This is a genomic window from Streptomyces sp. NPDC024698 (genome assembly GCF_055559015.1).
Window position 1 is genome coordinate 184,221 of the sequence record NZ_JBVHLK010000006.1, and the last position, 112,688, is coordinate 296,908.

105 protein-coding genes and 2 pseudogenes (1 of these 107 only partly in view) are annotated in these 112,688 nt (G+C 71.4%); 56 read left to right on the forward strand and 51 right to left on the reverse strand.

Going from position 1 to position 112,688, the window contains the following annotated elements; genetic code table 11:
* Positions 1-139: 139 nt before the first annotated feature.
* The 3 genes from ACZ4AA_RS16415 to ACZ4AA_RS16425 form a co-directional block, all read right to left on the reverse strand.
* Positions 140-1,579, reverse strand: coding sequence for a gamma-aminobutyraldehyde dehydrogenase (locus ACZ4AA_RS16415; RefSeq protein ID WP_467601688.1), 1,440 nt, complete (start codon positions 1,577-1,579; stop codon positions 140-142).
* Between the two features lie 16 nt (positions 1,580-1,595).
* Complete coding sequence (locus ACZ4AA_RS16420) at positions 1,596-1,997, reverse strand: YybH family protein (protein WP_467601690.1); 402 nt, start codon at positions 1,995-1,997, stop codon at positions 1,596-1,598.
* 70 nt (positions 1,998-2,067) lie between these two features.
* Positions 2,068-3,603, reverse strand: coding sequence for a purine-cytosine permease family protein (locus tag ACZ4AA_RS16425; RefSeq protein WP_467601692.1), 1,536 nt, complete (start codon positions 3,601-3,603; stop codon positions 2,068-2,070).
* 100 nt (positions 3,604-3,703) lie between these two features.
* On the opposite strand from ACZ4AA_RS16425, the gene ACZ4AA_RS16430 reads away from it, so the two are divergent.
* Positions 3,704-5,161 (forward strand): PucR family transcriptional regulator, encoded by a 1,458-nt coding sequence (locus ACZ4AA_RS16430; protein ID WP_467601694.1) that lies wholly within the window; start codon positions 3,704-3,706, stop codon positions 5,159-5,161.
* A gap of 34 nt (positions 5,162-5,195) precedes the next feature.
* On the opposite strand, the gene ACZ4AA_RS16435 is transcribed toward ACZ4AA_RS16430, so the two are convergent.
* A complete protein-coding gene (locus ACZ4AA_RS16435; RefSeq protein WP_467601696.1) occupies positions 5,196-5,828 on the reverse strand; it encodes a TetR/AcrR family transcriptional regulator in 633 nt (210 codons plus the stop codon).
* Between the two features lie 64 nt (positions 5,829-5,892).
* Between ACZ4AA_RS16435 and ACZ4AA_RS16440 the strand changes: the two genes are divergently transcribed.
* Positions 5,893-6,771 carry an ABC transporter ATP-binding protein gene (locus tag ACZ4AA_RS16440; RefSeq protein ID WP_467601698.1) on the forward strand — a complete coding sequence of 293 codons (879 nt, stop codon included), beginning with the start codon at positions 5,893-5,895 and terminating at the stop codon, positions 6,769-6,771.
* Positions 6,761-7,519, forward strand: coding sequence for an ABC transporter permease (locus ACZ4AA_RS16445; protein ID WP_467601700.1), 759 nt, complete (start codon positions 6,761-6,763; stop codon positions 7,517-7,519). Before ACZ4AA_RS16440 ends, ACZ4AA_RS16445 begins: the two co-directional genes overlap by 11 nt.
* Before the next feature lie 16 nt (positions 7,520-7,535).
* Here the strand turns inward: ACZ4AA_RS16445 and ACZ4AA_RS16450 are convergent, their stop codons facing one another.
* Positions 7,536-8,126, reverse strand: a complete 591-nt coding sequence (locus ACZ4AA_RS16450) for a TetR/AcrR family transcriptional regulator (RefSeq protein ID WP_467601702.1) — start codon at positions 8,124-8,126, stop codon at positions 7,536-7,538.
* 246 nt (positions 8,127-8,372) lie between these two features.
* On the opposite strand from ACZ4AA_RS16450, the gene ACZ4AA_RS16455 reads away from it, so the two are divergent.
* The 4 genes from ACZ4AA_RS16455 to ACZ4AA_RS16470 all read left to right on the forward strand — a co-directional run bounded on the left by ACZ4AA_RS16455 (position 8,373) and on the right by ACZ4AA_RS16470 (position 12,144).
* Entirely contained in the window at positions 8,373-9,392 is a 1,020-nt protein-coding gene (locus ACZ4AA_RS16455; RefSeq protein ID WP_467601704.1) for an aldo/keto reductase, read from the forward strand.
* Positions 9,393-9,471: 79 nt separating this feature from the next.
* The gene (locus tag ACZ4AA_RS16460) at positions 9,472-10,185 is read left to right on the forward strand and encodes a VanZ family protein (protein ID WP_467601706.1); all 714 of its coding nucleotides are present in this window, start codon (positions 9,472-9,474) and stop codon (positions 10,183-10,185) included.
* A gap of 167 nt (positions 10,186-10,352) precedes the next feature.
* Positions 10,353-11,048 carry a response regulator transcription factor gene (locus tag ACZ4AA_RS16465; RefSeq protein WP_467601708.1) on the forward strand — a complete coding sequence of 232 codons (696 nt, stop codon included), beginning with the start codon at positions 10,353-10,355 and terminating at the stop codon, positions 11,046-11,048.
* Positions 11,041-12,144, forward strand: a complete 1,104-nt coding sequence (locus ACZ4AA_RS16470; RefSeq protein ID WP_467601711.1) for a sensor histidine kinase — start codon at positions 11,041-11,043, stop codon at positions 12,142-12,144. Before ACZ4AA_RS16465 ends, ACZ4AA_RS16470 begins: the two co-directional genes overlap by 8 nt.
* Before the next feature lie 8 nt (positions 12,145-12,152).
* Here ACZ4AA_RS16470 and ACZ4AA_RS16475 read toward each other — a convergent pair whose 3' ends face one another.
* Positions 12,153-13,562, reverse strand: coding sequence for a DEAD/DEAH box helicase (locus tag ACZ4AA_RS16475; protein ID WP_467601713.1), 1,410 nt, complete (start codon positions 13,560-13,562; stop codon positions 12,153-12,155).
* Positions 13,563-13,859: 297 nt separating this feature from the next.
* On the opposite strand from ACZ4AA_RS16475, the gene ACZ4AA_RS16480 reads away from it, so the two are divergent.
* Positions 13,860-15,509 (forward strand): sigma-70 family RNA polymerase sigma factor, encoded by a 1,650-nt coding sequence (locus ACZ4AA_RS16480; protein WP_467601715.1) that lies wholly within the window; start codon positions 13,860-13,862, stop codon positions 15,507-15,509.
* A 75-nt stretch (positions 15,510-15,584) separates the two neighbouring features.
* On the opposite strand, the gene ACZ4AA_RS16485 is transcribed toward ACZ4AA_RS16480, so the two are convergent.
* Positions 15,585-16,181, reverse strand: coding sequence for a TetR/AcrR family transcriptional regulator (locus tag ACZ4AA_RS16485; RefSeq protein ID WP_467601717.1), 597 nt, complete (start codon positions 16,179-16,181; stop codon positions 15,585-15,587).
* Positions 16,182-16,456: 275 nt separating this feature from the next.
* Between ACZ4AA_RS16485 and ACZ4AA_RS16490 the strand changes: the two genes are divergently transcribed.
* Positions 16,457-17,065, forward strand: coding sequence for an ATP-binding protein (locus ACZ4AA_RS16490; protein ID WP_467601719.1), 609 nt, complete (start codon positions 16,457-16,459; stop codon positions 17,063-17,065).
* A 92-nt stretch (positions 17,066-17,157) separates the two neighbouring features.
* Here the strand turns inward: ACZ4AA_RS16490 and ACZ4AA_RS16495 are convergent, their stop codons facing one another.
* On the reverse strand, positions 17,158-17,973 hold the full coding sequence (locus ACZ4AA_RS16495; protein ID WP_467601721.1) for an alpha/beta fold hydrolase: 816 nt from the start codon (positions 17,971-17,973) through the stop codon (positions 17,158-17,160).
* 141 nt (positions 17,974-18,114) lie between these two features.
* Positions 18,115-19,080, reverse strand: a complete 966-nt coding sequence (locus ACZ4AA_RS16500) for an MHYT domain-containing protein (RefSeq protein WP_467601723.1) — start codon at positions 19,078-19,080, stop codon at positions 18,115-18,117.
* 322 nt (positions 19,081-19,402) lie between these two features.
* On the opposite strand from ACZ4AA_RS16500, the gene msrA reads away from it, so the two are divergent.
* Positions 19,403-19,915, forward strand: a complete 513-nt coding sequence (gene msrA, locus ACZ4AA_RS16505) for a peptide-methionine (S)-S-oxide reductase MsrA (RefSeq protein ID WP_467601726.1) — start codon at positions 19,403-19,405, stop codon at positions 19,913-19,915.
* Between the two features lie 115 nt (positions 19,916-20,030).
* Here msrA and ACZ4AA_RS16510 read toward each other — a convergent pair whose 3' ends face one another.
* Positions 20,031-20,396 carry a nuclear transport factor 2 family protein gene (locus ACZ4AA_RS16510; RefSeq protein ID WP_467601728.1) on the reverse strand — a complete coding sequence of 122 codons (366 nt, stop codon included), beginning with the start codon at positions 20,394-20,396 and terminating at the stop codon, positions 20,031-20,033.
* A 311-nt stretch (positions 20,397-20,707) separates the two neighbouring features.
* Here ACZ4AA_RS16510 and ACZ4AA_RS16515 point away from each other — a divergent pair, with 311 nt between their 5' ends.
* The 3 genes from ACZ4AA_RS16515 (at position 20,708) to ACZ4AA_RS16525 (ending at position 25,469) form a co-directional block, all read left to right on the forward strand.
* Positions 20,708-21,022, forward strand: a complete 315-nt coding sequence (locus ACZ4AA_RS16515) for a WhiB family transcriptional regulator (protein ID WP_467601730.1) — start codon at positions 20,708-20,710, stop codon at positions 21,020-21,022.
* 742 nt (positions 21,023-21,764) lie between these two features.
* Positions 21,765-23,315 carry a peptidoglycan-binding protein gene (locus ACZ4AA_RS16520; RefSeq protein WP_467601732.1) on the forward strand — a complete coding sequence of 517 codons (1,551 nt, stop codon included), beginning with the start codon at positions 21,765-21,767 and terminating at the stop codon, positions 23,313-23,315.
* Positions 23,316-23,546: 231 nt separating this feature from the next.
* Positions 23,547-25,469: a glycoside hydrolase family 5 protein gene (locus ACZ4AA_RS16525; protein ID WP_467601734.1), complete on the forward strand. Its 1,923-nt coding sequence runs from the start codon at positions 23,547-23,549 to the stop codon at positions 25,467-25,469.
* 233 nt (positions 25,470-25,702) lie between these two features.
* On the opposite strand, the gene ACZ4AA_RS16530 is transcribed toward ACZ4AA_RS16525, so the two are convergent.
* Positions 25,703-26,338 carry a MerR family transcriptional regulator gene (locus ACZ4AA_RS16530; protein WP_467601736.1) on the reverse strand — a complete coding sequence of 212 codons (636 nt, stop codon included), beginning with the start codon at positions 26,336-26,338 and terminating at the stop codon, positions 25,703-25,705.
* Between the two features lie 79 nt (positions 26,339-26,417).
* Here ACZ4AA_RS16530 and ACZ4AA_RS16535 point away from each other — a divergent pair, with 79 nt between their 5' ends.
* The gene (locus tag ACZ4AA_RS16535) at positions 26,418-26,912 is read left to right on the forward strand and encodes a DUF4188 domain-containing protein (RefSeq protein WP_467601738.1); all 495 of its coding nucleotides are present in this window, start codon (positions 26,418-26,420) and stop codon (positions 26,910-26,912) included.
* Between the two features lie 190 nt (positions 26,913-27,102).
* Here ACZ4AA_RS16535 and ACZ4AA_RS16540 read toward each other — a convergent pair whose 3' ends face one another.
* Entirely contained in the window at positions 27,103-27,816 is a 714-nt protein-coding gene (locus ACZ4AA_RS16540) for a hypothetical protein (RefSeq protein ID WP_467601740.1), read from the reverse strand.
* Positions 27,817-27,933: 117 nt separating this feature from the next.
* Entirely contained in the window at positions 27,934-28,428 is a 495-nt protein-coding gene (locus tag ACZ4AA_RS16545; protein ID WP_467601742.1) for a cupin domain-containing protein, read from the reverse strand.
* 95 nt (positions 28,429-28,523) lie between these two features.
* Between ACZ4AA_RS16545 and ACZ4AA_RS16550 the strand changes: the two genes are divergently transcribed.
* The 3 genes from ACZ4AA_RS16550 to ACZ4AA_RS16560 all read left to right on the forward strand — a co-directional run bounded on the left by ACZ4AA_RS16550 (position 28,524) and on the right by ACZ4AA_RS16560 (position 31,259).
* Positions 28,524-29,360, forward strand: coding sequence for a LysR family transcriptional regulator (locus tag ACZ4AA_RS16550; RefSeq protein WP_467602469.1), 837 nt, complete (start codon positions 28,524-28,526; stop codon positions 29,358-29,360).
* Positions 29,361-29,537: 177 nt separating this feature from the next.
* Positions 29,538-30,587 (forward strand): NucA/NucB deoxyribonuclease domain-containing protein, encoded by a 1,050-nt coding sequence (locus ACZ4AA_RS16555; RefSeq protein WP_467601744.1) that lies wholly within the window; start codon positions 29,538-29,540, stop codon positions 30,585-30,587.
* A gap of 84 nt (positions 30,588-30,671) precedes the next feature.
* The gene (locus tag ACZ4AA_RS16560) at positions 30,672-31,259 is read left to right on the forward strand and encodes a hypothetical protein (protein WP_467601746.1); all 588 of its coding nucleotides are present in this window, start codon (positions 30,672-30,674) and stop codon (positions 31,257-31,259) included.
* 302 nt (positions 31,260-31,561) lie between these two features.
* Here the strand turns inward: ACZ4AA_RS16560 and ACZ4AA_RS16565 are convergent.
* The 3 genes and pseudogenes from ACZ4AA_RS16565 to ACZ4AA_RS16575 form a co-directional block, all read right to left on the reverse strand.
* Positions 31,562-31,729: pseudogene (locus tag ACZ4AA_RS16565) on the reverse strand (maltokinase N-terminal cap-like domain-containing protein); the annotation flags it as partial.
* 32 nt (positions 31,730-31,761) lie between these two features.
* Positions 31,762-32,457: an alpha/beta fold hydrolase gene (locus ACZ4AA_RS16570; protein ID WP_467601748.1), complete on the reverse strand. Its 696-nt coding sequence runs from the start codon at positions 32,455-32,457 to the stop codon at positions 31,762-31,764.
* A gap of 188 nt (positions 32,458-32,645) precedes the next feature.
* Complete coding sequence (locus ACZ4AA_RS16575) at positions 32,646-34,202, reverse strand: FUSC family protein (RefSeq protein ID WP_467602471.1); 1,557 nt, start codon at positions 34,200-34,202, stop codon at positions 32,646-32,648.
* Positions 34,203-34,373: 171 nt separating this feature from the next.
* Between ACZ4AA_RS16575 and ACZ4AA_RS16580 the strand changes: the two genes are divergently transcribed.
* Complete coding sequence (locus tag ACZ4AA_RS16580; protein ID WP_467601750.1) at positions 34,374-34,895, forward strand: MarR family winged helix-turn-helix transcriptional regulator; 522 nt, start codon at positions 34,374-34,376, stop codon at positions 34,893-34,895.
* A gap of 11 nt (positions 34,896-34,906) precedes the next feature.
* A complete protein-coding gene (locus tag ACZ4AA_RS16585) occupies positions 34,907-36,223 on the forward strand; it encodes an alpha-amylase family protein (protein ID WP_467601752.1) in 1,317 nt (438 codons plus the stop codon).
* A 141-nt stretch (positions 36,224-36,364) separates the two neighbouring features.
* Here ACZ4AA_RS16585 and ACZ4AA_RS16590 read toward each other — a convergent pair whose 3' ends face one another.
* The gene (locus tag ACZ4AA_RS16590; protein WP_467601754.1) at positions 36,365-37,009 is read right to left on the reverse strand and encodes a helix-turn-helix domain-containing protein; all 645 of its coding nucleotides are present in this window, start codon (positions 37,007-37,009) and stop codon (positions 36,365-36,367) included.
* A gap of 343 nt (positions 37,010-37,352) precedes the next feature.
* Between ACZ4AA_RS16590 and ACZ4AA_RS16595 the strand changes: the two genes are divergently transcribed.
* From ACZ4AA_RS16595 to ACZ4AA_RS16660, 14 genes are all read left to right on the forward strand, one after another.
* Complete coding sequence (locus ACZ4AA_RS16595) at positions 37,353-37,622, forward strand: phosphopantetheine-binding protein (RefSeq protein ID WP_467601756.1); 270 nt, start codon at positions 37,353-37,355, stop codon at positions 37,620-37,622.
* Positions 37,623-37,629: 7 nt separating this feature from the next.
* On the forward strand, positions 37,630-38,382 hold the full coding sequence (locus tag ACZ4AA_RS16600; RefSeq protein ID WP_467601759.1) for a 3-oxoacyl-ACP reductase family protein: 753 nt from the start codon (positions 37,630-37,632) through the stop codon (positions 38,380-38,382).
* Between the two features lie 25 nt (positions 38,383-38,407).
* Positions 38,408-38,881: a MaoC family dehydratase gene (locus ACZ4AA_RS16605; RefSeq protein ID WP_467601762.1), complete on the forward strand. Its 474-nt coding sequence runs from the start codon at positions 38,408-38,410 to the stop codon at positions 38,879-38,881.
* Positions 38,881-39,687, forward strand: coding sequence for an SDR family NAD(P)-dependent oxidoreductase (locus tag ACZ4AA_RS16610; RefSeq protein WP_151467366.1), 807 nt, complete (start codon positions 38,881-38,883; stop codon positions 39,685-39,687). The genes ACZ4AA_RS16605 and ACZ4AA_RS16610 overlap by 1 nt, the downstream gene beginning before the upstream one ends.
* A complete protein-coding gene (locus tag ACZ4AA_RS16615) occupies positions 39,677-41,005 on the forward strand; it encodes a beta-ketoacyl synthase N-terminal-like domain-containing protein (RefSeq protein WP_467601765.1) in 1,329 nt (442 codons plus the stop codon). The genes ACZ4AA_RS16610 and ACZ4AA_RS16615 overlap by 11 nt, the downstream gene beginning before the upstream one ends.
* Entirely contained in the window at positions 41,002-42,315 is a 1,314-nt protein-coding gene (locus ACZ4AA_RS16620) for a beta-ketoacyl-[acyl-carrier-protein] synthase family protein (RefSeq protein ID WP_467601767.1), read from the forward strand. The genes ACZ4AA_RS16615 and ACZ4AA_RS16620 overlap by 4 nt, the downstream gene beginning before the upstream one ends.
* A 5-nt stretch (positions 42,316-42,320) precedes the next feature.
* Positions 42,321-43,034: an alpha/beta hydrolase gene (locus tag ACZ4AA_RS16625; protein WP_467602473.1), complete on the forward strand. Its 714-nt coding sequence runs from the start codon at positions 42,321-42,323 to the stop codon at positions 43,032-43,034.
* Positions 43,035-43,138: 104 nt separating this feature from the next.
* The gene (locus ACZ4AA_RS16630; RefSeq protein ID WP_467601770.1) at positions 43,139-44,149 is read left to right on the forward strand and encodes an ACP S-malonyltransferase; all 1,011 of its coding nucleotides are present in this window, start codon (positions 43,139-43,141) and stop codon (positions 44,147-44,149) included.
* A gap of 221 nt (positions 44,150-44,370) precedes the next feature.
* Positions 44,371-44,601, forward strand: a complete 231-nt coding sequence (locus ACZ4AA_RS16635) for a DUF397 domain-containing protein (RefSeq protein ID WP_467601773.1) — start codon at positions 44,371-44,373, stop codon at positions 44,599-44,601.
* 247 nt (positions 44,602-44,848) lie between these two features.
* A complete protein-coding gene (locus tag ACZ4AA_RS16640; protein WP_467601776.1) occupies positions 44,849-46,747 on the forward strand; it encodes an FHA domain-containing protein in 1,899 nt (632 codons plus the stop codon).
* 294 nt (positions 46,748-47,041) lie between these two features.
* On the forward strand, positions 47,042-48,049 hold the full coding sequence (locus ACZ4AA_RS16645; protein ID WP_467601779.1) for a patatin-like phospholipase family protein: 1,008 nt from the start codon (positions 47,042-47,044) through the stop codon (positions 48,047-48,049).
* A 121-nt stretch (positions 48,050-48,170) separates the two neighbouring features.
* Positions 48,171-48,914, forward strand: coding sequence for a class I SAM-dependent methyltransferase (locus ACZ4AA_RS16650; RefSeq protein WP_467601782.1), 744 nt, complete (start codon positions 48,171-48,173; stop codon positions 48,912-48,914).
* A 171-nt stretch (positions 48,915-49,085) separates the two neighbouring features.
* Positions 49,086-49,745 carry a hypothetical protein gene (locus ACZ4AA_RS16655; protein ID WP_467601785.1) on the forward strand — a complete coding sequence of 220 codons (660 nt, stop codon included), beginning with the start codon at positions 49,086-49,088 and terminating at the stop codon, positions 49,743-49,745.
* Between the two features lie 232 nt (positions 49,746-49,977).
* Entirely contained in the window at positions 49,978-50,706 is a 729-nt protein-coding gene (locus tag ACZ4AA_RS16660; RefSeq protein WP_467601788.1) for a polyamine aminopropyltransferase, read from the forward strand.
* A gap of 123 nt (positions 50,707-50,829) precedes the next feature.
* On the opposite strand, the gene ACZ4AA_RS16665 is transcribed toward ACZ4AA_RS16660, so the two are convergent.
* The 5 genes from ACZ4AA_RS16665 to ACZ4AA_RS16685 all read right to left on the reverse strand — a co-directional run bounded on the left by ACZ4AA_RS16665 (position 50,830) and on the right by ACZ4AA_RS16685 (position 56,118).
* Positions 50,830-51,720 (reverse strand): STM4011 family radical SAM protein, encoded by an 891-nt coding sequence (locus tag ACZ4AA_RS16665; RefSeq protein WP_467601791.1) that lies wholly within the window; start codon positions 51,718-51,720, stop codon positions 50,830-50,832.
* 6 nt (positions 51,721-51,726) lie between these two features.
* Positions 51,727-53,082, reverse strand: a complete 1,356-nt coding sequence (locus ACZ4AA_RS16670) for an STM4012 family radical SAM protein (protein ID WP_467601794.1) — start codon at positions 53,080-53,082, stop codon at positions 51,727-51,729.
* Positions 53,079-53,885, reverse strand: coding sequence for an STM4013/SEN3800 family hydrolase (locus ACZ4AA_RS16675; RefSeq protein WP_467602475.1), 807 nt, complete (start codon positions 53,883-53,885; stop codon positions 53,079-53,081). Before ACZ4AA_RS16675 ends, ACZ4AA_RS16670 begins: the two co-directional genes overlap by 4 nt.
* Positions 53,886-53,958: 73 nt before the next feature.
* Positions 53,959-55,122 (reverse strand): STM4014 family protein, encoded by a 1,164-nt coding sequence (locus tag ACZ4AA_RS16680; protein ID WP_467601798.1) that lies wholly within the window; start codon positions 55,120-55,122, stop codon positions 53,959-53,961.
* Between the two features lie 27 nt (positions 55,123-55,149).
* Complete coding sequence (locus tag ACZ4AA_RS16685) at positions 55,150-56,118, reverse strand: STM4015 family protein (protein WP_467601802.1); 969 nt, start codon at positions 56,116-56,118, stop codon at positions 55,150-55,152.
* Positions 56,119-56,434: 316 nt separating this feature from the next.
* Here ACZ4AA_RS16685 and ACZ4AA_RS16690 point away from each other — a divergent pair, with 316 nt between their 5' ends.
* Together ACZ4AA_RS16690 and ACZ4AA_RS16695 are read left to right on the forward strand one after the other, a co-directional pair.
* Entirely contained in the window at positions 56,435-56,761 is a 327-nt protein-coding gene (locus tag ACZ4AA_RS16690) for a hypothetical protein (RefSeq protein WP_339133881.1), read from the forward strand.
* A 134-nt stretch (positions 56,762-56,895) separates the two neighbouring features.
* Positions 56,896-57,924, forward strand: coding sequence for a DUF6745 domain-containing protein (locus ACZ4AA_RS16695; protein ID WP_467601805.1), 1,029 nt, complete (start codon positions 56,896-56,898; stop codon positions 57,922-57,924).
* A 19-nt stretch (positions 57,925-57,943) separates the two neighbouring features.
* On the opposite strand, the gene ACZ4AA_RS16700 is transcribed toward ACZ4AA_RS16695, so the two are convergent.
* Positions 57,944-58,744, reverse strand: coding sequence for a class I SAM-dependent methyltransferase (locus ACZ4AA_RS16700; protein ID WP_467601809.1), 801 nt, complete (start codon positions 58,742-58,744; stop codon positions 57,944-57,946).
* Positions 58,745-59,086: 342 nt separating this feature from the next.
* Between ACZ4AA_RS16700 and ACZ4AA_RS16705 the strand changes: the two genes are divergently transcribed.
* On the forward strand, positions 59,087-60,394 hold the full coding sequence (locus ACZ4AA_RS16705; protein ID WP_467602477.1) for a phosphatase PAP2 family protein: 1,308 nt from the start codon (positions 59,087-59,089) through the stop codon (positions 60,392-60,394).
* 237 nt (positions 60,395-60,631) lie between these two features.
* Positions 60,632-61,456 (forward strand): SDR family oxidoreductase, encoded by an 825-nt coding sequence (locus tag ACZ4AA_RS16710; protein WP_467601811.1) that lies wholly within the window; start codon positions 60,632-60,634, stop codon positions 61,454-61,456.
* Between the two features lie 97 nt (positions 61,457-61,553).
* Here ACZ4AA_RS16710 and ACZ4AA_RS16715 read toward each other — a convergent pair whose 3' ends face one another.
* From ACZ4AA_RS16715 to ACZ4AA_RS16725, 3 genes are all read right to left on the reverse strand, one after another.
* Positions 61,554-61,904: a PRC-barrel domain containing protein gene (locus ACZ4AA_RS16715; protein ID WP_467601814.1), complete on the reverse strand. Its 351-nt coding sequence runs from the start codon at positions 61,902-61,904 to the stop codon at positions 61,554-61,556.
* A 100-nt stretch (positions 61,905-62,004) separates the two neighbouring features.
* The gene (locus ACZ4AA_RS16720) at positions 62,005-62,721 is read right to left on the reverse strand and encodes a tetratricopeptide repeat protein (protein WP_467601817.1); all 717 of its coding nucleotides are present in this window, start codon (positions 62,719-62,721) and stop codon (positions 62,005-62,007) included.
* 85 nt (positions 62,722-62,806) lie between these two features.
* Positions 62,807-63,226 (reverse strand): hypothetical protein, encoded by a 420-nt coding sequence (locus ACZ4AA_RS16725; protein WP_467601820.1) that lies wholly within the window; start codon positions 63,224-63,226, stop codon positions 62,807-62,809.
* Between the two features lie 180 nt (positions 63,227-63,406).
* Here ACZ4AA_RS16725 and ACZ4AA_RS16730 point away from each other — a divergent pair, with 180 nt between their 5' ends.
* Entirely contained in the window at positions 63,407-64,396 is a 990-nt protein-coding gene (locus ACZ4AA_RS16730) for an aldo/keto reductase (RefSeq protein ID WP_467601823.1), read from the forward strand.
* An 87-nt stretch (positions 64,397-64,483) separates the two neighbouring features.
* Positions 64,484-64,771 carry a hypothetical protein gene (locus ACZ4AA_RS16735; protein WP_467601827.1) on the forward strand — a complete coding sequence of 96 codons (288 nt, stop codon included), beginning with the start codon at positions 64,484-64,486 and terminating at the stop codon, positions 64,769-64,771.
* 61 nt (positions 64,772-64,832) lie between these two features.
* Here the strand turns inward: ACZ4AA_RS16735 and ACZ4AA_RS16740 are convergent, their stop codons facing one another.
* The 11 genes from ACZ4AA_RS16740 to ACZ4AA_RS16790 form a co-directional block, all read right to left on the reverse strand.
* Positions 64,833-66,401 (reverse strand): class I tRNA ligase family protein, encoded by a 1,569-nt coding sequence (locus ACZ4AA_RS16740; RefSeq protein WP_467601830.1) that lies wholly within the window; start codon positions 66,399-66,401, stop codon positions 64,833-64,835.
* A gap of 9 nt (positions 66,402-66,410) precedes the next feature.
* The gene (locus ACZ4AA_RS16745) at positions 66,411-67,739 is read right to left on the reverse strand and encodes an HAD-IA family hydrolase (protein ID WP_467601833.1); all 1,329 of its coding nucleotides are present in this window, start codon (positions 67,737-67,739) and stop codon (positions 66,411-66,413) included.
* Positions 67,736-68,980, reverse strand: coding sequence for an FAD-dependent monooxygenase family protein (locus ACZ4AA_RS16750; protein WP_467601836.1), 1,245 nt, complete (start codon positions 68,978-68,980; stop codon positions 67,736-67,738). Before ACZ4AA_RS16750 ends, ACZ4AA_RS16745 begins: the two co-directional genes overlap by 4 nt.
* Positions 68,980-70,287, reverse strand: a complete 1,308-nt coding sequence (locus tag ACZ4AA_RS16755) for an aspartate aminotransferase family protein (RefSeq protein ID WP_467601839.1) — start codon at positions 70,285-70,287, stop codon at positions 68,980-68,982. The genes ACZ4AA_RS16750 and ACZ4AA_RS16755 overlap by 1 nt, the downstream gene beginning before the upstream one ends.
* A gap of 120 nt (positions 70,288-70,407) precedes the next feature.
* Complete coding sequence (locus ACZ4AA_RS16760) at positions 70,408-71,220, reverse strand: hypothetical protein (protein WP_467601842.1); 813 nt, start codon at positions 71,218-71,220, stop codon at positions 70,408-70,410.
* A gap of 32 nt (positions 71,221-71,252) precedes the next feature.
* Entirely contained in the window at positions 71,253-72,068 is an 816-nt protein-coding gene (locus ACZ4AA_RS16765; RefSeq protein ID WP_467601845.1) for a hypothetical protein, read from the reverse strand.
* A 6-nt stretch (positions 72,069-72,074) separates the two neighbouring features.
* A complete protein-coding gene (locus ACZ4AA_RS16770; RefSeq protein ID WP_467601849.1) occupies positions 72,075-72,848 on the reverse strand; it encodes an ABC transporter permease in 774 nt (257 codons plus the stop codon).
* Positions 72,845-73,816 (reverse strand): ABC transporter ATP-binding protein, encoded by a 972-nt coding sequence (locus ACZ4AA_RS16775; protein ID WP_467601853.1) that lies wholly within the window; start codon positions 73,814-73,816, stop codon positions 72,845-72,847. The genes ACZ4AA_RS16770 and ACZ4AA_RS16775 overlap by 4 nt, the downstream gene beginning before the upstream one ends.
* On the reverse strand, positions 73,813-74,886 hold the full coding sequence (locus ACZ4AA_RS16780) for a hypothetical protein (protein ID WP_467601856.1): 1,074 nt from the start codon (positions 74,884-74,886) through the stop codon (positions 73,813-73,815). Before ACZ4AA_RS16780 ends, ACZ4AA_RS16775 begins: the two co-directional genes overlap by 4 nt.
* Positions 74,883-75,704: a hypothetical protein gene (locus ACZ4AA_RS16785; protein ID WP_467601859.1), complete on the reverse strand. Its 822-nt coding sequence runs from the start codon at positions 75,702-75,704 to the stop codon at positions 74,883-74,885. Before ACZ4AA_RS16785 ends, ACZ4AA_RS16780 begins: the two co-directional genes overlap by 4 nt.
* Positions 75,704-76,945, reverse strand: coding sequence for a M16 family metallopeptidase (locus tag ACZ4AA_RS16790; RefSeq protein ID WP_467601862.1), 1,242 nt, complete (start codon positions 76,943-76,945; stop codon positions 75,704-75,706). The genes ACZ4AA_RS16785 and ACZ4AA_RS16790 overlap by 1 nt, the downstream gene beginning before the upstream one ends.
* Before the next feature lie 402 nt (positions 76,946-77,347).
* On the opposite strand from ACZ4AA_RS16790, the gene ACZ4AA_RS16795 reads away from it, so the two are divergent.
* On the forward strand, positions 77,348-77,539 hold the full coding sequence (locus ACZ4AA_RS16795) for a hypothetical protein (RefSeq protein ID WP_467601865.1): 192 nt from the start codon (positions 77,348-77,350) through the stop codon (positions 77,537-77,539).
* 47 nt (positions 77,540-77,586) lie between these two features.
* Here the strand turns inward: ACZ4AA_RS16795 and ACZ4AA_RS16800 are convergent, their stop codons facing one another.
* On the reverse strand, positions 77,587-80,709 hold the full coding sequence (locus tag ACZ4AA_RS16800) for an AfsR/SARP family transcriptional regulator (protein WP_467601868.1): 3,123 nt from the start codon (positions 80,707-80,709) through the stop codon (positions 77,587-77,589).
* Between the two features lie 169 nt (positions 80,710-80,878).
* Positions 80,879-81,775 carry an AraC family transcriptional regulator gene (locus ACZ4AA_RS16805; protein ID WP_467601870.1) on the reverse strand — a complete coding sequence of 299 codons (897 nt, stop codon included), beginning with the start codon at positions 81,773-81,775 and terminating at the stop codon, positions 80,879-80,881.
* Between the two features lie 125 nt (positions 81,776-81,900).
* On the opposite strand from ACZ4AA_RS16805, the gene ACZ4AA_RS16810 reads away from it, so the two are divergent.
* Both ACZ4AA_RS16810 and ACZ4AA_RS16815 read left to right on the forward strand, forming a co-directional pair.
* Complete coding sequence (locus tag ACZ4AA_RS16810; protein ID WP_467601873.1) at positions 81,901-83,016, forward strand: serine hydrolase domain-containing protein; 1,116 nt, start codon at positions 81,901-81,903, stop codon at positions 83,014-83,016.
* A gap of 188 nt (positions 83,017-83,204) precedes the next feature.
* A complete protein-coding gene (locus ACZ4AA_RS16815; protein ID WP_467601876.1) occupies positions 83,205-83,867 on the forward strand; it encodes a lysophospholipid acyltransferase family protein in 663 nt (220 codons plus the stop codon).
* Positions 83,868-83,946: 79 nt separating this feature from the next.
* On the opposite strand, the gene ACZ4AA_RS16820 is transcribed toward ACZ4AA_RS16815, so the two are convergent.
* On the reverse strand, positions 83,947-84,510 hold the full coding sequence (locus ACZ4AA_RS16820; protein ID WP_467601878.1) for a GNAT family N-acetyltransferase: 564 nt from the start codon (positions 84,508-84,510) through the stop codon (positions 83,947-83,949).
* Positions 84,511-84,751: 241 nt separating this feature from the next.
* Between ACZ4AA_RS16820 and ACZ4AA_RS16825 the strand changes: the two genes are divergently transcribed.
* The 5 genes from ACZ4AA_RS16825 to ACZ4AA_RS16845 all read left to right on the forward strand — a co-directional run bounded on the left by ACZ4AA_RS16825 (position 84,752) and on the right by ACZ4AA_RS16845 (position 89,803).
* A complete protein-coding gene (locus tag ACZ4AA_RS16825; RefSeq protein ID WP_467601882.1) occupies positions 84,752-85,768 on the forward strand; it encodes a GlxA family transcriptional regulator in 1,017 nt (338 codons plus the stop codon).
* Positions 85,765-87,675 (forward strand): thiamine pyrophosphate-binding protein, encoded by a 1,911-nt coding sequence (locus tag ACZ4AA_RS16830; RefSeq protein ID WP_467601885.1) that lies wholly within the window; start codon positions 85,765-85,767, stop codon positions 87,673-87,675. The genes ACZ4AA_RS16825 and ACZ4AA_RS16830 overlap by 4 nt, the downstream gene beginning before the upstream one ends.
* On the forward strand, positions 87,647-88,300 hold the full coding sequence (locus tag ACZ4AA_RS16835; RefSeq protein WP_467601889.1) for an SRPBCC family protein: 654 nt from the start codon (positions 87,647-87,649) through the stop codon (positions 88,298-88,300). Before ACZ4AA_RS16830 ends, ACZ4AA_RS16835 begins: the two co-directional genes overlap by 29 nt.
* Positions 88,297-89,316 (forward strand): 3-oxoacyl-ACP synthase III family protein, encoded by a 1,020-nt coding sequence (locus ACZ4AA_RS16840; RefSeq protein ID WP_467601892.1) that lies wholly within the window; start codon positions 88,297-88,299, stop codon positions 89,314-89,316. Before ACZ4AA_RS16835 ends, ACZ4AA_RS16840 begins: the two co-directional genes overlap by 4 nt.
* A 169-nt stretch (positions 89,317-89,485) precedes the next feature.
* Positions 89,486-89,803 (forward strand): hypothetical protein, encoded by a 318-nt coding sequence (locus ACZ4AA_RS16845; protein WP_467601895.1) that lies wholly within the window; start codon positions 89,486-89,488, stop codon positions 89,801-89,803.
* A 7-nt stretch (positions 89,804-89,810) separates the two neighbouring features.
* On the opposite strand, the gene ACZ4AA_RS16850 is transcribed toward ACZ4AA_RS16845, so the two are convergent.
* Positions 89,811-90,722 carry a GNAT family N-acetyltransferase gene (locus ACZ4AA_RS16850; RefSeq protein ID WP_467601898.1) on the reverse strand — a complete coding sequence of 304 codons (912 nt, stop codon included), beginning with the start codon at positions 90,720-90,722 and terminating at the stop codon, positions 89,811-89,813.
* An 85-nt stretch (positions 90,723-90,807) separates the two neighbouring features.
* Complete coding sequence (locus ACZ4AA_RS16855; protein ID WP_467601901.1) at positions 90,808-92,307, reverse strand: MFS transporter; 1,500 nt, start codon at positions 92,305-92,307, stop codon at positions 90,808-90,810.
* A 200-nt stretch (positions 92,308-92,507) separates the two neighbouring features.
* On the opposite strand from ACZ4AA_RS16855, the gene ACZ4AA_RS16860 reads away from it, so the two are divergent.
* The 5 genes from ACZ4AA_RS16860 (at position 92,508) to ACZ4AA_RS16880 (ending at position 99,589) form a co-directional block, all read left to right on the forward strand.
* Entirely contained in the window at positions 92,508-93,155 is a 648-nt protein-coding gene (locus ACZ4AA_RS16860) for a TetR/AcrR family transcriptional regulator (protein WP_467602480.1), read from the forward strand.
* Positions 93,156-93,267: 112 nt separating this feature from the next.
* Positions 93,268-93,810, forward strand: a complete 543-nt coding sequence (locus ACZ4AA_RS16865) for a GNAT family N-acetyltransferase (protein WP_467601904.1) — start codon at positions 93,268-93,270, stop codon at positions 93,808-93,810.
* A gap of 222 nt (positions 93,811-94,032) precedes the next feature.
* Positions 94,033-95,730 (forward strand): outer membrane protein assembly factor BamB family protein, encoded by a 1,698-nt coding sequence (locus tag ACZ4AA_RS16870; protein ID WP_467601907.1) that lies wholly within the window; start codon positions 94,033-94,035, stop codon positions 95,728-95,730.
* A gap of 211 nt (positions 95,731-95,941) precedes the next feature.
* Entirely contained in the window at positions 95,942-98,014 is a 2,073-nt protein-coding gene (locus ACZ4AA_RS16875) for a glycosyl hydrolase family 28-related protein (RefSeq protein ID WP_467601910.1), read from the forward strand.
* Between the two features lie 360 nt (positions 98,015-98,374).
* Entirely contained in the window at positions 98,375-99,589 is a 1,215-nt protein-coding gene (locus ACZ4AA_RS16880) for an MFS transporter (RefSeq protein ID WP_467601913.1), read from the forward strand.
* A gap of 42 nt (positions 99,590-99,631) precedes the next feature.
* Here the strand turns inward: ACZ4AA_RS16880 and ACZ4AA_RS16885 are convergent, their stop codons facing one another.
* From ACZ4AA_RS16885 to ACZ4AA_RS16900, 4 genes are all read right to left on the reverse strand, one after another.
* Positions 99,632-100,933 carry a Rieske 2Fe-2S domain-containing protein gene (locus ACZ4AA_RS16885; protein WP_467601916.1) on the reverse strand — a complete coding sequence of 434 codons (1,302 nt, stop codon included), beginning with the start codon at positions 100,931-100,933 and terminating at the stop codon, positions 99,632-99,634.
* Positions 100,934-101,037: 104 nt separating this feature from the next.
* Positions 101,038-102,969: a SpoIIE family protein phosphatase gene (locus ACZ4AA_RS16890; RefSeq protein WP_467601919.1), complete on the reverse strand. Its 1,932-nt coding sequence runs from the start codon at positions 102,967-102,969 to the stop codon at positions 101,038-101,040.
* Between the two features lie 29 nt (positions 102,970-102,998).
* Positions 102,999-104,321 (reverse strand): FAD-binding oxidoreductase, encoded by a 1,323-nt coding sequence (locus ACZ4AA_RS16895; RefSeq protein ID WP_467601922.1) that lies wholly within the window; start codon positions 104,319-104,321, stop codon positions 102,999-103,001.
* The gene (locus ACZ4AA_RS16900) at positions 104,318-104,656 is read right to left on the reverse strand and encodes a hypothetical protein (protein ID WP_467601925.1); all 339 of its coding nucleotides are present in this window, start codon (positions 104,654-104,656) and stop codon (positions 104,318-104,320) included. Before ACZ4AA_RS16900 ends, ACZ4AA_RS16895 begins: the two co-directional genes overlap by 4 nt.
* On the opposite strand from ACZ4AA_RS16900, the pseudogene ACZ4AA_RS16905 reads away from it, so the two are divergent.
* The 3 genes and pseudogenes from ACZ4AA_RS16905 to ACZ4AA_RS16915 all read left to right on the forward strand — a co-directional run.
* Positions 104,634-104,759 (forward strand): annotated as a pseudogene (locus tag ACZ4AA_RS16905) (methyltransferase); the annotation flags it as partial. The gene ACZ4AA_RS16900 and the pseudogene ACZ4AA_RS16905 sit on opposite strands and share 23 nt — an antisense overlap.
* A 52-nt stretch (positions 104,760-104,811) precedes the next feature.
* Entirely contained in the window at positions 104,812-105,240 is a 429-nt protein-coding gene (locus tag ACZ4AA_RS16910; RefSeq protein ID WP_467601928.1) for a methyltransferase, read from the forward strand.
* A 58-nt stretch (positions 105,241-105,298) separates the two neighbouring features.
* A complete protein-coding gene (locus tag ACZ4AA_RS16915; protein WP_467601931.1) occupies positions 105,299-106,381 on the forward strand; it encodes a protein kinase family protein in 1,083 nt (360 codons plus the stop codon).
* Positions 106,382-106,544: 163 nt separating this feature from the next.
* On the opposite strand, the gene ACZ4AA_RS16920 is transcribed toward ACZ4AA_RS16915, so the two are convergent.
* Positions 106,545-108,068 carry a PepSY-associated TM helix domain-containing protein gene (locus ACZ4AA_RS16920; RefSeq protein ID WP_467601934.1) on the reverse strand — a complete coding sequence of 508 codons (1,524 nt, stop codon included), beginning with the start codon at positions 108,066-108,068 and terminating at the stop codon, positions 106,545-106,547.
* A 468-nt stretch (positions 108,069-108,536) separates the two neighbouring features.
* Here ACZ4AA_RS16920 and ACZ4AA_RS16925 point away from each other — a divergent pair, with 468 nt between their 5' ends.
* Positions 108,537-109,397 carry an RNA polymerase sigma factor SigF gene (locus ACZ4AA_RS16925; RefSeq protein WP_467601937.1) on the forward strand — a complete coding sequence of 287 codons (861 nt, stop codon included), beginning with the start codon at positions 108,537-108,539 and terminating at the stop codon, positions 109,395-109,397.
* Here the strand turns inward: ACZ4AA_RS16925 and ACZ4AA_RS16930 are convergent.
* From ACZ4AA_RS16930 to ACZ4AA_RS16945, 4 genes are all read right to left on the reverse strand, one after another.
* Positions 109,361-109,942 (reverse strand): DUF2231 domain-containing protein, encoded by a 582-nt coding sequence (locus tag ACZ4AA_RS16930; protein WP_467601940.1) that lies wholly within the window; start codon positions 109,940-109,942, stop codon positions 109,361-109,363. The genes ACZ4AA_RS16925 and ACZ4AA_RS16930 overlap by 37 nt on opposite strands.
* Before the next feature lie 114 nt (positions 109,943-110,056).
* Entirely contained in the window at positions 110,057-111,130 is a 1,074-nt protein-coding gene (locus ACZ4AA_RS16935; protein ID WP_467601943.1) for a glycoside hydrolase family 19 protein, read from the reverse strand.
* Between the two features lie 268 nt (positions 111,131-111,398).
* Positions 111,399-112,244: a DUF3626 domain-containing protein gene (locus ACZ4AA_RS16940; protein WP_467601946.1), complete on the reverse strand. Its 846-nt coding sequence runs from the start codon at positions 112,242-112,244 to the stop codon at positions 111,399-111,401.
* Between the two features lie 94 nt (positions 112,245-112,338).
* On the reverse strand, positions 112,339-112,688 hold the 3' portion of the coding sequence (locus ACZ4AA_RS16945) for a MarR family winged helix-turn-helix transcriptional regulator (protein WP_467601949.1). 100 nt of this gene lie beyond the right edge of the window; 350 of the gene's 450 nt are visible here — the last part of the coding sequence; its start codon lies beyond the right edge, outside the window; its stop codon occupies positions 112,339-112,341.

The window sequence follows — 112,688 nt, forward strand, 5'->3', positions numbered from 1 at the left end:
TAGACCACCTCGTGGGGGGGGTTGGCCGTTTTTCCGGGCCTGTGGTTGGCGCCGGGGTTACTCGGCCCGGGTGGTCCCGGGGGGGGGGGGGGCCCGGGCGCGCGGCGGGCCCCACCCCTGCGTCGTCGTCAGGTCCGAATCAGAGCGACGTCATGACGTGCTTGATCCGGGTGTAGTCCTCGAAGCCGTACGCGGACAGGTCCTTGCCGTAGCCCGACCGCTTGAACCCGCCGTGCGGCATCTCGGCGACGAGCGCCATGTGGGAGTTGATCCACACGCAGCCGAAGTCGAGCCTCTTCGACATGCGCATCGCTCGCGCGTGGTCCTTGGTCCACACCGAGGAGGCCAGCGCGTAGTCGACGCCGTTGGCGTAGGCGACGGCCTGGTCCTCGTCCGTGAACGACTGGACGGTCATGACCGGGCCGAAGACCTCGTTCTGGATGATCTCGTCGTCCTGCCTGAGGCCCGAGACGACGGTCGGGGCGTAGAAGTAGCCCTGGTCGCCGACCCGGTGACCGCCGGCCTCGACGCGCGCGTGCTCGGGCAGCCGCTCGATGAAGCCGCTGACCTGGGCGAGCTGGCCCGCGTTGTTGAGCGGCCCGTACAGGACGTCCTCGTCGTCCGGCCGGCCGGTCTTCGTCCCGGCCGCGGCCTCGGCGAGCGCCGCGACGAACTCGTCGTGGACCGAGGCGTGGACCAGGACGCGGGTCGCGGCCGTGCAGTCCTGGCCGGCGTTGAAGAAGCCGCCGACGGCCAGGTCCTCGACCGCCTTCGTCAGGTCGGCGTCCTCGAAGACCACGGCCGGGGCCTTGCCGCCCAGCTCCAGGTGGACCCGCTTGACGTCCTTGGCCGCGCTCTGGGCGACCTGGATGCCGGCGCGGACCGAGCCGGTGATGGAGGCCATCGCCGGGGTCGGGTGCTCGACCATCAGACGGCCGGTGTCGCGGTCGCCGCAGACCACGTTGAAGATTCCCTTGGGCAGGCCGAGCTCCTCAAGGACCCCGCCGATGATCTCCGCGATCAGCACCGTGGAGGCCGGCGTGGTGTCCGAGGGCTTCAGGACGACCGCGTTGCCCGCGGCGAGCGCCGGGGCGAACTTCCAGACCGCCATCAGCAGGGGGTAGTTCCACGGCGCCACCTGGGCGCAGACGCCGACCGGCTCACGGCGGATGATCGAGGTCATACCCTCCATGTACTCGCCGGCCGAGCGGCCCTCCAGCATCCGGGCCGCGCCCGCGAAGAAGCGGACCTGGTCGATCGCGGGGCCGAGTTCCTCGTTGAGGGTGAGGTGCAGCGGCTTGCCGGTGTCGCGGCTCTCGGCGGCGACCAGTTCCTCGGCGCGTGCCTCCATCGCGTCGGCGATCTTCAGCAGCGCCCGCTGCCGCACGGACGGTGTCGCGTCGCGCCAGACGGGGAACGCGGCGGCCGCGGCCGCCATCGCCGCGTCGACGTCGGCCGCCCCCGAGAGCGGGGAGGTCGCGTAGACGTCACCTGTGGTGGGGTCGACCACATCGAGGGTCCGGCCGTCGGCGGCATCCGCGAACGAGCCGTCGATGTAGTTGCGGAACGTGCTGCTCATGGAACGTCTCTCCTGGTCAGGCGGCGGTGCGGGGGGACAGGTGCTCGTGCACGGCGAGCCAGGCGCCGTCCTCGGAGCGGGCGAAGACGATGGTCTCCCGCTCGTGCACCGTCTCCTCGCCGGCGTTCGTGGCGACCCGGGTCTCCACGTCGTGGCTGAAGACGGCCGTGTCGCCGAAGGGCTGGACGAGCTGTGCCGACGAGGTGCAGCCGAGGACGCGGAAGCCGTCCTGCTCGACCCACTCCCGCCACAGGGCGCGGTACTCGGCGGTCGAGCCGAGACGCTGCGCAGTGGTGTGGAAGACGAAGGTCGCCTCCGGTGCGAAGGCGCCGAAGTAGTCGTCGAGGCGGCCCTCGGCGAAGGCGGCGACGAGCGCGTCCGCGGCGGCCCGGATCTCCTGGACGGTGGTGGTGCTCATGCGCGGCTCCTGCTCAGGGGCGCCCGGCGTCAGGGCCGGGCGCCCGGTCGGTGGGGGTGGCGGGGGAGGGTCAGACGGCCGCGGCGGGCTCTGCGGTCTTCTCCTCGGCGCCACCGGTGATCGGCGTGATCTCGGCGTCGGTCGACGGGACGAAGCGGGGTCCTTCGGGACCGAACACGGCGCGCGGCTCGGGGAAGAAGGTGAGCGCGGCGAAGTAGAGGACGACCGCGAGGGCGAGGCCGACCGGCAGGGAGATGTCCGCGCCGTTCGCCAGGTTGCCCAGCGGGCCGACGAACTGGCCCGGCAGGTTGGTGAAGAGCAGGGCCACGACGGCGCTGACCAGCCAGGTGCCCATGCCACGCCAGTTCCAGCCGTGCGCGAACCAGTAGCGGCCGCCGCGCTGACGCCGGTTGAAGACCTGGAGGTCCTCCGCGTCGTACCAGCCGCGCCGGGTGACGAAGCCGAGCGCCATGACGACCATCCACGGTGCCGTGCAGGTGATGATCAGCGTGGCGAAGGTGGAGATGGACTGCGTGAGGTTCAGCGCGAAGCGGCCGATGAAGATGAACGCGATGGACAGGACGCCGATGAAGAAGGTGGCCTGGACACGGTTGAAGCGCGGGAAGACGCTGGAGAAGTCCAGGCCCGTGCCGTAGAGGGACGTCGTACCGGTGGACAGGCCGCCGATCAGGGCGATCAGGCAGAGCGGCAGGAAGTACCAGCCCGGGGAGATCGCCAGCAGTCCGCCGACGTAGTTCGGGGCGGCCGGGTCGACGTACTTCGCGGCCTTCGAGGCGATGATCGAGGCGGTCGCGAGGCCGAAGAGGAACGGCAGCAGGGTGGCGATCTGCGCCAGGAACGCGGCGCCCATCACCCGTCGGCGCGGGGTGTTCGCCGGGATGTAGCGCGACCAGTCACCGAGGAACGCGCCGAAGGAGACCGGGTTGGAGAGCACGATCAGCGCGGCGCCGATGAACGAGGGCCAGAACATCGCGTCGTGCGTCGAGGCGAAGGCGCCCGCGTAACCGGGGTCGAAGTCACCCGCGAAGGCGAACGCGCCGAGCACGAACAGGGCCGAGGCCGCCATCACCGCGATCTTGTTGACCAGCAGCATGAAACGGAAGCCGTAGACGCAGACGACGAGCACGAGCCCGGCGAAGATCGCGTACGCGACGCCGTACGTGACGTCCGACTCGGGGACGTGGACCAGCCGGTGCGCGCCGCCGACGAGCGCGTCTCCCGAGGACCACACCGAGATCGAGAAGAACGCGATCGCGGTGAGCAGGGACAGGAAGGAACCGACGACCCGGCCGTGGACACCCAGGTGCGCGGAGGAGGAGACGGCGTTGTTCGTGCCGTTGGCGGGGCCGAACAGCGCCATCGGAGCCAGCAGCAGCGCACCCGCGACCAGGCCGAGGACGGTCGCCGCGAGCCCCTGCCAGAAGGAGAGGCCGAAGAGGATCGGGAAGGCGCCCAGCACACAGGTCGCGAACGTGTTGGCGCCGCCGAAGGCGAGCCGGAACAGGTCGATCGGCCGGGCCGTGCGGTCCTCGTCGGGGATCCGCTCGACGCCGTATGTCTCGATTTCGGTGACCGATGTCGTCACGGCCCCTCCCATCTATTTTTGTACACCACTCAAATATCGGCACCCACAGTGTGAGGCCCCCGGTGACCTGCGACAATGGTGGGTATCACAGATGCGTACCATGTCTTTTGTGGCCGGCAACAAACTGACGATCCAGGACCTGCTCTCCTCGCCCGCCCTCCAGCTGACATTGAAGGCCGGCGGCGGTCTGGATCGGGCCGTCTCCTGGGCCCACGCCAGCGAGCTCGTCGACCCGACGCCCTGGCTCATGGGAGCCGAGCTGATCATGACCGCGGGCCTGGCCATCCCCAGGAGCGCGGCGGAACAGCGCGCCTATCTGGAGCGCCTGGACGACGCGGGGGCGTCCGGTCTCGCGCTCTCCGCGCAGCTGCACATGCCCCCGCTGCACGATGCGTTCTTCCGGGCGGCGGATGAGCGGGGCTTCCCGGTCCTGGAGGTGCCGCTCGCCGTCCCCTTCATCGCCGTCGCCCAGGAGGTCGCGGCCTCGGCGCAGGAGGAGGCCAGGCACCGGCTGGGCGCACAGCTCCAGGTGTTCGGCGCGCTGCGCTGGCTGGTCACGGAGGACCTGGACACACCGACACTCCTGCGCCGCCTCGAAGGCCTGTCCGGCTACGACGTGTTCCTCTGCACACCCCAGGGGCGCCCGCTGCTGCCCGGCGTCCCCGTGCCCGACCCGGCCGTCCTGCCCGCGTCCGTCGACGCCCCGCCGACGATCCCCGGCGGATTCGTCCTCCCGGTGCCCGCGCCCGGCGGACCCGCGGGCTTTCTCGTCGCGTACGAGCGCGAGGGCGCCCGGCCCGCAGGGCTCGCCGTCGTCCAGCACATCGCCACCGTCGCGGCCCTGCGGCTGGCGATGGTGCGCAACCAACGCGAGACCCTGCGCCGCGAGGGAGCGGAGACGTTCGCCGAACTGCTCCAGGAGGTGCTCGACCCCGAGGCGGCGCGGCGCAGGCTGGCCCGGCACGCGATCGAGGGCGACACCGTGCTGCTCATCGTGCGCCGCGCCACCGACGAGGCGCTGCTGCGCTGCCTGGAGGACCGGCCGCATCTGCTGCTCACCCGAGGCGAGGACCGCTATGTCCTCGGGGCGCCCGAGCTGGCGGCGGCCGTCGGCGAGCTGCCCTCGGTGGCGGCCGGGGCCAGCCGCCCCTTCACGCCGGGTGCCGCGCTGAAGGTCGCCCAGCGTGAGGCTCTGTGGGCGGTGTCCACGGCGGTCGAGTCGGGCCGTGGTGTCGTCCACTACGGGGACGACGGGGCGGGCCGGTGGCTGCCCGACGATCCCGCCGTCCTGACGGCGCTGGTCGAGCATGTGCTCGGCGGCGTACTGCGTTACGACGAGAGCCACGACTCGCGGCTGCTGGTCTCCGCCCGCACCTGGATGGAACGCGACCGGCGCACCGAGACGGCCGCCGCCGCGCTGCACATCCACCCCAACACCCTCGCCTACCGGTTGCGCCGCTTCGGCGCGCTCGCCGACCGTGATCTGACGTCGACGGCGGCTCTGGCCGAGGTCTGGCTCGCGATCCAGGCGGCGGGGGCGCTGGGCCTCACCGACTGAGCGGGCCCGCTGTTCCGCGCGACCCGGGCGCGGATCATCCCGCGCGCCGTGCGGCCGCCTCGACCAGACGCGTGATGTCGGCGAGGTCGGCCTCGAACTCGGCGGTGAGGTCGAGGGGCAGGTCGAGCCACGGCGCGAGCGTGCTGTGGCCGGGGAGGTCACCTGCGTCGAGATGACCCCGACGGCCGCGCGGGTCGTCGGCGCCGGGAGTGAAGCGGCCCGAGGCCTCGGAGGCGGCGAAGCCGATGACGAAGGTGCTGATCAGGCGTTCCAGCCGGGGCACCTGGGGCTCGGGGACCCCGGCCTCGATGAGCGCGGTGTAGATGATGTCCACCGCGCGCAGGCCGTCCGGGGTGACGGCGGGCCGCGAGAAGAGCAGATACGCGGCCCAGGGGTGCCGCTGGGTCACCTCTCGGGCCGCGTGCGCGAGGGCGCGGAGCCGTTCGTCCCAGGTGCGGTGCTCGGCGCGGTCCGAGGGCAGCAACGTGGTGAGCAGTCGCCCGACCATGCCGTCCAGCAGTGCCGACTTGTCCTTGACGTGCCGGTACAGCGCCATGGGCGTCACTCCGACGCGATCGGCCAGGGCGCGCATCGAGACGGCGTCGACCCCGTGCTCGTCGGCGATGGCCACGGCGGCGTCCAGGATCTCTTCCCGTCTCCCACTCATGGGTCTACAGTGTAGACGTATACGGCGTAGACGTGTACGGCGTAGACCTCATGAAGGACGGATGATGCTGACCGCAGAGGGATTGGTGAAGCGCTACGGCTCACGCCGCGCGCTCGACGGGTTCGGCCTGACGGTCCCGGCCGGGGAGATCGTGGGTCTGATCGGCCACAACGGCGCGGGCAAGACGACGTTCGTCGAGATCGTCTCCGGTCTCGTACGCCCCGACGCGGGCCGCGTCGCCATCGCGGGGCTCGACGCCCTGCGCGACGGCCGGGCCGCACGGCGCTTCCTCGGCGTGGCCCCGCAGGAACTCGCCCTGTACGGGAGCACCACCGCGCGCGAGAACCTGCGGCTGTTCGCCGGACTCGCGGGATTCCGCGGACGGCGCGGGGACGCGGAGATCGCCGACGTCCTGGACGAACTGCGCCTGACCGCCGTGGCGGACCGGCCCGTGGCCGCCCTGTCCGGAGGGCAGCGCCGCCGGGTCCAGGCGGCCACCGCCATGGTCGGATCACCGCCGCTGCTCCTGCTGGACGAGCCGACCGCCGGAGCCGACCCCGAGACCCGTTCGGCCCTCCTGAACGCGGTCAGAGCACGCGCCGAAGCGGGTGCGGCCGTCGTCTACACGACCCACTATCTGCCCGAACTCGTCGATCTGGACGCCACGTTGGCGCTCGCGCGGGACGGGCGGATCATCGCGCGCGGCACCCAGGACGAACTCACCCGCCATCTGCCCGGCGAACTCCGGGTCACCTTCGCCGACCCGGACGAACCCGAGCTGCGCCGGCCGACCATGGACCCCGGTGCCGATCTGGCCGCCCTGCTCGCGTCCGGACGGACACCCGTCTCCGTCGACATACGCAGGCCCGGACTCGACGATCTCTACCGCTCCATGGAGACCGCCGGAACCGCGACGCCCGCGGAGGTCCGTGATGCCGCGTGAGTCCGCCGCCCGTCTGAGGGTGCTGGTGCGCCACAACGTGCTGCTCATGGCGCGCGAACCCGGCCCGGTCCTGAGCCGGATGATCCTTCCGCTCGTCTTCATCACGCTGCTGCGCCCGCTCTACCTCGCCGGGCAGGGCCGCGCGGCCGGCACGGAACAAGCGGTCGTCGGCACGCTGGTCACCTTCTCGCTGCTCGCGCTCAGCATCTGCGGCGGCGCGATCCTGACCGAACGGCTCGGCCGGACCTGGGACCGGCTGCGCGGAACCACCCTGCGTCCCGCCGAACTGCTGGTGGGCAAGGCCGTTCCGGCCTTCGCGGTGCTGCTCGCCCAGCAGTTCCTTGTCGTGGGATTCGCCGTGTGCGCCTTCGGCCTGCGTGTCCCGCATCCGTTCCTGCTCCTGGGTGTTCTGCTCAGCTGGAGCTGCGCACTCCTCGGACTCGGTGCCCTGTTCGGCGTGCTGGTGCGCAGCCTGGGCGCCCTGTCGGCCGCGTTCGACATCGGCGGGATGCTGCTGAGCAGCGTCGGCGGCGCGCTCGTCCCGCTCGCCGCCCTGCCGGTCTGGGTCTCGGACATCGCCCCTGCCTCGCCCGGCTACTGGGCCGTTCGCGGCATGCGTGCCGCCCTGTCCGGAGACACGACCACGGTGGCGGAGGCCTGCGGCACGCTGCTCGGCGTGGCGCTGGTCTGCGGATGCGTCGCCTCCGTCCGACTCCGGGGCCGCAGCGGCCGGTTGGTGGCCCTCTAGCGGGAAGCGCGGGCGGCTACTCGGGTCGGCGCAGGCCCGCGACGAGGGTGTCGACCAGCCGTCTCGCGTCGTAGCGCGGGTCGTTGTGGGCGCCGATGCAGAGGTTGCCGATACCGCGCATCAGCTCGTAGGCCGTCGGGCCGGGGCGGATCTCGCCGGACTCGGCCGCAGCGTCGAGGAGTTGGGCGCACACGGGGAGCAGGCGGTCGAGGAAGTAGGTGTGCAGCGTCTCGAACGCCGTGTTGTCGGGCTGGAGTACGGCGGCGAGCCCGTGCTTGGTGGCGAGGAAGTCGACGAACAGATCGATCCACCGGGACAGCGCCTCGTAGGGTGACCCGCTCTCGCTCAGCAGGACCGGTCCCGCCTCGGCGCAGGCCTCGACCTGGTGCCGGTAGACGGCGACGATGAGGTCGGCCCGCGTCGGGAAGTGGCGGTAGATGGTGGCCGTCCCGACGCCGGCCCTGGCGGCGATGTCGCGCACGGGTGCCTCCACGCCGGACGCGGAGAAGATCGCGGCGGCGGCGTCGAGCAGGGACTCCTGGTTGCGCCGGGCGTCGGCCCGTCTGGGGCGGGCCGCCTGTCCCTTGGTCTCGTCGCTGTCACTCATCGTGTGCCTTTACCTCCGTGTCTTCGTGTCCGTCCGCGCCGGGGCTCACCTGCCACGAAGCCCCGGCCCGTCCTGCTAAACGGGACACCGTTCCGCATTGCCTTGCGAAGCGGGACGCTGTTCCGTATCGTTAAACGGGACGCCGTTCCGTTTGCCCATGATGGCAGACGGGGGACCTGGCGACCAACCCGCGGCGAACCCGCGAAGCCCTCGCGGCGGCTCGCCCGCGATGAAGGAGACACAGACATGCAGTACCGTACGCTCGGCCGCACCGGTGTTCAGGTCGGCTCCCTCGCGCTCGGCGCGATGAACTTCGGCAGGATCGGGCGCACCACCCAGGACGAGGCCACCGCGATCGTGGACGCGGCTCTCGACGGCGGGATCAACCTCATCGACACCGCCGACATGTACGGCGAGGGCGAGTCGGAGGAGATGGTCGGCAAGGCCATCGCCGGTCGCCGCGACGACATCGTGCTGGCCACGAAGGCCGGCCTGCCCATGGGCGACGAGCGCAACCACCGGGGCGGTTCACGCCGTTGGCTGATCACCGAACTGGAGAACAGCCTGCGCAGGCTGGGCGTCGACCACGTCGATCTCTACCAGATCCACCGGTGGGACCCGAGCACCTCCGACGAGGAGACCCTGTCGGCCCTCACCGATCTCCAACGCGCGGGAAAGATCCGTTACTTCGGCTCGTCCACCTATCCCGCCCACCGCATCGTCCAGGCCCGATGGACCGCCCGCGAGCATCACTTGAGGCCCTTCGCCACCGAACAGCCCAGCTACTCCATCCTGCAACGGGGGATCGAGGCCCATGTCCTGCCCGTGACCGAGGAGTACGGCCTCGGTGTCCTGGCCTGGAGCCCGCTGGCCTCGGGCTGGCTGTCGGGCGCGGTCAGGAAGGGGCGTGACATCACCACCAGCCGCTCGGCGCTCATGCCGCAGCGCTTCGACATCAGCGCCGACTTCAACCGGGCCAGGCTGGATGCCGTGGAGAAGCTGGCCGAGGTCGCCGAGCAGGCGGGGCTCACCATGATCCAGCTCGCGCTCGGATTCGTGACCGCGCATCCGGCCGTGACGAGCGCGCTCATCGGACCCCGCACGACGGACCATCTGCACGCACAGCTCGCCGCCGCCGACACCGTGCTTACCGCCGACGTCCTCGACGCCGTCGACGCGATCGTGGCCCCCGGCACGGATCTCGCCCCGCACGAGAAGTTCGACACCCCGCCGGCGCTCCTCGACCCCTCGCTGCGACGCCGCTGATCCTCCGAGGCCCCGTGTATCGCGGGCGTATCGGAAACCGCATACGCCGCCGCAACCCGTCCTCTTCTTGACTGGCGGCATGAGTAACAACGCACCCCTGTCGGCATCGCCCCGCCGCGTGCGCGGGACCGTGCTCCTCGGCCTCGCGGTCCTCGGTCTGGCGGGCGCCCTGTTCGTCGTACGTCGGCCGCTCATGATGGCCGCGCCGCGGTGCGTGGCCGGGCACTGGCACGGCTGCTACGACACGTTCAACGGCGTGGTGCTCATGACACTGGTCGCCCTGCCGTTGTCCGTGCTGATCGCGTGGGCGCTCGCGTCCCGGCGGCACGCCCGAGGCGCCACCTCGACCTGGGCGTGGCGCCGGTCGCTGGCCGAGGTGGGCATGGTCCACGGGACGGTGCCGTTCCTGTGGCTGACGATGATGCCCGGCCTGGCGCCCGGCGTCGCTCCCCGCCGCGTCAGCCTCGTACCCCTGCGGGACCTGGTCACGATGGGTGCGGGCGGGATCATCGGCAACCTGCTGGTCTTCGCGGCGCTGGGGTTCTTCGCCCCGATGCGGTTCGCGTCCCTGGCGTCCGTGCCGAGGGTCCTGGCACTGGGTGCGGCCTCCTCGGCCCTGGTCGAGGTCGCGCAGTACGTCCTGTGGCTGGACCGGGTGTCCTCCGTGGACGACGTCCTGGTCAACGCCACCGGCGCCGTCCTGGCCGGGCTGGCGTCGCGCCGCTGGTGGCGCACCCGGACGGCGGCGCCCTCGGAGCGGCGCCGCCGGCCCGATCCGGTTCCGGCCCGCTGACCGGCGTGCCCGGTGCCCGCACGGCGTCGCCCACCACGGCGCACTCGGCGTGCGTACGCGGCCACGCACCTCGGCGCGGTCGGGGTGCGTGGCCGCGCACGACGGCGCGGCCGGGGTGCGCGTCCTCGCATACGACGGCGATATGCCCTGCTGCTTAGTCTTCGGACATGCGTGTACTGATCGTGGAGGACGAGCCCTACCTGGCGGAGGCCGTCCGTGACGGTCTGCGGCTGGAGGCGATCGCCGCCGACATCGCGGGCGACGGCGACTCCGCCCTGGAACTGCTCGGCGTCAACTCCTACGACCTCGCCGTCCTCGACCGCGACATCCCCGGCCCCTCGGGCGACGAGGTCGCCCGGCGCATCGTCGCCTCGGGCAGCGGCATCCCGATCCTCATGCTCACCGCCGCCGACCGGATCGACGACAAGGCCTCCGGCTTCGAACTCGGTGCCGACGACTACCTCACCAAGCCGTTCGAGCTGCGGGAGCTCGTGATGCGGCTCAGGGCGCTCGACCGCAGACGCGCGCATGCCCGGCCGCCGGTCCGTGAGATCGGGGGCCTGCGGCTGGACCCGTTCCGCCGGGAGGTCTTCCGCGACGGACGCCATGTCGCGCTCACCCGGAAGCAGTTCGCCGTGCTCGAAGTCCTCGTCGCCGCCGAGGGCGGTGTCATCAGCGCCGAAGAGCTGCTCGGGCGGGCCTGGGACGAGAACGCCAACCCCTTCACCAACGCCGTCCGCATCACCGTCTCCGCCCTGCGCAAACGACTCGGCGAACCGTGGATCATCGCCACCGTGCCAGGCGTCGGCTACCGGATCGACACCGGCACCGACCCCTCGGACCCCCGTGGCCTCCATGACTAGACGCCCGGGGCGCAGCGCCCGGCTGAAGCTCACCCTCAGCTACGCCGGATTCCTCTTCGTCGCCGGGACCCTCCTGCTGGCCGTGATGTGGGTCTTCGTGCTGCGCTGGCTGCCGGCCGACGACCCGAGGCTCATCCAGAGGACGTACGGCGCCGTGATCATCGTCGGGCCCGGCCGCGCCGACCTCCTGCGCGGCTTCGCGCCCGCCGCGGCCGTCGCGCTGGCCTTCCTGCTGGCGTTCGGCCTGCTCGGGGGATGGATCCTCGCCGGCCGGATGCTCTCGCCCCTGACCCAGGTCACCGACGCGGTACGGACGGCCGCGAACGGGTCGCTGTCCCACCGGATCCGCATGAAGGGCCGCCAGGACGAGTTCCGCGAACTCTCCGACGCGTTCGACTCGATGCTCGAACAGATCGAGTCCCACGTGGCCGAGCAGCGGCGGTTCGCCGCGAACGCCTCCCACGAACTGCGCACCCCGCTCGCGATCTCGCGGACACTCCTGGACGTCGCCCGCAAGGACCCCACGCGGGACCGGGACGAACTCGTCGAGCGGTTGCGGGCCGTCAACACGCGGGCGATCGACCTCACCGAGGCACTCCTGCTGCTCGGCCGCAGCGAGCGCGGAGACTTCCCCCGTGAGCGCGTCGACCTCTCGCTCGTCGCCGAGGAGGCCGCCGAAACGCTGCTCCCGCTCGCCGAGCAGCGCCGGATCACGCTCGACGTCACCGGCGGGGCGGCCCGTACCAGCGGCTCAGCGGAGCTTCTGCTGCGGATGGTGACGAACCTGGTCCAGAACGCCGTCGTCCACAACCTCCCCGACGGCGGCACCGTGACGGTCCACACCGAGGCGCACGGCGACGCGAGCGTGCTGCGGGTCGAGAACACGGGCCGGCGGCTCCCGCCCGAGCTGCTGCCGACCCTGACCGAACCGTTCCGGCGGGGAACGGAACGCGTACGCACCGACGAACACACCGGTGTCGGCCTCGGCCTCGCCATCGTCGCCGGCGTCGTCCGGGCCCACGACGGGACCCTCGAACTCGTGGCCCGTCCCGAGGGCGGTCTCCAGGTCACGGTCCGGCTGCCCGGAGCCAGGTGACCCCGGACTCAGCGTCCCTTGCGCACCCGGGCCGCCGCGCGGGCCTCCGCCGCCTTGCGGGCGTCCGCGGTCTTGCGGGTCTCCTTGGCGGCGCGCCCGGGGCGGGTGCCCATCCCGCGGAAGGGGGCGTTGCCCGTGACCGGCCCCGTCGGCGGACGCTTGGCCCCGGTGATGGCGCTCAGCGCGGCCTCGCCCGAGCGCACCGGTGTGGCGGTGGGCCGGACGCCGGCCTCGGACATCAGCCGGTTCACCTCGCGCCGCTGGTCGGGGGTGACCAGGGTGACCACCTTCCCGGACTCTCCGGCGCGCGCGGTGCGCCCGCCGCGGTGCAGGTAGTCCTTGGCGTCGGCGGGCGGGTCCACGTTGACGACGAGGTCGAGCGCGTCGATGTGAATGCCCCGCGCGGCGACGTTGGTGGCCACCAGCACGTTGATCTCGCCGTTCTTGAACTGGGCGAGCGTGTGCGTGCGTTGCGGCTGCGACTTGCCGCTGTGCAGGGCGGAGGCGCGGATGCCGCTGGCCCGCAGGTGACGGGTGAACTGGTCCACGCCCGCCTTGGTGTCCAGGAACATCAGCACCCGGCCGTCACGGGCGGCGATCTCGGTCGCCGTCGCGTACTTGTCGGCGCCATGGATGTTCAGCACGTGGTGCTCCATCGTGGCGACCGAGCCCGCCACCCGGTCGACCGAGGCGTGCACCGGGTCGTGGAGGTAGTTCTGGACGAGCTGATCGACGTTGCGGTCGAGCGTCGCCGAGAACAGCAGCCGCTGCCCGTCGGCACGCACCTGTTCCATGAGGTCCGAGACCTGGGGCAGGAAGCCCAGGTCGCACATCTGGTCCGCCTCGTCCAGAACCGTGATCCGCACCTGGTTCAGGAAGCAGTCCCGGCGTGACACCAGATCGGTGAGCCGCCCCGGCGTCGCGATGAGCACCTCGACGCCGGACCTCAGCTGTGCCTGCTGCCGGTTGATCGAGAGACCGCCCACCACCGTCGCCAGTCGTACGTCCAAGGTCCGCGCGTACGGTTCCAGCGCGTCGCTCACCTGCTGGGCCAGCTCCCGGGTGGGCACCAGGACCAGCGCCAGGGGCCGCTTGGCCTCCGCGCGCAGCCCCGCGGTCCGGACGAGCAGGGCCAGTCCGAAGGCGAGCGTCTTGCCGGAGCCGGTCCTGGCCCGGCCGAGGACGTCGTGTCCCGCCAGCGCGTTCGGCAGGGTCGCGGCCTGGATCGGGAAGGGCTTCGTCACCCCGAGCCCGGTCATCTCGGCCACCAGGTTCGCCGGCAGGCCGAGCGCGTCGAACGAGGCGACGGGAGGCAGGCCGGTGCCGGATCCGGACGACGGCGCCGGGGTCTCGTCCCGCGGCGCCGGCTGATGCCCGCCGGCGTCGGAGTGTCCGGGGGCCGGCGGCTTCGCGTTCATGGGGGAACCTTCCTCAGTCTGACGCCCGGGAACGCCCCGGGGCCCGTACCACTCGGCACGGGCCCCGGTGACTTCGAAGCGTGCTCCCCATTTTACCAGTGGACCCGGGCGCGGCGGGGTCCGGCCGCCGGGGGGCACCCGCCGGACACCCGCCGGTGTGACCTTCTTCCTTGCGGTCGGCGCCCCGGTGTGGCAAGCATCTCCGCAACGAGTCTCCGAAGAACTGTTATTCGAGGTTCCGCGGGCGGTCTCCCAGGCAACGGCAGCATCGCTCGGAGTCGAGGACAGGGAAGTTTTATGAGGAGACAGAACCCGGTGGAGCCGGCGGCACTGGTGACTGCCGCCCGGTCGGGCGACTCGGCGGCTCAGGACGCCCTGGTGAGCGCCTATCTCCCCTTGGTCTACAACATCGTCGGACGCGCGCTGAACGGCTCCGTGGACGTCGACGACGTCGTGCAGAACACCATGCTCCGCGCCCTGGACGGCCTGGAGAGCCTGCGCGAACCGGAGAACTTCCGCTCCTGGCTCGTGGCGATCGCGATGAACCAGGTCCGGGCGCACTGGCGGGACCGCCGGCTGGCCCCGGACGGCGTGGAGGAGGCGGAGGAATTCGCCGACCCGGGCGCCGACTTCGTGGACCTGACCATGGTGCGGCTCCAGCTGTCCGGGCAGCGCCGGGAGACCGCGCTCGCGACCCGCTGGCTCGAACCCGACGACCGCGGGGTGCTTTCTCTGTGGTGGCTGGAGTGCGCCGGTGAAGTGACCCGGGCCGAGGTGGCCGAGGCGCTGGAGCTGTCGCCGCAGCACACGGCGGTCCAAGTGCAGCGGATGAAGGCCCAGTTGGAAACGGCCCGGGTGGTCGTACGAGCCCTCGCCGCCCAGCCGCCCTGCGAGGAACTGCGGGGTGTCCTCGCCTCGTGGGACGGCCGGCCCTCGGCGCTGTGGCGCAAGCGGATCGCCCGGCACGCCCGCGACTGTGTCCGTTGCTCCGGTCTGTGGAGCGGTCTGATGCCCGCGGAGGGACTGCTGGCCGGCCTGGCGCTCGTCGCCGTGTCGCCGGGACTGACCGCGGCGCTGCGGAGCGCGTCCGGAGGGATGGCCGCCACGGGCTCGGCGTCCCGGACCCCGACCGCCGCCGGGCACGCCGAACCGGGCTCGACGGGGTCCGGGCACCGGGCGCCCCGTGGCAGGGCGACCTCGCGCGGGGAGGCGCGCAGGCGCCGACGCGTACGGCGCCGAGCCCTGGGCGGTGCCCTGGTGGCGGTCTGTGTGGCGGGCGGCGGCCTCTGGTACTTCGACCTCGGCCCCGGGTCGCGGACGGACGACGCGGGTCCTTCGCGCGACAAGGGAACCTCCGTCGTGGACCTCTCGGCACCGGAGGCCTCCGGCACCTCCTCCGCGACGGCAGGCGCCTCGGCCTCGTCCTCTCCGTCCCCGTCGAGGAAGCCGAAGGCGAAGGCCTCGAAGAAGTCGCGCCCCGCCGAGCCCAGCAAGTCGGCCGCCGCGACCTCGGCCGCGCCGGCCCGGCGGACGGCCGGCGTGGCCCAGGCGCAGTCGGCTCCGACGACGACCATCGGGCAGGTGGTGGCGCTGGTGAACAAGGAGCGGGCGGCGGCGGGCTGCGGTCCGGTCACGGAGGACCCGCAGCTGGAGGACGCGGCCCAGGCCCACTCCGACGACATGGCCGCCCGGAACTTCTTCGAGCACACCAACCCGGACGGCGCCGACCCGGGGCAGCGCATCACCGCCGCCGGTTACCAGTGGTCCACGTACGGCGAGAACATCGCCATGGGGCAGCAGACCCCGCAGGCCGTGATGGACTCCTGGATGAACAGCCCGGGGCACCGCGCGAACATCCTCAACTGCTCGTTCAAGAACATCGGCGTCGGGGTGCACAAGGGGTCGGGCGGCCCGTGGTGGACCCAGGACTTCGGGGCGAAGCTGTGATGTCCGGCCCCTCCGCCTCCTTCGGGGAGTCGCCGGGCACGGCCGAGGCGGCCACACCTCGCGGGCGGACGCGTCTCAGCTGACGTGCCAGCCGGGTTCGAGGCGGTCGAGGAGAGCGCGGAAGGCCGCGTCCGCCCGTTCCCGGCCGTCCTCGGCCAGGGAGGCGACGAGCATGCCGAAGGTCGCGTCGATCAGGAGGCCCGATTCGGTACGGGCCCGGCCCTCCGTCATGCCGAGGCCGCGGAAGGCGGAGGCGAGCAGGTCCCTCCACTCGGCCAGCACGTCACGCAGGAGGGGCCCGTACCGGTCGGGATCGATCAGGCCGGCGGCCATGATCTCCAGGTACAGGGGGAGCGCCCGGCGCAGGTCGGGGGCGCCGAACTGCTGCCAGGTCTCCTCCATGAAGCGCCGGATCCCCGCCGGGTCCCGGGGGGACGCGTTGCCGCCGAGCGTCTCCCGGGCCCGCAGGAGCGGTCGCCTCTCGTCCAGGGCGAGGGCCTCGGCGACCATGGCCTCCTTGCTCCCGAAGTAGTACAGGAGCATGCGGTCGCTGGTCCCCAGGGCCTGGGCGAGCGGGCGCAGCGACAGTCCGGCCAGGCCGTTGCGCACCAGGTAGGCGCGGACCCGGTCGGTCAGCTCACGTCGTTTCGCCTGGTCGGACGGTCGTGGCATGAAGGCTCCCGGTGGCCGCGGCGAGGACGCGACGTCGTGCCGACGCGGTCGCGGGCATGATCGGACGGGTGGTCGTGCGACACCTCACACATCCCATATGTCTGATGAGTACCCTTGGAAAGGATTCTTACCGTAGCAACTGCTACATGTATATTTGTTATCGTGACGGGCGTTACGGGAACGCGTGACCTGACACATGTCCGGACCGGTCGTCGACGGGTCCGTGCCGCGCCTCAGCGGTGTGGTCGCCGGCAGTGCAGAAGGGACTGATTTCCATGGCCCCGGGGGCCATAGATCTCCTGGCGACACCTCGCCGGGGGCGCTTCGCACGGCTCTACCGCCGACCCGAGGTCTCGGGGCGCGAGGACGCCACGACACGCGATCGGGAGAACGAGGCATTCGTGGAGGCTGCACCCACCTCGTGGCTCGCCCGGAACCGGGCTCTGTGGTCGCGTGTCCTGCAACCGATCCGCCCCTTCGACGCACCCCGCGCGTGTGTCACCCCCTGGGAGGCCTCCTGGCCGCTCTCGCGGGAGCTGACCTCGGCAGGCCGGGCGCGCCGGCTGGTGACGGCCCAGCTGGACGAGTGGGATCTGGAGGACCTGGCCGACACCGCGGAACTCCTGGTCAGCGAACTGGTCACCAACGCCCTGTGCCACACCCGCGGCCCGCTGCGGCTCAACCTGTGCCTGCGCGGCGACCGCCTCGTGTGCGAGGTCGAGGACACGGACCCCGTCTGCCCCGTGCGCCGCGAGGCGGACGCCGACGCGGAGGGCGGTCGCGGCACCGAACTCCTCGACCTGCTCGCCGAGAGCTGGGGCAGCACCTGTACGCCCACGGGCAAGACCATGTGGTTCGAGGTGCCGGCGGAGACCCCTTCGTAGCACCCGCTGAACCTTGACGCCGACCTTGCCCGTCCCGTCTTCGTCCCCCCGTTCCGGTCCCGGTCCCCGTCTCCGTCGATCGGGCGGAGAGCTCAGCTCCGGGGGATCACGTGCGTGGCCAGGAAGCCGAGGAGCGCGGCGTTGAACCGCCCGGGCTGTTCGGCGCCGGGGAGATGGCCGGCGCCCTCGACGACGGCCAGGACGGCGTGCGGGACGAGCGCGTGGATGGCCTCGGCCTCGGAGACCGGCGTGTAGAAGTCGTCGGCGCCGACGACGATCAGCACGGGGGACTGCACGGCGGCGAGGGTGTCCCGGTAGTCGGGGCGCTCCGTGCGTCCGCGCAGGGCCGCCGCGGCTCCGCGCGGATCGGTGGCGCGCATCATGCGCAGCACGTGCTCGGCGACCTCCGGCATCGCGGTGACGTTGTAGTCGGCGAGCATCTTGCCGATGACCTCGTCCGCGTAGCCGTCCATGCCCTCCGCGAGCAGACGGTCGGCCAGCCGGTTGCGGAAGGCCTTGCCCTCGTCCGTCTCGGCCGGCGCCGAGGTGTCCGACAGGACGAGCGCGCGGACGCGGCGGGTGTGGCCGCGCTGAAGCTCCATGGCGATCTGCCCGCCCATCGAGACCCCGCCCACCACGGCCTGATCGATCTCCAGATGGTCGAGGAGCGCCACGAGGTCGTCGGCGAAGTCGTGGAGACGAACGGTTCCGTCCTCCACCCCGCTGTCGCCGTAGCCGCGCAGGTCCGGGGTGACGACCCGGTGCCCGGCCGCCACGAGCGCTTCGGCCTGAGGGGCCCAGAGCGTCCGGTTGAACGGATGGCCGTGGATGAGCAGGACGGGCAGTCCGGCGGGGGAGCCGAGGTCGTCGTAGTGGAGCGTCGTACCGCGCACGGCTATGGAAGTCATGCAGGCACCCTAGTCACAAGATCATCCCAGTGGGTCCGAAGCGTGACGAAGGGCCCGAGTCCTCCGCCGGGCACGGCGACGGCCCGGCACGAGCGCGAGGGTGATCGCGTCGGCCGGGCCGTCGAAAGGCGGGCGAGAGGGTTACTCCCCCTGGTACCGGGGTGCGTAGGGGTCACCGGCGCCCGTGTCCCTGTACTGCGCGCGCTCGTCGTCGGCGGGCCGCTGGGGCGACGCCGACTGCCAGTGACCGGCCTGCGGCGCGCTGTGCGCCATCGGCGCCGGAGCGTCCTGGATGCCGAACACGTCCACCGGCATGACGTTTCCGCGTGCGACGACCTTGGACCGGTTCCCGGCCGGCTTGTCCCAGCCGCCGTCGCCGAGGATCAGGACCGGGTCGAACATGACGATGGCCGCGGCGAGGATGAGGAAGATGATCGGGCCCAGGAGCATCGGCAGGAGGAGCGAGCTGCCCCCCTGGCCGGCGACGGCCGACCCGATGGTGTTGTGGAGATGGACGCTCACGGCGGCCATGCCCGTGTAGTGCATGCCGGTCACGGCCAGGCCCATGACGAGGCTGGCGCCGAGGGTACGGGCGAAGCCCTGCACGGAGACGGCGGCCCACAGGGCGGCGATCGCCGCGACCAGGGCGATGACCACGGACAGGGTCACGGTGAACGCGTTGTAGCGGAGGTCGCCGTTGAGCTGCATCGCGAACATGCCGAGGTAGTGCATCGTCGCGACACCGAGGCCGGTGATGGCGCCGCCCACGGTGAGAGCGGAGCGCGTGGCACCGCGGTGTCCGACGATGAAGACGCCCGCAGAGACCACCACGATCGCCACGACGAGACTGAGCACGGTCAGCGGGACGTCATAGGTGATGGACGTCTCCGCGACGGAGAAGCCCGTCATGGCGATGAAGTGCATCGTCCAGATGCCGCAGCCCAGGGCGCTGGCCCCCAGGGCGAGCCAGCCCAGCCTCCACCCGGGCTCGTGGTGCACCGTACGCACCACACAGCGCAGCCCCAGCGCCGACCCCACACAGGCCATGACGTAGGCGGCCACCGGGGTGACCAGCCCGTAGCTGAAGCCGTCGATCGTGCCGTTCATCCGCTCCCTAACGCTTCACTGCTGACATAAGCAAGGTCATTGAGCACGTTTCCTGGTAGCGATAGCAAATTCTCAAGCCGAAGTTGATTGAAACTTGCGCGATCGTTATCGATCCCGTGCCGGAGCCCGGGTTCGGCACGCTCGAGGCGTCCGCGTCCTCGTCTCCTCCCGGATGCCCGGCCGGGAATTTCGACGGGCCCTTCCGGACTTGTGCAAGGCGGTGCCACGTTCGTGTGAGGACGGGGCGGACGGACGCGCGGGCGGTATGTGAGACGGCCGACCGCGGGCGTCCGACGAGGACTAGGAAGATGGGGTGCGTGCGATGAGCGGGACAGAGGAGAAGGCGCTGCTGGCCGGCGGTTGCTTCTGGGGCGTACAGGATCTGATCAGGACGTTCCCGGGTGTTCTGGACACGCGGGTGGGGTACAGCGGCGGCGACGTGCCGAACGCGACGTACCGCAATCACGGCACGCATGCCGAGGCGATCGAGATCACGTTCGATCCCACGAAGACCGACTACCGGACGATCCTGGAGTACTTCTTCCAGATCCACGACCCGTCGACGAAGAACCGGCAGGGCAACGACATCGGTCTCAGCTACCGCTCCGCCATCTTCTACGTCGACGACGAGCAGAAGCGGGTCGCCGAGGAGACCATCGCCGACGTGGACGCGTCCGGGCTGTGGCCGGGGAAGGTCGTGACCGAGGTCGCGCCCGCGGGCCCGTTCTGGGAGGCGGAGCCGGAGCACCAGGACTACCTCCAGCGCTACCCCGACGGGTACACCTGCCACTTCGTCCGTCCGAACTGGCGCCTGCCGAGGCGCGCGGAGGGCTGAGCGACTGCCGCCGGGGTTCCGCGGCCGGTGGTGGTGCCGGTCGCGGAACCCCGGTGTGTACGGGGGGTGGGACGGGACGGCTTGCCGTTGATCGCCGCCGAGCCTCCCCGGCCGGTCAGAGATAGTCGTTTCGTCTGAGCTCGATCACCCATGCGCGGCGCTCGCAGATCTTCCCGTCGCGCATGCGGAACACCTCGGCCATCGACATGCGCATCGGCTCGCCCGTGTCCCGTGTCACCGTCCCGGTGAGTTCGGCCATGACCACGTCGTTCTCCTCCACCATGCGTACGACCTCCAGCCGGGGCGGCGGGACGAAGCCGGGGCCCTCGATGGCGGCGTCGTAGGCCTCCTTGCCGGTCAGATGGAAGCCGCCGAAGACCGTCCACTCGATGTCGTCGGTGAGGCAACTCAGGATCTGCGCGTGATCGTTCTTCCGGAAGCCGTCCAGATAGGTCTCGACGGTCTGCTTGTTCCGTGACATGGCTCCTGCTTTCCGGCGAGGGAGGGGATGGGCTGGGAGACGGGGCTGGACGACGGGGGACGGGGTATGCGGGACGAGGGAGCGGGGTGGGCGGTCGCACCCGTGGTGCGAAGGCGCTGCCTCGGACCCTGAACCGTCGAGGCGCCTCCATAGCGCTGCCGCGCGCGTGAGGCAAGCTGCGCTCACTCGAAGGTGTGGTGCCGTACGGCAGATAGAGTTGCGGACCTCGAAAGGCGTAGTGTCATATGCCTGTTGCCAGGGCAGGCGGGCAACTCGCAGGCGGGGGCCAGGGGAGAGGACGGCATCACGAGATGACGAGCACCGACTGGAGCGATCGAGGATTGTGCCGTACGGCCGATCCGGACGACCTGTTCGTCGAGGGCGCGGCACAGAACCGGGCCAAGATGCTGTGCATCGGCTGCCCCGTGCTCACCGAATGCCTCGCTTACGCGCTGGACCAGCGGATCGAGCACGGCGTCTGGGGAGGCATGACCGAGCGCGAGCGTCGTGCCCTGCTGCGCCGCCGCCCCACGGTGACGTCCTGGCTGCACCTCCTGGAGACGGCCCGAGTGGAACACGAACGCACGCAGGACGCCCCCGCGGCCGTCGGGCACAGGGCGAGCTGACTTCCTGGCACGTGGCGGGGCGCCCGTCATCTCCCCGGAACCCGTGCCGGGTTCCGGGGAGATGACGGGCGCCCCGTTCGTCGTGCGGGAGCAACGCTCGCAGCACGGCCGCCCGCTGGACGCCGTCGCGTACCCGTGAACTGTCGCCCACTGCACCACATCACCCGGGGCGGCTTCGACCGCTGCCTCGCTGCCTCGCCGGGCCGCGATCCTCGCCTTTCGCTTCGTCCGCGCACAATGAGGCCGGAAGCGCCTCAATGAGACAGGCAGCCGAAAAGCACTAAACATTCAGAGGCTGTCACACATGCGTTTTTTCCGGCCGTCGACAGCGTTTAAATCAAGCCACTGTGTCATTCGGCATTGTGCGCACAGGCGTGAACTGCCACCGTCGTGCGCGGAATGAGCAGCCCGGTCATGACTGTCGACGATGCCTCAACTCTGTGTCTGTACAGGGGTGTTGGTGCGAAAACGTGCCGACCTGACCAAAATATCAATTTCACCTCCATATACCGGCTGAAGGCCTGAATGGCCGCCCGCCGGGCGGGCGAATCCTTCCATGAACGACCCATCACGGCAGTGTGCGGTTTCGGCTCGGACGATCTCCGACAGCAATCCGCAAAGGGAGCGAAGGAGACGTTTCGCGGTCATGAGAACGATTTCATTTCGTGGTCACACGGACCATGCGCCCAGTCGGCATCGGGGCAGCATGGGTTCCGGCCCCGGCTGGCGAACGAGAACCGGCGTGTTCGCGGCCACGACGGCGCTCCTCTCGGCGGGCATCCTGCTCGGTGCCGGTCCTGCCTCGGCGGCACCGGCGGCGATCAGACTGACCTCCTCGTCGTGTCCCAGCGTGATCCAGCGGGGCCAAGTGAGCGGCTGTGTCACCGAGTTGCAGAATCTGCTCAACGCCCACGGCGCCGGCCTGGTGGTGGACGGCAGTTTCGGGGCGAACACCCTCTACGCGGTGCGCGAGTACCAGTCCTCCACCGCGATTGCCGTCGACGGTCTGGTGGGACCCCAGACCAAGGCCAAGCTGTACGCGACCGGAGGCTCGGCCCCGTCGCCGGTCAACCTCACCTCCTCGTCGTGCCCGGCCAACATCGTCCAGGGCGCCAAGGGCGGTTGCGTCACCGAACTCCAGAGGCTGCTCCGCCACTTCGGCTATGCGATCGACGTGGACGGCGACTTCGGTCCGGCGACGGCCGGCGCGGTCCGTGACTTCCAGTCCACACACGGCCTGTCGGTCGACGGCCAGGTCGGCACGAACACCAAACGGGAGCTCTACGACACCGACGAGTCGCCGTCCACCGCCCTTGATCTGCGGTCCGCCTCCTGCCCGGCGAACATCGTGGAGGGGGAGAGCGGCGGCTGTGTCGCGACGCTTCAGGCCCTGCTCAACGGCAAGGGGCAACATGTCGATGTGGACGGCCAGTTCGGGCCGCTGACGCTGACGGCGGTGAAGGCGTTCCAGTCCTCCGCGGGCCTATCCGCGGACGGAGAGGTGGGCCCGAACACCAAGGCCGCCCTGTACTCCAACATCAGCACGGGCGGCGGCAGCGGCGCACCGGCACCGATCAACCTGAACTCCGGTTCATGCCCGGGCACCATCGTGAAGGGCCAGCGCAGCGGCTGTGTCACCGAGTTGCAGAGCCTTCTCAACCACCACGGAGCCGATCTCGCCGTCGACGGCGACTTCGGACCGCTGACCGACAGCGCGGTGCGCGACTTCCAGGCCGAGAAGGGCCTGGCCGTCGACGGTCAGGTGGGCCCGAACACGAAGGCCGCTCTGTACGGCGCGGTCACCCCGCCGTCCTCGCCCGCGCCCGGCGGCGGTTACGGCAAGATCCTCGACGTGGCCGCGGCCGAGGTCGGCACGGTCGAGGGCAGCGCTCGGGCCAACAGCTACGGATCGGCCGTCGGCCTGTCGCTGTCCACCAGCAACTACGCATGGTGCGCGACCTTCGTGAGCTGGGTGGCCAAGCAGACCGGGGCCAGTTCCTACCGCAACACCTATGTCTCGGGCTGGGTCAAGCAGGCGAGGGCCGGCAACTATCACCTCTCGGTGACGACGAACCCGCAGCCGGGCGACATCGTGGCCTTCGACTGGAACGGGGGCAACGACTACACCGGCGGGCATGAGCACATAGGCATCGTGCGAACGGTGAGCGGCGGCTCCAGCTTCACCACTGTCGAGGGCAACACCGGGAACCCCAACGGCGGTTCGGACGGCGTCTACGTCAAGACGCGCGGGACGAACAGCGGATACGACGTGCTGTTCATCCGGGTCCGCTGACCGACCGCGCCGACCGCGCCGAACGCACCGACCGCGACGACCGCTGAACGGCCGCACCGCACCGAGCCGTGAACCGCCCTTCCCCCGGGCTGAGTTCACGGCTCGGTGAGCGTTCCGCCGGTGCCGGGCGTCACGCCTGACCGGAACCGTCGCCCGGGGTCGGCCTTCCCGCTAGGCTCCGGCGGGCACCGACCCGCACGTTCGCGTACCGACACCCCTCACAGAGGTCCCATGTCCACTCTCAGATTTGGCAAGTACCTGACATTAGCGACAGCGTCTCTTCTGCTGCTGGCCACGGCTCCGGGGGCGGTCGCCGCCACCTCCGACTCGGTGGGCGGCACAGGGGCGGCCACCGTCGCCACACCGGCGGCCGAGACGTGGCAGGCGCCGCTGTCCACCCGCGGGCGCTACATCGTGGACGCCGACGGCAACCGGTTCCGGCTGAAGTCGGCCAACTGGGACGGCGCACAAGGCTCCTGGACGGGCAGCGGAAGCGCCGACGACCCGGCCAACCAGCACGCGGGACAGAACTCCTACGGTATCCCCCTCGGTCTCGAGCGTGCGTCGCTGCCCCAACTGTTGAACGACTTCCACCAGTTGGGCATCAACAGCATCCGGCTGCCCTTCTCCAACGCGATGATCCATTCGACGACGCCGGTGCCGGACGCCGCCGTCACGGCCAACCCGGGGCTGCGTGGCAAGACGCCCCTTCAGGTCTACGACGCCGTGGTCTCCGCTCTCACCGGGAGCGGGTTCGCGGTCATCCTCAACAACCACACCAACACCTCACGTTGGTGCTGCGGTCTCGACGGCAACGAGCGGTGGAACAGCAGCCAGTCCACCCAGCAGTGGGCGGACGACTGGGTCTTCATGGCACGCCGTTACGCCGGTGACCCGCGGGTGGTGGGCGCCGACCTCTACAACGAGGTACGCCGTGACGTGCTGGACGACCCCAACTGGGGCCTGGGGGACGCCCACGACTGGTACGCGGCCGCCCAGCTCGCGGCCGACCGCATCCTCTCCGAGGCCAATCCCCGCCTCCTCATCGTCATCGAGGGGATCAACTGGACAGGTCTGCCCGTGGACGGCCTGCCGCACGGCCGCCCCATGCTCACCCCCGCCCGCAACCTCTCCCACACCCTCGTCGCCTCCCACAAGCTGGTGTACTCCGCCCATTTCTACGGATACACCGGCCCCAGCCACAGCGGAGCGACCGGAATCGGCGAGACCCACGACGCCCGCTACCAGGACCTCACCCGCGACCAGCTCTACCAAGCTCTCGGCGACGAGGCCTTCTTCGTCTCCTCGGAACCGAACCAGCACTTCACCGCTCCCGTGTGGATCAGCGAGTTCGGCATCGGCTCCGGTGAGACGGGCGCGGCGGCCCGGGCCTGGTTCGGCAACATCACCGACTACTTCGCCGACCACGACGTCGACTTCGCCTACTGGCCCCTCGTCGGCTGGGAAGGCCACGACGACTGGTCCCTGCTGCGCTACGACACCGCGGGCAACCGGTACGGCATCCTCGATCAGTCCGACTGGCGCGGCACCGCGTGGAACCGGCTCATGACGGCCCCGACCCGTACCGGGTCCGTCGCCGCCGTCCCCGGTTGGAACATGCTCGCCACCGATCACGGCGACTATGTGCAGTCACTGCGGGTGCGTGCGGGCGGCGACTGGGACTCGGGCGCGTCCAAGGCCACATGCCCCGACGGCGAGCGGCTGACCGGACTCGGCCACAGCGGGGTCCGCGCGCTGTGCACCGACGTCTCGACCGGTGACCTGCGCTCCGCGGCCGGTACCCAGACGGTCGTCACCGACGAACGTTACGTCCCATCCGGCGGCGACTGGGCCTCCGGGTACACCAAATTGCAGTGCCCCGCGGGGAACTTCCTCATCGGGTACAGCCGTCGTGGCGGCCGGACGTCCGCGGCCCTGTGCGTTCCGGCGCGGGTCTCGCTGGCGGGCGCCGGCCGGACCGTGTGGTTCGACCGCTCCGACAACCGGCCCGCCGGCGCGGCCGGAGGCGACTTCGCGAACGGTGACTACAAGGGTCAGTGCGCCGACGACGAGTACGCCGCCGGAATCGCTTTCACGACCCGCTTCGGATCCAGCCAAGGCCCGGCCGCGCTGCTGTGCCGCAAGCTGAACTGAGTGCGCGACGGCCGCTGTTCGCTCCCGTGCGCGCGCGGGGGCGACGGCGATGGGACCGCTCCGTGCCGTGAGTGACGTACAGCCTTTTCATGAGCCGTCGGGACCTGGCGGACCGAACCCCTTGTGGGAGCCGGCCGGGTCCCGGCGGCGTTTTCGCTTCGCCCTCGCGCGGGGCCACGCGCAACAGTCTGGGTGCGGCCCCGTGCGGGGGAGCGGGCGTCCGGGCGGAGGCCTCAGAACCGCCGGGCCGATTCCTCCGCGTGGGCCATCCGGCGCAGGCTCAACAGCACGGGTTCGTACAGCACCGTGAGCGCGACGGCCGCCTCGATCCGCTCGGTCGGAGTCGGCTGCGCCTCGACCAGGTCCAGGTCGGTCACCGCCAGTTGTGCCGCAAGTCGCCCGTACGGCAGCAGCTGCTCCGTGTCGCAGGGATAGCCGAGCCGGACCAGTGCGGCGACCGAGTCGATGAGCCGGCGGTGGGCGGGATTGAGCAGATTCATACCGGAGTCGCAGGACCAGCCGAGCCGCCCCAGCAGCGCCTCCACCGAACGGCAGGCGGTCGCCACCGCCGGATCGTCCTCGTCGGGCCGCTCGACGGAGGGCAGCGAGCGAGTCGCCGCGCCCAGCCGCAGATGGGGATCGAGCGCCTCGTCCTCCGCGGCCGCGATCACCTCGCGCGCGTCGGCCACCGAGATCCCGCCGATCTGGATGAGCGCTCGTACCAGGCGCAGTCGCCGCAGCTGGTCCTCGCCGTACTCGGCCTGGGTCGCGGAGATCCGGCGCCCGGGCTGGAGCAGTCCCTCGCGCAGGTAGTACTTGATCGTGGCCGTGGACACCCCGCTGCGCTCGCTCAGTTCCGCCAGTCGCATGCTCTTGCACCTTCCATCGGACAGTGGCACTATCCAAGCATGGATCGTGCCACTATCCAATACGGGAACGGGGAATCTCATGGGTAATGCACCGACATCCGGGCGCCGGGTCACGGCCGCAGCCGAGGGGGAGGTCGTCGTCTTTCTGATCGGCATGCGGATCAACCGCTGGCGGGCCGTCCGCCACTGGCTGCCCACGCTGAAGGCGATGCCGCGCATGATCAAGGAGCTCTCGATCAACAAGGACAGCGGGTTCCTCGGATACCGGGGGCTGAGTGGCGGTCCGCGGGTGTTCACCGTCGTCCAGTACTGGGAGTCGCGCGAGAAGCTGCTCGCCTACGCCTCCGACCGGTCCGGGCAACACCGCCCCGCGTGGGCGGAGTTCAACCGCCGGCTGCGGAACAGCGACGGCAGCGTCGGGATCTGGCACGAGACGTACATCGTCCCGGCGGGTTCCTACGAATCGGTCTACGTCGACATGCCGCCGACCGGCCTGGGCGCGGCCTGGGGAGTCGAGCCGGTCGAGCGACGCGGGGAGCGGGCGGCGCAGCGACTGGGGGGCGATGCCGCATAGGGGCAGCGGGGCTGACCGCGGTGCTGGGTCTCGGCGGTGCGAACTGGCGCCGGAGTTGAACGCGGCGCTGGGCTTCGGCGGTGCGACCTGGCACTGGGGCTGGCAGCGGTGCTGGGCTTCGGCGGTGCGACCTGGCTCGCCCGACTGCGTACCACCCGACTCCGTACCGCCCCGGTCCGTGCCGCCCGGGTCAGTCCTGTCCCGGGCGGATCCAGATTCGCAGCGGGCCGATCGGTTCGAAGCCGTGGCGCAGGGCGGCGGTCAGGTCGTCGCCGTGCTCGTAGCCGACCACGGGCAGGGTGGGAAACAGGGCGTGGAGCGTGCCGAGCACACCCGGCCAGGCCGCCTCCGGGCCGCCGTCGCGCGCGAAGACGTTGGAGACACCGACCACGTGACCGCCGCGGCTCGCGACCGCTCCGGCGGACACCCGACCGTCGGCGGATCGTCCGGTGAGCACGAACGTGGCCGGGTCGTCGAGGAGTTCGGGCCGGAACAGATACGCGTCCCCGTCGTCCCAGGCGAGCGCCCACTCGCGCAACGCGTCGGGATCACGCGCGACGGACCATTCGAGGTCGCAGGGTCCGGCGGGTTCGTCCGCCGGTCGGTGGATCCACTGCGCGTCGAACAGAATCCGGAAGCCGGCGCCGGTCAGGTCGAGGTCGGCGAAGCTGTCCTTGACGGAGGCACCGGGTGCGGCCGTGTCGATCCGGACCAGCAGCGGGGCCGGGTCGGCGCCGGGCACCAGCGTCACGGCGTCCGGGTAGTACGGCGGGGTGCGGGCCGGGGAGACCCACGCCTGCGCCCCCAACTCGCCCTCCACGCCGTGTGATCGACTCATCGCCGCACACCACTCGGCGTTGTTGCGGGCGGCGGCCGGGACCAGGTACGGGTTCGACGTCTTCATGGGTCCGGATCATGACAGGTCACACCGGACGCCTCGCCCACGAGGATCCCTCAGCGCGGGGTTTCGGCCTGGTGTGAGCCCACCGTCCTTGGCCGTGCCGCTTCAGGCCGTGCCGCCTCAGGCCGGGCCGGTGGCGGGCTCGGTCGCGTAGCGGCTCATCGCGTCGATGTTGGCCTGTGGCGTCAGCGGCCGGCCGTCGGCGAGCACGTCCTGGAGGTCCCGGAAGTACTGGACGTACAGGTCGGGGGTGAAGGTGCTGAGCATGACGGCGGGTTGGTCGGTCGGGTTGGCGAAGGTGTGCGGGACACCGGGCGGAACCATCACGAGCGTGCCCGCGACGGCGTCGTGGTCCTCGTCCCCGACGGTGAATCGCACGGTGCCGGAGAGAATGTAGAAGCCCTCGTCGTGGCGGGCGTGGCGGTGCTGCGGCGGTCCCTGGGTGTGCGGGGCGAGAACGGACTCGGCGATCGCGAGGCGGTGCCCGGTGTGACTGCCGTCTTCCAGCACACGCATGCGGGTGGTGCCCAGAACGATCGTCTCGCCGTCGCCGGGACCCACCACCGATACACCGGCGTGAGTCTGCGGCTTGCCGGTCTTCGCTTCTTCGGTCATGCACACGAGTTCACCGGCGGGACCCGCAGATGTCCAAGACCCGTCCTGCGGCGCCGATACCGCGTGGGTATCGTTGCAGCGTGGAGCTACGGACCCTGCGCTACTTCGTGGCGGTCGCCGAGGAACTCCACTTCGGCCGGGCCGCCACCCGCCTGCACATGAGTCAGCCGCCGCTGAGCCGGGCGATCAAGCAGCTGGAGGCCGACGTCGGTGCCCCGCTGTTCACCCGCTCGCCCGCGGGGGTCACGCTCACCGCAGTGGGCTCGGTGCTGCTGGACGAGGCGCGGGCGCTGCTCGACCACGCCGACCACGTCCGGGTACGCGTGAGCGCGGCGGCCGGTGTCGCGACCATCACCATCGGTCTCCTGGGCGACGGCACCGACCCGGGGGTGGCCAGGCTGGCCGCCGTCTACCGCCGCAGCCACCCCGGCATCGACATCCGCGTCCGCGACACCGATCTGACCGATCCGACCTGCGGGCTGCGCGCCGGACTGGTCGATGTCGCGCTGACCCGGGCGCCGTTCGACGACACCGCCCTGGCGATGCGCGAACTGCGGACCGATCCGGTCGGCGTGGTTCTGCGCGCCGACGATCCGCTGGCGGGCCGCGACGGGCTGCGGCTGGCCGAGTTGAGCGACCGCCGCTGGTTCCAGTTCCCGCGGGGCACCGACCCCCTCTGGCAGGCGTACTGGAACGGTGGCGGGCCGCGTGAGGGCCCCGTGGTGCGCGCCGTTCAGGAATGCCTGCAAGCCGTGCTGTGGAACGGCACGGTCGGTCTGGCCCCGGTCGGCCACGACCTGCCCGCGGAACTGGCCCTGGTGCCGCTGCTCGACATGCCTCCGAGCCGAGTGGTGGCGGCGTGGAACAAGGGCGACACCAACCCGTTGATCCGATCCTTCATCGAGATCGCGACGACCGCGTACCGCTGTTGAGGGGAGTGTCAGGTCAACGGCCCTCGATGAGCGACCCCCGATCACCTGTGACTGAAACAGAACAAAACGGTGTGCGATCTGTACGTTGCTGGTGCTTGGATGGCGTCAACGCGACGGGGGTACGCGTGAGTTGGCGTTGTGCCTCCGTTGGCTGCGACCAACAACCGGGGGTACAACGTGAAACCGAGAAAGCTGCTCACGACGGGGGCCGTGGCGCTGGGGCTGCTGATATCGGCAGCCGCTCCGTCGGCGTTAGCCGCGACCGGCCGGTCGAGTGCCGGACAGTTGCGCGTGACCATGGGTGTGCCCGGGTCCCGGGCGAGCGCTCTGGCAGGCCGGGCCGTGAACGCGTCCTGCACCGTCAACCGCGTCACCGTCAACCGCTTCAGCGAGTGCGAATGGGTCACCGTCCACCTCGACGTCGTGAGGGTCGTCAACGGGAGCCCCGTCCTTGAGGGCACCGCCGACTTCAACGTCAAGCACCAGATGACGTTGAAGACCAACTCCGCCAACTGGAGTGAGAAGTTCACCATCTCCAAGGCGGCGACCACCGGCCAAGGCCGCGGTGTCGCCGTCAGGTTCTCCGCCACCTCCGGTGGTGGTACCCGAGCCACGGTCCACTTCCCGCAGGGCCACACCCTCGACAGCGCGGCCAGCGGCAGCGTCGACTACAAGACCGCCGCGATCGCCCCGAAGAAGATCAACCCCAAGGCGAAGACCACCTACGGCTACTCCTTCACCAAGGCCGGCTACAGCCCCGCCGGCGTCTCCTACGCCTCCGCCGTGTACCGGTGCGACAACTACTACGGCAGCACCCGGGCCAGCCGGTCCGGATGCGCCATCCCCGAAGCGCCCACCGGGGTGAGCATGATCGGCCTGGCCCGGATCGACGAGGGCATCCGCAACCTCCGCTCCCGCGGCGGCCATTACGGAGACCCGAACGGCGGCAAGCCCCTGCACTGGATGATCAACAAGACGCAGGAGACCCGCAACCGGGCCGCGGTGTGCCCGCGGACCGCGCCGGCGAACATGCGGCGCGCAGGCCGTACCTCGTGCGACGAGTACCCGTTCGCCTCCACCTACGAGGGCGGTACCGCCCTTGCCGCCGCCCAGCGGGAGATCACCTGGGTCAAGGTGAACGAGAACAAGGCCCAGGGCGGACGCATCACCGCATGGCGCGGCCAGATGCACGTCATGGATCACGACCCGTTCTACGTGATCGCCTGAGCACCACGACAGTGACCGCAAGACTGGGTGCCTCTTCCCGCATCGTCCGGGAGGGGGCACCCTGCCCGGTTCAAGGAGACCCCCATGCTGGTCCGTGCATCCTCGTTCACCGTCGACCTCGGCGAAGGCGGCTACCTGATCGGCTTCACCGACGACTACGAGTACCCCCAGGAGATGCCCTTCGGCTGGCGCTGCGGCCAGGCCACCGACGCCGGCGCGGTCGTCCTCACCACCACCGACACCGGCCCCCTCCAGCTGACCGTCCAGGTCCACGACACCTTGCCGGCCCTCGAGACCGGCACCGAGTGGGAGCCCGCCGAGGAGATCAGCCTGCGGGCCGACCTCCCCACCCTCCACGTCGCGACCCTCGAACAGGGCGACCTCCTGGACGCGTGGCCGGATGAGGAGCCTCGCCTGGAGTTCCCGTCCTCGTCCGACGGGTCGGACTGGGTGCGGATGCGCCTGTACTGCCACGCCGACGACCCCGAACCCGGCATCGGCGACCACGGGGAACGCCACCTGGTCCAGCTCTGGCCCGCGCCCCAGGCGCCTTCCGTGCACCCCGACATCACCGAGGCCGACCGCCAGGCCCGCGCGGAGTACGCCGCGGACATGGCCACACCCGTGGAGGACTACACCACCCTCTACACCCACCCCGGCGAACAGGACTGACACCTGCTCCCGCGCCGGCCCGGCCTGGCGGCGACCTCCAACGATCCGCGGAACGGCCCGGAGGGCGATGGTGGGGGAGGGAGGGGGTGAGGGCCCGAGACCGGGCAGGGATTCGGGCCCTCACGTGTCGCGCATCCGTCGGGGGCGTTTGCGCGCTGACCACTTCAACGAGCTTCGCGCCGGGGGGATACGTTTCGCCGCTCGGCCGGGAAAATACACCTCCACGAGACCGTACGGCTGCCCCTTCGGGACGGCCTCCGGCTTCCGCCACCGGGCTTTCACCGGCTACCGCCACGGGACGTCCTCAGGAGGGCGTGCAGCCGCGCCGTCACCACCGGGTCGTGGGCGCCGTCGTAGATCCACCGGGTTCCCGGCACCCCGTGTTCGGAGGTTCCGATCAGCGCCTCTTCGGCGGCGCCCTCCAGCGGCGTCCCGCGGTGGCCCATGGGCACGAGATACGCCACCGGGTCCGCGTGACGGGCGACGATCGAACCTACCGGCCTCACGGCAACCGTTCGAGCAGCCGTTCCACGAGTTCGGACGGGTGTGACAGCGCGGCCAGGTGCCCGCCGGGGACGGTCTCGGCCTCGATCCCGAGACGGTCGCGGGCGACCCGGCGCTGGAAGTCCACAGGGAAGAACCGGTCCCCGGTCGCGGCCAGCACCCGTGTGGTGGTGTCGGGCCAACGCTCGATGGCGCAGGGCTGGTTGAACGCGATGTCGGCCTCCGGCCGCTGATGGTCGGCCCCGGCGGCCACGATCTCGGGCGGGACGTCGTGCAGGAAGTAGGTGTCCAGGTCGAACTCGGTGCCGTATCCGCCCGCTTCGGCGGCGGCGACGCGGGCCGGCTCGGATCCGGTGCTGCCCCACCACTGTCCGGGGGTCTCACCGGGGAGCGGCACCATCGCGTTGACGAGGACCAGCAGGCCGACCGGAACCCGTGCGCAGACCATCGGCGCCGTGAAGCCGCCCATCGACTGCGCGACCAGCACCGTATCGGCGTGATCGCCGATCGCCTCGACCACGGCGTCGGTGTACTCGGGCAGCCCCGAGGACTCGTCGGCGCCGGGCAGGTCGACCGCGACCGCCTCGTACCCCCTCGCCCGCAGCTCGGACACCACACGATGCCAGAACCAGGCCGAACCCCCGGCCCCAGGAACCAAGACAAACACGCTCACCCTCGCTTCAGCTCGTTTCACCCTGACGACGCGGACCGCCGGAAGCGACGAAAGTCATCGGCGACGGCCCTGGCAGCCCTCCCGGTCGATGTTCCAGCCGGACGGCGGGAGCACGTCGCAGAACACGCGGACGAAGTCGCCCTCCATCACGACATTGCCCTGTCGGCAGGACATACGGCGCCGGAAGACCGCTTGGTGGGTGAGGGTCTTCAGCCGGTTGATGCCGCCGTCGTCGGCGCCTCCGGGGTGTGTACCGGTACCGGCCCGAACAAGACGCTGAGTACGTCGAGTTGGGTGTCGATCGTTTCGAGGGCGGCCAAGGTGGGTGGGACGAAGTGGTGGGGCGGGGTGGTCGGCTCGGGGGTCCCGGCGGGGGGCTGTGCGGTCGGTTCCGTGGGGGGTGGCGGGGGCGGGCGGCGGGCGATCGACCGGCGTACGGTGAGCGCGTGCGCCGCGACCCGCGCGCGGCCCCGGGTCACGCCTGGGTCGGCGGTCAGCGCGCCCGGCGCCGATCCGATGGCCTCGGTGAGGTCGTCGACCGGGTCGGCGCAGCGCCGTAGCGCCGTCGCGGACCGGAGTGTGCGGTGGTCCGGGTGCCACCGGGCGGACAGGGCCCGGGGGGCGGGCACCGCGGCCAGGATCCGCAGGGGAGCCGTGGCGGTCGCCAACTGCTCGACACGGTAGGCGAATCGGGCCCGCGCCATCCGGACCGCCGCACCGTCGTGCCAGTCGGTCTCCATCAACTCGCCCAGCCCCGACAGCGCCGCCGCGGTCCGCGCCCGTACCACCGCCTCGGTCCGGATGGGCAGCACGAGCCAGGAAGCCGTCACGCCGAGAACCGCGCCGACCGCGATCCCGGCCAGCCGGGTGTGCAGCAGGTCCCCGGGGCTCTCACCGAACCAGTCGTAGAGCAGTGAAAGCACGGCGGTCACGCAGCCCGCCCAGTACGCGTAGCTGAGTTCACGCAGCCAGGTGGCCACGGCGAGTACGACGAAGATGACGACGACGGCGGTGTCCGACCGTGGTCCGAACTGGCCGGAGACGGCTGACGCCACCACGGTGCCGGCCGCGGCGCCGAGCGTGCGCCAGGCCCCCTTGACCAGGACGTCGCCCCGGCTGAGCGCACCGCTGCACACCAGGAACGCGGTGAGGACCACCCACGCCCAGTGATCCGGCCACAGATTCCGGCCGACCGCGAACGCGGCGGTGAGCGCCGCCGCCATCTGCACGGCCATCCGGGTGCTCGGGGCCGGACCTCGGCGCCGGGCGCGGGGCGCCGAGGTCACCTTCGCGGAGGGCGGCCGGGGCACGAGGCCGGCGCGCTGTGCCGTCCAGGTCACCACGGTTCCCCAGACGACCGTCGCCAGGGCCGTCACCGCCGCCCAGGCGGTGCGCTCGTGCCCGGCGGCCGGCACCGCCCCGGCGGGCACCACCAGAACGGCGATCAGCGGCAGCACGACGAGCGTGCCCGCCCGCGTGGCGCGGGCACCGAACCGGCGCAGCCAGATCACCCCCGCGACTCCCACGACGAAGGCCGTGTCACCCGCGAGGTGATGCCGCTCGATCAAGGTGCTCAGCTCCGCGCCGGCCGCCGCCGCGCAGGGCAGCACGACACAGGCCAGCAATCGGTCGGTCCGGTCGAAGAGGCGCTGGACGCGGCCCAGCGCCGAGGCGATGACCACCGCCTGCACCACGCTGTCCACCCGCAGACCGGCCTCGTGCTCGACGAACAGCGCCAGGCCGTACGCACCCAGCACCGTGGCCATGCTCACGGCCGTCGTCCGCAGGTGTGTCCCTCGCGGATCGAAATGCAGCGCACGACGCGTCGACCTCAGAAAACTACGCACCACGTAGCATCACCGCCAAGGAAGCCCTTGGAACAAGCCATTCTGCGACTCGCCCTCCGACAGGATCGTAAGTGATACCTTATCAATGTGATGGGAGAGCGGACAGAACAAGAGGACCACCGGGACGCGGTGCGAGCGGAGCCGTACGGGTCCGAGCGACGGGACGGCCGTGCCTCGGCCGAGATCCGCCAAGGAGTCGTCCGGCTCGCCCGCAGGCTGAGCGCCGAGCGCCCCGCGGACGGCCTCAGCCTGAACAAGAGCAGTGTCCTCGGCCACCTGCGCCGCAACGGCCCGATGTCGGCCGGCGCGCTCGCCGCCGCCGACCATCAGCAGCCGCAGTCCCTGACCCGGGTCTTCGCCGACCTGGAACAGGAAGGCCTGATCAGCAGGACGCGCGACACGCAGGACGGGCGGCAGCGCGTGGTCCAGCTGACCGAAGAGGGCCGCGCCGCTCTCGCCCGTGACATGGCGCAGCGCGACGCCTGGCTCGACATCGCCCTCGTCGACCTCACCGAGACGGAGTGTCAGGTGCTCCTGCTCGCCGCCCGTCTGATGAACCGCCTCGCCGACTCCCCGACCGCCGTGCCCGGCTCCACGACCCGACCCGACTGACGGAGGCTCCCGTGTCCTGGCCCGACCACGCCATCTGGTGGCACGTCCACCCCCTGACCTTCCTCGGCGCGGAGCTGGACGCCCTGCCCGAGGACGCGCCCGTGCGGCACCGGCTGCCGGTCCTCGGCGACTGGCTGGACCATCTGGTCGGGCTCGGCTGCAACGGGCTGGCCCTGGGGCCGGTCTTCGCCTCCGAGACCCACGGCTACGACACCACCGACCACTTCCGCGTCGATCCCCGCCTCGGCACCGAGGCCGACCTGGCCGAACTCGTGGAGCGTGCCGCGTCGCGCGGGGTCCGCGTCCTGCTCGACGGCGTCTTCAACCACGTCGGCAGATCCTTCGCGCCCTTCGCCGACGTGGAGCGACGCGGCACCGCCTCCCCGTACGCGGACTGGTTCGTCCCCGAGGGCGACGACTTCCGGACCTTCGAGGGGCACCGGCATCTCGTCGCGCTGAACCACGCGTCGCCCGGGGTCGCCGACCATGTCGCCGACGTCCTGTGCCACTGGCTCGACCGGGGCGTCGACGGCTGGCGGCTGGACGCGGCCTACGCGGTTCCCCGGTCCTTCTGGCGGACCGTCACGGACCGGGTCAGGACGCGTCACCCCGGCGCGTGGTTCAGCGGTGAGGTGATCCACGGCGACTACACGGCGTACGTCGTCGAGGGCGGACTGGACACCGTGACGCAGTACGAGCTGTGGAAGGCGATCTGGAGTTCGCTCAACGACCGCAATCCGCACGAACTGGCCTGGGCGCTCAAGCGTCACAACGCCATGGTCGACACGTTCGCGCCGCAGACGTTCGTCGGAAACCACGACGTCACCCGCGTCGCCAGCCGGCTGGAGGAACCCCGGCACCTGGCGCTCGCGCTCGCCGTGCTGTTCACCGTCGGGGGGATTCCGTCCGTCTACGCGGGAGACGAACGGGCCCTGGAGGGCGTCAAGGAGGACCGCGCCGGCGGGGACGACGCCGTCCGTCCCGCGTTCCCCGCCTCCCCGTCGGAGCTGGGCACCGAAGGGCTGGACGTCCAGCGGCTGCACCAGACGCTGGTGGGGGTGCGCCGCCGCCACCCCTGGCTCGTACGGGCCCAGACCCGCATCCACGCGCTGGACAACACCGTCCTCGGCTACACCCTGGCCGCGCCCGACGGCGGCTCCACCCTCGCGGTGGCCCTCAACTTCGGCGCCTTTCCGGCCACCGCCGGACTGCCCGCCGCCGAGTGGACCCGCCTCGCGGGTGACGCCTCCGTCGATTCCGCCACGGGCCTGGTCTCGCTTCCCGGTGCGGGCTGGTTCATCGCCACGACACCGGGAAGCCATCATTGATACCCGACCGATCGGGTCAGGGCGTGCGGAAATTGCCGATGTGCCAAAACCCTCCTGTCGAAAAACGCTGTCATCGTGTTACCGGGCGCGCAGTTCCCGTTGGTTGAATTGTGGTCCGAAGTCGATTTCCGGAACTCCGGATCACGCCGCGTCGGCGCTGAATGCGCGCGCCCAGGCATTGCGCCAGAGGGTGATCCTGGTTCCGTGTTGTCCGCATGCCTGGACATAGGCGACGAGCAGTTCCTCCGACGGCATGCGAAAACCGGCCAGAATGTCTGCCACCGTACTGCGCGGCAAAGGTCCTGCCCCGAGATCACGGGCCTTCTTCTCCATTTCCCGCAGGGACGGCTGGCCGGCGGCGAGCCGCGCCTGGTGCATGGCTTCGAGGAGATGGGCCGGGTGGTATACGAGCTCCAGGCGGCGTCCGGCGCGCGGCACCGACGCGACCTCCCGGCCGTCCGGAGAGAGGCCCGACTGACGCGCCGCCTGTTCCCAGCGCAGTCGGGCCTCGCGCCGCGTCGCACCGCAGACCTGCGCATACGCCTCCACGACATGGCGGCGCGGCAGGAAGGTGCCGCGGTCGGCGCGGGACAGCGTGACGGCGGAACAGGCCGGATCCGCGATCCGCAGCCCCTCGGTCAGGTCGGCCATCTGCCGGTAGGTGAGTCCGGATCGCTGACGCAGCGCGCGCAGCCACCGGGCCAGTTCATAACATTGCGCGGATTGCGGGATCGGTGTTCTGCTCCGCCCCACCACTTCCCCCTGGAGGTCGAGACCGACGGGCATTGCCTACCGCTACGAGGGCCCGTTTTGGTCTTTACTTGGGCTCACATAGATCGACGCTATGGACGGGCTCGATGAGGAGTCAAGGAGCCTTTACTCTACTTTACCCTGCATGGGTATCCCTTTTCATTCGGTGGCTGTTTGGTTCACTTTGTCCGAGAAGTGGAGTGATGAGATCCGTGCATCCACATGGGCTTTTTCGCGAGCGCCGCGCAAGCGGCCCAGTGAGTGTCCCGAATCCCGCTGCATAACGGCCTTGCTGGCTCATTCACCGCTCTGCTGACATGGATTTACCGGCCGGAGGTGCCGGCCGGTCCTGATCCAGTCGAAACTGCGGAGGAATGCAATGACCACCGTGTCCCACGCCGCCCAGACCGAAATCGTCGAGCTGCTCAAGGAGGTCAAGCCCGGGATCGCCGACCAGACCATCGAGCCCGGCCACTCCGTGGTCGAGGACCTGGGCCTCGACTCGCTCGACCTGCTCCAGCTCGCCCGTCGCATCAACCGGCACTTCGGCATCGAGTTCGACCTCGACCAGTGGAACGCCGAGGCCGACGCGCACCACCGCAGCATCGCCTCGATCGTGGCCGTCGTGGCCGCCGCCGGCCGTGCCTGAGCCGGCCGTGCCCGCCCGCGTCGCTCTCGTCACGGGTGGTTCACGGGGGATCGGCGCCGCCGTCGCGTACCGTCTCGCCGCCGACGGTCTCACCGTCCACCTCGTCTGCCGCAGCGCCGTCGACGCCGGGCGCGCCGTGGTGAAGGAGATCGAGGCCGCCGGAGGCCGCGCGGTCCTGCACCAGGCGGACATCGGCGACGAGGCCGCGGTCGAGAGCCTGGTCGAGCGGGTGACCGCGCGGGAGGGCGCGCTGCACGTCCTGGTCAACAACGCGGCCGTGATCGACGACCAGCTCCTGGCGGTGACCCGCACCGACCGCTGGGAGAACGTCCTGCGGACCAATCTCACCGGGCCCTTCCTGACCAGCAGGGCGGTGCTGCCGACGATGCTGGACCAGGGCTGGGGGCGCATCGTCAACATCTCCTCCAACTCCGCGCGTACGCCGGGACCGGGCCAGAGCGCCTACGCGGCCTCCAAGGGCGGCCTGGAAGCCCTCACCCGCGCCCTGGCCGTGGAGGTGGGACGCAAGGGCATCCGGGTCAACTGCGTGGCGCCCGGCAAGGTCCGTACCGAGATGACCGCGGCCGTCGCCGACCAGCTCGGCCCGGACGGCGACGGCACCCGCTGGGGGCTGCCCGAGGACATCAGCGGACTCGTCGCCTTCCTCGCCCGCGACGAGGCCGACTACATCCAGGGCCAGACGTTCACGGTGGACGGCGGCCGCATGGTCATGCGCAGCCCGGGGCGGCGGTCGCGGTGAACCGGGGACGAACGGAGGAACGGCCATGGGGTCCGTGAAGTACTGGGAGGACCTGGCGCACGCACCGGTGCGCCGGTTCGGACCCGTGGTGTTCAGCAGCGCGCTCCTCGACCAACTCCTCGATCTCATGGGGGAGAAGCACCCGGTGCACGACAGCGACGACTTCGCCAGGGGAACGGACCGCCGCCGGCGCATCGTGCCCGGGGGCTTCATCCACTCCATCACCTCGGGCTGGGTGGTCCAGCACGGCTCACCGGCCGCCATCGTCGGGCTGCGCAGGCTGAGCTGGGACTTCGTCAGGCCGCTGTACCCCGACACCCCGTTCTGGTTCACCACCGCCACCGACCGGGCGCAGGAGATCGACGACCGGATCGGTCTGGTCGACACCACTCGCCGGGTCTTCGACGAGAACGACCGGACGTACGCCATCGGACACATGAGCGTCGTCGTGCAGCGGCACGCGACGCAGCCGACCACCACCGTGGAAAGGGCTCAGTGATGGACAGTCAGTATCAGCCGCTCAAGGGACGGGTGGCACTGGTGACCGGCGGCTCGCGCGGCATCGGCGCGGGCATCACCCGCAAACTGGCGGCCTGGGGCGCCACCTTGGCCGTCAACTACGTCGACCGGGAGGGCCCGGCGAAGGAACTCGCCGAAGAACTCGGCGAGCAGGGTACGGAAGTGACCCTGCACCGGGCCGACCTGAGCGAGCCCGCGGAGATCGAGAACCTGATCGCGGAGATCGGCGAGATCCATCACGACCTCCACATCCTCGTGCAGAACGCGGCCGCGACCAAGTTCGCCCGGCTCGCCGAAGCCTCCCTCGGCGACTGGCAGTTCGTGCAGGACACCAACTCCCGTGCCACCTGGCTGCTCGCCAAGCACGCGCTCCCGCTGATGCGTGAGCGCGAGGGAGCACGCTTCATCACCATCACCAACTCCACGACCACACGCATCATCCCGCGGGCCGGGCTCTTCGCGGCGGCCAAGGCCGGACTCGAGGCGCTGACCGACTACCTCTCCTACGAGCTGGCCCCCTACGGCATCGTCGCCAACTGCGTACGCCCCGGACTCGTGCAGACCGGGGTCTTCAAGGTCCGCCCCGACTTCGCCCACGGAGTCACCAAGGAACTGTCCGTCTCCCCGTGGCCCGGCGACCGCATGACGACACCGGAGAACAGCGCCGACGTGGTCGCCCTGCTGTGCCTGGAGGAGGCGTCCTGGATCGCCGGACAGACCATCACCGTGGACGGCGGATACCGTCTGTGGGGCGGCATCAGCGGCGGAGGCCGACGTGCCGAGTGAACGCGCCTTCGCCCGGAGGGCCGACGTGACGGGAGAACGCGCCGGGCGGCAGGACCGTCCCGACGTCGTGGTCACCGGGATCGGCGTGATCTCGCCCGCGGGCATCGGCGCGGCCCCGCTGTGGGAGGCCATGGCGGCCGGCAAGACCTTCTTCGGCACCGGCGGCCACGACGGGCCCGCCCCCGCGCTGCCCTGGCCCTCGGCCTCCGTCGACACCACCGAGATCACCTGGCCGGCCGGCCGTGACTGGGCCAACGCGGGCAAGTACGCCAACCAGTCGGCCCGATGGGCCGTCGCCGTCGCGCGGCAGGCACTGGAACAGGCCGGGATCACCGGAGACACGGAGGACGTCCGCGGCGGGACCGTGATGGCCGTGGGCAGCAGCAGCGACGAACTGAGCGACGTCATCCCGCAACTCGCCTCCCGGCACCGCGGCGACCCCCGGCCCCTCGCGAAGTTCCTCCACGACGAGGTCCCCGACTACTCCTACATCCGCGGAATCCCCTCCCAGCTCGGCCAGTTCGTCTGCATGGCCAGCGGATTCCGCGGCTCCAACGTCGCGGCCTACGGGGAGGCCGCGGCGGGCGGCACCGGCGCACTCGCCCTGGCCGCACGGTTGTTGGAGAGCGGCGAACTCGACCGGGTCCTCGTCGTGGGCGTCGGTCCGCCGCTGACGACCACGGCGATGGCCGCCTTCGACCAGGACGAGCCGCTCGGCACCCGCGCCACGGCCGGAGCCGGCCCATTCGACGCCGAACGGTCCGGAACGCTGCTCGGCCAGGGCGCCGCCGCGATCCTCCTGGAGCGGGCCGACACCGCGCGCGGCACGCCCCGCGCCCGGCTCGCCGGCTGCGAGGTGCTGGTCGCCTCCGACATCACGGCCTCCGCGAAGCTCGTCGTCGACACCGTACTCGCCGCGGCGGACACCACCCCCACCGTGTGGTGGGCGCACGGCGCTGGCTCCACCCGCCTGGACCGCGTGGAGGCCGAGGCGGTGCTGCCCCGCGCGGGGAGCCTGCCCGTCACCGGCTCCAAGGGCACCATCGGCAACGCCTTCGAGTGCTCGGCGCTCATCGACACCGCCCTGGTCGTCGAGAGCCTCGGACGCGCAGAACTGCCCCCCGCGGGCCTGCTGCGCCGCCCCGACCCCGGACTCGGCGCCCTGGATCCGGTCATGGGCGAGACCCGCCCGCTGGGCCCGGCGCCGACGGCGCTGATCACGGCCTTCACCCACGGACGGCACGCGGCGGCGGCGGGAGCCCTCGTCATCACATCGACGCACGAGGACCCGGCCGACGAGGGGAAGGCACGGACATGAGCGACGACATCGTCATCACCGGCATGGGGGTGATCACCCCCATCGGCGGGGACGTCGAGACCTTCTGGTCGGCCAACCTCGAAGGCCGCTCCGGCATCGTCAGGGAAGAACGGATGGACACCACCGGACTGCCCTGCGGCTGGACGGCCGGACTGATCCCGGAGGACGTGAAGGCCGAGGTCGCCGCCGGCTACGGCGCACCCGACCGGTCCTGGGGCGACTCCCTCATGCTCGCCGCGGTCGACCAGGCCCTCGGCGACGCCCGGCTCGGCGAACTGCCCGCACAGGACGGGCCGGCCGCCCTGGTCTACGCCCGGGTGTGGCCCGGCCCCACCGGCTCGTTCCCGCAGGACTACGTCACCCACATGGAAGACCTCGCCGAACGCTACGACCGGATCGGCAACGACCCCTCCGCCGTCCTCGAACATCTGCGGGGCAGGCATCTCCCGCCCGAGACGAGGGACTTGTCGGCCTACCCGAGCGAGATCGCCGACCGTCTCGGAACGGCCGTCGTCCCCGTACGACTGGAAGCCACCTGCTCCGGAGGCCTGCGCGCCATCGCCGAGGCCGCCCGGCTGCTGCGCTCGGGGCGTGCCCGGTACGCGGTCGTGTCGGCGGCGGTCTCCCGCAACACACCGTACGTACTCTCCCAGTACGGCCAGCTCATGGCGCTCTCGCGCTGGAAGGGCGACCCCGCCCTCGCCTCCATGCCCTTCGACAGGCGCCGCACCGGCATGGTCATCAACGAGTCGGCGGGCGCGCTCGTCCTGGAGACCGGCGAGCACGCGGCCCGGCGCGGGATGACACAGCCGTACGCCGTCATCGGCGGCTGGGGCCTTGCCGTCGACACCCGCCATATGACCGCCCCCAGCGTCGACATGGTCGAGCGGGTCATGCGGACCGCCCTGGAAGAGGCCGGCGCGCACCCCGACGACGTCGACACCGTCAACGCCCACGGCACCTCCACCCGCCTCAACGACGTCACCGAAGCCCGCGCGCTGCACCGGGTGTTCGGCGAACGGACGGCCGAACTCGACGTCAGCGCCGTGAAGTCACTGACCGGGCACGGCTCCGCGGCCTCGGGCGTCGTGGAGACGGCCGCGGCGGCCCTCACGATGTGCCGAGGGATCATCCCGCCCGTCACGACCACCACCGAACCCGACCCGGCCTGCGATGTGCGCACCTCCCTCACCCCGGTCCGGCGACGGGTCGACAGCGTGCTGAAGAACTCCTTCGGATTCGGCGGCCAGTACGCCTCCATGCTCTTCCGCCGTCCCGCCACGCCCCGGCCGGCACCCCAGCCCGCGTGAGCACGATGGACCGGCTGGACCACGAGACGACGGACCCGTCGGGGCCGCACCGCGGCACCGTCGTCTGGCTGCACGGCATCGGCCAGACGCCGGGCGACCTGATGGCCGTGACCCAGCGGTTCCGGCTCGCCGAGGCGGGAGTGCGCGGGGTGTTCCCGCGCGCGCCCGTCTCGGCCCCCAGCCTGCTGAGCGGATTGGCGGTGCCGTGCTGGTTCCCGCAGAACCTCCTCGCGATCGACCGGATCGACGTCGAGGGGCTGCTGGCGGTGCACCGGCCGCTCACGACGCTGCTGGAGGCCGAGGCGGAACGGATCGGCGCCGGACGGATCGTGCTCGCGGGCTTCTCCCAGGGAGCTACGGTCGCCCTGACCATGGCCCTCACCCACACCCGGCGGCTGGCGGGCGTGGCACTCTACGCGCCCTTCATGCCTCCCGACCTGCCTGCCCTGCTCCCCACCGGCCGGCCCTCGCCCGCCAACAGCGAGCTGCCGGTGTGGATCGGCCACGGGGCACGGGACTGGGTCGTCCCCGAACGCAGCGGCGCCCGGCTGCGGGACCTGCTCACCGGCTGGGGACATCCGGTGACCTGGCAGCGCTATCCCGGCGGACACGAGCCGTTCGCCGGAGTACGGGCCTCACTGCCCGTGTTCCTCGGCGACGTCCTGGACGTCAGCGTGCCCCAGGTCCCCGGGGCAGGGCCGACAGCGCACGCCCGTTGAACCGGGGGCGTCGAACGCGCCCCACACCGAACGGACTTCCGGAACCGGACCCCCTCCCGGTTCCGGAGGTCCGGCGCACCCGTACCGGGAAGGGACGTGGAATCGTGTCAGCACCGACGTCACAGGAGTCGCCGAGGACGGCCCCCCGGCCGGAATCCCCACCGTTCGGTGTCGGCCTCCTCTTCCCCGGCCAGGGAGCCCAGCGCCCCGGCATGGGCGAGCCCTGGCGTGACACCCCGCACTGGGAAGTCGTCACCCGTCTCTCCGAGATCTCGGGACGGGATCTCGGCCGGCTGCTGCTGGACGCGGGAGCCGAACAACTGACCCGCACCGACGCCGCCCAACTGGCCACCTTCACCCTGGAGATGGTCGTGCTCGACGCGCTGCGCACGGCGGTGGGCGATCTGCGGCCCGTGGTGTGCGCCGGGCACAGTCTCGGTGAATACGCGGCCCTGACCGCGTCCGGGGTGCTGGACCCCGAGGACGCCGTCCGGCTGGTCGCCGAGCGCGGGGCGGCCATGGAAGCGGCCGACCGGCTCACGCCCGGCACCATGGCGGTACTCATCGGCAAGGACATCGCGCCCAGGGCGCGGCGACTCGCCGCCCGCCTGCGGGCCGGGCGGGGGGCGCGTGTGTGGGTGGCCAACGTCAACGGCGCGGAACAGGTCGTGATCTCCGGCGCCGTCGAGGACGTGGAGGCGCTGGCCGAGGAGGCCGCGCGCGACGGCGTACGCACCCTCCGCATCCCGGTCGGCGGCGCGTTCCACACGCCCTTGATGGCTCCGGCAGCCCCGCGTCTGGCCGAGGCCGTCGCCCGTACACCGCTTCACCCGGGGCGTTGCTCGGTGATCGCGAACGTCGATGCCCGCGCGCACCTCCACGACCATGAACGCTGGAGGACATTGATGGTCCGTCAACTCGTCCTGCCCGTACGCTGGGCCGGCTCCATGAGCACCCTCCTCGCCACCGCCCGCGGCCCCCTCCGTCTCGTCGAGGTCGGCCCCGGCTCCACGCTGGCCAACCTCGCCCGCAGAGCGCTGCCCGAAGAGATCCCGGTCCGCTCCGTCGCCACTCCGGCACACGTCGACGCGCTCGCGGCCGAGTGGTGGCGGTGACGGAGAGAGGAACCGGGAACACGAGCCCCTCCAGTCAACTCCCGTAGGCGTGAGCGGAGTTCGGACCCGCGCGTGACGGCACGGGGCATCGGGGGACCTGTCCGCGAAGGGGAAGGTCATGACAGACTGCTCCGCGTCCAGGGGGCCGATGAGGCGTGAGACGTGAGCACGGCGCGGTCCACCGGGGAGTCCCTGGTGGACGTCCGCAAGGAGACGGAACGATGAAGCACGCCGAGAACGCCGCCGAAGAGCTAGGAACCCAGGGGTGGAGCAGGCCCTGGAGCGCGGGCAGCGACGGAGGCTGTGTCGAGATCAAACATCTCGGCGGCGGGAACGTGGCCGTCAGACAGTCGACGGACCCGGACGGCCCGGCCCTCATCTGCGCGTCCTCGGTCTTCGCCGAGTTCGTCGGCGGCGCCAAGGACGGAAGAGCGGACTTCCTCATCGCCTGACATCCACCCTCCCGACAGCCTCTCCCGAAAGGCTCCGGAATCGGGCATGATGGGGCATCCGTACCGGTCAAACGATCCAACGCCGTTGTCGGACTGAACCGTTCACCGTTCCCGTACGTCGAGCGAATGCCGTCTCGCCCCGCACGTCGCACGTCTGCCCGGTCACGTCCGCGCAGGCCTGCGCGCGGGGGTGGCGCGACGGCAGCAGCAATGTCGTCAAGTCTGGGGAGGAAGTCCCGTGGCGCCGGTGCTTGTTGGACGCGAAGGATTGCTGGCCGGAGAACGGATACCGGTGATCGGCACCCAGGTCACGTTCGGGCGCAACCCCGAGAACACCGTCGTGCTCTCCAGCCCGAGCGTCTCGCGCTTCCACGCGGAGATCGTCCTGGACGACACACAGGGCTACGTGCTGCGCGACTGCGGCAGCAGCAACGGCACCCTGGTCAACGGCGAGGAGATCGACTCCCAGCTCCTCAAGCCCGGGGACGACATCTCCATCGGTGACCAGGAGTTCCGGTTCGAGGTCGCCGACGCCATGGAGACGATCATGGCGCTCTCCCTGCCCAGGTCGTTGACGCGCGGCGAGGAGGAGACCGAACACGGGCCGGTGCTGCGGGTCACCATCGCGGGCGGTGGCCCCGTCGGCCTGTCGCTCGCCCTGCTCCTTGAGCACTTCCTCGGTGGACAGGTGAACATCACCGTCTACGACGGCCGTTGGCGCAAGCAGGGCCGCAAGATCGTCTGGAAGGACGAGAGCCAGGGCAACGTGCGGCGCCAGCAGGTGGTGACCGTGCAGAGCCGCCAGTACCTCAGTCTGCCCGAGGAGGTGCAGACCCGGCTCTTCGACCCGGACAGCTACACCGAGATGTGGCCCTCGGGCCCCGACTCCATCGGCGACCACCACCCGCGCAACCTGCGGATCGCCTACATCGAGGACCGGCTCCTGGAGGTGGCGAACGAGAAGCGGGGCCGCATCCGGCTCGTTCCCGCCCGCTTCGGTGTCGAGGAACAGCTGGAAGCGCTGTCCGACCAGCAGGTTCTGGCGATCTGCGACGGCGGACGGTCGCACACACGCGAGTACTTCGCCGCCAAGTTCGGCAAGGCGGACGAATCCATCTACTCGCTGAACGACCGCCACCTCCAGGACGTGGTCCTCGGCCTGCGGGTGAAATCCGGTCTCGCCGATCCCATGGCGGTCCTGCTGACCGTCGGACAGAACCGCTTCCTGCTGAACTCCTTGCGCGGCGAGGGCTTCCTGAACATGCGGCTGACGGACGCGGAGATCGCGGAGGTCGTCGGCATCGATCCGGTCCGCCGCGTCTTCGAGGAGTGCATCGCCTCCCGTCCCTGCCTGATGGGGCGCGACGAGCACGGTGACTACCGGTGTTCCACGCACAGCACCCTGTTCCTGCCGGCCCTGATCAGGGGCTCCGCCCTGTGGAAGCGGGTGGGCGAAGGACTGCGGCTGTTCGGCGTCGAACCGGGCGAACTGAGCGCGGTCACCTCGTTCCGCCTCGACATGGTGCAACGTCCGCGCTTCACCGCCGAGTTGCTGCCGCCCACCGCCAACTCCAGCGGGACGTACGGTTTCCTCCTCGGGGACGCCGCCAACGCCATCCACTTCTGGCCGGGCCGGGGCCTCAACAGCGGCCTGGCCTCGGCGATCTCGCTGGCGCGGTCCCTCAACGGAGCCTGGAACGGCAAGCCCTTCCGGGACGCGGACTTCCTGCGCCACGAGGCCGCCATGTCGATGCTCCAGTACCGCCACAAGAGCCGTGCCTGGAAGGCGATGGTCACCACCGACGACAAGGGTGCCACCTGGGCCATCAAGGACATCATCGCGCACGGCATCGACGGCATCACCGAGGAGCCGGATCGCGAGGCCGACACCGCGACGCTCCTCGAACGGCTGCGCGGGATCCGTACGCGGCTGGCGACACGCATGGAGGGCATGCCGGACGACGAGGCCATCCTGGAACGGCTGGGGACCCTGGAGAGCAGGACGCTTCGCATGCTGGTGCTCAGCGGCGCCTGGGACACCCTCACCATGGGCGGCGAGGAGGTCGACATCGACATCTTCTACGGCCGGGACTCCGCCGCCGCGGCAGCGGCCGTGGAGGCCCTGGAACCGGCGGCCCAGGTCTGAGGAGTGTCCGGCCGCCGAGGGGGAGTGGCACCGCCTGCCGCCGGACCGCACGGGTAAAGTTACTCTTCAGTCGCTTGTCGCCGACGGTCGCCCCGAGCGGCATCGGCTCGTCGTGCCGCCGCGCCCCCGTGGCACCTGGCCAGGAGCCACGCCGCCCACACGACCACCGGCGGTCGGCCGACCGCCGGGAGCCAGGCGACGCATCCGGGCGGCGGGCGCGCCCCCGTCCGGCCGCCGCTGGACGCCGCGCGCGCAAACCACCCCCGAGCTGTCCACCCTGGAGCCCTGACCACGATGACGACGACCGCCACGAACCCCGCCGGCACGCCCGAGTCCGCGGAGCCGCATCCGGTCTGGCGCGTGCTCACCGAGCGGGCGAGATCCGGCAGCCTCCCCGGCGCGCGCACCGACGGTCACCGCGTCGCCCTGGCCATCGAGGGCGGCGGGATGCGCGGCATCATCGCCGGCGGGATGGCCCTGGCCCTCCACGAACGGGGACTGACCAACAGCTTCGACGCCGTCTACGGAGCCTCCGCCGGTGCCGCTTCCGCCGCCTGGCTGCTGAGCACGAGCCCCCAGTCGCTGCGCTTCTGGGCGGTTCCCAAGTACGCCAGGACGCTGATCCGGCGCTCGAACCCCCTGCGCGGCAAGCCGCTCGTGGACCTGCACGCCTTCTACGAGGTCCTCTACCGCTACGGCGACCAGGACTGCGCGCCGATGGACTTCGCCTCGATCCTCGCCGGCGACATCGAGTACCACCCCCTGGCCACCGACGCCGAGACCGGGGAGTCCACCGATCTGCGGCCCTTCATCGGTGACGCCGCGGAGCTGCGTCTCGCGCTGCGGGCCAGTGCCTCCCTTCCGCTCCTCGCGGGCGAACCGGTCACGCTGCGGGGGCGCAGGTACTACGACGCGGGCGTCTCCGAGTCGGTGCCCTACCGCACCGCGCTGGCCCAGGGGGCGACCCATGTCATGGTGCTGCGATCGCGCCGGGCGATCGACGGCGCACGCCCCTCCCGCTCCGCCGCGCTCATCGCGAGGACGGTGCTGCGGCGTGAGCCCGAGGTCCTGCGCCAGGTGTTCCTCGACCGCGAGACACGGCTGGCCCAGGACGACGCCCTCCTGGCCGACCACGCGGCCGTCGTCTCGATCCGGCCCGCCCCGGAGTCACCGGTCGTCGGCCGCCTGGCACGTGAGGGCGACCTCCTGGAAAGCGCCCTGGAAGCCGGACGCACCGCTGTGCACGACACCTACGGTCGTCTGTACGGCACGGGCGAGCCCCCGGCGGCCACCGACCGCTGACCCCCCTCCGCCGTCCGGTCCGGCCGGACGAGGAACCCGGACCGTCACAGGGCCCGAGTCCCGCGCGCGGAGCGGGCCCACGGAGGGTGGCTCCTTCGTCATACTGGGAAGCATGGCCATCATGGCCATCTATGACACGCTCGGTGCGACGTACGGCCGGACCCGGCAGCCGGATCCGCGGATCGGCGCGCAGGTGCACGCAGCGCTCGGGGACGCCGGGACCGTGATCAACGTAGGGGCGGGCACCGGTTCCTACGAGCCGCGGCAGACGGTTCTCGCCGTCGAGCCCAGCCAGATCATGATCGACCAGCGCCCCCGCGGAGCAGCGCCCGCCGTGTGCGCGGTCGCCGAACACCTTCCGCTGCGCGACGACGCCGCCGACGCCGTCATGGCACTGCTGACCGTCCACCACTGGACCGACCTCGTGGCCGGCATCGCCGAACTCCGCCGGGTCGCGCGCCGTCGTATCGTCATCCTGACCTGGGACCAGGAGATGTTCCGCGAGAGGTTCTGGCTCGTACGCGACTACCTTCCCGAGGCCGCGGCGTTCGACGACAGCCGGGCCGTCCCGATGGACCGGCTCTCCACCCTGCTCGGCGGGGCACATGAGGAGGCCGTTCACGTGCCGCACGACTGCACGGACGGGTTCGGCGCCGCGTACTGGCGCAGACCCCACGCCTACCTCGACCCCCACGTGCGCGCCGGGATCTCCATGTTCGCGCAGACGGGAGAGGACACCCTCGCCCCTGGCCTCGCAGCGCTCACCGACGACCTGAAGACCGGCCATTGGCACCGGCGCCAAGCCGATCTGCTCGCACTCGACACCTTCGACGTCGGCTACCGCCTCCTGGTTGCGGACGTCTGACCCTCGCCCGGACAGCCACCGAACCGGGTCCCGCCGAGACCCTCACCCCGTCGCACGGACGTCCCGGCCCCGCACCCGTCCGGGTCACCGGGCGCGCGGACCCGGCAGCCGGGCGGCAGGGTGAGGGTGTCGCCCTGAGCCCGGCCCTGAGCGCGTTCATCAGGAGGTTTCGTGCACGAATTGCCGCTCCTCAAGAGCGTCGGCGAACTGCTGCGCCGACGGCACGGTTCGTCGGGCCGCGAACGTCGGGCCGAGCTGCCCGACGGGTTCACCCTGGACACCGCGAAGGTCGGCGGTTTCACCGCCGGGACGCTCGACGCCGAGGACGAGGCGAGCCTGGCCGACGAGATCGCCCGTATGCTTCCGCATCACTGGGACCTCCCCACCAAGTCGGTGGAGGCCCTCACCCCGGTCGTCGACCACCTCGGTGGCCAGCAGCAGTTGATGGCATGGCTGGACCAGCACCCCGGCCGGCCGCGGCTGATCGCGCGGATCTACGTCCTTCTCGGCCATCTCGACCAGTACAGCGAGGACCCTGCCGTGCTGGAGGCCCTCCGGCACGCCCGAGCCCAGGACCCCTTCCCCGTCGGGCTGCGCGGCTACCTGGTGCCGGAGACCAACGCCGAAACCCTGGGCAGCCTCGCCTTCAAGGTCGAGCAACTCCTCGGCGACGACCGGGTGGAAGACGCCGTGGCGCTGGCTCTGGCGACCGCCGACTGGCTGCGCGGCGCGGCGGAGAACGCCGAGTCGCCCGGTGCCGACGTGCGCGAGATGGGCGAACTCATGGGCCATATGCACCGGGACATCAGCGAGGCCGCCGCGGAGTCCTGACGGGGTGAGGTGCGCGAACGGCGAGAGCGCCACCCGAACCGACCCGATCCGGTGCCGTACGACCGTTTGGCCACCCGCCGGCGGCGTTCCCGTGTGAAGATCCTCCACAGCGTCGGGCCCGAGCCGGGCGGTGCGGCCTCCTTGCGCCCGCGTCGCCCCGGCCGGGGCGCTCGGCGCCGGTGACCGTCCCCCGACCGCGAGGGTGGGGCGGGACCGGGGAGAAAGGCAACGGATGAGCGCGCGTTTCGAGGAGATCGACTGGCGGCCGACGCCCATGGGTGAGATCAGCCTGCGCCGCCGGCGGGATCCGCTGTCGGGCGAGGACGTGTACGAGGTGAAACTCGGCGACGAGTACCTGATGTCCAGTCTCTTCACCACGGGGGAGATCGAACTGGCCCGGCTCGGTCTGGCCGAACTGTCCGAGGGCCCGCTCGACGTCGTGGTGGGCGGACTCGGTCTCGGGTACACGGCCAGGACGGCCCTGGACGATCCCCGCGTACGTTCGCTCGTCGTCGTCGACACCCTGGCCGAAGTGATCGACTGGCACCGGCGGGGGCTCGTCCCCCTGGGCGAGGGTCTCGCGTCCGATGCCCGGTGCCGTCTGGTGCGCGGGGACTTCTTCGCGATGACCACCGGGGACGCGCCGCGCGGTCTCGACCCCGACCACCCGGGCCGCCGATTCCACGCGATCCTCCTGGACGTCGACCACTCACCGCGCCACGTGCTGCACCCCTCCCATGCCGCGCTCTACACACCGGCCGGCCTGACGGATCTGGCCGAACTGCTCCAGCCCGGCGGTGTGTTCGCCCTGTGGTCGAACGACCCGCCGGACAGCGCGTTCGAGGCGGTGTTGGCGAACGTCTTCACGGACACCGCGGCGCACGTCGTGGATTTCGACAATCCGCTTCAGGGCGGGACCGCCGCCAACACGGTCTACATCGGACGACGGCGCGACGGCTGACAGCACCCCGGGACCTGACGGCCGCCGGACCAGGCCCTGACCTGACCCGACGGGGGCCGAACCGACACGGCCCGGCCTGACCCGCGGCGGCCCTGCCTGACCCGACGCGGCCCGGTCCGGCCCTCAAGCGGAGCCGGTCACGGAGACCACGGGAAGCGGCGTCCGGTCCGGCAGTTCCCGCGGGACGCGTTCCAGTACGCCGCCCGCGAAGACGTCGTACAGCGGCAGCGTCTCCAGGTGCACATAGCCGATGTGGCAGTCGCACTGGGCCAGCGGGCAGGGGCGCGGGGCGAGCGCGGCGCGGTAGGAGCCGTCGTACAGGCGGCCCAGCTCCGTCCGGACGAAGTGGCAGCGGCTCACCCTTCCCTCGCCGTCCACCGAGATGACGGACTCGCCGGTGCGGCAGGGCAGGCCCGCCGACCGGTGCGGGTGGCGGCTGAAGGGGAAGAGCGGGTCGAGCGCGGTCCACTCGGAGGCCTGTTCGTCCGTGTAGGTGTGGCCCTCGGCGGCGTTCACCCACAGGTACACCTGCTCCGGGAGCTCCGCGCGGAGTCTGCGCGCGGGTTCCCGGTGCTCGGGCAGGCCGACGACGCCGACACTGAAACGGACGCCCAGTTCGCCGAGCTCCCGTGTCTTGGCGACGAACCGTTCGTGCGGTGTCTGCCCGGGGTGGTACGTGCACCACAGGGCCACGCTGTCCCGGTTCGCCGCCTCCAGCCAGTCGGTGCGGCAGCTGAGATTCGTCTGGATGGCCACACGCCGGACGTGAGGCTGATGCGACAACTCCACCAGGGTGCGGCGGTACCAGGAGCGGACCAGCCCCTCGCCCCACGGGGTGAACAGCACCGAGAGGCGGTCCTCCCGCTGCTCGCCCGCCCAGGCGGTGAACCGTTCCAGCGCCGCACGGTCCGCTCGCAGCTGCGCGGTCGTGTCACGGCGCTTGGCGAACGGGCAGTACGGACAGTCGTAGTCGCAGGAGGCCAGCGGGCCGCGGTACAGGATCGTCAGGTCCACCGGTCCTCACTTCATCTCGTAGGCGGCCATGGCGTCCCGCACGATGGGGGAGAAGAACTCGGGCCCGATCGCGTCCGAGTGGGCGAGCCCCTCGTCGGAGAGACGGAGCCGGTCCCCGTCCCGGTGCGAGAGCCATCCCCGCGCGCCCAGTGTCCCGATCTCGGACGGGAAGTCGGCGTACGGGTCCGATCCGAAGCGCAGCCGGTAGTCCGCGACGGGCAGGCCCTCGGCCTGGAGCAGGGACTGGAGCAGATGCCGGCGCCGCGCCTCGTCCTCGTCGACCCGTCGGCCGTGCAGCGCGTGAGAGAAGTCCTCGGTGGCGGTGTAGTCGTCGATGATCCCGCGGATCTCCCGCATCGACACCGCGTAGTCGAAGGAGTAGTGCAGCGTGGAGGTGTACGAACGGGCGCCACAGCCGAGGCCGATCATCCCGTCGGTCTGGCAGGCGTAGTCGTCCGGTCCCTGCGGTGGCGCGTCCGCGCGCCGGAACATGCGCATCGACACCTGTTCATAGCCGTGGGCCAGCAGATGGTCGCGGCCCTCCCGATACCGGCGCAGCCGCTGTTCGTCCCACTCCAGATCGGCCGTCCGCGCGTCGGCGTGCCGGCCGAGGCCGGTGAGGGGACGGATGTACAGGGGGTAGAGATAGATCTCCTCGGGGCGCCAGGCCAGGGCCGCGTCCAGCGAGTGGCGCCAACTGGCCGCGGTCTGGCCGTCGATGCCGTAGATCAGATCGATGTTGAGGACCGGGACGGCCGCGTCGCGTATCCGCGCGAGCGCCGCCTCCACCTCGGAGCGGCGCTGCGGCCGGACGGCGGCACGGGACTCCTCCTCGACGAAGCTCTGCACCCCGAGGCTGAGCCGGGTGGCGCCGCGCTCGACCAGCACGGCCAGCCGGTCCGCCGTGGCCGTGGACGGCGAGGCCTCGACGGACAGCGGGATCGCGCGGAGATCGGCCCCCATCTCCTGCTCGGCGATGTCGCACAGCCGCTCCAGCTCGGCGGCCTCCAGGAACGTCGGTGTGCCGCCCCCGAACGCGGCGTTGGCGAAACGGGGAGTCTCGGCGTCGCCCAGTGCCTCACGCATCGCGGCGGCCTGGCGGCGCACCGCGTCCAGATAGCGTCCCGTCAGGTCGCCGGGAGCGCCGATCCGCGTGAACAGATTGCAGAAACCGCAGCGGACCTCGCAGAACGGGATGTGCAGATAGAGGGAAAGCGACCGCCGGGGCTCCCCGGCCCACAGGTCCTTCAGCGCGGGGCGGGGATCGAGGGGCCGGTACGCGGTCTTGTGCGGATAGGCGTAGGTGTAGCTCTGGTACGGGCGCGGCAGGCCGGTCGGGGCGGCCGCGGGGGCGAGCGTCATACGGTCGGCTCCAGGAAGAAGTGGCTGTAGGGCACGGTCCACACGCAGTCGTGACCGAGACGGTGGCCGGTGTAGCCGTCGTCCCCGTAGGCCGTGCCGTGATCGGAGCAGACGATGGCGAAGCAGCGGCGGCGCGAGCTCATCGCGCGGAACAGCCGTCCGACATGGGCGTCGATGTACTCCAGGGCCGCCGCGTGGGTGGCGCGGCTGTCGCCCGCCTCACGGGTGGCACCGGGCAGGTGGAACCAGTTCGGCTGGTGCAGCGCCGACGCGTTCAGGAACAGGAACAGCCGCTGATCCGCGGGGAGTTCGGCGACCGTCTTCTCCGCCCGGGAGACCTGTGCCTCGAAGGAGGTGGGCGACGCGACCCCGAACTCCGGCTCCCAGTGGCTCTCCTGGAAGAGTCCGGGCAGCACGCTCCCCAGTGCGCCCTGCTTGTTGAAGAAGCCGACGCCCCCGACGCACACCGTGCGGTAGCCGTGCGCGGCGAGGCCGGACACCAGGTCAGGGGTGTCGAAGACGAACGTGCGGCCCGCGGTCGTCTCGCTGCCCGCGAACCGTGCGGCGAACAGCCGCGGATGCGGTCCCGGTGCCGCGGGGGTGGGTAGGAAGCCCGCGAACATGGCCTGGTGGGAGGCGTAGGTGAAGTTCCCCGGCGCGTGCCGCCGCTCCCATGTGCCGCCGGGCAGATGCGCCGTCAGGTTCGGCAGCCGGCCGGCCGCGGCGAGTTCGACGGCCACGTCGTGCCGAAGGGTGTCCAGGGTGAGCAGGAGCAGGTCGTCCCGGCCCACCACCTCGTTCATGTCCGGTGTCGCGGACGGTCCGGGCTCGGCGGGTCCGGGGGCGGGAGGTGTCGGGGCCGGTGTGCGGTCGGGTTCAGGCTGAGGCATGTGCTGTCCTGGCAGGGGTGTCGAGCGGGGGAGCCGGCCGCGGGGGGAACCGGTCGGTGGAGAGCGTACGGAACGCCGCGATCTGTGCCGCGTACGTGTCCAGCCCCTCGGCGCCGCTGCCCGGCAGGCCGGTCAGGCGGGGGAGCAGATCACCGAAGGCGTTGACCTCGCCGACGGCGAACCGGCGCCAGCCGACGGCGGGCAGCAGATCGACGCCCACGCACAGGGTGCCGGGGAAGCAGGCGGCGGCCCGTTCGCTGATGGAGAGGGCCTGCGACCACCGGTCTCCGGCCAGTGCGCGCACGGCCGCGAGATCGCCGCGTGCCCCGCCCAGATGCAGATTGGTCAGGGGGGAGCGGCTCGTGCGGACCACCGCGTGGGTCGCGCGCCCGGCCACGACCACGATGCGCAGGTCCGCCGATCTGCTGCCGAGCGAGGCCTTCGGCAGCCAGCGCTCGATGTGCAGTCCGTCCGGAGCGAGCTTGTCCACGATCGCGGCGATCCGCGCCTCCTCCGTGTAGCGGCGGATCCGCAGGGAGTTGTGGAGGTCGCCGTCCGCCGTGCGTTCGACGGAGGTGGTGGCCCGGATCCGGCCGGAGGCGGTCGTCTCGACGGCCAGCACACCCGACGCGGACGAACCGTGCGCGAGCTTGACGAAGACCCGCCGCAGCGCGGCCTCCGCCATGAGGTCCCGGACGCCGTTCCAGTCCTCCACCGCCGGGCGGACCCCGGAGGTGGGGGAGGGGGGCACCGGCACGCCCGCCGCGTCGAGACGTGCGTGGCACAGCCGCTTGTCGAAGAGCACGGCCAGCTCGGCCGGGTCGTCGAGCCGCCGGCCGCCGCGCAGCGAACCCACGCAGTCCATGAAGCGCGCGTACCAGCGGGCGGAGCCCTCCACCCTGGTCGGCTCGCCGACACCGCGCAACAGCCGGTCCACCTCGGGGTCCTCGCCGGGGGAGTCCAGCCGCACGACCTCGTCGTCGGCGAAGTCGTGCCCGCCGTCGCGCAGGACGTCCCGCCACTCGACCACCCGGGGCGAGCCGGAGCCCGCCGCCTCGGCCGCCGCTCTGAACAGGGCCACCCGGCGGTTCTCCCCGTTGGCCACGACCGCCCACTTCACCGGCGCGCCTTTCGGTCGCAACCCGCCCATCCCGCCTCCTCGTTCTCCGTTCCGGCGCTACTCGCCGACCGCGACGAAACGCCAGACCGTTCCGTCCTCCTCCTCATCGGACTCCGCGTCGTCCTGGTCGGCGCTGACCGTGACACCGGCGGGCTCCAGCGTCTCCAGCAGGCGCTTCCGCACCTCCGCGCCGAGGTAGTTGTGGTGCAGGTCGAGCACTTGGAGGTGCGTCAGCGGCTGGCCCGAGAGCAGGGCCGTCGCGCCGTCGTCGGTGAGGACACCCATGGAGATGTCGAGGTGCGTGAGGCGCGCGACGACCGGAGCCGAGGCCAGCGCCCTGCAGATGCCGTCCTGGATCTCGCTGTTGCGCAGACCGAGGCGGGTCAGAGCGGGCAGTCGTGTCCCCGCGAAGAACGGCTCCAGGTCGGCGACATCGGCGTCACCCCCGTACTCGGACGTGCCCAGCCACAGGTCGAGCCGCTCCAGGGCGGGCAGATCGCTGCCGGCGACACCGCGCACCGCCGCGACGGGCATACCGCCGCTCTCGACGGTCAGCGTGCGCAGCCGCTCGTGCCGCAGAGCGGGGAACACCAGCCCGTTCCCGCCCCGGACGCCGAACTCCTCCAGGTCGGGGAAGGCCTCCAGCAGCGGCGAGACATCGCCCTGGACGATCCAGGAGATCTCGCACTCCTCCCCGACGATGTCGGCGAGAAACAGTGCCCGGAGCGCAGGCAGCCGGTCGCGCGCGGCCACCAGCGCCGTGATCACGGCGTCGGGGGAGGTGTCGTACACCTCGCTCCACGCGCCGACGACGATTGCCTTCACCCGCTCGGTGTCCACGGCCGCGAGGAAGCGGGCGAAGGCGTCCTCCCACTCCTCCTCGCTGTCGTAGGCGTCCACGGCGATGCGCCAGGCGACGGATTCGGGCGAGGGGAGTGAGGTGGCCCCGGGCGACTTGTCGTCGGCGTCCGGGAAGGTGAAGGCCGGCAGGCCGTGGAACTCCTCGAGGTGCCTGTGGATGGTCATGCGCGCCCACTCCTTCGTGCGGTGGATCGACGGTCGTGGTGGAGAGTTCCGGAGCGCGCGGACCGCACCCGGTAGACGAGTTCTACCAAGCCCCACTGACATCACGGCGAACAGGGGTCGGCACCTGGGGACGACCGGCGGGGGAGCGGCGGCCGGGCGACCGTCCGGACCCGCCAGGACCGGGGCACGGCACGCGGTCACCACGGACATGACGCCTGGTCACCGGGGGTACGTGCCCGGTCCCGAGGCCGATTGTCAGTGGTCGCCTCTACGGTTCTTCCATGGCACACCTCGTGCCGCGTCGGGAGGGAGACCCATGTTCCGTCAAGGAGACGTGCTCATCGTGCCGTTGGACGAGAAGGCCGTGCCGGATCATGCGGTGGACGCGGCGTCCGAGCCCCGCGACGGCCGCGGACGGCTCGTGCTGGCCCTCGGCGAGGTCACCGGACACGCCCACGCGGTGGTCGGTCCCGGGCGTCTGATCCGGGACGGCGGGGTGTTCGGACCGATGCTGCTGCACGTTCCGGACGGGGCGCGGGTCGTGCACGAGGAACACGCGGCGATATCGCTCCCCAAGGGCTGGTACCGGGTGATCCGCCAGCGGGAGTACGTACCGGGCTCGGTGCGGATCGTCGCCGACTGACGGCTCGGCGATTGGCCGCGGCTCCGGCTGCGGAGCGGTGAACACCGGCACGGGATCGGCGCGTTCGGCGGCAGGACCGGGTGGCATCGAGGGTGCCGCGCCGCCCGGGAACAGGCACACAGGAGAGGAACGGTGTGATGGAACAGGGCAGTTGGCGCGCCACCGCGACCCGGACGGGAGCGGGCGACCGGGCGGCGGCAGAGGAAGGCGTCCGGCTCGCCTACCGGCAGGCCGGACTGGACGAGCCCGAGCGCATCGTCTGGACGCGCTCACCCCACGAGGCCGTCCGCGTGCTCATGGGCGCGGCGCCCGTCGAAGGACCGGAACTGGGGGACACGGGCCCCGGCGTCCGCGACGCCGTGGTCGCCGGCCCCTGGGCGGCGGAGCGCGCGAGAGCGCACGAGCGGCTGGGACCGGAGGGGTGGAGCGGACACTGGCGGGCCACGGGAGCGGCCCTGTGGGAGTCGGTCCGCACCCTGGCCGAACGGGTGCGCGCCGGCATCGTCGAGGACCTCGCCACCGGCCGGCGCGAGGAGAGCCGGGTACGGCTGCTGCTCCTGGACGCGACCCTGGGCCAGCACGACGCGGCCTGGCTGTGCGCCTTCGACCCCGGCGAGACGAGCGCCCTGGCCGGGATCGCCGCGGTGGCGCGCGAGGCGGGCTGGTGGTGGCCGTACGAGAAGGTCGCCGTCGTCAGCGAGCGGCCGTCGAGCCTGCACCGCGACGAGGCCGGACGCCTGGACCGGGCAGACGGCCCGGCACTGGCCTACGCGGACGGCTTCGAGCTCTGCGCATGGCGCGGGATGCCGGTCCCCCGCACGTTCCTCGACGAGCTCACCGCGCTCACCCCCGAGCGGATACGCGGCGAGGAGAACGCCGAACTGCGCCGGGTGATGCTGGAGCACTACGGCTACGACCGGTATCTGGACGAGTCGGGTGCCGTTCCCGTTCACCGCGACGAGACGGGCGTGCTGTGGCGGGTCGAACTGGTCGGCGACGAGGACGTGGTCATGGTCGAGGTGGTCAACTCGACCCCCGAGCCGGACGGCACGAACCGGACGTACTGGCTGCGTGTCCCGCCGACGACCCGTACGGCCCGTGAGGGAGTGGCGTGGACGTTCGGGCTCGCCGCGGAGACGTACGAGCCGTCCCAGCAGACGTGAGGGCGGCGGTGTGCGGGGGTCAGGGCCGTTGTCCCCATGCGGTCATCATTCCGGGGCCGAGTTCGGCGAGCGCGGGCGAGGCCAGATAGGCCAGTGCCTCGTCGATCACGGTCGAGTCCACGCGTCCGGTCTCCTCCAGGGCGGGCCGCATCCGGTCCCACGTCTCGGACCAGAACCGGGTCAGCGGGCCGCCCGCGACGAGCGGTGGGCAGAGCAGTTCGCCGGCGACGTTCCGGAGCCCCTCCTCGCGCAGGATGTGCGGATACGCCGGGATGTCCGAGGTGTCCGTGCCGACGGTCGACCGCAGCGCCTGCCACATGGCATCCATGGTCCGCCGGTAGGCCGACGAGGTGTCCAGCGGGTTCGGCACCTCGACGGCATCGCCGAGTACCAGCCAGCCGCCCGGATTCAGCCATTGGGTCAGACGCGTGATGAGCCGACGGCGCTCGGGCAGGTGCATGAGGACGAATCTGGCGTGGACGAGGTCGAAGGTGCCCGGATCGAGGTCCTCGCCCCGGAGATCGGCGGTGATCACCCGCAGTCGCGGATCGGCGAGGGTGCCCAGGCCGCCGGTGTCCCGGTCCAGCGCGACCACCTCCGCGGCTCCCGCCTCCTCCAGCAGCCATCGGGCCACGGTTCCGGTCCCGGCGCCCACTTCGAGGCAGCGGCCACCCGGTCTCAGATCCAGTGCGCGCAGACGGCCCGTGGTGACCGGGTCGTAGATCAGCGCCGCCGCGTCGATGCGTTCGGATTCCTGCGGGTGCTCCGGTTTGAACAGATCTTCTCCATAATGGCCGCCGGAGGCCGGAGCGCTGTTCATGTCCGGCACCCCGGCCATGAGCCCGCGAGGGGTCCCCTGTCCGTCCGCACCATGAGAGCCCCTGACGATCGGAGAGTGATTTACCGCCAGAGTGGCAGATTTCGGGCGCCCCGGCAGATCGCCGGACACAGGATCCGCCCACCTTTGCACCGGCTGTGACCCTTGAAACGTACCTGTAACGCTCATAGCATGATCGAACTCATGACGATTGCCCTGATCGTCCGTCCTTCACTAGAAGAACACGCTGTCTAGCGCGAAGGATGAGCTATTTGACCAACACCAAACAAATCGGCCAAACAGTTGATATCTATAGCATCCCGAGTAATTTCACGAATAAACAACATAATTGAATTCGATGAGCGGCGTCGGCCACGAGTGATTCTGTGGGCCGTCGCGGGTGTCGTGACCCTCGGATTCCTCGTCACGATGGAGATCGTCGCGCGCCATTACGACATGCCGGGCCCGATCACCAATCAGTTGGGCGAGGTGATCCTCACTCCCACCTCGGGACCGCTGCTGTACGCCGGCCTCGCGTTGATGACGGTCGTTCTCCCCTGGCGGCAACGGTTCATCGCGCTGGGAGTCGCCGCGGGCATCGACGTCGTCTTCCTCGTGGTGCGCTGGACGCTCGACTCCGACCTGATGTTCGGCAACGGCGCGTTGTGGGTCATCCTGGGATATGCCGTCATCGCCGTCACCCGTCGCACGGGCAGGGAACGGGTCCTGCTCCTGAAGGGCGTCGGACTGGGCCTGCTCCTGGTGGCCGGCCACAAGACCGGCGACACCTGGCTGATGATCACATCGGAGACCCGGCCGTCCGTCCTCGACGCCTACGTGGCCACAGCCGATCACGCGCTGGGCAATCCGTCGTGGGTGTTGGGCCGCGTCGTCGACGCCACCGGCCCGATCGGCTACCACGTCCTCCACCTCGTCTACGGCCAGCTCCCGCTCGCGGCGGCCGTCTTCGCGCTCTACCAGCTGCGCAACGTGGCCACCGAGCGCCGCTTCCCCGGACACCATCTGGTGCGCACCTTCCTGGCCATCGGTCTGGTCGGACCCGCCATCTACATGATCTTCCCGGTGGTCGGACCGGTCTTCGCCTACGGAGCCGAGGGCGGCCAATGGGCGGCGGCCAATCTGTGGCCCCACACCCCGGTGCCGATCGGTGCCCCGCACCCCAGACTGTTCGACGAGATCACGCCGCGCAACTGCATGCCCAGCCTGCACACGGCCTGGGCCACCACCCTCTTCATCCATACTCGGGAGGGCTCGCGGCTGCTGCGCTCCGCGGGCGCGTTCTGGCTGGTCGGCACGCTCACGGCCACGCTCGGATTCGGCTACCACTACGGCGCGGATCTCATAGCCGGAGTGGTGTTCGCGCTCACGGTCGAGGCGACCATGCGCTCCTTCCACCGCGGATGGGACCGGTCCGGATTCACGCTGGTCGCCTACGGCACGACGGTGTTCACCGCGCTTCTGCTGTCGTATCGCTATCTGCCGGTGGACATGGCCACGCACCCCTGGGTGTTCGGGCCGAGCCTTCTTCTCGCGCTGGCCTCCGTGATCTACGGATATGTGCGCACCACCAACCAGTGGAAGCCGCAGCCCGTGCTCGTGCAGCAGCCGGAACCGCAACTCGTACAGGCGTGACCGCTCTGCGCCCGCCACCGTGCGCGACACCCGTCCGAAGCGCCTCGAACAGGCCGTAGAGGCGCTTCGGACGCGAGCGGGGCCCGGTGGTCCGGTGGCTCCCTGGCAGGCCGGTGTACGGGCGGCTCGCGGGCGCCGGGATTTGCGATGGAGCGCACTCGAAGGTGTTGGGTGGCTGGAGTGGCACCGCCGAGACGCGGTGACCGAGCGGACGACACGTTCCACGAGGAGCACTCCATGACACAGAAGACCTGGTTCATCACCGGCGCCTCCCGCGGCTTCGGACGGGAGTGGGCGATCGCCGCGCTGGAACGGGGCGACTCGGTGGCCGCGACGGCCCGCGATCTGTCCACGCTGGGCGATCTCCGGGAGACCTACGGGGAGCGGCTGCTGCCCCTTCAGCTCGACGTGACGGACCGCGACGCCGACTTCGCCGCCGTACGGCTGGCGCACGAGCGGTTCGGACGGCTCGACGTGGTGGTCAACAACGCCGGCTACGGACACTTCGGGATGATCGAGGAGATCACCGAGGACGAGGCCCGCGCCCAGCTGGAGACCAACCTGTTCGGGGCCCTGTGGGTCACCCAGGCGGCACTGCCGTTCCTGCGCGAGCAGGGAAGCGGCCACATCCTCCAGGTCTCCTCCATCGGCGGGATCAGCGCCTTCCCGCTGGTCGGCATCTACCACGCCTCGAAATGGGCGCTCGAAGGCATGAGCCAGGCGCTGGCGCAGGAAGTGGCGCCGTTCGGCATCAAGGTCACCCTGATCGAACCCGGCGGATTCGCCACCGACTGGGCCGGTTCCTCGTCGAGCAGGTCCGAGGAGCTGCCGGCGTACGCGGAGTTCCACAAGGAGGTCCAGGAACAGCGGCGCAAGCGCGTCGGCACCCCGGGCGACCCGCGTTCCTCCGCCGCGGCGGTGCTGGAGATCGTGGACGCGGACGAGCCGCCGCTGCGCTGCTTCTTCGGTTCGGCGCCGCTCGGCATCGCGAAGGCGGACTACGAGCAGCGCCTGGCGTCCTGGGAGAAGTGGCAGCCGGTGGCGGAGCTGGCCCAGGGCTGAACCGGCCTCCGGGCCGGCGCCGTCGGCGTGGCCGGCGCGGGGGCGCCGGGGTCGTCGCAAGCGACCGGCTCGGGCCCTGCGCCGGGGTGCCGGCGGGTCAGGCGCGGTGGCTCTGGTAGTAGCCGCCGACCTGCTCGTGGTAGTCGACGTCGCCCACATGCCTGGCCCGGTCGAACTCGGGGGATTCCCTGATCTGCTCCTGCGTCAGCGCGACGTGGATCTTCCGCTCGTCGTGGTCGACCCGCCGCACGGTGCCGGCGGGCAGCATGACATGCCTGCCGAAGATCCACACACCGATGTCGACGATGAGGTACGAGGAGCCGGAGTCCTCCGCGTGCTTGTCGACCTTGCCGATGGCGCCGTCGGTGGCCTCGACCCTGTAGCCGATCAGATCCGTGCCCGCGATGTGCCCGGCGTTCGGGTGGTAGCCCCAGATGCTGTCCGTCATGAACGGCTCCCTCGTCGAGATTCCTCGCTCGTCCACGGCGGAACCGGGGAGTCGCGCAGGCGTCATCCACGGTAGAACATGAGGTGCGAGGGCGGCGAGGTCAGTAGAAGTCGCCCCGGCGCTCCACCGGGTTGACGCTGTCACGGCGCTGCTGGAGCCGGTGGGCGGCCCTGAAGGCCGCGATCTCCCGGAGGTGCGCCTGGCTCTGGAGCAGCATCATCGACCCCAGCGCGTGGTTCCCGGTCATCGGGTTGTCCACGCAGGACTGGTACATCACGGCGGCTCGCTCGTTGTCCTGGTACAGGGTGCGGTAGATCTCGGCGGCGCGGTACTGCGCGTACGGGTGGTTGCGTGTGGCGGCCGCGAGGAACTGCTCCAGGGCGTGCTCCGCGGGGGTCCTGGTGACCGGGATCAGCCGCTCCAGATACAGGTCGCCCAGGACGAGCATGGCTTCCGGTTCGCCCAGTGCGGCCGAGGCGCGGTACCAGCGGGCCGCCTCGGCCAGCGACTCGACGATGCCCGCCTGCGGACAGCCACGGTGGTAGAGCGAGGCCAGGTAGAAGGCCGCCCGGGGCGAACCGCTGCTGTGCCGCAGCCGCGGTACGGCGCTCGCGTACCGCCCCTGCGTGTAGTCGATGTGCCCCAGCAGCTCGATCGCGGCGCTGTGACCGGTGGACGCCGCGGTCTCCAGGAAGTGGACCTCCGCACCGGGGTGCTGTCCGCTGTTCCAGCAGTGCAGGCCGATCCGGTAGTACTCCTCGGCACTGGTCGGCTCGTGTCCGTCCACGGTGAAGTTGGTCCCCTGCCACTGCACCATGTCGCTGCCTTTCGCGTCGTGGCCTCAACCGATGGTACGGCCCGTCGACCGGCACGATCGTAGGACCGGTCGTCCGGGGACAGCTTCACGCCGTCGGCTCGGCCGACGCCTCCCGGCGCTCGGGTGGCAGCCGCGCGGCCACGGCGTCGAAGAACCGCCACCCGTCCACCTGGCCGGCGTGCCCGAAACGCTGCCCGTCCGCCAGGGCCGCGTCGAGCAGGCCTCGCACGGTCGCGGGCCGGTGGAGGTTGAGGTAGCCGCCTCGCACGCGGCTGACACCGCCCTCGTGAGCCCCCCAACCGCCGCCGCCCACCACGCGATCGGGACCCGAGTCGAAGAAGATGCGGATCACACCGGGAGATCCCTCGCGTGCGACCACGAGGACCTCTTGGCACAGGCTCCCGAGGGCACCCGCGGGGTCCGGGTCCCGTCCATGGCGATGGCTGACCCACCACCGGAACCGCTCGGAGCCGATGACCAGATGCCGATGCCGACGACGTCCCATGCCGCCACGTTAGCAACGCGCGCTCAGGCGCCGGCGGGTCGCGCGGCTTCCGGCATCCGCTTCGAGCGTCGACTTGCGTTGGAGTGCGCTCCAGGCCATAGCGTCGCAAATACCTCGGAGGGCCTTCGCGCGCTCCGAGCGACGACGAACGAGTGTGCACAGAAGAGCTTGGGAGAGGGCATGCGGAAGCGCAGTCTGCGGGACCTTCAGGTATCGGCCATCGGCTTGGGATGCATGGGCATGTCCGCCTTCTACGGATCCACGGATCAGGAGGAGGCGGTCGCGACCATCCGGCACGCCCTCGACCTCGGGGTGAACTTCCTCGACACCGCGCAGATGTACGGGCCGCTCACCAACGAGTCGCTCCTCGGCGAGGCGATCCGGGGGCATCGCGAGAAGTACGTGATCGCGACGAAGTTCAACTACCGGATGGACGACGCCGTACCCGGCGACATCAGCACGGTCGGCCCGCAGGACGGCTCGGCCGAGCACGCCCGGAGCTCGGTCGAAGGCTCCCTCCAGCGTCTGGGGACCGACTACATCGACCTGTACTACCAGCACCGGGTCGACCCGAACGTCCCCATCGAGGAGACCGTCGGCGCGCTGGGCGAGCTGGTCGCCGAGGGCAAGGTGCGCGCCATCGGCCTGAGCGAGGCGAGCGCGGAGACCATCCGGCGCGCCGACGCCGTGCACCCGATCACCGCGGTGCAGAGCGAGTACTCGCTGTGGTCACGGGACGTGGAGGCCGAGGTGCTGCCCGCCTGCCGTGAGCTGGGCATCGGCTTCGTGCCGTACTCGCCGCTCGGCCGCGGTTTCCTCGCCGGCCGGTTCGCCTCGCCGGACGATCTGGACGCGAACGACTGGCGCCGCCAGAACCCGCGCTTCCAGGACGCCAACCTGGAGGCGAACCAGCGGCTGGCCGCGAAGGTCAAGGAGATCGCCGCGGAGAAGGACGTGCTCCCGGCCCAGCTGGCCATCGCCTGGGTGCTGGCCCAGGGCGAGGAACTGGTGCCGATCCCGGGCACCAAGCGCCGCAAGTACCTGGAGGAGAACGCCGCCGCGGTCGACATCACCCTGACCAAGGACGACCTGGCCCGCATCGAGGCGGAACTGCCGGAGGCCTCGGGCGAGCGCTACGACGAGGCGGGCATGCGATCCGTCAACCGCTAGCGGTTCTCGGGCACTTGCCCACTGAAGCAGAAGTGGGCTCGGCCTAATCGCCTTGCCGCCGCGACGCCGACCGATGATTCTGGACCGGTGCCAGGACAGAGGAAGCGGAAGCGGCGGCAGGACGCCGAGAGACAGCGCGTCGCGGCTCGCACCGCGCGCGACACGGGCCACTGGGAAGTGCTCTTCCAGACGTACGACCACGCGGAGCTGCGCGCGCACGCGCGCCACCTCCATGAGGCCGGCATGGACCCGTCGACGATCCGGATCGACATGTTCTGCGGCCGTCTCGTCCAGCCGACCGCCTACCTCCTGAGCCGGTACGTGCCGGACCCCGCGCCGGAGACCGACGGCGAGCGGCCGGACCCGGATCATTGATCGCGATCGGATGGTGCCACTGCCGGCCGGGCCGGAGGGGGTCCTCTTCCGGGTCCTGGTCCTATTCCGGGTCCTGGAGGTGCACGTACGGCCGCAACGTCGCCGGGTCCAGTGGGCCCGGGCTCGGGACCGTGGTGGTCGGGGACTGCCGGGGCAGCGGTTCCAGGGTCTCTGCCTGGCGCAGGCCGGGCTCGCCGGGGAAGCCCAGGTGTGTCCAGACGCTGTCGGCCAGTTCCGGGAGCAGCGGGTGGGCGAGCAGGGCCACGCCGACGAGCCACTCCGCGTCCGGGGTGTGGGGACCGGTGATCCACGCGTCGAGGACCTGCACGGCCGCCGTCAGGTCGGGGGAGTAGGGGGTCAGCAGCGCGTACTGCTCGGCCGCCGCCTTGAGCGCCTGCTCGGCACGCGGTACGGGGTGGGACCGTTCCCGCAGATCGTCGAGTGCGGGACGCAATACCGTCGTCGTCCACTCGCGCAGGGCGTTGATGTGATGGGTGAGCGTGCGCAGCGAGATGTCGGCCGGGCCGTGGTCGAGGGGAGCGTGCAGCAGGGCGTAGCGCAGCTCGTCGGCCGATACGGACGTGCCCTCCAGCAGTTCGGAGAGCCAGATGCCGTGACGCTTGCTGGTGGAGCACTTGTGGCCCTCGAAGTGCAGCATGCCGTTGACGACGGTGGCGTCGAACGGCGCCAGGGTTCCCTTCGAGCCCTGGGCGATCACGTCGGGAACCAGCAGTCCGGGAGTGGAGTTGTCGCTGCCGAAGAGGCCGACGGTGGTGACACCGCTGTCCGGCGTGAAGGGGTTGACCGAGGCTCCGGTCGACGCCCGGTGGACCTCACCGCAGTAGACGCTGTAGAGGAAGTACCCGTTGCTGATCACCTTGTCGGAGGGCAGCGCCGGGCTGTGGATGCCCCAGTCGCCCTGGCCGGTCAGCCGCACACGGCCGCCGTGGCCCTCCAGGGCGCGCAGCAGCGGAGCCAGGAACACCGGCCGCAGAGCCGCCGCGCGATGGCGCTCGGCGATGGCGTGCGGATCGTCCGCCGTCGCGAACCAGTTCTGCTCCGTACGCCACTCGACGGGGCCGTCACCGATCCGCGACCGGGCGCGGACCAGCTGCTCCGGTACGAAGTACTCACCGCAGTAGGTGCACGTGCTGCCACCGCACGAGCGCCCGCAGTTCGGGCACTCGCCCGCGATCCACGGTCCGACCAGCGCCCGCCCGGTGTCCTCGGCGAACGGGATGCGCTCGCTCTCCAGACGCGCCGCCCCCGTCGCCCGCAGCCGGGTCAGGACGTCCTCGTGGAGCCGTCGGTAGCCGTCCCGGTGTTCCTCACCGGACGGGTCGATCCAGGTGTCCAGCCCGATGGACAGGTGGGCGAGGTCGCGCGAGATCCCCGCGTGGTGGTCGCGGCAGGTCTCCTCGGGGGAACGGCCTTCGCGGTGGGCGGCGGCCACCACCCAGTCCTCGTACACGTCACTGCCGGTGATGACCGCGACCTCATGGCCCCGGGCGCGCAGCGCGCGGGCGATGACGTCGGCACGGAGGTAGGTGCCGCCGCCGTGGCCGATGTGCATCCGGCCGTTGGGCGTCGGCTGCATGGGAACGAGCAGGACCTTCTGATGTATGCGCATGGTGGCGGGTCACCCTTCGGCGAGGACGGCGATGAGGTGGTCGGTCAGTGCGGACAGGGAGGCGATCCGGGGCCCGTCCCAGGAGCGCGGCTCGCCGCACTCCACCAGGACGGCGGTCATGCCCGCGGCGGTGGCGCCGGCCAGTTCGCCGTCGGTGCCGTCACCGACGAACAGACAGGCGTCCGGCGTCACGCCGAGCCGGCCGGCGGCGGTGCGGAACAGCTCGGGGTCGGGTTTCATGACGCCGGCCTCCCCGGAGAGGACCAGTTCGTCGAAGCGGTCCGCGAAGACGGAGTCCCGCACCATCTCCCGTACGTCGGACGTGCAGTTGGAGACCAGGGCGGTCCGCAGCCCGAGCCGTCCCGCCAGTGCCACGGCCTCGACCGCGCCGGGCAGAGGAGTGGCGAAGGCCTCGCCGTGCAGGCGCCGCCGCGTGGCCGCCGCGTCCCGCGCCCGGGCCGGGGACCAGGTGCCTCCCACATGGTCGCGCAGCCAGTCCAGGTACGTCGTGAACGAGCGGGTCTCGCGCACTTCCCTGGTGCGCTTCCACGCGCCGGCCAGGTCCGCCGGGTGCTGCCCGAGCGCCGTGGCCGTGGCCTCGAAGGTGCGCCGCTTGAGTTCCTCGGGCAGCGGGACCAGCGTCTTCCACAGGTCGAACAGCACGGCCCGGGGCCGGCCAGGCCACACCTGGACGGCGGGTTCCTCCCAGCGGGAGTTGTCGATCACCACGTCGGCCAGGGCCGGCGGCGGATGCTCGGCCAGGTAGGCGCGTTGGGCGGGCAGGTACTTGTCGGCGTACTTGAGCATGACCTCCGGGCCCTGGGTGGGCAGGTCGCGCCGCCGGGCACGTTCCAGCACCGTCTCCTCGTCGACGTCCAGATGGACGAAGAGATCGACGTAGGGCCGGGTCTCCGCACGGTAGAGGAAGACGCCCTCCAGGATGACCACGGTGTCCGGGCCGATGTCGTGACGGACCGTCCCCCAGGTGTCGGAGGGCAGGTCGAGCGCGGCGACGGAGCGGTGGAGCCCGCCGTCCGTCCGCAGCGGCTCCAGCACTTCCGCGGCCAGCCGGGCGAAGTCGATGCTGCGCTCGTAGTACTGACGGGGTGCCGAAAGGGACGGGTCGTACCGCTCGGCGCGGGGGCGGTGGAAGTCGTCCACGTGGACCACGGTGACGGGCGTGCCCTGGGCGTGCAGCACGGCCCGCAGCCGTTCGGCGAGACGGGACTTGCCCGAGGTGTCGACCCCGGTGACACCGACCACGTACGGGCGGGGGACGGTGGTACGCCGTCCGGCCACCAGGGCGGCCAGCGCGTCGAGTACGGGCTCCTCGCTCACGCGCCCACCTCCGCGACGGATGCGGTCGGACGGTCCAGGCGGCCGGCCAGCCGCCGGTAGAGGTCACTCGCGTACGCGGTGTTGTCGCGGCGGTCGAGCGGAGTGGGCTCCACCCGCAGTACGGACAGCAGCGGATGCGCCGTTCCTGAGACCAGGAGCGCCCCGTCGTCGTCCGCGAGGAGCCGGTCGGGCGAGTCGCCGGGGCGCACCAGCACACCGTCGACGTAGAGGTCCGGAGCCTGTCCGTGGTACCCGAGCGCCTGCACGACGATCGCGGCCTCCTCGAACCGGTCGGAGGCGTCGGCGAGGACGGCCGCGTCCACGAGGGTCGCGCCGGGCAGCTCGCCGGCCCACAGGGCGCAGTACAGGGCGCGTGACTGATGCCGCAGGCCCGAGTCGCGGTAGACGATGCCGGTCGCGGGACAGACATCACGAGCGGGGTCGAACGGCCGCTCCCTGCCCGGTACTTGGTCGCGGCGGGCCAGGTCGGCGCTGTCGTGCATGAGCCGGGCGGGACCCCGGCGGACGACGTGCACGGTGGGCAGCGGCGCACCGGGGTGCTCTGTGCCCAGCTCGGCCCGCAGGCCGAGCAGGATCTGGAGAGCGGACATCGCGCTGTGCGAACTGCCCGCGACGACGACCGGACGACCGTGGGCCGCGAGCAGCCGGGCCTTGATCTCGGACCGGCGGGCCGTGGCGATCACGGAGCCGGACAGCAGCAACTTCGCCCGCCAGGGGGCCAGTTCAGGATGGGGGCGCTCGGTCCGGCCGGTGGCGAGGACCACGTGCCGGGCGGACTCCGTGCTCCCGTCGGCGAGTTGGACGTCCACCCGGTGCTCGCCGCTGTCGGCGCGCACCGCGACGACCGTGCTGTCCAGCCGGGTCCCCTCCGTCCCGAGGGCGCTCTGGAGCGTGCGTCCGAGCGTGGTCAGGGCGGCGGCCAGCCGGTGCATGGCGACCGGCTGCTCCGCGCGGGCGACGTCCATCAGTGCCGGGGAGTGGGCCAGCGGCGCGAACGGGCCGTTCAGGTCCAGGTGTTTGAAGAAGCGGGAGCCGATCGACGTGGTGGTGATGGCGTAGCGGGCGAAGCCGCCGGGACCCACGCCGGGGCCGCGCTCGTACACGCGGACCCGGTGCCGCAGCAGGGCCGGGGCCGACGCGAGGAACGTGGTGGTGCGGAAGCCGCCCCCGACGAAGGCGATGTCGCTGTCCACGACGGGCTGCGCTGAGCGGAGATCCATCAGATGCCCTCCGAGACGAGCAGTTCGGTGAACCGGTCGCAGATGACGTCGGCCTCCTCCAGCGTGAGCACGAGCGGCGGGCGGATCTTGAGCACGTTGCCGTGCCCGTAGCGTGAGGTCCGGATCACCAGCCCGTGGTCCAGGGCGCGTTCGGCCAGCCGGTTGGTGAGCGCGGCACTCGGACGGCCCGCCTCGTCGACGATCTCGACGCCGATCATCAGACCCACTCCGCGCACGTCCGCGATCTGCGGGTGAGCCCCGCGCAGGGCCTCGAGACGGTCCAGGATGTGCGCGCCCGTCGTACGGACGTTCGCGAGGAAGTCGGCGTCGTCGATGATGTCCAGCGTCGCCAGGGCCGCCGCGGCGGCCAGCAGGTTGGCGCCGTACGTGAAGGAGTGATCGTTGGTCGGCAGGCCGGCCAGCTCGTCGCTGGTCAGGATCGCCGCGACCTGGGCGCCCGAGCCGCCGAGCCCCTTGGCGAGGGTGATGGCGTCCGGGTCCACACTGAAGTGCTCGGCGGCGAACATCCGCCCGGTGCGGCCGATGCCCGTCTGCACCTCGTCGAAGATCAGCTTCATGCCGTGGGTGTCGCACAGCTCGCGCAGCGCGGCGAAGTACCCGTCCGGCGGCACGATGTTGCCGCCGTTGCCCGAGATGGGCTCCACCAGCACGGCCGCCACGCTGCCGCTGCTGGCGAACTCCAGGAAGTCGTTGATGCGGTCGACGCACATCAGCTTGCACGAGCGCGGGTCCTGGCCGTAGAAGCAGCGCATGCAGTACGGGTCCGGCACCTGGAGGCCACCGTGGTAGAGCTGCGCCAGCGGCTGCTTGCGGAAGGCGTTGCCCGACAGACTGGCCATCATCACCGTCTGCCCGACGTGACTGCGGAAGAGGGTGATCACGTCCCGGCGGCCGGTGGTCCGCTGCGCCATCTTCACGGCGCCCTCGTTCGCGGCCGAGCCGCCGTCCACCTTCAGATGGGCCTTGGTGATGGTCTTGGGAGCGAGCCGCACCAGCCGGTGGGCGAGGGCGTTGATCGGGGCCGTCTGGAAGCCCGACGTCACATGGATGAGCTGGTCGGCCTGGTCCTTGATGGCCTGGACCACGGCGGGATGCCGGTATCCCAGACTGAGGTTGAACGTGGCGGACGCGCAGTCGATGTAACCGCGGCCGTCGGAGTCGTACAGGTAGATGCCCTCACCGGCCACCATCCGGGTGTCGGAGACCGGATAGTAGACGGCGCTGGCGTTGTTGACCTCCTGGTCGGGCACAACGCCCGGGGCCACGAGGTGAGGGGGCAGCGACATACGAGGACTCTCCAAGCTCATTGCGCTCTGCGGCGGGGAAGCGGGGACGGCGGTGCTGGGGCGCGGGCGGGCCGGCGACGGCGGGGCGCGTGCGGGGCCATGGCTGCGGCGACGGCCCGCCTAGACGGCGGCCCGGGGCCGGACCTCGGTGTACAGGCCCCGCGCCGCCAGGAGGCCGGCCAGGTCACGGGCCTGCGCCTCGGTACCGTTCAGCAGACAGGACCGGCCCTCCACCTCGGCCTCCACATAGGCGGAGATCACCTCCCGCGCGGTGGTCCCGGGCAGCGCGTCCGCGATCAGCGACATGCCGTGGTCGACCGAGTGCGGATCACCGGGCAGCAGACAGGCGTCGAACGCCCCGTCCACCGCTCGCGGGCGCCACGCCGCGCGCCAGCCCTCGTCCTGCGCGGTCCGCCAGAACGCCCGCGCCTCGCCGAGCAGCTCCGACCGGGGCACGGCGGCCAGCCGGCCGGTGATCCCCTCGGTGGTGCCCTCGTCGAGATGCCGTGTGAAGGGCTGCCCGGTGGGCAGGCTGACCAGGTACTTCTCCACGTTCGGGGCGATCTCGTGCGGCTCGGTCGGCGTGTGCACGCAGTTGGCGAACGCCGACGTCCCGAACCGTGCCCGTACCTTGCTCCTGACCTCCACGCACCGGCCGACCACGTCCGCTCCGCGGACCACGATGACCTCGCACGGCCCGCTGGTGAGGTACAGCCTGAGCAGCTCGGCGGTGATCGGGTACTTGGGCCCGGCGAACTTCGGCCAGGTGTCCATGACGTCCTCGTCCTCCAGGCAGACCTCGTAGCGCAGCTCGACGCTCAGCCGCGAGGCCTCCAGAAGCACATCGACGTACTCACGAGCCTGAGGAGAGCGGTAGCCGTCCGGCTTGACGACCAGGACGCTCAGTTCCCCGGGTGCTGCCTGGTGGGACATGGGGTGCCCTTTCTCTTCGAACGGTGTGCCGCTCATACCGCGAACTCGTATCCGTCGTGCCGGCGGGCCCGTTCCGCCGAGAGGCGGAAGGCGGTCAGCGCGGCCGCCAGCCACAGCAGGCCCGCCACGGCGGCGAACACCGCCGGGCGTGCGACGGCGGCCGGACCGGCACCGTCGGCGAGGGCGCGTACCGCGGCCAGACCGTGGGTGGCCGGGAGCGTCTCCGCCACCAGGCGCACGCCGAACGGCCAGAAGCCGGTGGGCACCTGCACCCCGCTGATCGCCATGGTGACAAGGAAAGCGGCGTTGTAGACGATGTTGCGGACGGCGGGCGCGGCGAGGACGAACGCGCCGAGGAACAGGCCGAAGCAGTAGGTACCGAAAGCGGTCAGCAGCACCAGCACCACCAGCGCGGGCACCTGGGCGGCGGCGAAGCGCACACCGAACAGCGGGTCCAGGAGCAGGAGCGCGACCAGGGAGGTGCCGCAGCCGCTGACCGGCCACTGGAGGCTGCGGCCGACGAAGACCCAGCCCATCTCGCTGGGGGCCGCGGCCATGAGTGCCAGGGTGCCGTGGGCGCGTTCCCAGCTGGTGGACACCACCACGGTCATGGCCTCGATGACACAGGTCGCCACCGAGTTGCCGAGGACGAGGTAGCGCGTCTGCTCGGGCGAGTGCAGGAAGGAGCCGATCAGCGCGAAGAAGGTGACCTGGCACAGCATCCGGCCCAGCCAGCCGAACGTCCAGCTGTACCAGGTGTAGGTGGCGCGGAAGTCGGCCAGGGCGTTGGCGGCGGACGCGCGGACCACCCGGCTCACGACGACGACGCGGGGAGTGGTGATGTCCATACGGCCTCACATCCGGGCCAGGGTGCCGGTGACCCGGACCCTGCGCAGAATTCGGTCGATCAGCAGTGTCCCGGTGGCGTAGCCGGCCAGCCCGAGCAGAACGACGGCCAGCAGACCGCCGGTCGCGTCGTGGACGGGGCCCGGGCTCACGGCGGCCCGCAGCACCTGGGCGCTCCAGGACAGGAACACCGCCTTGCTCGCGGGCTGAAGCCAGTGCGGGAGGTAGCTGACGGGCACCAGGACCCCACCGAGCAGGAAGAACGGGAAGCTCAGGGTGTTCTGGAGGATGCGGGCCGAGGGCGCCAGCACGAAGAGGGCCGACACACAGCTCGCGGTACCCGCCATCGCCGCGGCGGTGAGCAGCACCCCGACGAGGAACAGCACCGGGTGGGCGATCGTCACGAGCACCCCGAAGCCGGCCCAGGCGACGAGCCAGGCCTCCGCGAGGCTGAGCGTGCTCAGGAGGGTCACGGCCGCGATCCGGGCCGCGATCACCGACGAGTAGCGCGCCGGTGTGGCCACCACGGCCTCCAGGGTGCCGCGTTCACGTTCGTGGCCGATCAGTTCGCCGCCCGCCATCAGCGCCATCGACCACAGGGACATCAACACCGGTGCCAGTACGGCGAATCCGGCCAGGTCGCGACGGTCGGCGTGTTCGGTGATGGCGAGGAAGAGACAGGTGTAGAGCGGCGCGGTCACGAAGACGTGGAGGGTGTCGGGGGTGCGCAGGGTCATGACGATCTGGAGGCGGAAGACCTGCCAGAACAGGGTCGGGCTCATCTGGCCACCCGCATTCCGCGGTCCTGGACCAGGTGCCGGTAGACCTCGGCGAGGCCGGGGCGGACGGTGGCCAGCGAGGTGACTCCCGCCTCCACCAGCGTGCGCAGGACCTCGGGGGTGGTGTCGGCCGCGGCTATCTCCACGGTGATCCGGCCGTCCGGCGTCCGTTCGAGCGAGGAGACACCGGCCAGGCCGCGCAGGTCCTCGGCGACGGAGGCGGGAACGGCGGCGGCCGTGACCCGTTCGTAGGCCGACATGCGGCGGGCCAGCACCTCGGGCCGGTCGGTCGCCAGGACCCGGCCCTGGTCGATCAGCGTGACCTGGTCGCACACGGCCTCGGCTTCCGCCATGTCGTGCGTGGTGATGAGGACCGTGCGGCCCTCCGCGCGCAACTCCTGTACCAGCGTGCGGAAGTCGTAGGCGGCCAGCGGGTCCATGCCGGCGGTCGGCTCGTCGAGGATGAGGACCTGGGGGTCGCTGACCAGGCCGCGCGCCAGGTGCAGGCGTTGTTTCATGCCCCGGGAGAAGCCGTCCACCCGGTCGTCCGCGCGCTCGCCGAGGCCGACGCGGTCCAGCAACGCGTCGGTGCGCTGCCGCAGTTCACGCCCGTGCAGGCCGTAGAGCGCACCCCACAGAGCGAGGTTCTGGCGGGGCGTGATCCGGCCGTACAGGCCCCGGTCGCCACCGAAGACGATGCCGATCAGCGGTTTCACGGCCCGTGGGGTGGCGGCGACGTCGTGGCCGCACACCCGCGCCGAGCCCGCGCTGGGCAGCAGCACGGTCGTGAGAATCTTGCACAGGGTCGTCTTGCCGGCGCCGTTGGGCCCGAGCAGGCCGTGCACCTCGCCGGGGCGGACGGTCAGGTCGATGCCGCGCAGCGCCGTGACGATGGCTTCGGGACGACGACGGGAGCCGAACTCCCTGGTGAGGCCGCGCACTTCGATGGCGGCGAGGTCGGGGGCGGTCATGCGCCGGCCTCCTCGTCCGTGACGGCGGCCAGAGCGGCGGCCAGCAGGTCCGGTGCCACCAGTTCTCCGCCCACGAGCAGGAAGTCGCCGACCGGGGTACGGGCCAGCGTCATGTCGTCCCGGCGCTCCAGTACGCATCGCTCCCCGGCCCGTACCGCACGGGTCAACGGCATGCCCCAGACCGGCTGACCGGAGTCGAGCCGCGCCGGGACCGAGTGGTCCGGCTCCGGTCGCGTCCGGGTCGCCGCGGCCCGGCGGGTCCGCTCCTCGGCCGCCGCGGCGGTCAGCTCCCGGCGCAGCGGTTCGGCCTGCGGATGAACGACGGCCGCGCTCAACAGGTCCAGCAGTTCTACGAGTTCGGGTGCCAGGTGATGGGTGACGGCGGCCTCGGCCACCGCGGCCGGCTTCAGTGCCCCGCTGTCGAGCAGGACCAGCAGGTCGACGGCGTCCTTGGTGTGGAACGCGCGCTGGAACCGTTCCTCGGCCACCGTCAGCAGATCGGCCAGGACCTGGTCCTCCGGCAGCTCCGGACGTACGGGGACGGTGGCGAAGTCGCCGCAGAACGCGGCCGTGCACAGCTCCACCCGGATCTCCTCCTCCATCAGAGGGTCGGGGGAGGGCCACAGGACGGCGAGCATGACGTGCAGCCGTCCGTCGGCGACGAACAGCGACAGTTCCGCGGGCTCGCCGCCCAGCGAGCACAGCGTGAGCGCGGCGGCCCACAGCTGTTCCTCGTCGTGGGCGATGAGGTCCAGGTCGCCCACCGGCCGCCGGACGCCCGTCGGATAATGAGCGGCCAGGGAGGGGCCCTTGACGGTCACGACGTCAGGACGGTCCGCGAGCGCCGAGCGCAGTTCGGCGTAGCGGGCCGCGCGGGAGCGGGCCCGCTCCAGGAGATCCCTGCTGCCGCTGCCGGGCTCGGCGCCTTCGGCGACGGCCAGCGAGACGACGAGTTGGGCGAGCGTTCCCGACGTCTGCTGGGCGTGGCGGACCAGGCGGTACGCGCCCTCGTGCTCGGGGACGTCGAGCAGCCGGTGCAGCAGGTCCAGGTCGAGTGGTGCGGTGGTCATGACTGCCGGGCCTCCTTCAACGTCGTGGCCAGCTCCTGGGCGTCGGTCGTCCAGTAGCGGTGGTGTATCTGCCAGCCCCGCGCGCACAGGGCGTCCGTGACCCGGTCGCCTCCGCCGTCGAGGCCGTGCACGACATGGCCGGTCAACGGGAGCCGCGCTGTCCTGGCGAGGCCGGCCACGGCGGCGACCAGCGCCTTGTGGCCGGCCGGACCGTCGGCGCCGGGTTCGACGAGGACGTCCACCAGCTCCATGTGGGCCTCGGCGGTGATCTCGTCCCACGCGTCGCCCACGACGGTGGCGTGACCGACCGGGACGCCTTGCTCCCAGACCAGCAGCGACCGCCGGGAGGGTGTGTCGAGCAGGGCGTCGGCCTCGGCGGCCGCGGCTTCGAGGTCGGCGGGCCGGTTCTGCTCACGTGCGGCGTGCAGGATGGCGCGGACGAGCCAGTCGGCCAGCAGCGGCCGGTGTTCCTCCCGCGCCGGTGTGACCCGCGGGCCGTCGGAAGCGGCCGGCGTCTCCGCGCTCTCGCCGAGCCGTACGTAGGTGAGGTCACGGTGCCACGGGTGCGGCAGCAGGGCGGCGGCACCGGCGCGGACGACGAGCGCGGACACCCCGGGATGCTGGGCGAGCAGCGCCCGCCACAGGGCCCGTGAGGCCTCGGCGTCCGACAGCAGCGCCGGGTCGGCGTACTCCACCAGCAGGCGCCGATCGCCCGACAGGGGATCGGTGGAGACTCCCGCCACGCACGGCAGCCCGGACACGACATGGAGCAGCTCGGCGTCCTGCGCGGACTTCAGATAGCCCTCGGCGGCGTACATCAGACGGCCACCGAACGGACCGTCATCCGCAGTTCCCGGCGGACGTGCGCGGCGGCTCGGCGCACGTCGTCGACGCCCACCTGCCGCAGGCCGGCGATCTCGCTCTCCAGGGACCAGACCCGTCCGGTGGCGCACGTGCGCTCGGCGATGAGTTTGGCGTACTCCAGCGGTGTCTCGGACTCCAGGACCAGGCTCATCTCCGCCTGGCGCACGGCCGCGTCGAAGTCGTCGTCCGCGAGACCGAGTTCGGCTATCCCGTCCAGCAACTGGTGCACCACCGTGCGGACTTGAGCGGCCGAAGAGGCTTCCGTGCCGATGAGCAGCCGCCAGGCGCCCGCTTCGCGGTAGCCGCGGTCCCAGGCGTGGAACGAGTAGGACAGGCCGTGTTCGGTGCGCAGCGAGCGGTACAGCAGGGAGGAGGGACTCGACCCCAGGAGGTGGGCGAGGACTCCGTAGGCCGCCCGCCCCGCCGCGTCGGCCCGTGGCGAACGCGCGCCGAAGCAGAGCCAGGTGAAGCTCGCCTCGCCGGGATCAGGCAGCGGATCGTCCGGGCCCGCGGGCTCCAGTGCCGTCCGGGGCGCCGGGTCCGCCGGTTCCTCGGCCTCCAGGACGTCGGAGCCGGCCAGGACGGAGGGGACTCTCGGGCCCACGACGACCAGCGCGCCGGGAGCCCGGACGAACCGGTCACGGTGGACGGCGGTCAGTTCCTCCACGGTCACCGCGGCCAGGTCCTCGGGCGTGCCGCCCACCGGGCGGCCCAGGGGGTGCCCGGGAAAGAGACCGGCGAGGACCCCGTCCTGGACGGCGTCCGAGGGGTCGGCCGCCGCTGCCGCCAACTCCTGGAGCACGACGGCGCGTTCACGGTCCAGTGTGTGGCTGTCGAGCACCGGCCGGAAGACGGCGCGCAGCAGTGCGGCGGCCACGTCCTCGGCGTCGTCGGCATGTGTCTGCGCGTAGTACAGCATCACTTCGAGGCCGGTCTGCGCGTTGGCCTGACCGCCGCGGCGCTCGACGTACTCGCTGAACGACCAGGCGGGTCCTTCGCCCCCGAGGGGACTGGACATCACCAGGTGTTCGAGCAGGTGGGCGATGCCGCCGCGACCCTGTGGATCGTCGCGCGAGCCGTGGGCGAGCGCGAGGCAGACGCTGGTGGTCTTCAGCCGCTCGTCGACGACGGCGAGCACGGGGACGGAGGTGCCCGCCGGCCCCGGAAGGCGGGTGGTGAGGTCGTAGACAGTCAAGGGCCACTCTCGCAGGGCCGTGCGCGGCGGGGACCGCCGCGATGTGCGGATGAACCGGAGGAAAAGGAGGTGCGGCGGCTGCCGGGAAGACGAGCTTCCCGGCAGCCGCGGCCTAGGCGGTGCCTCAGGCCTTGGCGGCCTTGACCTTCACCTTGTCCAGGCGGGGACGCAGGCCGGTGGCGTGGTTGCGAGTCATGTCGCACTCCTTCGATCTCTTGGTTGCGGTGCGGAGCCGGTTGGCCCGACCACCGAGAACGCTAGGCAGCACGTGTCAACAGAGCGTCGACGCCGGCTCTGTGACGGTCTCCGATCAGACGTTGACGGGCTGTCGACGCGGCCGTGTCACGATGGCCGCCCGCAGGTACGAAGCGGGCTCAGCCGTACGAAAGTGAGATACGCGTGATGATGCGTGGCAAGACCCTCAAGCCGATCCGGCGTCGTCGCGTCGCCGCCCTCGGGCTCGTCGTCCTGGTGACGGCGATGACCGGCGTCGCGCAGGAAGCCGGAGCGCACGACCGGGCACGGCCCGCCTCGCAGGTCGTCGCCTGGAACAGCACCAGCGCGAGCTGCGTCACCTGCACGACCATCGGCTAGCGCCCGCGACCCCGCCCGCCAGGGGGACGTGCGGCGGGTGCTCCGCCTCAGGTCCGGTCGGCGCGCGAGGCGGTGTCGACGGTCGCGAGGGCGTCGGCGGCCTGCCGGGCCTCGGGCAGCCCGAGACGCTCCAGCGTCTCGTACGCCGCTTCGAGCTGTGTCCGTGCCCGGTCCCGTTCGCCGCGCTCGGCCAGGACACGGCCGAGCACCAGGCGGGCCGTGGCCCGGTCACGGTCCCCGCCGCCGTCCTCCAGGAGGGCCAGCGCCTCCTCCGCGTGAAGGGCCGCCCCGTTGATGTCGCCCGTGCGGCGCAGCGTTTCCGCGAGACGGTAGCCCGCCTGCGCGGCCCGGTCCCGGATACCCGCCGCCCGGCACAGCCGCAGGCACTCCCGCAGCCGCCCGGCCGCCGCGTCCCAGTGCCGCTGACCATGATGAGCCAGCCCCAGCACATACAGCGCGTATGCCCTCATCCCGGCGTCGTCGCCGAGGGACTGCGGATCCGCCAGCACCTTCTCGCACGCGACGACCGCTGCGCCCGGCTGTCCGTCGCGGATGAGCGTGAGTGCCATGTTGAGCAGGGTGGCGACCTTGCCGGAGCGGTGTCCGAGCTTCTCGGCCAGGACCAGGGCGGCTTCGAAATGGGTGAGCGCGTCCTCGTACCGGCCGGAGAGCTGCGCCGCCACCCCGAGATCGTTGAGCGCCTGCCGCAGGATGGCCTCGTCCCCCGTGGCCCGGCAGAGGGCCACCGCCTGCGTGGCCAGTGCTTCGGCACGGGCCGGATCACCCGCGCGCAGGGTGAGGGAGCCACTGAGCCACCGGGCCCTTCCCAGCGCCCGCCGGTCCCCGTGGGTCTCGGCGCCCGCGGCCAGCACCTCGGCTGCCGCCGTCAGTCCGGTCAGTGCCACCTCCTGGCCGAACGCGGTGAGGGCGATCAGCAGATCCATCGCCACGGGCAGCGCGCCGGCGTCGTCGCCCGCCTGGCGCAGGACCGCCATGATGCCGTCGGCCTCCTCGGCGACCCAGGCGCGGGCCGCGGGCACGTCGGCGAAGTCCAGGCCCTCATGGCGAAGGGGTCCCAGGCAGTCGGTCACCGGGTCGCCGGGGACGATACGGCGAAACGCCTGGCAGGCGCTCGCCAGCAGGAAGTCGAGCAGCCGGCGGACCGTCACGCCGGCCGGTTCCGCGCCCGGCGGTACGGGAAGGTTGCGGGCGAAGGCCCGCAGCAGGTCGTGGCAGCGGTAGCGGCCCGGCGCGGGCGACTCCATCATCGAGGCGTCGACCAGGGACTCCATCACCTCTTCGGCGCCGCCCTGGTCGAGGCCGAGGACCGCCGCGACGGCGGGCAGTCCGATGTCGGGCTCGGCGACCGGAGCGAGCCGCCGGAAGGCGTGCGCCTGAAGATCGGCCAACTGCCGGTAGCCCAGCTCGAAAGCCGCGTCGACGGCGATGTCCCCGAACCGCAGATGCGTGATGCGACTGCGTTCGTCGGCGAGTTTGCCGACCAGGGAGGCGATCGTCCACCCGGGGCGGGCGGCCAGTCGCGCCGCCACGATCCGCATGGCCAGAGGCAGTTGACCGCACACGGCCACCAAGGACCGGGCGGCCTCGGGTTCGGCGGCCAGACGCGCGGGTCCGACCACCTCCTCCAGCAGGGCCAGTGCCTCTTCCAGCGTGAAGACGTCCAGCGCCATGTGCGCGGTGGCGTCCAGACCTGACATGCGCGGCTGGCTGGTGGCGATCACCGCGCAGCCGGCGCTGCCGGGCATGAGATGACGCAGCTGCACCGCGTCCCGGACGTCGTCCAGGACGACCAGGACCCGGCGCCGGTCCAGCAGGGACCTGAACAGCGCTCCACGAGCGTCGAGTTCCTCGGGCAGCCGGTCGGCGGGCACGCCCAGCGCGGTGAGGAAACTCCCGAGGACACCGAACGGGTCGGCCGCGGTCACACCGCTGCCGCCCAGATCGGCGTAGAGCTGACCGTCCGGATAGTGGTGCCGTGTGCGGTGGGCCACGTGCAGGGCGAACGTGGACTTGCCGACGCCGCTCATGCCGGTCACGGCGACCGTGGTCAACGCGTGCCGGTCGGAGGCGGTCAGCAGATCGTGCAGGCGCCGTGCGAGCACCTCGCGACCGATGAACACGGGTGTATCAGCCGGGAGTTGAGCCGGAGCGGGCAGAAAGGCCGGACGGGAGCCGTCCGTGACCGATCCGTCCTTTGGCGCATGCGTCTGATCCAGGGGCCGGCCCGCCTCGGGACCTGATCCGGCGGAAGGGGTCCGCTCGTCGCCCACGGTGGGACCGCTCCCCGCGAGGAAACGCTCCTCGCCACCGGGCAGGACACCGGACCCCGCGGCCCGGACGGCATCCGCCCGCGCCCGCCGGTCCTCTGACGGTGCGTCGGACACGGACCCCCCGTTGAGGATGCGCGTGTACTCCTCGGTCAGCTCCCGTCCGGGACCGACGCCCAGCTCTTCGTCGAGGCGGCGGCGTACACGGTCGTGGACCGCGAGTGCCTCCGACTGCCGTCCCGTCGCGTACAGACCTCGCATGAGCAGCGCGTGCGGCCGCTCGCGCAGCGGGTGTTCGGCGGTGAGCGCGGACAGCTCCGGCAAAGCCGTGTGGAAACGGCCCAGTTGGACGGCCAGGTCGAGACGCTCCACCTGGAGGGAGACCTTGAGTTCTTCCAGGCTGTCGCGCCTGCGTGCCGCGAAGGGGCCGGGGACGCCCGCCAGCGACTCGCCCTGCCACAGTGCCAGAGCGCGTCCGGCCGTCTCCTCGGCATCCGCTAACCCGCCCTGGGCCCTGAGCCGCGCGGTCTGCTGCGCCAGCGACTCGGCGTGCCAGGCGTCCACGGCACTGCCGGCCACGGCGAGGCGGTACCCGTCCGCGGCCGACAACAGGGTCTCCGGCGCAGAGGGGTCCGTCTCCAGCAGTCTGCGCAGCCGCCACACGTAGGTACGGATCGTCGTCGAAGCGGACTTGGGCAGCGTGTCCTCCCACAGGGCGTCGGTGAGATCGTCGAAGGACACCGCGTGTCCCACGCGCAGCAGCAGAGCCGAGAGGACGGCCGCCTGCTGCGGCGGGCCGACCGGGAGTTCGGTCTCGCCGCGGAACGCCCGTACCGTCCCCAGCACCCGAAACGTCAGTTCATCGGCTGCCTGTGCGCTCATGCTCTATCTCCTCGGCCCGGGGTGGATGGCCACGTTCTGGTTCGTGCGGCCGTATGCGTACGGGTTCGCCGCAGGGCATACCGCTGTCGCTCACTCAAGATGATCACTTTTTCCGCAAGGTTGCTTCGTGCGCAAAGGGGCGCTCCGCATCCACAGGCAACCCCGGTGTTCAGGCCCCGGTGCTCGTGCCGGTCAATTCGACCGGGATCCACAGCTGGGAGCCGGTCTCCGCGCCGGTCTCCACCGGCCGGACCCGCAGGAGTTCGGGACCGGGCCGGGTCGTGTACGGATTCGAGGGGAACCACTGCGTGAACACGTCCCGCCACAGTTCCTGGAGGGCGCTCGGATAGGGCCCGTGGGTGTCGAAGACCGCCCAGGTCCCGGCCGGTACGTCGAGGGCGTCGAGTTCCCCGGCGACCGTTTCCCGACCGGTCACGACGCCGATCCAGTAGTCCGCCTCGGCGCCCTCCTCCCGGCTGTCGGTCAGGTACACCGCCGCCGACAGGATTCCGGTCGGCTCACGCGGGGCCGGCTCCTGCCCGGCCAGCTCCTTCATCCGGTCGATCGCCCGCTCGTCGAGGCTCTCCAGATGCGCCGCGGCGTCCGCGTTGACCCCGTCGCGCACCAGCGGGACCCGGGCCTTCCTGCCGACGATCCGGAACGCCTCCCTCTCCACGATCCGGTACCGCATGGTCGTACCGCCTTCGACGACGACGCGGAAGGACATGCGCGGCTGCGCCGTGAGCACCGCGCCCGTACGCCTGGCCTCGCCCGGCCCGATGCCGTGCAGCGATCTGAACGCCCGGGCGAACGCCTCCGCCGAGCCGTATCCGTACCGGACCGCGACATCGAGCAGGGTCAGCTCTCCGGCCAGCACCTCGGCCCCGGCGAGCGTCATCCGCCGGCGCCGTACGTAGACCGGGAGCGGCATCCCGGCGAGCGCGGAGAACAGCCGCCGGAAGTGGTACTCCGAGACCGCGGCGATCCTGGCCACCTCGGCCATGTCGATCTCCCGGTCGAGGGAGGCCTCCAGGTGGTCCATCGCCTGATTCATCCGCTCCAGCACGCGTATCCGTCCTTCCCTGGCCGGCCGCCTCACCGGAGCGGAGGGATGTGATCGCGCCCGACCCGACAGAACCGGTGCGGGAATTGTCGGGCGGGCAAGCCTGCCGTCGCCCGAGGCTTGCACCCATGACCGATATTAGGGGATTTTGTGATCCGCGCTTCGTCGCCGTCCGTGACGCGCTCGCGGTCCTGCTCGACAAGGACGACGTGGGCGCCTCCGCCGCCGTGTACCTCGAAGGCGAGCCGGTGGCCGACCTCTGGGGCGGGTACGCCGACGCGCACCGCTCCGTCGGCTGGGAACGCGACACCCTGACCGGCGTGAACTCGACGACCAAGAACATGGTCGCCCTGTGCGCGCTGATCCTGGCCGACCGGGGCGAGCTCGATCTGTCCGCGCCGGTCGCCGCCTACTGGCCCGAATTCGCCGCCGCCGGCAAGGAGAACGTGCTCGTACGGCATGTGCTCTCACACACCGCGGGGCTTCCGGAGCTGTCCGGGCCGACGAAGCCCGAGGACCTCTACGCCTGGGAGAGCGTGACGGCGGGGCTGGCCGCGCAGGCGCCCGCGTGGGAACCGGGAACGGCCGCCGGCTATCACGCGCTCACCTTCGGCTACCTCGTGGGCGAGATCGTCCGCCGCGTCACCGGCCGTGGTCTCGGCCGGTTCTTCGCCGAGGAGGTGGCCGGACCTCTGGGCGCGGACTTCCACATCGGGCTCTCCGCCGAGCACGACCACCGAGTCGCACCGCTCATCGCGCCACCGTCACTGACCGACGAGTACGCCGCGGCCGCACCGACCCGTCCGGACGGCACCCGGCGGGAGAACACCGGTGTCACGATCCGGGTCAAGGACGCCAACTCCGTGGCCTGGCGCCGTGCGCAGATCCCCGCGGTGAACGGCTTCGGCAACGCCCGCTCGGTCGCCCTCGTCCAGTCGGTCCTGGCGAACCGGGGAGAGGCGGGCGGCGTGCGCCTGCTGTCCGCCCAGGGGTGCGAGCCTGCGTGGCAGGAGGTGTTCCGCGGCGACGACCGGGTGCTGGGGACGCCGATGTCCTGGACGGCGGGCTTCGCCAAGTTCGGCAACACCTTCGGCTGGGGCGGCTGGGGTGGCTCGCTGGTCGTGAACGATCCCGTCGCACGCATGACGGTGGCCTACGCCATGAACCAGATGATCGACCGGGACGGGCAGGAGGACAACCGGGGCATGGAGATCGTGATGGCCGCGTACGACGGCCTGTACTGACGCCGGTACGGGGGCCCGCGCCGGCCGGTGGACGGTGGCCGCCCGTCGGCCGGAGGACGGTGGCCCGCGCCGACGACGGCAGCCGCTCCTGGGTACCGGTCACCGGAAGATGAGTGCGCGTACTCAGGCCCCGCGGACGCTCGGGGCCGACGATGAAGGCCAGCCCTGTCGAGACCGGGAGAACGAACATGCTCAGCCGCCTCGCCGACGTCCTGGTGCCCGCCGTCGGCCGCCTCACGATCAGCACCGACGCGGGCACCGAACTCGCCCCCGGCAGCATCATCGCCGCGAACCACACCTCGCTGGCCGACCCCGCCGTCGTGCTCGCCGCGCTGCACCGCCTCGGAGTCCGTCCGGTCGTCATGGCGACCGCGGGACTGTGGCGCGTCCCGGTCCTCGGACGCGCGCTCGCCCGGGAAGGGCACATCCCCGTCCACCGGGGAGACCGGCGTGCGGCGGACGCCCTGAACGGAGCGGTCGAGGCGCTGGAGCGCGGGCGCCTGGTGCTGATCTACGCCGAGGGCGGACTCCCGCACCGCGCCGACGCGGCGGAAGAGGCACCCGGAGTCTTCCGCAGCGGCTTGTCCCGGCTCGTCCAGCTGACCGGCGCTCCGGTGGTGCCCGTGGGCCAGGCCGGTGCCCGTCGGGTCACCTCGGGAAGCAGGACCAAACAGCTCGCGGGCCTGTTCACGGCACCGCTGCGCCGGCCGCGCCTGCATGTGCACGTGGGCGAGCCGGTCGAGCTGACGACGGAGGGTGCCGCCGGGACCGAACGGGCCCGTACGGCGGTGACGGCCGCCTGGCGCACGGCCGCCGCCCACCTCGGCGAACCGGCCGCGCTCGCCGCGTAGTGCCGCGGCAGGCAGTGGCGCGCGAAGGGGCGAACGCCGCCTGTTGTGGACTGGTCGGACGGCGAGCGGCGATCCGTGGCTATCGCTGTTCCCACTGCTCCTTGGTGATCTCGTACCGGACGCCGCCCTGCTCGGAGCCCTCGACCATCTCCATGTCGGAGGGCGTCGGGATGGTGTCCGTGAGCGTCATGTCGAGCTTCTTCATGACGTTGCGCGAGCCGTGGTTCACGGTCATCGTCTCGGCCCAGACCACCCGCACATCGAGATCCGTGAACGCCTTTTCCAGCAAGGCCCGTGAGACCTCGGTGGCATAGCCCTTGCCCCAGGCCGCCTGCCGCAGCCGGTAGCCGAGTTCGACCTCGTCCAGCGGGCCCTCCCGCTCGGGACGCAGGATGAACCAGCCGATGAACGCGCCGCCGTCGTTCTCGTGCGCGGCGAACAGTCCGAGGTTGCCATCCCACCTTTCGTAGCCGGCGAGGATGTTCGGCACGTAGAGCTCACGGACGGTCTCCGGCGGGGTCGGTTCGCCGCCGGTCAGGTAGCGCATGACCGCCGGGTCGCTGTCCAGCTCGATCAGCAGGTCCGCGTCGTCGGCGGTGAAATGGCGCAGGGTCAGACGCTCGGTCCGCAGGTAGGTCTCCACCAGCCGATCATGCCCGAGGACTGGCCGGAGGCCCAACGGATTTATTCGGCAACGCGCGGGCGCCGCGCCGGCGTCGGACCGCCCTTCGCCCCTTGTGAGTTACCTCACCCGGCGCAATCGACGGTCGCCGGTGAACCGCCTGGCCAGCGGGCCGCAACTCCTTTGTGGTGAGCGTCTGTTGGCCGGATGCGACAGTGATCTGTCATTGCAGTCAGTCCGAGATCCGATACAGGCTGTGACCGTGGCAGAGCGACGTGTTGTTGTGGTGGTGTACGCCGGTGCCATGGCGCTGGACATCACCGGACCGATCGAAGTGTTCGACATCGCCAACCGGCTTCTCGATCCGGGGGCGGCCCCCTATCGGATCGACATGGTCTCCGCCGACGCGCCACTGGTGCGCACGAGTTCGGGCGTGAGCGTGGCGGCACGGCCGCTGGAAGCGGGCCTGGGCCCCGTCGACACCCTTCTGGTGCCGGGAGGGTGGAGTGTCGCGGAGGTGCTGCACGACGAGGCGCTGATCTCGTGGATCCGCGAGGCCGCGGGCCGGTCGCGCAGGGTCGCCTCCGTATGCGGCGGATCCTTTCTGCTGGCCGAGGCGGGCCTGTTGGACGGCAGACGCGCCACCACGCACTGGGCCTACAGCGAGACGATGGCCTGCCGGTATCCGGCGGTGACGGTGGACGCCGAGCCGATCTTCGTCTGGGACGGACCCTTCGTCACCTCCGCGGGCGTGTCCACCGGGATCGACATGGCGCTGGCCCTGGTGGAGGCCGATCACGGAGCGGCGCTCGCCCTGGAGACGGCGCGGTTCCTGGTGCTCTTCCTCAAACGGCACGGCGGGCAGTCCCAGTTCAGCGCGATGCTGGACGCCCAGTTGGCCGACCATCCGCCGATCCGGACGGCGCAGGAGTGGATCCTGGAGAACCTCCACAACCCCTTACCCGTGGCCGAGATGGCCCAGCAGGCCAACATGAGCCCGCGCAACTTCTCCCGGGTCTTCCGCCGCGAGGTGGGCACGACTCCCGGGCAGTACGTCCAGCGCACACGGATCGCCCGCGCCCGGGAACTCCTGGAGACGACCGACCTCCCGATCGGCCAGATCGCGGGCCGCTGCGGCTTCGGCGCTCCCGAGACCTTCTTCCGCTCCTTCGGCCGGACCCTCGGCCTCACCCCGAGGGAGTACCGGCACCGCTTTCAGGTGATCACGCCGTCGGGCCTCGTCGACCGGCACCAGGAGAGGGAGGGGAGCCCCGTATGACCGTTGTGGCGGATGTACAGGGGACCGGGACGGTACGCATGGCCGACTACCTGGCCGGTGAGCTCGCCGGAGCGGGAGTCACCCATGTCTTCGGCGTCGGTGGCGCCAACATCGAGGACCTCTACGACGCCGTGCACCGCCGCGGAACCGTCCAAGGGGTGGTCGCCAAGCACGAGTTCTCGGCCGTCACGATGGCCGACGGCTACGCCAGGACCAGCGGGCGCCTGGGAGTCGTCGCCGCCACCTCGGGTGGTGGCGCGATGAACCTGGTGCCCGGCCTCGCGGAGGCGTACGCCTCCCGGGTGCCGCTGCTCGCCCTGGTGGGCCAGCCGCCGACCGTCCAGGAGGGGCGGGGCGCCTTCCAGGACACCAGCGGCAAGGCGGGCTCCTTCGACGCGCGCGAGGTCTTCACGCCGATCTCCCGGTTCTGCGCCCGGGTCGAGGACGCGCAATCGCTGGTTGAGCTGCTGCCGCGGGCCATCGCGGCGGCCCGGACCGAGCCGCGCGGGCCGGCCGTGCTGCTGCTGCCGAAGGACGTGCAACAGGCACGGATCCGGTTGCCCGACCGCGAACCGGCGCCGCCGCCCACGACACCGTCCACACCGCTCGACACCGCCGCCCTCACCAAGGCGACGGACCTCCTGCACGGCGCGGACACGGTCCTCGTCATCGCCGGTGAGGGCGTCGCCGCCGCGGACGCACGCGTTGAACTGGCCGAGCTGGCGCGGAGACTGGGGGCGTGGGTCGCGGTCACCCCGGACGCGAAGGACGTGTTCGACAACCGGCATCCCCACTTCGCGGGCGTCGCCGGGGTGATGGGTCATGTCAACGTCGAACAGTGTCTGCGCCGGGCCGATGTGTGCCTGCTGGTCGGCACCCGGCTGCCGCTTCTGGCGCGCGGCGGGCTGGAGCAGGCGCTGGCCGCCACCGACGTCGTATGCCTCGACTCCGAAAAGCCGTTCGTGGCCGCCACGGCGCTGGGCGGGGATCCGCGGGACGCGCTCCGCGCGGTGACCGGCCGGCTCGCGCCGGTCCCGCGTGCCTGCCCGCCCCACTCCGGACCCCTCCCCACACCGACCCCGGTTCCCCACTCCCCGGCCGCCCACGCGCGGACCGTCCCCTACGCCCAGGCCCTCGCCGCGGTGGAGGCGGCACTGCCCGAGGACGCGCACGTCTTCGTCGACGCGGGCAACACGGGCGCCAGCGCGGTCCACCTCCTCCCGGCACCGCGGCGCGGACGATTCGTCGTGGCGCTCGGCATGGGAGGCATGGGCTACACCTTCGGCGCGGGCATCGGCGCCGCGCTCGCGACCGGGCGGCGTACCTACGTACTCGCCGGTGACGGCGCCTTCTTCATGCACGGGGCGGAGGTGCACACCGCGGTGGAGCTCCGCGCACCCGTCACCTTCGTCATCTTCAACAACAACGCCCACGCCATGTGCGTGCTGCGCGAGGAGTTCCTCCAGGGCGGCGTCCGCACCGACGACCTGTTCGGGCGGACCGACATCGCCGCCGGAGTGGCCGCCGCCTTCCCGTCCCTCGACGTCACCGGCGCCGAGAACGCGACGCGGTTGCGTGAGGCCCTGCTGCGCGGCAACACGGGCGGCGGCCCGGCGTTCGTGGCGCTGGACTGCGATCCGAAGGAGATCCCTCCGTTCCTCCCCTTCCAGCCCTTCGCCGAAGCAGCCGGTGACGCCGACCGTGCCCGCGGTGACGCCGACCGTGCCCGCGGTGACGCCGACCGGGCCCGTGGTGACGCCGACCGTGCCCGCGGTGACGCCGACCGGGCCCGTGGTGACGCCGACCGTGTGCCTGGTGACACCGACCGTGCCGGTGGTGCGGACCGTGCCGAACACCCCGACAGTAAGGAGAACCCAGATGAGCGACGAGTCGTCCACGCCGGCTGACATCCCCGGCCTGATGCGGATCGAGAACCCGGGCAAGGACGAACTGACCGCCCACTGCGTGGAACTCACCCACGCCGTCTACCCCCACCATCAGGTCTACGGGCGGTACTGCACCATCCACGAGTACGTCGACTGCCCGCCGGAGCAGACCTTCGACTACCTCCGTCAGGGCCACCACCTGGAGGAATGGACGTGCAGCCTGCGGGACTTCGCCCCCTCGGACACACCCGGGCTGTGGGTCGGCCACGACCGCCTGGAGGAGGACACCAGGATCTACTGCAAGGTGGTCGCCAACCCCGAGGCCATGACGGTGGATTACCACTGTTCCTGGGACCAGGGCGACAAGCTGTGGATGATCTACCTGATGCGGGTCGTCCCGGCCCAACTGGTGCTCGGCAAGCCGGGATCGGTGATCACCTGGACCAACTGCCGTCATCCGTACTACGACACGAACCCGCACCCCGGCCTGGCGCCCCGACCCGACCGCCCCTGGGTCGGTGACTACTGGGACCTGTTCTACGCGGGACACACCGTGGAGATGAACAACCTCAAGGCGATCCTGGAACACCGCCATCGCCACGGCCAACCCGTCAGCGCGCCGCCCGCGCGGGCGGTGGCCCGGTGACCACGGTCAGCCTCACCGACGTCTCGGGCTACCTTCCGGGCGATCCGGTCCCCGCGGAGTTCTACACCGACTACCCGGGGGCGGAGGACAAGCTCCGCGGTCACCCCATGTTCAAGGTCCCGCTGACACGGCACCACGTCGCCCCGGACGAGACCAACACGGACATGATCGAACGCGCCGTGCAGCCCCTGATCGAACGGCACGGCAGGGACGAGATCCGGGGCGTCGACGTCCTGTTGGTGCACAGCCAGCTGCCGGATCTGCCGTTCGTCGGCGCGGGAACCGAGGTCGCACGCCGACTGGGCCTCAACCCCGAATGGCTCGTCGACGTGGCGAACGCGGGCTGCGCCTCCTTCGTGTACATGCTGAAGCTGGCCCGGCAGATCCTCGGCACCACCGACGCCCGGACCGCGCTGATCTGCAACGCGCAGAGCGCGGCGGGCCAGTGCTTCACCCAGTCCGAGGTGCGCCGGCTCGCGCAGGCCGCGATCCCGGGCGACGGCTGCGGTGTGGGATGGGTGACGACCTCGGCCGGCTCCCCGGTCCTCGACGTCGAGACCCGGCACATCGCGGAGCACGCCGGTGACATGACCCTTGCGCTCGACGACGGGCGCAAATACTGGGAGCCGGGGGAGTCCCAGCTGCGGATCGGGTTCACCGACGCGAGCGTCGCGAAGGTGCTGGCCCGCGGGAACCGCCTGGTCCCGGAGGTGATCACGGACCTGTGCCGCAGGCTCGGCGTGGCGACCGAGGACATCGACGTCCTCGTCACCAATCAGCCGAACCGCACTTTCCTGCGCAACTGGAGGGAGGCGCTGCAACTGCCCGCCGAACGGCACCTGAACACCTTCGACCGGTGCGGGAACCTCTTCGGAGCGGCGATCCCGGTCACCCTGGACCACGCGATCGGCTCGGGCCGGGTGAAGGACGGCGATCTGGTGGTGCTGGGCGGCTTCGCCCACGCCGGCGACTTCGCCGGAGCCGTCGCGGTCCGCTGGCACGGGCGCCGGGAGTGACGCTCGCGGCGGGACTCCAAACCGCACGCCGCCCGTCTGCTGGTCACACGAGGTGATCAACCGCCGAAGACGCCGTCGGCGTGATGTGTGGCCGTGTACGCAACCGAAGCCGTGCTCCTCGGACTCTGGACTCGTAGTGCACAGCGATTCCTACGGTGAGGAGCCGGACATGACCCCGTGCAGCAGCGAGAGTCTCAGTTCTTGCGCGTTCGTCGACCCCTATGCCGTACAGCCGCAGGACAGCGCGTGGACGGTGGCGGCCAGGACCCGCGACGACCTCGATGCCCTGCTGCCGACGCCCCGTCCCGCTCACCGGATCGGCTACACCCTCGATCCACGGGACGAGCGGCGCCTGGCGCTGCACGCGACGCTCACCGCCGCCGGTGTCCCGCCGATGCCCGAGGACCGTGCCGCCATCGACCAGATCAGCGCGCTGCCCGCGGACGTCAACGACGTGCTTCAGCGCTGGCTGCACCACACCGCGTAGGCAGGTCTCACCCGCCGAGCCTTCCGGCGCGCCCGGCGGCGGGGGCTTCGGGGGTGTCGCGCGGCAGGTCGTACACGGCCCAGTCGGTCAGCGTGCGATAGCCGAGGCGCTGGTAGAGGGCGTTGCTTGCGGGGTTGGACCGGTCCGCGAACAGCACCACGTCCTTCGCTCCCGCGGCGAGTGCCGCGCGGCTCACCTGCGTCGTCACGGCGGCCGCGTATCCGTGCCCGCGCAGACCGGCCGGGGTGTAGACGATGTCCACCTGGATCTGGCCACCGATGAGGGGGTTCATGCCCGCGATGGAGACGGGGGTGCCGTCCGGGGTCTCCCAGAGGGTGTAGCGCTTGTCGGCGAAGCGGGTGCCGGCCCAGGTGCCGGCGCTGATGGACACCTCTTCGCCGACGGCCGCGGCGAACTCGCCGCACCAGAACATCGTCTGTTCGAGGTCCCGTTCGCCCAGGACGCGGCCGCGGCCCGCCGGCATCGGCTCCGGTGGGGTGAGTGTCTCGAGGCGGTACAGACGCAGCCGTGTGTCGCGCGGTCTCGGGGTCGCGCCGGTGTGCCGCTGCCAGGCCTCGGCGAAGACGGCGGCCGTGACGTGGTCCGCGCTGACGCTGGGAACGGAGTCCCCGAGGGCGGTCAGACGGGCGGCGAGAGCGTCCGCCTGCTCGGGGGTGAGCGGAGAGAGGCCGAATCCGCGGGGCGCGAGGCGGTAGAAGGTGGCGTGGACCTCGCCCCCGCGCTCCAGCACACCGAAGAGGGGCGCCCCGGAGCCGAACGCGCTCGCCCCACGGCTGCGTACCCTCTCGGCCCAGGTGAGCTGCATGATGTGGCGTCCGGGCCGCCCGCGCAGGAAGTCTCCGGCGCGGGCGAGGAAGTCGTCGACGTCATCGGTGAGGTGCCAGTCATCGGGTCGCATGGTTCATGATCCCAGTGCCGCGTGTACGCCGGAAAGCCTTCGGTGGCGGCGGACGCGGGGACCGGCGGGTCGTCGGACGCCGTCGTCAGACGGCTTCCTCGACGGGGTGTTCCTCGACGGGGTGTTCCTCCGCGGGGTGTTCCTCCACAGTGCGGGAGTCGGTGAGGCTCAGCGCGCCGCCGGCCGCGATCAGTCCGACGACGACCGCGAGCAGGCCGTACGTGATCCGTTCGCCGTGGAAGAACGACGCGACGAGGTCGCCGCTCCAGGTGCCGGCGGGGAGCTGTGTGGTGACCAGCAGGGCGATCAGGGTGCCGACCACAGCGGTACCGACGCTGGAACCGACCTCCTGGGCGGTGTCGTTGAGGGCGGCACCGATGGAGGTGCGGTTGGCCGGCATCGCGCCGACGAGCGCGACCGCGCAGATCGTCATCACGGTGCGCAGTCCCACGGTCATGACCACCATGCAGACGGCGATGGCGGCGTAGCCGTGGCCGACCGCCCAGGACAGACCCGCCAGCGAGCCGGCCAGGCAGGCCGCGCCCACCAGGCAGGCGATGCGGTGGCCGAACCTGCGCCCGAGCCATTCGGACAGGGGCGTCGCGGCGAGCATCGTCACGATGATCGGCAGATTGGCCAGGCCGGCCCGCACCGGGCTCCATCCGTAGGCGTACTGGAAATGGAGGATCAGCCCGAACATCACGCTGGCCATCGCGATCGAGGTCCCGATCTGCGCGATGGCGGCGCCGCGGACGGTGCCGTTGGAGAAGAGCCGCAGATCCAGCATGGGGGCCGCGCTGCGACGCTCGTGCCACACGAACGCGACCGCGGCCGCGACGGCGCCCACGATCGAGGCGAGGGTGGTCGTGGAGAGCCAGCCGTGCTCGACACCGCTGGTCAGCGAGTAGCAGGCGAGACCGATGGCGGTGACGCTCAGGGCGGCACCCGGCAGGTCGAGAGCGTCGTGGGTCAGGTCCTCCGGCCGGTCGGCGGGGACGCCGAGCCGGACGCCGACGCAGGCGAACAGCGCGATCGGGGCGTTGACGACCAGCAGCCATTCCCATCCCACATGGGCCAGCGCGGTGCCACCGAGCAGCGGTCCGAGGACGAAGCCGGACATGCCGACGACGATCATCACCGTCATGGCGCGCATCCGCAGGGCCGCGTCGTCGAACAGGCGGAAGACCAGGGAGTTCGTGATCGGGGCCATGGCCGCGGCGGCGATGCCGAGGACGGCCCGCAGGGCTATGAGCTCGCCCGCCGTGGTGACGAGGACGACGCACAGGCTCAGTGAGCCGAACGCGGTGAGTCCGATGAGCAGGACCCGACGGCGGCCGAAGCGGTCGGCCAGCGAGCCTGCGGTGAGCAACAGGCCGCCGAAGGTCAGCGAGTACGCGCCGGTGACCCATTGCAGCGCGGTCGTCCCGCCGCCCAGGTCGCGGCCGATGGTGGGCAGCGCGATCGACAGCAGCGTGTTGTCGACCATCTCGACGAAGAAGGCCAGGCAGAGGGCTGCCAGGGGAATCCACGCCGCGCGTAGGGACGGGTAGGTGCGGGACGGAGGGTGAAGCGTGGCGGTGGTCATGGCAGTCCTTCCGGTCGAACATCGTTCGTCTATCGAACAGTGTACGGCTATCGAACGGCGTACGATGCGCTACGATAGAACAACGTTCGATACGACGCAAGAGTGATGGGATGGAAGCCATGGCACGCCTGCCGAACCGTGCGACCGGGACCCGTCCGCCGAGCCGTGCGACCGAGGGGCGCCGACGGGCTTCGCACTCGATGGAGTCGGTGCTCACCGAGGCGGTGGCCCTGCTCGACGAGGCCGGGGCGCCGGCGCTGACCTTCCGGGCGCTCGCGCAGCGGCTCGGCGGTGGCGTCGCCAGCATCTACTGGTACGTGGCGAGCAAGGAGGAGCTGCTCGACCGTGCCACCGACCATGTGGTGGGCGCCGTACTGGCCGACATCGAGGCCCTTCCCCGCAGCGACGACCCGATCGACGACCTGCGCGCGATGGCCGTGACGCTGTTCGACGCGATCGTGGACCGGCCCTGGCTCGGCGCCTACTTCATGCGCAACACCGACGTCCAGGGCAACTCCCTGCGCCTGTACGAGAAGCTCGGCCAGCAGACCCTCCGCCTGGATCTCACCGCGCACCAGCGGTTCCACGCGGTGTCCGCGATCGTCGGGGTCGTGGTCGGCTCCGCCGTCGACATGGGGCAGGAGCCGCCCCAGGAGATCCTGGACGGCGCCGTGAACCGCGAGGAGTTCCTCGGCCGCTTCGCCGAGGCCTGGCGGGAGCTCGACCCCGAGGAGTTTCCGTTCGTGCACGAGATCGTCGACGAGTTCGACGGCCACGACGACGCCGACCAGTTCCGCTCGGCGCTGGAGCTGACGCTGACGGGTCTGCGTCTCCAGGCCGGCGCCTGACGCGACACCGGTCGCCGGTGATCCCCCGGGCCCGCCGAGACGTGCGGGTCCGGCCGCCCGGGCCGTCCCGGTTATCCTGCCTCGTTCCGAACAGGCCAGGAGGTCCCGCACCATGAGCAGCACCATGTCGTCGTTCCCCGAGCGGATCGAGCTCTCGGGGGAGGGCCTCGTCCTTCGCGACTGGACGGAGGGGGACCTGCCGGCGATGCCGGAGCTGTTCGACCACCCCGACGTCGCGTACTGGACACCGATCGTCTCCCCCTTCGACGAGGCCGCCGCCCGCGCGCGCCTGGACCGGGACCGGCAACTGCGCGCGGAGGGCACGGCCGTCCTGCTCGCGATCACGGTCGACGGCGGGGCACCGCTCGGCGAGGTGATGCTGCGCCGGGCCCCCGAGGGAACGGAGATCGGCTACGCGGTCGGCCCGGCCCACCGCGGCCAGGGTCTGGCCGTCCGGGCGGTACGGGTGATGGCCGCGTACGCCTTCGAGCGGCTGGCCGCGGAGCGGGTGATCCTGGAGCTGGAGGCCGAGAACGCCGCCAGCGTCGCCGTGGCCACCAAGGCGGGCTTCGCACTGCTCGACGTCCCGCCGATCACGGGCGAGGAGAAGGGCCGCCCCTTCGTCCTCCAGACGTGGGGCCTGGACCGCCCCTGATCCACGCCCCCCTGATTCACCCCCCCTGATCCACCCCCCTGATCCGGACCATGCGAACCGTCCGGAGATCCGGATCACCGAAGCTCTCCGCGGCGGAGCGCACTGCCCGCAGGCGCATATCCGATGGCGCCCGGTCGCCGGAAACGCGAGCATGAACGGCCGCCGTCCCCGCGCACGGGGTGGCGGCCTTCGACATGTGCGCGCTCCTTGGAGGAACCCTGTATGACCGTACTGCCGCAGGTCCGACGTGTGCTCGGCGACGGGCCCTTCGCCGAGACGGGACTGCCCGGTCTGGCCGTCGTCGACGGTCGTTCGCGCAGGATCGCCGTGGCCGGTGACGTGGGCCGACTGCAATGGAGCGGCAGCGGGACGGCGGACTCGCGCTGGACGGGCGACCGGATCGGCGTCTACGACCGCGACACTCTGCGCTGCGAGCACCTGGTGCGGTCGAGGTACCCGGTGCACTGCTCCGCCTTCCACCCCGCGCTTCCGCTCCTGGCCGTCGGCACGGGGTGCTACGACGGGGGCTACGCGTTCGAGGGCGAACTCCTCCTGCTGCACCTGGACACCGGCACCGTGGTGTCGGCGCTGCGGTACGCGCGGGAGGTGCTGAGCGTCGAATGGCGCGGTCCGACGCGGCTGCGTCTGGTGCTGGCACCGTCCGACGACTGGGAGAACGACGACGCGCACGAGCAGGGGCACGAGGTCGTGGTCTCCCGTGACGACTGGAGAGCGGTGGGGCCGAGGGACATCGAACCGGAGGAGCTCGCGGCGCCCGTGCGGCCGGCCGCACGGCCGGATCACCGGGCCGAGACGTGCCGTCTGCTCGCGGACCTCGCCGCCGGGATCGGCCGAAGGTGGTCGCCCCGGCGACGGGTGTGGGCCGTCGAGGGCCGGAAGGACGGCCGTGTACTGGCTGCCCTGGACGGGGTCCTCGCGGAGTCGTGGTCGCCGTCGGGGGAACGCGACTGGGTGGTGGAGGACGACGAGGGCGGACGCCAGCTGGTCCCCGCCTCCGACGGGGCCTCGGTATGGACCAACGGCGACCGCCGCATGCGTCGAGGCGACGACGGAGGCTGGGAGCGCCCCGCACCCCGGATCGCGCGCGTGGCGGTCGACACCGGGCAGGTGCTGGAGACGGTGAGCCTGGCGGAGTCCGCGGTTCTGGTCGCCGGTGGCGGCAAGGTGCTGGTGAGACCGTCGGACCACACGCACCGTCGTGGCGAACGGCTCACGATGTTCGGCCTCGCCGATCCGGCGGAGGCCCGGGCGGGCGACGGCTCCGAGGCGCGCAATCACCGTCTCCCGGAGGCCGACGCCTTCGAACCATCAGCCCATCCGTTCCAGGAAGTCGGCGGCTTCGACCTGTTCAACCACCCGTTCCCGGTCGGCCGAGCGAGCCGTCCGTACGTCCTGGTGGGCACACGGCCGGACGCGCCGCACAAGGACAAATGGATCGTGGCCCTGGGCGCGGACGGCGCGACCCGGCGGCTCTTCCCGCTCTCCTGGGCACCCCAGGAGCACCACTTCGGCGGCCCGGCGGCCGAGATCGGGCAGAGCCTGGTGCACGCGGGGGCGGTCCATGACGGAGCCGGGCTCCAGCCCGGTGGCGCCTATGTCGTACGGCGCTCCCTCGACGGCGCGGTGACGTGGCAGCACCGCACCGATCATCCGGCCACCGCGCTCGACGTCGACGAGGACACGGTCTACGTCGCGTACAACTCGGGTGCCCTGACCGCGCTGGACGCCGACGACGGCACGGTCCGGTGGCACACCGAACTCGCGATCGACGGGACGCCGACCACGGCACTGTCCCTGGCGGTGGCGCCGAACGGGAACCTGCTCATCGGGACCGTCGACGGCCGGATTCTGGAGTGCGCGGTCCGGTCCTGCTCGGAGACGGCGCCCGCCGGAAGCTGAGACCCGAGCGCAAGGAACGCAAGGGATGCAAAGAGTCGACGGATTCTTGCAGGATCTCTACTGAAGGACGAAAAGAGTTGTCCGACGTCTTGTCGGGGTGTCTCGGGGCGCCCTAATGTCCCGGTACGCAGCGGCACGGCTCCCTGACCGCCGTGCCGCCGCGCACCGAGGTGCCCTCGGTGTCCTTCGCTTCGAGAGAGACGAGAACCCGATGGCGCGGTACTCCATCCACGCGGCTGCGGAGCGGGTCCGGGGCCGTGCGCGAAGGCCGGTCCGGGCGGTCGCGGTGGTGGCCGCGGCCGCCGCAGGACTCGTGCTCGGGCTCGGGGCCCCGGCCCCGGCCGACTCGGGGCACGGCGGCCGCGAGGGCGCCCCCGCGGTGACCCGGGCCGGGCTCGATCCCGGCCTCGTCACGGGGCGCGGCGCCGCCGTGGACTTCGTGGAGCAGGAGGCGGAGAGCGCGGCGACGAACGGCACCGTCATCGGCCCCGACCGCACCGCCTACACCCTGCCCTCGGAGGCCTCCGGCCGCGCGGCGGTACGCCTGAATCCGGGCCAGTACGTCGAGTTCACCCTGCCGCGCGCGGCCGACGCGCTCACCGTGCGCTACAGCGTCCCCGACGCCCCGCGGGGCGGTGGCATCACCGCGCCCCTCGATGTCACCGTGGACGGCGGACACCGCACCACGATGACGCTCACCTCGCGGTACTCCTGGCTCTACAACCAGTACCCGTTCAGCAACGACCCCCAGGGCGACCTGCTGCACCCCGACTGGTGGATCACCGAATGCGGCTGCGTCCCGGCCGCCACCACCCCGGCGCCCGCGATCGACAAGCCGTTCAGGCCCAGCCACTTCTACGACGAGCAGCGCCTGCGGCTCGGCAAGAAGTACGCGGCGGGCGAGACCGTACGTCTCACCGCACCCAGGAACACCACCGCGGCCTGGACCGTGATCGACCTGCTCGACACGCAAGTCGTCGGTGCCCCGCACGTCGAGAAGCACGCGGTGGACGTCATCGCGTTCGGGGCCGATCCCACCGGCCGCCGTGACGCGGGCGACGCCTTCGACCGGGCCATCGCCTCCGCGAGGAAGCGGCACCTCAAGGTCTACGTGCCGCCGGGCACGTACCAGGTGAACCGCCACATCGTCGTGGACGACGTCACGATCGTCGGGGCCGGCAGCTGGTACACGATCGTCAAGGGCCACCAGGTCACCCTCGGCGCCCCCGCCCCCGACGGCTCGGTCCACACCGGGGTGGGCTTCTACGGCAAGGACGCGGCCGACGGCGGCAGCCACGACGTCCACCTCTCCGGCTTCACCGTCGAGGGCGACGTACGCGAACGCGTCGACACCGACCAGGTCAACGCCATCGGCGGTGCGCTCGACGACTCGACGATCGACGGCCTCTACCTCCACCACACCAAGGTCGGCATGTGGTTCGACGGCCCCATGAGCCGCCTGCGGGTCACCCGCACCATGATCGCCGACCAGATCGCCGACGGCATCAACTTCCATACCGGCGTGAGCGATTCGAGCGTCTCGGACACCTTCGTCCGCAACATTGGCGACGACGGCCTGGCCATGTGGTCGGAGAAGACCGGCGACGCGCGTGACGTCTTCGCCCACAACACCGTGCAGAGCCCCGTCCTCGCCAACGGCATCGCCCTGTACGGCGGCACCGACAACACGGTCACCGGCAACCTCGTAGCCGACCCCGTCCGAGAGGGCAGCGCCATCCAGGTCGGATCGCGCTTCGGAGCCGAGCCGTTCACCGGACAGCTGCGGATCACGGACAACACCACGGTCCGCTCGGGGCCGTTCGAGCTCAACTGGAAGATCGGCCTCGGCGCCATCTGGTTCTACGCCCTGGAGCGGGACATCGACGCCGACATCCAGGTCACCGGCGACCACTTCCTCGACAGCACCTACAACGCGATCATGCTCGTCTCCGACTTCCCGGTGAAGGACAAGTACGTGATCCGCGGCGTCCGCTTCAAGGACATCCGGGTGGACGGCACCGGCACCTCCGTCCTCAGCGCCCGCTCCGCGGGATCGGCGTCCTTCGAGAACGTGGACGCCCGCGACGTCGGCGCGGTCGGCGTCAACAACTGCGGCTCCTTCAACTTCCCCGCCTCCGGATCGGAGTTCTCGGTGAACGACCTCGGCGGCAACGACGGCGGCGGCACGACCGGGCCCTGGCTGGCGTCCTGGGAGCTGCCGAACACCATCACCTGCGACGACCGGCCCCCGGTGGTACCGCCACCGGCCCCGGCGCCCTGGTGAGGAACGTCTCCCACCGACGGACACGCACAGGCGGCGGCCGATCCCCATCGGCCGCCGCCGCGGTGTGCGCCGTACGAGCCCCTGCCCGAGCCTCCGCCCCCGGCCGGTGGCGCGCGGCCCGTGGCGCGTTTGGGTGCCGGTCCCTGCCCGGGCGGATGTGTGTCCCCAGCAGCTATCCTTGCTCACCGGCCGGGGTCGACCACCGCAGCCAGAGGCACCGGGCCCGACCCGGTGCCGCACATCGTGGGGCGATCTTGGAATGGATGCCTTCGCGTCATTGCTGCACTCCGTGCGCGGACGCGTCCGCACCGCCCCGCTCCTGGTCTCCGGCCCGTTGTCTTCGAAAGGTTCTCCCGCACCATGCCCTTGGCTCTGCTGGCCCTGGCTGTCGTCGCGTTCGGCATCGGCACCACCGAGTTCGCCACGATGGGGCTGCTGCCCCAGATCGCCGACGGAATCGGTGTGTCCGTACCGCACGCCGGCAACGTCGTGTCGGCGTACGCGCTCGGTGTCGTCGTCGGCGCCCCGCTGCTGACGGGCATATGCGCGCGTGTCCCGCACAAGCGGCTGCTGCTCCTGCTGACCGGCCTGTTCGTGATCGGCAACACGGCGTCGGCCTTCGCCCCCGACTTCGGCACGCTCTTCGCCGCCCGCTTCCTCGCGGGTCTGCCGCACGGCGCGCTGTTCGGCGTCGGCGCCGTCGTCGCCTCGCGGCTGGTCACCCCCGACCGGGCCGCACGCGCCGTCTCGAAGATGTTCCTCGGACTCACCATCGCCAACATCGTCGGCGTCCCGGCCGCCACGGCCCTCGGACAGCATGTGGGCTGGCGCTCCGCCTACGGCGCCGTCGCGGTCATCGGCCTCGTCGCCATGGCCGCGCTCGCCGCCTTCGTCCCGCACCAGCCGCGCGGGGAGCAGTCCGGTGTCCGGCACGAGCTGCGGGCCATGGGCAACAAGCAGGTCGTCATCGGTCTGGCCACGGCCGTCGTGGGCTTCGGCGGATTCTTCGCCGTGTACAGCTACCTCGTACCCATGCTCACGCACGTGACCGGCCTCTCCGGCACCTCGACCACCTGGGTCCTCGCGCTCTACGGCGTCGGCATGACCCTCGGCACCCTGATCGCCGGACCGCTCACCGACCGCGCGCTGCGCCCGACGATGTACTGGGGGCTCGTCCTGCTGGCCGCGGCCCTGGTCACCTTCTACTTCGCGGTCCACAGCACCGTGCCCGCCCTGCTGACGATCACCTTCATCGGCGCGATGGGCTCCCTCATCACCACGCCGATCCAGATGCTGCTCATGGCCAAGGCCAAGAACGCCCCGACGATGGCGGCGGCCTCCAACCACTCGGCCTTCAACCTGGCCAACGCGGGCGGCGCCTGGCTCGGCGGCCTGGTCATCTCGGCCGGCTGGGGCTGGGCCTCGCCCAACCTGGTCGGCGCGGCGCTCGCCGTCGCCGGCCTGGGCCTCGCCTTCACCGGCGGTGTCATGGACCGGGGAAGCCGGCGCTCCGAAGTGATCACGCAGGCCTCGCCGGTGGCCGAGCCGCAGACAGCGGCCCGTACCGCGGACTGACCGGGCCACGGGAGAGCGGCGCGCACCGACAGGCCGGGGAACCTACTCGGGTCTGCCGGCGCCCTCCACCGCCGGGCCGGCGGACTGCGAGGGCCCGGCAGGTTCCGTGACACCTGCGGGACCCGTCGTACCGGCGTCGCCCACGAGCGGGCCGGCGGGGCGCGCGGGTCCTGCCATCCCGCACGGCGCGCATCCGGACGCAGCCCGCGGACGCAGCGGTACGCCGTTGTCGCGCAGGACGTCACGGAGGTCGAGGATCAGCGGGAACACCTCGTGGTTGTGGTCCCCGCCCTGCTCGTCCCAGGCACGCTGTTCGGCCTCGACCGCCGTACGGTCCTGGGCGAAGACCCGCTCGGTGAAACGGCGGATGAGCGGCCAGGCCACATGCAGTGCCCCGGGCACCGAGGGCTTCGCGATCGTGAGCAGACCGTAGGCGTGATTGACCCGCTGCTCCGCGTCCTCGGGCACGTAGGCGGCCCAGAGGGAGAACACCGGCAGGTCGCTGCCCTCGGGGACGTCCCGAAGCGTCTGGTACGGGTACTCGGTGCGGATCGTGATGACGTCGGGCCGGTCCGCGCCCCCGAACCCCTCCGCTGACAGCAGTCCCGCGCCCCGGTCCTTGCGCCCTCCGGCCGGGACGAAGAGATAGCGGGCCTCCACATGCCGTGGCCCGGCGTCGTACCCCAGCAGTTCCGGCCTGATCCTGCCGAGCACGCTGCGGTGCAGGAACTGGTGGTTCATGTCGAGCAGGTTCTCGTGCATGAACGAGTAGTGGCACCGCACGCTCCGGGAGAACGTCATGGTCCGGTGGGCGGCCGAGTGGTACTCGGGCAGGAACGGGAACGGCGCGTCCTCGGCGAGCGCCGGGTCACCGGGGAACACGAACACCAGGCCGTAGGCCTCGCGGACCGGATACGAGCGCACCCCGCGCGGCGGCCGCTCACAGCCCTTGGGCAGATACGGGATCTGCGAGATGCGCCCGTCGCCCCGGTAGGCCCACGCGTGATAGCAGCACCGCAGGATGTCGCCCTCGACCACTCCCATGCTCAGCGGCACCTGCCGATGCGCGCAACGGTCCTCCAGCGCGTGCACGGCACCGCTGCGCCCCCGGTACAGCACGATCCGCTCACCCGCGAAGACGGCCGCGAACGTACGGTTGCGCCGTACCTTGCGCGAGGTCGCCACCGGATACCAGTGATCGGGGGAGATGCCCACCCGGCGGAGGTCGGAGACCGCGTCGGGCCGGGTCGCCGGACGGCTGTCGGAGTGGCGCGGCACCGGGTCCTCCGGGCGGGAGGCGGAGTGCTGGTCAGGTCCGGGGCGGTCGTGCCGGGCCTCGGTCATGAGCGGTGCTCCCTTGCCCTCGGGGTGCGGGTCCGCGTCGTACGGGCGGGGAGACCGCGCGGCCGGGCTCCACCTTCCAACCGTCACCGCGAGCACGACGCCCGTCAACCGCGGGAGTGCGTTGGTGTGACCGCGCCGGGTCCGGCCGGAGGCCGCCGGCCGTCGTGGCCCGCGACGGCCGGGACGCGTACCGCGAGCAGGGCGATGTCGTCCCTGGCGTCGGGGCCGGCGATCCGGTCCGCGATCTCGCTCAGCAGGGTGTCGAGGGAACGGCCCGCATGAGCTGCCAGCAGGCGGCCGGCCGCGTCGATGGCCCGGTCCATGTCCCGTGCGCGGTGCTCGACCAGCCCGTCGGTGTACAGCAGCAGCAGACTGCCGGGCGTCAGGAGCAACCGGTCCTCGCCCCGCGGCGGTGCGTCCAGCCCGGGGACGAGCATGATGTCGTGCCGGGTGAGCCGCTCGACGGACCCGTCGGGCCGTACGACGAGCGGGGGCGGGTGTCCGGCGTTCGTCCAGGTCAGTTCCCAGCTGCCCGCCCCGGCCGCGGGGCAGGGACGCAGATGAGCGTGGACGAGGGTGCCGCTGGCGTCGAGACGCAGGGCGGCGTTGGCGTGCTCCAGCGCGCTGACCGCCCGGGCCGGACCCTCGCCGGCGTGGTCGAGATCCGCCTGGCGGAGCATGCTGCGGACCTGGCCCATGAGGGTGGCCGCCGTCATGTCGTGGCCGGTGACGTCCCCGACGGACAGGGCCAGTACGGCCGGGGAGGCCGCGTCCTCCCCGCCCTCGGCCGCGGTGGGCAGCAGATAGGCGTCGTACCAGTCGCCCCCGACCAGATCCGTCCGCGCGGCGGCCCGGTAGAGCGCCGCGAGATCCAGATGCGGCACCGAGGGGACCTCGGTGAGCAGGGCCTCCTGCATCGCCCGGGCCGCGTCGACACGGTTGTCCACGAACAGAGCCCGTTCCACCGCCCGCGCCGTGTACCCGGCCAACGAGGCGAGCACCGCCTGCTCCACGATGTCGATCTCGTGCCCGTGGTCCCAGCCCAGTACCAGCGTGCCCAGCGGGAGAACCGTGCCCGGCAGGGGTACGCACACCGCGGTCCGCAGTCCCAGAGCCTTGAACGTCTCGACCGCCTCGGGCGCGTAGTCGCGCTCCAGCTGCGCCGTGTCCGTGATGGTGATCGTCCGGTTCTCCCGGGCCGCCCGCGCGGTCGGCCATGCGGCATCCAGGGTGTAGGTCTCGTAGGTGCGCTCCATCGGTGTACTGCCCATCACGTCGACCATGCGCCGCAGCCGCTTGGTGGTGCCTCCCTCGACGAGCACCAGCCCTACGTACGCGGGCTTGAGATCGCTGCTGACCAGGTCCCGCACCTGCTCACGGACATCGGCCAGGCCCGTGGTGTCGGCCAGCGCGTCCGCGGCCCGCAGCAGCAACCGGGAACGCTCCAGCGCCGCGCGGTGCAGCCGGGTGACGTCCTCCGTCTCGGCCCGTGCCCTCGCCTCATCGGCGCGGGCCCGGTCGCGGTGGCGCGAGACGATCCGCAGCCGCAGTTCCGCGTCGCACGCCGCTGCCAGGCCGTCGAGGAGGTACAGCTCACGCGCGGTCCACTCCCGCGGACGGGTGTCGATCGCGCACAGCGCCCCCAGCACGTGCCCGGCCCCGTCGGTGAGCGGCATTCCCACGTAGGCGATGACGCCGAGGTCACGGAGGGCAGGGTTCGCACTGGTCAGGGGGTCCTGGCGGGTGTCGGTCAGAACCAGCGGCCGGCCGGCGGCCACGACGAGTCGGCCCAGCGAGCGGGTCGACGGCGTCCGCCGGGTACGGGCCCACGGCTCGGCGAGCCCCGCCATGCCCGGGAACACCTCGCCCGCGGACTCCACCAGTGACACCAGCGCCATGGGCACACCGATCACCTCGGCCACGAGCCGGGCGAACCGGTCCATCCCCGCGTCCGCCGAGTCCGCCAGCCCCGTATCCCGCAGAGCCGACAGCCGGCCCCCGGACACGACCTCAGCCGGCTCTTGCGCCCTCGCCACAGTTCGCTCCCGAAGCGCTCTCGCAGACCTCAAACAATTGACGTACGGCAACGATGGGCCTGCTGCTCCCGGTATGTCCCCTTCCCCTGGCCGGGAGGGGGAACCGCCGCCGGGACCTTCCAGTATCGCCGTCGGCGCCGGTCACCGGGGACCGTTCCACGCCGTGCCCCCCTCAGAACCGTCCCCGTGCGAACACGCCGTCCGGGTCGAGAGCGCGGCCGATCCGCTCGGGGAGAACGCCGTGGGGGCGGGTGAGCGGGTGATCGATGTCGGGGCGGTAGGGCTGATGACCTTACGGTGAACGCCCGGTGGAGCCGGTCGAGCGTGCGGTGGGCGTCGCTGACGGAACGCGCGTCGCGCGGGGGGAAACCGAGGGTGACGACATGGTCGATCGTGTCCGTGTCGAGCACGTTCATGGTGACGCCGGGCGCCCCCGTGCCGCCCTCCAGCGCGGCGGCGACCAGCTCGGCGGCCCGCGCGACGACGGACCCGCGGAACGGGATGACCGGAAGGAACATCAGCAGGCCCCGGGCGGTGTCCAGACAGCGGGCGCAGCACCCCGTCTTGCGCTGGAAGAGGGTGTCGTCGGGGTCCGGCAGACCCGCGTAGGCACGGTGTACGTGCTCGTCGGCGGTGTGCCGGGGCGCAGGCGCGAAAGGTGAGTCGCGCCCGCCGACCCTTTCGGCGACCAGCCGGGCCCGCGCGGCCACCAGGCCGGCGTCGCCGGTGAGGCAGATGTGCGCGAGACAGCGGTCCTGGACCCCGTAGGTCCGGGCGGCCACGGGGTTGTAGATCTTGGTCGTGGCGGGGATCAGGCGCTGGGCCGTCCAGGAGCGCACGACGTCGACAGCGGCCGGGAGTTCGGCCTCGGCGAAGGTCAGCGGCAGAACGCGTACCTCCTCCGGCCGGGGCAGCAGACGGACGACGGCGGCCGTGACCACGGCCATCGCGGACTGGGTGAAGACGTGGTTGAGGGAGGGGCCCCGGCCGTGCGGCTGGACGGTGCCGGAGTGTTCGTCCGGCCACCAGCAGCAGCGCGTGAACGTGCCGCCCGCGAGCACGAGTTCGAGCCCGGCCAGATCCTCCGCGCGGCTCCGGTGCAGTCCGACGCCCCGTTCCATGACGTTGCCGAGGGCACTGGTGTGCTGCGAGGCGCCGGTGAGGTTGAGCATCCGCTCCGTCCCGGCGAGCCGTCCGGCCAGCTCGCCCTGGATTACCCCGGGTTCGACCACGGCGTAGCCCGCCCGGAGATCGATCGCGCGGACGCGGTCGAGCCGTGAGAGGTCGAGCACGGTGGCGCCGTCCTCCACCGGACTGCCCGAGCCCAGACCCCAGTTGAAGCCGGTGCTCACCGGATGCAGCGGGGAGTGCGCACCGCTCGCCGCTCATGGATGTCGCTGCCTGCGGGGCGCGATCCCTCGGCGGGCGCACCTCGATCGAGTCGGTCGTCGCACCAGGCCGGCAGTGCGGTTCGGGCCGCCGCGGCGGCCGGTCCGTCCTGGAGTGCGGTGGTGTACAGGCCCGGGGGCAAACCTTCCTGCAAGAAGATGAGTTGCTCACCGACGCGGGCGGTGGTGGCGGGCAGCTCCGTGGGCAACGGCAGGGTCAGAACGGTGTGGCTGCCGGACACGGCGTCGTTCGTCACAAGAGGGTTCTGGGAGGCGATGTTCACCCTGTCGTCGTTCACCGCACAGGCTCTGGCCGGCGCCCACGACTTCACCACGCACCGCCGACTGCTCGATGTGGGCGGCAGCACGGGGGCGTTCCCCGTCGGACTGTGCCGTCGCCATCCCCACCTCGGCGCGACCGTCCTCGATCTGCCGCACATCACGGCGATGACCCGTGACAAGGTCGCAGCCCTCGGACCGGGCGGACGCGATCGGCACCCACGACGGCGACTTCCTGTCCGAGGAGCCGCTGCCTTCGGGGCACGACGTGATCCTGCTCAGCATGATCCTGCACGACCGGGACGAGGCGACCGGGCGCCGGCTGCTGGAGAAGTGCCACGTGGCGCTGCCCGACGGCGGCGCGGTGATCATCTGCGAACTCGTCCTCGACGACGACGAGACCGGCCCCGCCCCGGCGGCGCTGATGGGGCTCAACATGCTCGTCGAGACGCGTTCGGGCCACAACTACATCTACGGCGAGTACCGGCGGTGGCTCACCGACGCGGGCTTCACCGACATCTCGGTGACGCCACTGGACGCCGCCGGGGCGAACGCGGCGCTCATCGCGCGCAGGGCGGGTGCGTCGGAGAGGGCGCCTGGATAGGCTCGGCCGCGTCCGAGAGATCGTCGAAGCCCTGGTCCTGGGCACGGAGGAGCCGTCCATGCGCACCCCGGAACCGTGCCGGGACACACGGCTCGCCGCATACGGGCGGGTGTCCACGCGGCTGTCCCTGCTGAGCGACCGCGAGCTCGGCCGGACCGTGGCCGACGCCGCACCGCTCGGGTCCGGCATCGGCGGCAGATCGGCGGAACTGGACGTCGACGGCACGCGGGTGTTCGTCAAGAAGGTCCCGCTGACAGACATCGAACTGCGCCCCGGGAACAGGCGGTCGACGGCGAACCTCTTCGGGCTGCCGATGTTCTACCAGTACGGAGTGGGCTCGGCCGGGTTCGGGGCCTGGCGCGAGCTGGCCGCGCACGTCATGACCACCAACTGGGTGCTCGGCGACGAGTACGAGGGCTTTCCGCTGATGTACCACTGGCGCGTCCTGCCCGACTCGCCTCCCGAGGGGTTCACCGACGCGCTCGGCGGCATCGAGGGGGCGGTCGAGCACTGGGAGGGTTCATCGGCCGTGCGCGAGCGGCTGGACGCCATCGGCCGGTCCTCGACCGCTCTGGTGCTCTTCCTGGAGCACATCCCGGGGACACTCGCCGACTGGCTGCACGACGGGCGGGCCATCGCGCCGGAAGACGGCGGAGGGTCGGCGTACCTCTGGGCGGAGGAGGCGCTGGCGCGCGGCACGGCCTTCATGAGCTCACGCGGATTCGTCCATTTCGACGCCCACTTCGCCAACATCCTGACCGACGGCCGGCAGGTGTACTTCGCGGACTTCGGGCTCGCGCTGAGTTCCGGCTTCGAACTGACGTCGTCCGAGCGGGACTTCCTCGCCGGCCACCGTCTCTACGACCGCTGCCTGACCGCCCGTCATCTGCTGCGCCATCATCTGCCCGCGGGTCCACGTGGTGACGAGGAGTACGCGCTCTTCCTGCGCGAGTGGATCGCCGGGCGCCGTCCCGACGGCGTACCGGACGGTGTCGCCGCGATCATCGACCGGAACTCCCGGGCCGCCGCGACCATGGGCGAGTTCGCGCGGCGCCTGCTCACGGAGAGCAAGCGAACGCCGTACCCGGCAGCGGAGTTCGAGAGGGCCTGGGGCGCCGCAACGGCCGTGGCGAGTCCTTGAGTCCGCACGTCGAGGGATTCCTTCGAGAGCCAACTCGGCCGTGAGCGGGACCGCTTGGTGGAGCGGCCCCGCCAAATCCCCTGCCGCGAGGGCGTCGTGAGACTCGGTCCGCCGGGCTCGGACTCTGTGGTTCAGCCTGTCTGCCGGGCTCGGGCTCTGCGGCTCAGCCTGTGGAGTCGGTCCCGGCCGCGGACGCCGTCACCTGCCGATGACGTCGTACGGCACCCACGACCAGGTCGACGACCAGGAACCCGGCGAGCGGCAAGCCGAAGAGCGGGAGCGCCCACCCGAGTGCGACGACGGCCGCGACTCCGGCCGCCAGGGCCCCGTAGGGAATTCCTCGCCAGGCACCCCGGGCCGGCGGCGTGCCGAGAAGGGCGCGGCGGTCGGCTCGGGTCGGGCGCCGCTGCCACCACATGCGATAGCCCCAGACGGTCATGCAGATCAGACCGATGGCCAGGACGGCCAGCAGGATCTGGTTGACCAGGCCGAACAGCGTGCCCATATGGGCGTTGATGCCCCAGCGTGTCAGCTTGGCCAGGACCGGCCAGTCCGCGAAGTCCACCCGGTCGACCACCTTGTCGGTGGAGGCGTCGACGGCGACGCTGTCGCGGCCGACCGGCCACAGATTCCGGGTCTGCGACACGGTCCAGGCGGCCGTGCTCTCCTGCGGAACACCGATGGCCACGGGGCCCGACAGGCCGTCGCGCCGGGCCGCGTCGAGGACCCCGTCGATGGCCCTGGGGTCCACGCCCCGCCCGGCGTGGGAGCCGGTCGCGTCGCCGTGGTGATGGCCGCCCTGTCCCTCGGCGGCCGCGCCGGGCAGCACGGTGGACACCCCGGGCGTACCGGAACGCAGCGCTTCCAGTGCTTCACCGAAGTGATCGCCCGCGAAACGGGACCAGGTCAGGCCGGTCGCGGAGAGGGCCAGCAGGCCGATCGCGAGCCACACGCCCGTCGCCGCGTGCCAGCCGCGTGTGCGGCGGACGCCCTTCCCGGCGGTGAGGTCGGGCAGCAGCAGGCGCCGTGCGGTCCGGTTGCGGCGCTGGCGGCGCCACCACAGGACCAGGCCGCCGAGGACGAGGACCCACAGCCAACTCGCCGCTATCTCCGAGTAGAAGCGGCCGGTCGTGCCCAGGTGCAGGTTGCGGTGCAGGTCGTCCAGCCATGTCTTCAGCGGCGTCGATCCGTACCAGGTGGTCAGCTGTCCGGTGACCTTGCCCGTGTACGGGTCGACGTAGACGGTGTGCGCCCGCTCGCCCAGTTCGGGCAGCGCGAAGTCCACCTGTGTCGTCGACTCCCGGCTTCCGGGACGAACGGCGACCAGCGTGCCCTCGGGGTGACTGGCCCGCGCGGCCTCGACCTGTTCGGCCAGGGACCGGGAGGCGTCGGCCTGGTGCGCGACGCCGAGCTCCTTCTCGTAGACGAGCGAGTCGAGTTGAGGGGTGAAGGTGTAGAGCAGGCCGGTCACCGCCGCCACGAGCAGGAACGGTGCCACCAGAACTCCGGCGTAGAAGTGCAGTCGTGCCAGCAACGGGCCGAACCCTGTGGGCCGTTGAGGCGGTCTGGGTGTCCTGGGTGTCCTGCCCGGGGTGTCCGCGCCCCCGGCTGTGTCGCTGCCCTGCGGTAGGGCGGTGACCTCCTCGCCCGGGGCGGGCAGGTCGGGGGCATCGGAGTTGACGGACATCGGTCCCACCTCGTTCTGTGTCGGCTGCGCCGGGCGCCGCTCCCCGGGCCCGGCGGGGCACGCCTGGGCGACGACCGGGTCACGGCGTCCGTCGCACGGCCCGTTGCGGGCCGTGCGGTGAAGCAGTCGGACGGGTGAGCCATCCGGTTCCCGTGGTGATCCGAAAAGTGTGAACGGGGCCGACCGGGGGGCGGTGATCAAGGGCTCGCGGGAAGGGGTGATGCAGGGCCCTCCGGAAGGGGTGCTGAAGTCAGCCGGGCGCCGTCACGCTCCACAACCGGTCGCCACCCATGAGTCACGATGTCCCGATATGTGTTTATTGCACCCGAGGTCGGGGACCCGAAGGACAGTGCTTCGGACAAAAGGCACGTCCGTGAGAGCGTTCGCTCCAGTACGCGGAGTGTCCGAAACGTGTACGCCCCCATGGTGTTCTGTCCAGTCGGCGAGCCCTGAGGGAGCTGTCCGCACATGACCTGCACTGCCACCACGCAGCACCGTCGACATGACGACGCCCCCGACACCGACGCCGCCTTCTCGCACCTGTCAGGACTCCCCGACGGGCCCGAGCGTCAGGTTCTGCGCGAGGAGATCGTGGGGGCCTGGATGCCGATGGCCGAGCGCATCGCCGGAAAGTACCGGGGCAGGGGGGAATCAGTCGAGGACCTGGCGCAGGTCGCCGCCCTGGGCCTGGTGAAGTCCGTGGACCGGTACGACCCCGGCCGGGGCAACGCCTTCGAGAGCTACGCGGTGCCGACCATCGTCGGTGAGATCAAGCGACACTTCCGCGACCACATGTGGGCCGTGCACGTGCCGCGCCGGGTCCAGGAGGCGCGTAACAGGGTCCGGGGTGCCTTGAAGGACCTGGCGCCGGCCAACTCCGACCGGCACCCCTGTGTCGCCGAGATAGCCGAGTACGCGCGGCTCAGCGAGGACGACGTACGCGTGGGCCTGGAAGCCCTGGACAGCTTCGCGACCCTGTCGCTGGACGCCCGGCTCTCCGACGGCGACGACGGATACTCCCTGGCCGAGGCGCTGGGCGAGCCCGACTCCGGGTTCGACCTCGTCGTGGACCGCGAGGCGCTCAAGCCCGCCCTGGCCAGGCTGCCCGAGCGCGAGCGGACGATCCTGTACCTCCGGTTCTTCCGTGACATGACACAAAGCTGCATCGCGGAGGAGCTGGGAGTCTCCCAGATGCATGTCTCACGCCTGCTGAGCGGCTGCTGTGCCGCGCTGCGGGAGGAGATGCTGACGGACAGGGACGACGACTGGGACCCGGACCCGGACCGCTCTTCCTATTCCGCAGGCCAGGCTCCCACCGACCGCCGGTAGGCCACGTGCCCGCCCAGTGCGCCGGTGACGCCGACCGCCGCCAGGCCGGCCAGTGACCAGAGCCTCCCCTTCGCCCGGTGATGGCGGAGCCGTGCCGTGAGGGACGCGGCGAAGAAGGCCACGGCGGCCGCGTTCGTGACGGCGTGAGCCAGTCCGACGCGCGCCTGCTCGGGCGGCAGGTCCGCCCAGTCGACCCACCCGCTGATGGCCGCCGGTGCGACCCCGGCCAGCCCCACGGCCGTCAGGGTCGTCGCCGCGCGCTGTCCCGCCGGCATGAAGTCCATGACGGCGGCCGACAGCCAGCAGCCGATCGGGACCTGCACCAGGACGGGATGCACCGGATGGCCCAGCGGCCGGCCGCGCAGCAGATCGCGGGCCGCACCCAGTGGCAGCGAGCGGATTCCCCGCTGGAGCATCCGGATCACGGGGTCCGCCGCCGTCGACTGCTCGACGCGGGCCAGACCTGACAGCCATCGGGCCGAAGCGGCGCTGGACGCGAAAGTCGTCCGCGTGTCCGGCGCATCGCCGGAATCGTATTCGCTCATGCCCAACGCCTACCCGGCGAGAAGGCACTCCCGCACCCGCCGGTCGTGTGGTGCGGCAAGCCGCCGGCCAAGGTGTTCACCCTGTTACGCGGCCGACGGCTGCCCTGCCTCGGCTCAGCAGGAGAGGTTGGCTCCCGGGGTGACGCCGAGGATCGAGGTGAACCGCTGGTAGGCGTCGACGCGGCTCTGGACCTGTGCGGGGTTCCTGCCGTCGCACTCCAGCGAGCCGTTGATGCTGCGGATGGTCTGGCCGAATCCGGCGCTGTTGACCATCGCGTTGTGCGGGGTCATGGAGCCCGGGCCCGACTGCGTGTTCCAGTACCAGAGGCCGGTCTTCCAGGCCACGGCGGAATCGGTCTGGACGAGGTTGGGGTTGCCCAGCAGATCGATGCCGAGCGCGTCGCCGGCGGCCTTGTAGTTGAAGTTCCAGCTGAGCTGGATCGGCCCGCGCCCGTAGTACGCGGACTGGCCGGCCGGACAGCCGTAGGGCTGGCTCCAGTCGCAGTAGTGCGAGTAGTTGGCGGTGTTCTGCTCCACCACGTAGACCAGACCGCCGGTCTCGTGGTTGACGTTCGCGAGGAACGCCGCCGCCTCCTGCTTCTTGACGGTGTCGCTGCCGGTGTTGGCGAAACCGGGGAACGAACTCAGCGCGGCCTTCAGGCCGTTGTACGTGTAGAAGGAGTTCCGGCTCGGGAACATCTGGTTGAACTGGGCCTCGCTCACGACGAAGCCGTCGGAGGGGTTGGTCGAGCCGCCGTCGCAGGAGTACGGGTCCCAGAACCAGGTGCTGATGGTGGGGTCGTACCCCGGGTTGTCGTGCTCGGCGATGTAGGCCTTTCCGTCCGTGTACCGGACGATGTTCCCGGTGACGTAGGACCGGCCGGGCACCCAGTCCGGGTAGCTCGCGCAGGATCCGCCGGGCGGGTTCGTCGGGCCGCTGTCGCAGGCGTAGGGGTCCCAGTACCAGGTGCTGATGGTGGGGTCGTAGCCGGGGTTGTCGTGCTCGGCGATGTAGGTCTTGCCGTCGGTGTACCGGACGATGTTGCCGGTGGCGTAGGACTGGCCGGCCACCCAGCTCGGGTAGCTCGCGCAGGAGGCGGCGGAGGCGTTCGTGGCCGGCAGCAGTACGGGTGCGGTGGTTCCTATCAGCAGCGCGACCAGCACGGAAGACACACGGCGTTGTGACAAGGGATCAGTCCTTCACGGAACAGGTCGCGACGAAGGCGAGGCGAAGCCTTTGTGCGCACGCCGACAAGGGCGGAGCGATGCACTCCGGGGCGACCGTGGGGGGTGTGGAGCCACACTCAACCGCCTTGGTCTGTACCAGTCAAGGTGTAGACCAATCCGAGTTGCCGACATTGGCGAAAAGGCACCGCGCTCCACGAGCCGCCCAACACGCCTGTCTGTCCGCCCAGTTGGCTCCCGTGCGAGTTCATCGCGTGCCGAGTCGTGCGGCTCAGCGAGCCCCGAGGTTCCCGAACCGCGCCAGACAGTGCCAGACCTTCTTGAGGTCCTGTGTCTCGTACCGGCCCGTGCGGGCTGCGTCTCCGATGATCCTGGGGGTGAGCAGGGAGTCCACGGCGATCTCGGTTCCCAGGTCCACGTACTCCCGGCCTCGATAGTGAGGATGGCGCCGCAGTTCGGCCACGTCGAGGCGGAAGCCGGGGTGCCACTCGACGGGGCACGGCAGACGCCTCGCCGCCTCGTGAACCTCGGTCCCGCGATAGCTGGGGTCCAGTACCAGCGCCTCCATGTCACGATCGAGCCGGACGGGTCCGTGGATCTGTGCCTCGATGTGGCCGTCGAGGGCGTCGGCGTCCGCCGCCTCGGCGAGAGCGACCAGCGAACAGCGGTCGGCGACACCGAAGTCGGACGGTTCGGCGGAACTGTCCGGGTAGCAGAACGTCGCCCGTGCGAGCGACTCGGAGGTGAGCCTGAAGTGCGAGGAACCGAACCGCGGAGCACCGCCGGTAAGATCGCGGCGGTAGTTCAACGCACCGTAGACGGGGCGTAGTTCAGGCTCGGCGTCGTCGTAGGCTCCGGCGAAGATGCGGCTCTCCCAGCGCCGGCGATCCCCGCCCGGGTGGGCGGTCAGCCCACCGTTGCTCGTGCCTGTCACGAACTGGGACCGGTAGACGCCGTCGGTGGCCATCCGGACCAGGACGGGGCGGTTTCCCGCGCTTCGGTCGGGATGAAAGTGCATCGTCACCCGCAGGTCGGGCGGGAGCGGGTATCCCCTGGAGGAAGCCGCGACATGCCGCATCGCCCTCTGCGTGACCGGAACGGCTGTATCGGTGGACATGCGTGGAGTCTGCACGGGCCACGGTCGTCCGTGCGCGCGGATTTCGCCTGCCGCTGTACCCCGCCGTCATGCAGGCAGCCCGAGGCCGGCGCCCTCAGGTGCTGGGGTGCGGTGCCGGCGAGGGGGAGGTGAAGGCGCGTTCCAGGAGGGTGTGGAGCGTGTCACGTTCCGTGTCGGTGAGTCTGTCCAGGCCGGCGCGGGTGGTGTCCATCTTTCCGCGGATCACCTCGATGACGCGTTCGCCCTCGGTGGTCAGGACGACGTTCTTGACGCGCCGGTCGGTGGGGCTCGGCTCCCGGCGGACCAGGTCGCGCTTCTCCAGCCGGTCGATGATCCCCGTCATGTTGGAGGCGTCGCAGGTCAGGATGGTGGCGAGGGCGCGCATCGCGGCCGGGCCCCGGCGCAGCACATTGAGCGTCTTGCCCTGGCTGGCGGTGAGGTTCT

Bases quoted from the DNA above. Each gene is read 5' to 3' on its own strand.
- ACZ4AA_RS16590 (WP_467601754.1), bottom strand. From the start codon at position 37,009: ATGCCCGTCGGTCTCGACCTCCAGGGGGAAGTGGTGGGGCGGAGCAGA.
- ACZ4AA_RS16580 (WP_467601750.1), top strand. From the start codon at position 34,374: ATGGGAGAGCGGACAGAACAAGAGGACCACCGGGACGCGGTGCGAGCG.
- ACZ4AA_RS16625 (WP_467602473.1), top strand. From the start codon at position 42,321: ATGGACCGGCTGGACCACGAGACGACGGACCCGTCGGGGCCGCACCGC.
- ACZ4AA_RS16720 (WP_467601817.1), bottom strand. From the start codon at position 62,721: ATGGTGCAGTGGCAGGGGACCAACTTCACCGTGGACGGACACGAGCCG.
- ACZ4AA_RS16680 (WP_467601798.1), bottom strand. From the start codon at position 55,122: ATGGGCGGGTTGCGACCGAAAGGCGCGCCGGTGAAGTGGGCGGTCGTG.
- ACZ4AA_RS16700 (WP_467601809.1), bottom strand. From the start codon at position 58,744: ATGAACAGCGCTCCGGCCTCCGGCGGCCATTATGGAGAAGATCTGTTC.
- ACZ4AA_RS16490 (WP_467601719.1), top strand. From the start codon at position 16,457: ATGGCCCCGGGGGCCATAGATCTCCTGGCGACACCTCGCCGGGGGCGC.
- ACZ4AA_RS16515 (WP_467601730.1), top strand. From the start codon at position 20,708: ATGACGAGCACCGACTGGAGCGATCGAGGATTGTGCCGTACGGCCGAT.
- ACZ4AA_RS16540 (WP_467601740.1), bottom strand. From the start codon at position 27,816: ATGAAGACGTCGAACCCGTACCTGGTCCCGGCCGCCGCCCGCAACAAC.
- ACZ4AA_RS16830 (WP_467601885.1), top strand. From the start codon at position 85,765: ATGACCGTTGTGGCGGATGTACAGGGGACCGGGACGGTACGCATGGCC.
- ACZ4AA_RS16835 (WP_467601889.1), top strand. From the start codon at position 87,647: ATGAGCGACGAGTCGTCCACGCCGGCTGACATCCCCGGCCTGATGCGG.
- ACZ4AA_RS16710 (WP_467601811.1), top strand. From the start codon at position 60,632: ATGACACAGAAGACCTGGTTCATCACCGGCGCCTCCCGCGGCTTCGGA.
- ACZ4AA_RS16650 (WP_467601782.1), top strand. From the start codon at position 48,171: ATGGCCATCTATGACACGCTCGGTGCGACGTACGGCCGGACCCGGCAG.
- ACZ4AA_RS16795 (WP_467601865.1), top strand. From the start codon at position 77,348: ATGATGCGTGGCAAGACCCTCAAGCCGATCCGGCGTCGTCGCGTCGCC.
- ACZ4AA_RS16560 (WP_467601746.1), top strand. From the start codon at position 30,672: ATGCTGGTCCGTGCATCCTCGTTCACCGTCGACCTCGGCGAAGGCGGC.
- ACZ4AA_RS16915 (WP_467601931.1), top strand. From the start codon at position 105,299: ATGCGCACCCCGGAACCGTGCCGGGACACACGGCTCGCCGCATACGGG.
- ACZ4AA_RS16690 (WP_339133881.1), top strand. From the start codon at position 56,435: ATGTTCCGTCAAGGAGACGTGCTCATCGTGCCGTTGGACGAGAAGGCC.
- ACZ4AA_RS16500 (WP_467601723.1), bottom strand. From the start codon at position 19,080: ATGAACGGCACGATCGACGGCTTCAGCTACGGGCTGGTCACCCCGGTG.
- ACZ4AA_RS16670 (WP_467601794.1), bottom strand. From the start codon at position 53,082: ATGACGCTCGCCCCCGCGGCCGCCCCGACCGGCCTGCCGCGCCCGTAC.
- ACZ4AA_RS16765 (WP_467601845.1), bottom strand. From the start codon at position 72,068: ATGGACATCACCACTCCCCGCGTCGTCGTCGTGAGCCGGGTGGTCCGC.
- ACZ4AA_RS16605 (WP_467601762.1), top strand. From the start codon at position 38,408: ATGGGGTCCGTGAAGTACTGGGAGGACCTGGCGCACGCACCGGTGCGC.
- ACZ4AA_RS16785 (WP_467601859.1), bottom strand. From the start codon at position 75,704: ATGTACGCCGCCGAGGGCTATCTGAAGTCCGCGCAGGACGCCGAGCTG.
- ACZ4AA_RS16460 (WP_467601706.1), top strand. From the start codon at position 9,472: ATGAGTAACAACGCACCCCTGTCGGCATCGCCCCGCCGCGTGCGCGGG.
- ACZ4AA_RS16760 (WP_467601842.1), bottom strand. From the start codon at position 71,220: ATGTCCCACCAGGCAGCACCCGGGGAACTGAGCGTCCTGGTCGTCAAG.
- ACZ4AA_RS16435 (WP_467601696.1), bottom strand. From the start codon at position 5,828: ATGAGTGGGAGACGGGAAGAGATCCTGGACGCCGCCGTGGCCATCGCC.
- ACZ4AA_RS16430 (WP_467601694.1), top strand. From the start codon at position 3,704: ATGTCTTTTGTGGCCGGCAACAAACTGACGATCCAGGACCTGCTCTCC.
- ACZ4AA_RS16440 (WP_467601698.1), top strand. From the start codon at position 5,893: ATGCTGACCGCAGAGGGATTGGTGAAGCGCTACGGCTCACGCCGCGCG.
- ACZ4AA_RS16750 (WP_467601836.1), bottom strand. From the start codon at position 68,980: ATGGATCTCCGCTCAGCGCAGCCCGTCGTGGACAGCGACATCGCCTTC.
- ACZ4AA_RS16470 (WP_467601711.1), top strand. From the start codon at position 11,041: ATGACTAGACGCCCGGGGCGCAGCGCCCGGCTGAAGCTCACCCTCAGC.
- ACZ4AA_RS16660 (WP_467601788.1), top strand. From the start codon at position 49,978: ATGAGCGCGCGTTTCGAGGAGATCGACTGGCGGCCGACGCCCATGGGT.
- ACZ4AA_RS16815 (WP_467601876.1), top strand. From the start codon at position 83,205: ATGCTCAGCCGCCTCGCCGACGTCCTGGTGCCCGCCGTCGGCCGCCTC.
- ACZ4AA_RS16595 (WP_467601756.1), top strand. From the start codon at position 37,353: ATGACCACCGTGTCCCACGCCGCCCAGACCGAAATCGTCGAGCTGCTC.
- ACZ4AA_RS16880 (WP_467601913.1), top strand. From the start codon at position 98,375: ATGCCCTTGGCTCTGCTGGCCCTGGCTGTCGTCGCGTTCGGCATCGGC.
- ACZ4AA_RS16800 (WP_467601868.1), bottom strand. From the start codon at position 80,709: ATGAGCGCACAGGCAGCCGATGAACTGACGTTTCGGGTGCTGGGGACG.
- ACZ4AA_RS16675 (WP_467602475.1), bottom strand. From the start codon at position 53,885: ATGAACGAGGTGGTGGGCCGGGACGACCTGCTCCTGCTCACCCTGGAC.
- ACZ4AA_RS16535 (WP_467601738.1), top strand. From the start codon at position 26,418: ATGGGTAATGCACCGACATCCGGGCGCCGGGTCACGGCCGCAGCCGAG.
- ACZ4AA_RS16510 (WP_467601728.1), bottom strand. From the start codon at position 20,396: ATGTCACGGAACAAGCAGACCGTCGAGACCTATCTGGACGGCTTCCGG.
- ACZ4AA_RS16730 (WP_467601823.1), top strand. From the start codon at position 63,407: ATGCGGAAGCGCAGTCTGCGGGACCTTCAGGTATCGGCCATCGGCTTG.
- ACZ4AA_RS16850 (WP_467601898.1), bottom strand. From the start codon at position 90,722: ATGCGACCCGATGACTGGCACCTCACCGATGACGTCGACGACTTCCTC.
- ACZ4AA_RS16480 (WP_467601715.1), top strand. From the start codon at position 13,860: ATGAGGAGACAGAACCCGGTGGAGCCGGCGGCACTGGTGACTGCCGCC.
- ACZ4AA_RS16940 (WP_467601946.1), bottom strand. From the start codon at position 112,244: ATGTCCACCGATACAGCCGTTCCGGTCACGCAGAGGGCGATGCGGCAT.
- ACZ4AA_RS16755 (WP_467601839.1), bottom strand. From the start codon at position 70,287: ATGTCGCTGCCCCCTCACCTCGTGGCCCCGGGCGTTGTGCCCGACCAG.
- ACZ4AA_RS16930 (WP_467601940.1), bottom strand. From the start codon at position 109,942: ATGAGCGAATACGATTCCGGCGATGCGCCGGACACGCGGACGACTTTC.
- ACZ4AA_RS16855 (WP_467601901.1), bottom strand. From the start codon at position 92,307: ATGACCACCGCCACGCTTCACCCTCCGTCCCGCACCTACCCGTCCCTA.
- ACZ4AA_RS16920 (WP_467601934.1), bottom strand. From the start codon at position 108,068: ATGTCCGTCAACTCCGATGCCCCCGACCTGCCCGCCCCGGGCGAGGAG.
- ACZ4AA_RS16725 (WP_467601820.1), bottom strand. From the start codon at position 63,226: ATGGGACGTCGTCGGCATCGGCATCTGGTCATCGGCTCCGAGCGGTTC.
- ACZ4AA_RS16740 (WP_467601830.1), bottom strand. From the start codon at position 66,401: ATGCGCATACATCAGAAGGTCCTGCTCGTTCCCATGCAGCCGACGCCC.
- ACZ4AA_RS16715 (WP_467601814.1), bottom strand. From the start codon at position 61,904: ATGACGGACAGCATCTGGGGCTACCACCCGAACGCCGGGCACATCGCG.
- ACZ4AA_RS16525 (WP_467601734.1), top strand. From the start codon at position 23,547: ATGTCCACTCTCAGATTTGGCAAGTACCTGACATTAGCGACAGCGTCT.
- ACZ4AA_RS16845 (WP_467601895.1), top strand. From the start codon at position 89,486: ATGACCCCGTGCAGCAGCGAGAGTCTCAGTTCTTGCGCGTTCGTCGAC.
- ACZ4AA_RS16420 (WP_467601690.1), bottom strand. From the start codon at position 1,997: ATGAGCACCACCACCGTCCAGGAGATCCGGGCCGCCGCGGACGCGCTC.
- ACZ4AA_RS16635 (WP_467601773.1), top strand. From the start codon at position 44,371: ATGAAGCACGCCGAGAACGCCGCCGAAGAGCTAGGAACCCAGGGGTGG.
- ACZ4AA_RS16875 (WP_467601910.1), top strand. From the start codon at position 95,942: ATGGCGCGGTACTCCATCCACGCGGCTGCGGAGCGGGTCCGGGGCCGT.
- ACZ4AA_RS16610 (WP_151467366.1), top strand. From the start codon at position 38,881: ATGGACAGTCAGTATCAGCCGCTCAAGGGACGGGTGGCACTGGTGACC.
- ACZ4AA_RS16780 (WP_467601856.1), bottom strand. From the start codon at position 74,886: ATGACCACCGCACCACTCGACCTGGACCTGCTGCACCGGCTGCTCGAC.
- ACZ4AA_RS16545 (WP_467601742.1), bottom strand. From the start codon at position 28,428: ATGACCGAAGAAGCGAAGACCGGCAAGCCGCAGACTCACGCCGGTGTA.
- ACZ4AA_RS16475 (WP_467601713.1), bottom strand. From the start codon at position 13,562: ATGAACGCGAAGCCGCCGGCCCCCGGACACTCCGACGCCGGCGGGCAT.
- ACZ4AA_RS16445 (WP_467601700.1), top strand. From the start codon at position 6,761: ATGCCGCGTGAGTCCGCCGCCCGTCTGAGGGTGCTGGTGCGCCACAAC.
- ACZ4AA_RS16465 (WP_467601708.1), top strand. From the start codon at position 10,353: ATGCGTGTACTGATCGTGGAGGACGAGCCCTACCTGGCGGAGGCCGTC.
- ACZ4AA_RS16530 (WP_467601736.1), bottom strand. From the start codon at position 26,338: ATGCGACTGGCGGAACTGAGCGAGCGCAGCGGGGTGTCCACGGCCACG.
- ACZ4AA_RS16770 (WP_467601849.1), bottom strand. From the start codon at position 72,848: ATGAGCCCGACCCTGTTCTGGCAGGTCTTCCGCCTCCAGATCGTCATG.
- ACZ4AA_RS16620 (WP_467601767.1), top strand. From the start codon at position 41,002: ATGAGCGACGACATCGTCATCACCGGCATGGGGGTGATCACCCCCATC.
- ACZ4AA_RS16450 (WP_467601702.1), bottom strand. From the start codon at position 8,126: ATGAGTGACAGCGACGAGACCAAGGGACAGGCGGCCCGCCCCAGACGG.
- ACZ4AA_RS16415 (WP_467601688.1), bottom strand. From the start codon at position 1,579: ATGAGCAGCACGTTCCGCAACTACATCGACGGCTCGTTCGCGGATGCC.
- ACZ4AA_RS16495 (WP_467601721.1), bottom strand. From the start codon at position 17,973: ATGACTTCCATAGCCGTGCGCGGTACGACGCTCCACTACGACGACCTC.
- ACZ4AA_RS16925 (WP_467601937.1), top strand. From the start codon at position 108,537: ATGACCTGCACTGCCACCACGCAGCACCGTCGACATGACGACGCCCCC.
- ACZ4AA_RS16775 (WP_467601853.1), bottom strand. From the start codon at position 73,816: ATGACCGCCCCCGACCTCGCCGCCATCGAAGTGCGCGGCCTCACCAGG.
- ACZ4AA_RS16860 (WP_467602480.1), top strand. From the start codon at position 92,508: ATGGAGTCGGTGCTCACCGAGGCGGTGGCCCTGCTCGACGAGGCCGGG.
- ACZ4AA_RS16685 (WP_467601802.1), bottom strand. From the start codon at position 56,118: ATGACCATCCACAGGCACCTCGAGGAGTTCCACGGCCTGCCGGCCTTC.
- ACZ4AA_RS16865 (WP_467601904.1), top strand. From the start codon at position 93,268: ATGAGCAGCACCATGTCGTCGTTCCCCGAGCGGATCGAGCTCTCGGGG.
- ACZ4AA_RS16485 (WP_467601717.1), bottom strand. From the start codon at position 16,181: ATGCCACGACCGTCCGACCAGGCGAAACGACGTGAGCTGACCGACCGG.
- ACZ4AA_RS16885 (WP_467601916.1), bottom strand. From the start codon at position 100,933: ATGACCGAGGCCCGGCACGACCGCCCCGGACCTGACCAGCACTCCGCC.
- msrA (WP_467601726.1), top strand. From the start codon at position 19,403: ATGAGCGGGACAGAGGAGAAGGCGCTGCTGGCCGGCGGTTGCTTCTGG.
- ACZ4AA_RS16575 (WP_467602471.1), bottom strand. From the start codon at position 34,202: ATGGCCACGGTGCTGGGTGCGTACGGCCTGGCGCTGTTCGTCGAGCAC.
- ACZ4AA_RS16810 (WP_467601873.1), top strand. From the start codon at position 81,901: ATGACCGATATTAGGGGATTTTGTGATCCGCGCTTCGTCGCCGTCCGT.
- ACZ4AA_RS16645 (WP_467601779.1), top strand. From the start codon at position 47,042: ATGACGACGACCGCCACGAACCCCGCCGGCACGCCCGAGTCCGCGGAG.
- ACZ4AA_RS16870 (WP_467601907.1), top strand. From the start codon at position 94,033: ATGACCGTACTGCCGCAGGTCCGACGTGTGCTCGGCGACGGGCCCTTC.
- ACZ4AA_RS16455 (WP_467601704.1), top strand. From the start codon at position 8,373: ATGCAGTACCGTACGCTCGGCCGCACCGGTGTTCAGGTCGGCTCCCTC.